Annotated in this window: 112 protein-coding genes and 5 tRNA genes (1 of these 117 running past the window's edge); 48 read left to right on the forward strand and 69 right to left on the reverse strand. The window is 41.1% G+C overall.

Annotated elements, in window-relative coordinates:
* Positions 1–102 precede the first annotated feature (102 nt).
* The 21 genes from O6P32_RS10220 to O6P32_RS10320 form a co-directional block, all read right to left on the reverse strand.
* Entirely contained in the window at positions 103–351 is a 249-nt protein-coding gene (locus O6P32_RS10220) for a hypothetical protein (protein WP_269878376.1), read from the reverse strand.
* A 2-nt stretch (positions 352–353) separates the two neighbouring features.
* Complete coding sequence (locus O6P32_RS10225; RefSeq protein ID WP_269878377.1) at positions 354–650, reverse strand: hypothetical protein; 297 nt, start codon at positions 648–650, stop codon at positions 354–356.
* Positions 651–654: 4 nt separating this feature from the next.
* Complete coding sequence (locus tag O6P32_RS10230) at positions 655–963, reverse strand: hypothetical protein (protein ID WP_269878379.1); 309 nt, start codon at positions 961–963, stop codon at positions 655–657.
* A 73-nt stretch (positions 964–1036) separates the two neighbouring features.
* Positions 1037–1330: a hypothetical protein gene (locus O6P32_RS10235; RefSeq protein ID WP_269878380.1), complete on the reverse strand. Its 294-nt coding sequence runs from the start codon at positions 1328–1330 to the stop codon at positions 1037–1039.
* A gap of 125 nt (positions 1331–1455) precedes the next feature.
* Positions 1456–2745, reverse strand: a complete 1290-nt coding sequence (locus O6P32_RS10240) for a PcfJ domain-containing protein (RefSeq protein ID WP_269878382.1) — start codon at positions 2743–2745, stop codon at positions 1456–1458.
* The gene (locus tag O6P32_RS10245; RefSeq protein ID WP_269878384.1) at positions 2742–3119 is read right to left on the reverse strand and encodes a PcfK-like family protein; all 378 of its coding nucleotides are present in this window, start codon (positions 3117–3119) and stop codon (positions 2742–2744) included. The genes O6P32_RS10240 and O6P32_RS10245 overlap by 4 nt, the downstream gene beginning before the upstream one ends.
* A 25-nt stretch (positions 3120–3144) precedes the next feature.
* On the reverse strand, positions 3145–3624 hold the full coding sequence (locus O6P32_RS10250) for a P-loop NTPase family protein (RefSeq protein WP_269878386.1): 480 nt from the start codon (positions 3622–3624) through the stop codon (positions 3145–3147).
* A gap of 139 nt (positions 3625–3763) precedes the next feature.
* On the reverse strand, positions 3764–4501 hold the full coding sequence (locus O6P32_RS10255; RefSeq protein ID WP_269878387.1) for a hypothetical protein: 738 nt from the start codon (positions 4499–4501) through the stop codon (positions 3764–3766).
* On the reverse strand, positions 4498–4860 hold the full coding sequence (locus O6P32_RS10260) for a VRR-NUC domain-containing protein (RefSeq protein WP_269878389.1): 363 nt from the start codon (positions 4858–4860) through the stop codon (positions 4498–4500). The genes O6P32_RS10255 and O6P32_RS10260 overlap by 4 nt, the downstream gene beginning before the upstream one ends.
* A 6-nt stretch (positions 4861–4866) precedes the next feature.
* A complete protein-coding gene (locus O6P32_RS10265; RefSeq protein WP_269878391.1) occupies positions 4867–5007 on the reverse strand; it encodes a hypothetical protein in 141 nt (46 codons plus the stop codon).
* Positions 5004–6692 (reverse strand): DEAD/DEAH box helicase, encoded by a 1689-nt coding sequence (locus O6P32_RS10270; RefSeq protein ID WP_269878393.1) that lies wholly within the window; start codon positions 6690–6692, stop codon positions 5004–5006. The genes O6P32_RS10265 and O6P32_RS10270 overlap by 4 nt, the downstream gene beginning before the upstream one ends.
* A gap of 4 nt (positions 6693–6696) precedes the next feature.
* Positions 6697–7353, reverse strand: coding sequence for a hypothetical protein (locus tag O6P32_RS10275; RefSeq protein WP_269878395.1), 657 nt, complete (start codon positions 7351–7353; stop codon positions 6697–6699).
* Between the two features lie 3 nt (positions 7354–7356).
* Positions 7357–7782: a hypothetical protein gene (locus O6P32_RS10280; RefSeq protein WP_269878396.1), complete on the reverse strand. Its 426-nt coding sequence runs from the start codon at positions 7780–7782 to the stop codon at positions 7357–7359.
* Positions 7779–8594, reverse strand: a complete 816-nt coding sequence (locus O6P32_RS10285) for an HNH endonuclease (protein WP_269878397.1) — start codon at positions 8592–8594, stop codon at positions 7779–7781. Before O6P32_RS10285 ends, O6P32_RS10280 begins: the two co-directional genes overlap by 4 nt.
* Entirely contained in the window at positions 8581–9516 is a 936-nt protein-coding gene (locus O6P32_RS10290) for an ATP-binding protein (RefSeq protein WP_269878399.1), read from the reverse strand. The genes O6P32_RS10285 and O6P32_RS10290 overlap by 14 nt, the downstream gene beginning before the upstream one ends.
* Positions 9517–9586: 70 nt before the next feature.
* Positions 9587–9907 (reverse strand): hypothetical protein, encoded by a 321-nt coding sequence (locus O6P32_RS10295; RefSeq protein ID WP_269878401.1) that lies wholly within the window; start codon positions 9905–9907, stop codon positions 9587–9589.
* The gene (locus O6P32_RS10300) at positions 9904–10260 is read right to left on the reverse strand and encodes a helix-turn-helix domain-containing protein (RefSeq protein WP_269878403.1); all 357 of its coding nucleotides are present in this window, start codon (positions 10258–10260) and stop codon (positions 9904–9906) included. The genes O6P32_RS10295 and O6P32_RS10300 overlap by 4 nt, the downstream gene beginning before the upstream one ends.
* Positions 10257–10463 carry a hypothetical protein gene (locus O6P32_RS10305; protein WP_269878404.1) on the reverse strand — a complete coding sequence of 69 codons (207 nt, stop codon included), beginning with the start codon at positions 10461–10463 and terminating at the stop codon, positions 10257–10259. The genes O6P32_RS10300 and O6P32_RS10305 overlap by 4 nt, the downstream gene beginning before the upstream one ends.
* Before the next feature lie 22 nt (positions 10464–10485).
* Positions 10486–10554, reverse strand: a tRNA-OTHER gene (locus tag O6P32_RS10310).
* A gap of 56 nt (positions 10555–10610) precedes the next feature.
* The gene (locus tag O6P32_RS10315) at positions 10611–10766 is read right to left on the reverse strand and encodes a hypothetical protein (protein WP_269878405.1); all 156 of its coding nucleotides are present in this window, start codon (positions 10764–10766) and stop codon (positions 10611–10613) included.
* 503 nt (positions 10767–11269) lie between these two features.
* Positions 11270–11554 (reverse strand): hypothetical protein, encoded by a 285-nt coding sequence (locus tag O6P32_RS10320; protein WP_269878406.1) that lies wholly within the window; start codon positions 11552–11554, stop codon positions 11270–11272.
* A 161-nt stretch (positions 11555–11715) separates the two neighbouring features.
* On the opposite strand from O6P32_RS10320, the gene O6P32_RS10325 reads away from it, so the two are divergent.
* The 5 genes from O6P32_RS10325 to O6P32_RS10345 all read left to right on the forward strand — a co-directional run bounded on the left by O6P32_RS10325 (position 11716) and on the right by O6P32_RS10345 (position 15119).
* Positions 11716–12261 (forward strand): hypothetical protein, encoded by a 546-nt coding sequence (locus tag O6P32_RS10325; protein WP_269878408.1) that lies wholly within the window; start codon positions 11716–11718, stop codon positions 12259–12261.
* A gap of 179 nt (positions 12262–12440) precedes the next feature.
* The gene (locus O6P32_RS10330; protein WP_269878409.1) at positions 12441–13184 is read left to right on the forward strand and encodes a S24 family peptidase; all 744 of its coding nucleotides are present in this window, start codon (positions 12441–12443) and stop codon (positions 13182–13184) included.
* On the forward strand, positions 13181–14032 hold the full coding sequence (locus O6P32_RS10335) for an HNH endonuclease (RefSeq protein WP_269878410.1): 852 nt from the start codon (positions 13181–13183) through the stop codon (positions 14030–14032). Before O6P32_RS10330 ends, O6P32_RS10335 begins: the two co-directional genes overlap by 4 nt.
* A gap of 3 nt (positions 14033–14035) precedes the next feature.
* A complete protein-coding gene (locus O6P32_RS10340) occupies positions 14036–14407 on the forward strand; it encodes a hypothetical protein (RefSeq protein ID WP_269878412.1) in 372 nt (123 codons plus the stop codon).
* A gap of 4 nt (positions 14408–14411) precedes the next feature.
* Entirely contained in the window at positions 14412–15119 is a 708-nt protein-coding gene (locus tag O6P32_RS10345) for a hypothetical protein (protein ID WP_269878414.1), read from the forward strand.
* Positions 15120–15371: 252 nt separating this feature from the next.
* Here O6P32_RS10345 and O6P32_RS10350 read toward each other — a convergent pair whose 3' ends face one another.
* The 6 genes from O6P32_RS10350 to O6P32_RS10375 all read right to left on the reverse strand — a co-directional run bounded on the left by O6P32_RS10350 (position 15372) and on the right by O6P32_RS10375 (position 19567).
* Positions 15372–16628, reverse strand: a complete 1257-nt coding sequence (locus O6P32_RS10350) for a tyrosine-type recombinase/integrase (RefSeq protein ID WP_269878415.1) — start codon at positions 16626–16628, stop codon at positions 15372–15374.
* 136 nt (positions 16629–16764) lie between these two features.
* On the reverse strand, positions 16765–17346 hold the full coding sequence (locus O6P32_RS10355) for a Maf-like protein (RefSeq protein ID WP_178266231.1): 582 nt from the start codon (positions 17344–17346) through the stop codon (positions 16765–16767).
* A 14-nt stretch (positions 17347–17360) separates the two neighbouring features.
* Positions 17361–17879 carry a KdsC family phosphatase gene (locus O6P32_RS10360; RefSeq protein ID WP_269878419.1) on the reverse strand — a complete coding sequence of 173 codons (519 nt, stop codon included), beginning with the start codon at positions 17877–17879 and terminating at the stop codon, positions 17361–17363.
* Entirely contained in the window at positions 17876–18664 is a 789-nt protein-coding gene (locus O6P32_RS10365) for a Rossmann-like and DUF2520 domain-containing protein (protein ID WP_178266256.1), read from the reverse strand. Before O6P32_RS10365 ends, O6P32_RS10360 begins: the two co-directional genes overlap by 4 nt.
* A gap of 31 nt (positions 18665–18695) precedes the next feature.
* Positions 18696–19028, reverse strand: coding sequence for a hypothetical protein (locus tag O6P32_RS10370; RefSeq protein WP_178266233.1), 333 nt, complete (start codon positions 19026–19028; stop codon positions 18696–18698).
* Between the two features lie 2 nt (positions 19029–19030).
* A complete protein-coding gene (locus O6P32_RS10375; protein ID WP_178266234.1) occupies positions 19031–19567 on the reverse strand; it encodes a nitroreductase family protein in 537 nt (178 codons plus the stop codon).
* Positions 19568–19646: 79 nt separating this feature from the next.
* Between O6P32_RS10375 and O6P32_RS10380 the strand changes: the two genes are divergently transcribed.
* The 7 genes from O6P32_RS10380 (at position 19647) to O6P32_RS10410 (ending at position 26265) form a co-directional block, all read left to right on the forward strand.
* Positions 19647–20621 (forward strand): GNAT family N-acetyltransferase, encoded by a 975-nt coding sequence (locus tag O6P32_RS10380; protein ID WP_269878420.1) that lies wholly within the window; start codon positions 19647–19649, stop codon positions 20619–20621.
* A 391-nt stretch (positions 20622–21012) separates the two neighbouring features.
* Positions 21013–21417, forward strand: coding sequence for a methylmalonyl-CoA epimerase (mce, locus tag O6P32_RS10385; protein ID WP_178266236.1), 405 nt, complete (start codon positions 21013–21015; stop codon positions 21415–21417).
* A gap of 270 nt (positions 21418–21687) precedes the next feature.
* On the forward strand, positions 21688–23241 hold the full coding sequence (locus O6P32_RS10390; RefSeq protein ID WP_269878422.1) for an acyl-CoA carboxylase subunit beta: 1554 nt from the start codon (positions 21688–21690) through the stop codon (positions 23239–23241).
* A gap of 22 nt (positions 23242–23263) precedes the next feature.
* The gene (locus O6P32_RS10395) at positions 23264–24193 is read left to right on the forward strand and encodes an OadG family transporter subunit (RefSeq protein WP_269878423.1); all 930 of its coding nucleotides are present in this window, start codon (positions 23264–23266) and stop codon (positions 24191–24193) included.
* Between the two features lie 18 nt (positions 24194–24211).
* A complete protein-coding gene (locus O6P32_RS10400; RefSeq protein WP_178266239.1) occupies positions 24212–24640 on the forward strand; it encodes an acetyl-CoA carboxylase biotin carboxyl carrier protein in 429 nt (142 codons plus the stop codon).
* Positions 24641–24642: 2 nt separating this feature from the next.
* Positions 24643–25803, forward strand: coding sequence for a sodium ion-translocating decarboxylase subunit beta (locus O6P32_RS10405; protein WP_178266240.1), 1161 nt, complete (start codon positions 24643–24645; stop codon positions 25801–25803).
* Positions 25804–26007: 204 nt separating this feature from the next.
* The gene (locus O6P32_RS10410) at positions 26008–26265 is read left to right on the forward strand and encodes a cyclomaltodextrinase C-terminal domain-containing protein (RefSeq protein WP_178266241.1); all 258 of its coding nucleotides are present in this window, start codon (positions 26008–26010) and stop codon (positions 26263–26265) included.
* Positions 26266–26319: 54 nt separating this feature from the next.
* Here the strand turns inward: O6P32_RS10410 and O6P32_RS10415 are convergent, their stop codons facing one another.
* The 7 genes from O6P32_RS10415 to O6P32_RS10445 form a co-directional block, all read right to left on the reverse strand.
* Entirely contained in the window at positions 26320–27924 is a 1605-nt protein-coding gene (locus O6P32_RS10415; protein WP_269878426.1) for an MFS transporter, read from the reverse strand.
* Positions 27921–28991, reverse strand: coding sequence for an HlyD family secretion protein (locus O6P32_RS10420; protein WP_269878427.1), 1071 nt, complete (start codon positions 28989–28991; stop codon positions 27921–27923). The genes O6P32_RS10415 and O6P32_RS10420 overlap by 4 nt, the downstream gene beginning before the upstream one ends.
* A gap of 10 nt (positions 28992–29001) precedes the next feature.
* Entirely contained in the window at positions 29002–30321 is a 1320-nt protein-coding gene (locus O6P32_RS10425; RefSeq protein ID WP_269878522.1) for a TolC family protein, read from the reverse strand.
* Positions 30302–30745 (reverse strand): MarR family winged helix-turn-helix transcriptional regulator, encoded by a 444-nt coding sequence (locus tag O6P32_RS10430; RefSeq protein WP_178266244.1) that lies wholly within the window; start codon positions 30743–30745, stop codon positions 30302–30304. The genes O6P32_RS10425 and O6P32_RS10430 overlap by 20 nt, the downstream gene beginning before the upstream one ends.
* A 112-nt stretch (positions 30746–30857) precedes the next feature.
* Positions 30858–31460, reverse strand: coding sequence for an epoxyqueuosine reductase QueH (locus tag O6P32_RS10435; RefSeq protein WP_178266245.1), 603 nt, complete (start codon positions 31458–31460; stop codon positions 30858–30860).
* Positions 31461–31471: 11 nt separating this feature from the next.
* Complete coding sequence (locus O6P32_RS10440; protein WP_178266246.1) at positions 31472–31834, reverse strand: MarR family winged helix-turn-helix transcriptional regulator; 363 nt, start codon at positions 31832–31834, stop codon at positions 31472–31474.
* A gap of 6 nt (positions 31835–31840) precedes the next feature.
* The gene (locus tag O6P32_RS10445; protein ID WP_269878429.1) at positions 31841–34297 is read right to left on the reverse strand and encodes an FAD-dependent oxidoreductase; all 2457 of its coding nucleotides are present in this window, start codon (positions 34295–34297) and stop codon (positions 31841–31843) included.
* 174 nt (positions 34298–34471) lie between these two features.
* On the opposite strand from O6P32_RS10445, the gene O6P32_RS10450 reads away from it, so the two are divergent.
* The gene (locus tag O6P32_RS10450; protein WP_269878431.1) at positions 34472–34636 is read left to right on the forward strand and encodes a hypothetical protein; all 165 of its coding nucleotides are present in this window, start codon (positions 34472–34474) and stop codon (positions 34634–34636) included.
* An 8-nt stretch (positions 34637–34644) separates the two neighbouring features.
* Here the strand turns inward: O6P32_RS10450 and O6P32_RS10455 are convergent, their stop codons facing one another.
* The 6 genes from O6P32_RS10455 to O6P32_RS10480 all read right to left on the reverse strand — a co-directional run bounded on the left by O6P32_RS10455 (position 34645) and on the right by O6P32_RS10480 (position 40700).
* Complete coding sequence (locus O6P32_RS10455) at positions 34645–35148, reverse strand: GNAT family N-acetyltransferase (RefSeq protein WP_178266248.1); 504 nt, start codon at positions 35146–35148, stop codon at positions 34645–34647.
* A gap of 19 nt (positions 35149–35167) precedes the next feature.
* Positions 35168–37912 (reverse strand): methionine synthase, encoded by a 2745-nt coding sequence (metH, locus tag O6P32_RS10460; protein WP_269878433.1) that lies wholly within the window; start codon positions 37910–37912, stop codon positions 35168–35170.
* A 62-nt stretch (positions 37913–37974) separates the two neighbouring features.
* A complete protein-coding gene (gene smpB, locus O6P32_RS10465) occupies positions 37975–38433 on the reverse strand; it encodes an SsrA-binding protein (RefSeq protein WP_178266250.1) in 459 nt (152 codons plus the stop codon).
* Entirely contained in the window at positions 38433–39002 is a 570-nt protein-coding gene (locus tag O6P32_RS10470; RefSeq protein ID WP_269878435.1) for a Yip1 family protein, read from the reverse strand. Before O6P32_RS10470 ends, smpB begins: the two co-directional genes overlap by 1 nt.
* Positions 39003–39299: 297 nt before the next feature.
* Positions 39300–40100, reverse strand: a complete 801-nt coding sequence (locus O6P32_RS10475) for a hypothetical protein (protein ID WP_269878437.1) — start codon at positions 40098–40100, stop codon at positions 39300–39302.
* 87 nt (positions 40101–40187) lie between these two features.
* Positions 40188–40700, reverse strand: coding sequence for a DMP19 family protein (locus O6P32_RS10480; RefSeq protein WP_269878439.1), 513 nt, complete (start codon positions 40698–40700; stop codon positions 40188–40190).
* 285 nt (positions 40701–40985) lie between these two features.
* Here O6P32_RS10480 and O6P32_RS10485 point away from each other — a divergent pair, with 285 nt between their 5' ends.
* The 5 genes from O6P32_RS10485 (at position 40986) to O6P32_RS10505 (ending at position 46599) form a co-directional block, all read left to right on the forward strand.
* Positions 40986–41687 (forward strand): iron-sulfur cluster assembly scaffold protein, encoded by a 702-nt coding sequence (locus O6P32_RS10485; protein WP_154044054.1) that lies wholly within the window; start codon positions 40986–40988, stop codon positions 41685–41687.
* Between the two features lie 19 nt (positions 41688–41706).
* Positions 41707–42717 (forward strand): GGGtGRT protein, encoded by a 1011-nt coding sequence (locus tag O6P32_RS10490; protein WP_269878441.1) that lies wholly within the window; start codon positions 41707–41709, stop codon positions 42715–42717.
* A 367-nt stretch (positions 42718–43084) separates the two neighbouring features.
* The gene (locus O6P32_RS10495; RefSeq protein WP_269878443.1) at positions 43085–43441 is read left to right on the forward strand and encodes a hypothetical protein; all 357 of its coding nucleotides are present in this window, start codon (positions 43085–43087) and stop codon (positions 43439–43441) included.
* Between the two features lie 44 nt (positions 43442–43485).
* Positions 43486–45705, forward strand: a complete 2220-nt coding sequence (locus tag O6P32_RS10500; RefSeq protein ID WP_269878445.1) for a beta-glucosidase — start codon at positions 43486–43488, stop codon at positions 45703–45705.
* Positions 45706–45855: 150 nt separating this feature from the next.
* The gene (locus tag O6P32_RS10505) at positions 45856–46599 is read left to right on the forward strand and encodes an SDR family NAD(P)-dependent oxidoreductase (protein WP_269878446.1); all 744 of its coding nucleotides are present in this window, start codon (positions 45856–45858) and stop codon (positions 46597–46599) included.
* A gap of 185 nt (positions 46600–46784) precedes the next feature.
* Here the strand turns inward: O6P32_RS10505 and O6P32_RS10510 are convergent, their stop codons facing one another.
* Positions 46785–47951 (reverse strand): aspartate aminotransferase family protein, encoded by a 1167-nt coding sequence (locus O6P32_RS10510; RefSeq protein ID WP_178266398.1) that lies wholly within the window; start codon positions 47949–47951, stop codon positions 46785–46787.
* A 75-nt stretch (positions 47952–48026) separates the two neighbouring features.
* The gene (locus tag O6P32_RS10515; protein ID WP_178266399.1) at positions 48027–48542 is read right to left on the reverse strand and encodes a pyridoxamine 5'-phosphate oxidase family protein; all 516 of its coding nucleotides are present in this window, start codon (positions 48540–48542) and stop codon (positions 48027–48029) included.
* A 221-nt stretch (positions 48543–48763) separates the two neighbouring features.
* On the opposite strand from O6P32_RS10515, the gene O6P32_RS10520 reads away from it, so the two are divergent.
* Complete coding sequence (locus O6P32_RS10520; protein ID WP_178266400.1) at positions 48764–49453, forward strand: Crp/Fnr family transcriptional regulator; 690 nt, start codon at positions 48764–48766, stop codon at positions 49451–49453.
* A gap of 72 nt (positions 49454–49525) precedes the next feature.
* Here the strand turns inward: O6P32_RS10520 and O6P32_RS10525 are convergent, their stop codons facing one another.
* Both O6P32_RS10525 and O6P32_RS10530 read right to left on the reverse strand, forming a co-directional pair.
* Positions 49526–51631 (reverse strand): M3 family metallopeptidase, encoded by a 2106-nt coding sequence (locus O6P32_RS10525; protein WP_408636062.1) that lies wholly within the window; start codon positions 51629–51631, stop codon positions 49526–49528.
* A 265-nt stretch (positions 51632–51896) separates the two neighbouring features.
* Entirely contained in the window at positions 51897–52703 is an 807-nt protein-coding gene (locus O6P32_RS10530; protein ID WP_269878448.1) for a M48 family metallopeptidase, read from the reverse strand.
* Between the two features lie 464 nt (positions 52704–53167).
* On the opposite strand from O6P32_RS10530, the gene O6P32_RS10535 reads away from it, so the two are divergent.
* Both O6P32_RS10535 and O6P32_RS10540 read left to right on the forward strand, forming a co-directional pair.
* Positions 53168–55909, forward strand: coding sequence for a sugar-binding domain-containing protein (locus O6P32_RS10535; protein ID WP_269878449.1), 2742 nt, complete (start codon positions 53168–53170; stop codon positions 55907–55909).
* Positions 55910–55917: 8 nt separating this feature from the next.
* Complete coding sequence (locus tag O6P32_RS10540) at positions 55918–56904, forward strand: metallophosphoesterase family protein (protein WP_269878451.1); 987 nt, start codon at positions 55918–55920, stop codon at positions 56902–56904.
* A gap of 655 nt (positions 56905–57559) precedes the next feature.
* On the opposite strand, the gene O6P32_RS10545 is transcribed toward O6P32_RS10540, so the two are convergent.
* Positions 57560–59506 carry a glycoside hydrolase family 97 protein gene (locus O6P32_RS10545; RefSeq protein WP_269878453.1) on the reverse strand — a complete coding sequence of 649 codons (1947 nt, stop codon included), beginning with the start codon at positions 59504–59506 and terminating at the stop codon, positions 57560–57562.
* 214 nt (positions 59507–59720) lie between these two features.
* Positions 59721–60422: a DUF4369 domain-containing protein gene (locus O6P32_RS10550; protein ID WP_178266407.1), complete on the reverse strand. Its 702-nt coding sequence runs from the start codon at positions 60420–60422 to the stop codon at positions 59721–59723.
* Positions 60423–60615: 193 nt separating this feature from the next.
* Here O6P32_RS10550 and O6P32_RS10555 point away from each other — a divergent pair, with 193 nt between their 5' ends.
* Together O6P32_RS10555 and O6P32_RS10560 are read left to right on the forward strand one after the other, a co-directional pair.
* Positions 60616–62781, forward strand: coding sequence for a S46 family peptidase (locus O6P32_RS10555; RefSeq protein WP_269878454.1), 2166 nt, complete (start codon positions 60616–60618; stop codon positions 62779–62781).
* 80 nt (positions 62782–62861) lie between these two features.
* On the forward strand, positions 62862–65027 hold the full coding sequence (locus O6P32_RS10560) for a S46 family peptidase (protein ID WP_178266202.1): 2166 nt from the start codon (positions 62862–62864) through the stop codon (positions 65025–65027).
* Between the two features lie 85 nt (positions 65028–65112).
* On the opposite strand, the gene O6P32_RS10565 is transcribed toward O6P32_RS10560, so the two are convergent.
* Positions 65113–66012, reverse strand: a complete 900-nt coding sequence (locus O6P32_RS10565; protein WP_269878455.1) for a DUF368 domain-containing protein — start codon at positions 66010–66012, stop codon at positions 65113–65115.
* A 275-nt stretch (positions 66013–66287) separates the two neighbouring features.
* Between O6P32_RS10565 and tpx the strand changes: the two genes are divergently transcribed.
* Positions 66288–66791, forward strand: a complete 504-nt coding sequence (gene tpx / locus O6P32_RS10570; protein WP_178266205.1) for a thiol peroxidase — start codon at positions 66288–66290, stop codon at positions 66789–66791.
* Positions 66792–66879: 88 nt separating this feature from the next.
* Here the strand turns inward: tpx and O6P32_RS10575 are convergent, their stop codons facing one another.
* From O6P32_RS10575 to O6P32_RS10585, 3 genes are all read right to left on the reverse strand, one after another.
* A complete protein-coding gene (locus O6P32_RS10575) occupies positions 66880–68343 on the reverse strand; it encodes a sulfatase-like hydrolase/transferase (protein WP_269878457.1) in 1464 nt (487 codons plus the stop codon).
* Between the two features lie 11 nt (positions 68344–68354).
* Complete coding sequence (locus tag O6P32_RS10580; protein WP_269878458.1) at positions 68355–70631, reverse strand: glycoside hydrolase family 20 protein; 2277 nt, start codon at positions 70629–70631, stop codon at positions 68355–68357.
* Between the two features lie 324 nt (positions 70632–70955).
* The gene (locus O6P32_RS10585; RefSeq protein WP_178266203.1) at positions 70956–71558 is read right to left on the reverse strand and encodes a MarC family protein; all 603 of its coding nucleotides are present in this window, start codon (positions 71556–71558) and stop codon (positions 70956–70958) included.
* Between the two features lie 173 nt (positions 71559–71731).
* On the opposite strand from O6P32_RS10585, the gene O6P32_RS10590 reads away from it, so the two are divergent.
* Genes O6P32_RS10590 through O6P32_RS10615 form a run of 6 tightly spaced genes read left to right on the forward strand, consistent with a single transcriptional unit; the run spans position 71732 to position 77611 of the window.
* Positions 71732–72409, forward strand: coding sequence for a Crp/Fnr family transcriptional regulator (locus O6P32_RS10590; RefSeq protein WP_178266199.1), 678 nt, complete (start codon positions 71732–71734; stop codon positions 72407–72409).
* A gap of 6 nt (positions 72410–72415) precedes the next feature.
* On the forward strand, positions 72416–74452 hold the full coding sequence (locus tag O6P32_RS10595) for a M3 family metallopeptidase (RefSeq protein ID WP_269878459.1): 2037 nt from the start codon (positions 72416–72418) through the stop codon (positions 74450–74452).
* Positions 74453–74456: 4 nt separating this feature from the next.
* The gene (locus O6P32_RS10600) at positions 74457–74951 is read left to right on the forward strand and encodes a DUF4847 family protein (RefSeq protein WP_269878461.1); all 495 of its coding nucleotides are present in this window, start codon (positions 74457–74459) and stop codon (positions 74949–74951) included.
* On the forward strand, positions 74938–75378 hold the full coding sequence (locus O6P32_RS10605) for a deoxycytidylate deaminase (protein ID WP_178266196.1): 441 nt from the start codon (positions 74938–74940) through the stop codon (positions 75376–75378). The genes O6P32_RS10600 and O6P32_RS10605 overlap by 14 nt, the downstream gene beginning before the upstream one ends.
* A gap of 9 nt (positions 75379–75387) precedes the next feature.
* Positions 75388–77064 (forward strand): S41 family peptidase, encoded by a 1677-nt coding sequence (locus tag O6P32_RS10610; protein ID WP_269878463.1) that lies wholly within the window; start codon positions 75388–75390, stop codon positions 77062–77064.
* On the forward strand, positions 77045–77611 hold the full coding sequence (locus O6P32_RS10615; protein ID WP_269878464.1) for a 5-formyltetrahydrofolate cyclo-ligase: 567 nt from the start codon (positions 77045–77047) through the stop codon (positions 77609–77611). Before O6P32_RS10610 ends, O6P32_RS10615 begins: the two co-directional genes overlap by 20 nt.
* On the opposite strand, the gene O6P32_RS10620 is transcribed toward O6P32_RS10615, so the two are convergent.
* Positions 77586–77876: a DciA family protein gene (locus tag O6P32_RS10620; RefSeq protein WP_178266207.1), complete on the reverse strand. Its 291-nt coding sequence runs from the start codon at positions 77874–77876 to the stop codon at positions 77586–77588. The genes O6P32_RS10615 and O6P32_RS10620 overlap by 26 nt on opposite strands.
* A complete protein-coding gene (gene recF, locus O6P32_RS10625; protein ID WP_269878465.1) occupies positions 77876–78991 on the reverse strand; it encodes a DNA replication/repair protein RecF in 1116 nt (371 codons plus the stop codon). Before recF ends, O6P32_RS10620 begins: the two co-directional genes overlap by 1 nt.
* A 148-nt stretch (positions 78992–79139) precedes the next feature.
* On the opposite strand from recF, the gene O6P32_RS10630 reads away from it, so the two are divergent.
* The 6 genes from O6P32_RS10630 to O6P32_RS10655 all read left to right on the forward strand — a co-directional run bounded on the left by O6P32_RS10630 (position 79140) and on the right by O6P32_RS10655 (position 80823).
* Positions 79140–79817, forward strand: coding sequence for a tetratricopeptide repeat protein (locus O6P32_RS10630; RefSeq protein ID WP_178266209.1), 678 nt, complete (start codon positions 79140–79142; stop codon positions 79815–79817).
* A gap of 108 nt (positions 79818–79925) precedes the next feature.
* Positions 79926–80420, forward strand: coding sequence for a 6,7-dimethyl-8-ribityllumazine synthase (ribH, locus tag O6P32_RS10635; protein ID WP_269878467.1), 495 nt, complete (start codon positions 79926–79928; stop codon positions 80418–80420).
* 52 nt (positions 80421–80472) lie between these two features.
* Positions 80473–80555 (forward strand) — tRNA-Tyr (locus O6P32_RS10640).
* Positions 80556–80563: 8 nt separating this feature from the next.
* Positions 80564–80636: transfer RNA gene (locus O6P32_RS10645), tRNA-Gly, on the forward strand.
* A 22-nt stretch (positions 80637–80658) separates the two neighbouring features.
* Positions 80659–80741 (forward strand) — tRNA-Tyr (locus O6P32_RS10650).
* Between the two features lie 9 nt (positions 80742–80750).
* Positions 80751–80823 (forward strand) — tRNA-Gly (locus O6P32_RS10655).
* Positions 80824–81115: 292 nt separating this feature from the next.
* On the opposite strand, the gene O6P32_RS10660 is transcribed toward O6P32_RS10655, so the two are convergent.
* Genes O6P32_RS10660 through O6P32_RS10670 form a run of 3 tightly spaced genes read right to left on the reverse strand, consistent with a single transcriptional unit; the run spans position 81116 to position 86548 of the window.
* Positions 81116–82402 (reverse strand): TolC family protein, encoded by a 1287-nt coding sequence (locus tag O6P32_RS10660; RefSeq protein ID WP_269878469.1) that lies wholly within the window; start codon positions 82400–82402, stop codon positions 81116–81118.
* 23 nt (positions 82403–82425) lie between these two features.
* The gene (locus tag O6P32_RS10665) at positions 82426–85521 is read right to left on the reverse strand and encodes an efflux RND transporter permease subunit (RefSeq protein WP_269878471.1); all 3096 of its coding nucleotides are present in this window, start codon (positions 85519–85521) and stop codon (positions 82426–82428) included.
* 1 nt (position 85522) lies between these two features.
* Entirely contained in the window at positions 85523–86548 is a 1026-nt protein-coding gene (locus O6P32_RS10670) for an efflux RND transporter periplasmic adaptor subunit (RefSeq protein WP_269878472.1), read from the reverse strand.
* Between the two features lie 204 nt (positions 86549–86752).
* Between O6P32_RS10670 and O6P32_RS10675 the strand changes: the two genes are divergently transcribed.
* The gene (locus tag O6P32_RS10675; protein WP_178265590.1) at positions 86753–87646 is read left to right on the forward strand and encodes a helix-turn-helix domain-containing protein; all 894 of its coding nucleotides are present in this window, start codon (positions 86753–86755) and stop codon (positions 87644–87646) included.
* Positions 87647–87764: 118 nt separating this feature from the next.
* Here O6P32_RS10675 and nadC read toward each other — a convergent pair whose 3' ends face one another.
* From nadC to O6P32_RS10690, 3 genes are all read right to left on the reverse strand, one after another.
* Positions 87765–88619, reverse strand: coding sequence for a carboxylating nicotinate-nucleotide diphosphorylase (gene nadC / locus O6P32_RS10680; RefSeq protein ID WP_269878473.1), 855 nt, complete (start codon positions 88617–88619; stop codon positions 87765–87767).
* A 159-nt stretch (positions 88620–88778) separates the two neighbouring features.
* On the reverse strand, positions 88779–91733 hold the full coding sequence (locus O6P32_RS10685) for a glycoside hydrolase family 2 protein (protein ID WP_408636064.1): 2955 nt from the start codon (positions 91731–91733) through the stop codon (positions 88779–88781).
* 145 nt (positions 91734–91878) lie between these two features.
* A complete protein-coding gene (locus O6P32_RS10690; RefSeq protein WP_269878474.1) occupies positions 91879–92763 on the reverse strand; it encodes a helix-turn-helix domain-containing protein in 885 nt (294 codons plus the stop codon).
* A gap of 194 nt (positions 92764–92957) precedes the next feature.
* On the opposite strand from O6P32_RS10690, the gene rlmH reads away from it, so the two are divergent.
* The gene (gene rlmH / locus O6P32_RS10695) at positions 92958–93431 is read left to right on the forward strand and encodes a 23S rRNA (pseudouridine(1915)-N(3))-methyltransferase RlmH (RefSeq protein WP_269878475.1); all 474 of its coding nucleotides are present in this window, start codon (positions 92958–92960) and stop codon (positions 93429–93431) included.
* A gap of 4 nt (positions 93432–93435) precedes the next feature.
* Here rlmH and O6P32_RS10700 read toward each other — a convergent pair whose 3' ends face one another.
* From O6P32_RS10700 to O6P32_RS10715, 4 genes are all read right to left on the reverse strand, one after another.
* Positions 93436–94158, reverse strand: a complete 723-nt coding sequence (locus tag O6P32_RS10700) for a DNA alkylation repair protein (RefSeq protein WP_269878477.1) — start codon at positions 94156–94158, stop codon at positions 93436–93438.
* A gap of 94 nt (positions 94159–94252) precedes the next feature.
* Positions 94253–95443 (reverse strand): formate-dependent phosphoribosylglycinamide formyltransferase, encoded by a 1191-nt coding sequence (gene purT / locus O6P32_RS10705; protein WP_269878526.1) that lies wholly within the window; start codon positions 95441–95443, stop codon positions 94253–94255.
* A 60-nt stretch (positions 95444–95503) separates the two neighbouring features.
* Positions 95504–96550 (reverse strand): PspC domain-containing protein, encoded by a 1047-nt coding sequence (locus tag O6P32_RS10710; RefSeq protein ID WP_178265595.1) that lies wholly within the window; start codon positions 96548–96550, stop codon positions 95504–95506.
* Complete coding sequence (locus tag O6P32_RS10715; RefSeq protein WP_178265596.1) at positions 96528–96893, reverse strand: PadR family transcriptional regulator; 366 nt, start codon at positions 96891–96893, stop codon at positions 96528–96530. The genes O6P32_RS10710 and O6P32_RS10715 overlap by 23 nt, the downstream gene beginning before the upstream one ends.
* A 173-nt stretch (positions 96894–97066) precedes the next feature.
* Between O6P32_RS10715 and O6P32_RS10720 the strand changes: the two genes are divergently transcribed.
* A complete protein-coding gene (locus O6P32_RS10720) occupies positions 97067–97567 on the forward strand; it encodes a GNAT family N-acetyltransferase (RefSeq protein ID WP_178265597.1) in 501 nt (166 codons plus the stop codon).
* A gap of 307 nt (positions 97568–97874) precedes the next feature.
* Positions 97875–98240 carry a YbaN family protein gene (locus O6P32_RS10725; protein WP_269878479.1) on the forward strand — a complete coding sequence of 122 codons (366 nt, stop codon included), beginning with the start codon at positions 97875–97877 and terminating at the stop codon, positions 98238–98240.
* A 72-nt stretch (positions 98241–98312) separates the two neighbouring features.
* Here the strand turns inward: O6P32_RS10725 and O6P32_RS10730 are convergent, their stop codons facing one another.
* From O6P32_RS10730 to O6P32_RS10755, 6 genes are all read right to left on the reverse strand, one after another.
* The gene (locus O6P32_RS10730) at positions 98313–99410 is read right to left on the reverse strand and encodes a DUF4932 domain-containing protein (RefSeq protein WP_269878480.1); all 1098 of its coding nucleotides are present in this window, start codon (positions 99408–99410) and stop codon (positions 98313–98315) included.
* On the reverse strand, positions 99407–100444 hold the full coding sequence (locus O6P32_RS10735) for a S41 family peptidase (protein ID WP_269878481.1): 1038 nt from the start codon (positions 100442–100444) through the stop codon (positions 99407–99409). Before O6P32_RS10735 ends, O6P32_RS10730 begins: the two co-directional genes overlap by 4 nt.
* Before the next feature lie 439 nt (positions 100445–100883).
* A complete protein-coding gene (locus O6P32_RS10740; protein WP_269878483.1) occupies positions 100884–102110 on the reverse strand; it encodes a hypothetical protein in 1227 nt (408 codons plus the stop codon).
* Positions 102111–102267: 157 nt separating this feature from the next.
* Positions 102268–103596, reverse strand: a complete 1329-nt coding sequence (locus O6P32_RS10745; RefSeq protein WP_178265602.1) for an alpha-L-fucosidase — start codon at positions 103594–103596, stop codon at positions 102268–102270.
* A 93-nt stretch (positions 103597–103689) separates the two neighbouring features.
* On the reverse strand, positions 103690–104268 hold the full coding sequence (locus O6P32_RS10750; RefSeq protein WP_269878485.1) for a Crp/Fnr family transcriptional regulator: 579 nt from the start codon (positions 104266–104268) through the stop codon (positions 103690–103692).
* A gap of 37 nt (positions 104269–104305) precedes the next feature.
* Positions 104306–105655, reverse strand: coding sequence for an MATE family efflux transporter (locus O6P32_RS10755; RefSeq protein WP_269878528.1), 1350 nt, complete (start codon positions 105653–105655; stop codon positions 104306–104308).
* 143 nt (positions 105656–105798) lie between these two features.
* Here O6P32_RS10755 and O6P32_RS10760 point away from each other — a divergent pair, with 143 nt between their 5' ends.
* The 8 genes from O6P32_RS10760 to O6P32_RS10795 all read left to right on the forward strand — a co-directional run bounded on the left by O6P32_RS10760 (position 105799) and on the right by O6P32_RS10795 (position 115093).
* The gene (locus O6P32_RS10760) at positions 105799–106218 is read left to right on the forward strand and encodes a PaaI family thioesterase (RefSeq protein WP_269878486.1); all 420 of its coding nucleotides are present in this window, start codon (positions 105799–105801) and stop codon (positions 106216–106218) included.
* Positions 106215–107336 (forward strand): isochorismate synthase, encoded by a 1122-nt coding sequence (locus O6P32_RS10765; RefSeq protein WP_269878487.1) that lies wholly within the window; start codon positions 106215–106217, stop codon positions 107334–107336. Before O6P32_RS10760 ends, O6P32_RS10765 begins: the two co-directional genes overlap by 4 nt.
* Positions 107337–107355: 19 nt before the next feature.
* Positions 107356–109026, forward strand: coding sequence for a 2-succinyl-5-enolpyruvyl-6-hydroxy-3-cyclohexene-1-carboxylic-acid synthase (gene menD / locus O6P32_RS10770; RefSeq protein WP_269878488.1), 1671 nt, complete (start codon positions 107356–107358; stop codon positions 109024–109026).
* 13 nt (positions 109027–109039) lie between these two features.
* Positions 109040–109864, forward strand: coding sequence for a 1,4-dihydroxy-2-naphthoyl-CoA synthase (gene menB / locus O6P32_RS10775; protein WP_178265606.1), 825 nt, complete (start codon positions 109040–109042; stop codon positions 109862–109864).
* A gap of 71 nt (positions 109865–109935) precedes the next feature.
* Positions 109936–110991, forward strand: a complete 1056-nt coding sequence (gene menC / locus O6P32_RS10780; protein ID WP_269878489.1) for an o-succinylbenzoate synthase — start codon at positions 109936–109938, stop codon at positions 110989–110991.
* A complete protein-coding gene (locus tag O6P32_RS10785; RefSeq protein WP_408636063.1) occupies positions 110988–112118 on the forward strand; it encodes an AMP-binding protein in 1131 nt (376 codons plus the stop codon). Before menC ends, O6P32_RS10785 begins: the two co-directional genes overlap by 4 nt.
* A 393-nt stretch (positions 112119–112511) precedes the next feature.
* A complete protein-coding gene (locus O6P32_RS10790) occupies positions 112512–114647 on the forward strand; it encodes a cation:proton antiporter domain-containing protein (protein ID WP_269878490.1) in 2136 nt (711 codons plus the stop codon).
* Positions 114644–115093 carry a putative signal transducing protein gene (locus O6P32_RS10795; RefSeq protein WP_178265609.1) on the forward strand — a complete coding sequence of 150 codons (450 nt, stop codon included), beginning with the start codon at positions 114644–114646 and terminating at the stop codon, positions 115091–115093. The genes O6P32_RS10790 and O6P32_RS10795 overlap by 4 nt, the downstream gene beginning before the upstream one ends.
* Before the next feature lie 73 nt (positions 115094–115166).
* Here O6P32_RS10795 and O6P32_RS10800 read toward each other — a convergent pair whose 3' ends face one another.
* Positions 115167–115343, reverse strand: the 3' portion of a protein-coding gene (locus tag O6P32_RS10800; RefSeq protein ID WP_269878492.1) for a GNAT family N-acetyltransferase. 126 nt of this gene lie beyond the right edge of the window; the window shows 177 of its 303 coding nt (coding positions 127–303); its start codon lies off the right edge, out of view; the stop codon is at positions 115167–115169.

A 115343-nucleotide genomic window follows, 5' to 3' on the forward strand; every position in this document is an offset into this window, starting at 1 on the left:
AAATTATCTGACATATTTCAATAAATAATACTTTTGACTCATCAAACAACCGTTGACAAGCCTTATCGCCAACGGCTGTTTGATGGATATGGCTTTCATGTATCAGTCCTCCAACAAATCTAAAATGCGACAAAGTGCCCCTTCAAGAACAGATACCCTGTCCTCCATGTCATTTCTGTAATCTTCATATTCACCATCTTCATACAGCATCTCACACCCTTCATTTTTTGATGTTGAGTATTCCAATCTTTCGTGACACAAATCAGTAATATCTTTCAGGAGCTCATTAACCGGTTTATCGCCTAATGTGGTTTCAACACTTGTTTCAATTTTAACTTTTACCTGGTTCATATTCATTCCTCCGTATTAAGTATTAAGTCTTCGATGTACGCATAGCGTGATATACTATCAATAACCTCATTTGCATCAGGAACAACCAAGTATCCATGTCCTTTTGGGAATTGTTTATATTCAACTAATGCGAATTTCTTTTCAGGCTTTTCGCTTGCATCATGCCATATGCTGCTGATGCGCCATTCTGCACCATCTATGAACCCTTGTTCATAATACGGGGTTAATTCAGGATTAAAAATGCTATTCTCAAAAACACAGTTATCTACTGCTGCTTTTTCAATATCTTCTTTTGTCATAACTTTATTTATTAAAATCCCATTCCCAACTCCAATCTTCATCACATATTCCAATTCCACAATAAGCATTATTGGTATGTTTATCAATCTCTTGATATAAAGAACGAACCAGATCTTTTTCTCTATTATCAAGTTTCTTCATTAACTTATTCATATCTTTCTGAGTAAAAGTATAGTATTCAGAAACAAGAGAGTCAATTTTACCTTTAGCTTCCCTTAATGAATAATAGGTGTACTCAGAATCTTTGTACTTAAATACAAAAGAGCCATCAGAATAAACTACTATTTTAATGTTTTTATACATCCATTCCATAATTATCTCCTTTCCACCTACCCCAGCAGCCACCACATGATTGCCAGGAATAGGTAATATAGTTTTGTTTTACTCATTCAAATTTTAATTCAAGTTGTCCGTTAGGTTCTTTATATCCGGGATTTGCCAGCATGAAGGCATTTCGTAATGCTTCGGATATCCTATCACGCATAGCTCGTGATACATGGTTCTTGTCTGCTTCGTTGTTTATTTGGAGTATCTTTTCAAGACTGCCGTTTATCGGCTTTTCATCGAGGAACAAGGAGTATTCGGTAAAGATCCGGTTCTGTCGCTTACCATCTGCCATCTCTCCATCCGATTGGTATCTTTCAATTACGGTGTTCTGCATCGTAGATAATACTCTCATACCCCTATCACTCCGACAGCCTTGTTTCTCGTTCTCAAATATGATGGATAGAGCACGTTTCTTGCGAACTTTGCCTATCCTAGCCCAACCATAATAGACTTTTAAAGCTTGTCTTTTATCTATAGTCATGATGCTGCCCTCCTTATGACTTCCATATTACGGTTCACCAGACTTATAATTCGGTTGTGGTACTCGCTTGTCTTATTACAAACGGCCCTACTCTGAATGATTTTAAATGTTTTCAAGTTTACTTCTACAGTTTCTAACCTTTCTCCATTCTTCTGAGCTGTCAGAATAAGGCAATCTTTACGCTTGTAATACTCATTCTGATAAACGCAATGATGCATGGCCTTACCTTCCTGATAGAACTGGGTTATACTTTCCAATGGCCGGATAACAATATCATCATCTTCAATCACCAGCCCTAAGAACGGTTGAATCTTGCGGATGAAAGAAAGGATATCTACTTTCATACGCTTCATTCTTGCTATCCGCGCTTTACGATCTGCTTCAGCACGCTCTTTGGCTTCTATCTTTCTCTTCCGTTCCAGAAGCTTATCATGAGCCTTCTTCAAGTTCTTCGGACAAACATAATGAGCATTATGGGTATCGAGATGGAAATAATCAAGCAGACGCAAGTAATCATCATACATTGAGCCATCCTTTACGATATAGCCGTTACGATTGCAGATATTCACTGTCCACGGATGGGACAAGCATCCACGATACATATAGAACTCCAGTAAGCTGTACTGCTTTGTCTTCAGAAGCATTTCTGCATATTTACTTTCCCCAAGCAAAGCGCGTATCAATATGGCTGGAGTAACACCATGAAACGAAGTTCGAAGCCCATTTCTGTGAAGAATAGGAAGAACCTTGACTTTCGGATATACATAACCGTTTATGTCATACGAATGTGGACAGTATATATTCCCGTTCTGCTTGATACTCATGTCTGAAGTATGCATCCAACCTCTACTTCCCATGTTCATAGCTTTGGCTATAACCGTTTCTTTGCAATCAGCCGTTATCCACTGTTGGCATACTTCATCGATGAAATAATGGGTATCACGTTCTTTTCTTGCATACTTGGCTATGAAGAAATGGCGAAGCACTTGAAAGTCTTTTGAGATTGTGGCTATGGTCAGATAGCTCTCAGAATTATCCTTCTTTTTGCGACTTACCTTTACTTCCAATTTTTCACCACAATAAGGACAACGTATGCTTCCGTCTTTCTGACCGGTAGTATCTATCCAGATCTTGCCGCAGTCTCCGCACCACATTTCATCCTTACATCGGTAGGCTACATGAGGGAAACAATGCTTCTTTCCCCATCGTACCTGCGCTTCTGTAATAGCTGGTAGCTTACTGCTCAATTCGGCCACCAGCCTTTCGCGTTTTGTTCTTGGTCTCATGCATCAAAATTGAATAGTGATAACTGGCGTTCATCGAAGAGTTCCTGTTTAGTTTTCTTTTTGGCAGGTTTCTGCTGTATTGACTTTTCTGACGGAGCTGGAGTAGTAACCGGAGTGGCAACTTCTACCTGTTCCTTCACTCCATCAACTTTGATATTATCCTCATCGTAGTAGTGCACGGCCCAACCAAAAACTGTTGCATCATCAATGCCCACTGAATTGGAGCCTTTGGCCATCTTACGGGCTTGCGAGTAAATGTACTTGCAGCATTCCTTGATACTCTTGTTTGCTTTCTTATAGGTTTCGGCAAAGAGAGAATCTTCCTTTGCACGATTATCCAGATATGTCTGGATTGTTGTTTCAAAATTTGACATAATTGAAGCGGTTATTAGGTTAATATTATTTTCTTCTCGTATCACCATCAACATGGATGATATTAAACATCTCCTTGCAGCGGTCGGCTATGTATATGCCATACCGTGCCGGAATGTCATTTAATTCAAGGTTAGTAGTAGCATGAGTGCAGTATTCGTATCGGAACTCATACCGAAGCTGAAGGACAGTCTGAATTACGTTCAAGCCGGTTCCGAAGTGCTTTGCGTCTGAAGGTTCACGTCCAAGTTCGTCAATACATAGCCCTATAGCCCCGTCACGTTGCGTATATCGCATTATTCCGTCTATTCCTTGCTCCGCATAGCGTAGCGAAATTTCAGCGGCAGAAACGAACGCAAAACCTAAATCTTTCCTACTAAATGCAAACGCATATCGGTTTACCAGACTTTCATACTTCTGCAGCCCCTTCATCAACGTAGACTTTCCGGTTCCTATCGGACCACAAAGCAATATGCCTTTGCTTGGATCAAGACTACCATTCATCATTCGGCCGGCTCTCTCCCAAACCCATCGATATAGTGCATCAAGTGTCTTTCTATTTCTGTCATCAACAATAAATTCTGGAGATACACTGCACATACATTCCACGAGTTTGGTTTTCCAATATGCTTCTGCTCGTCTGGCATCACAATTCGATTGCCTTGAGTACTCCTGTCGTTCCGGCATCCGTACTTGACTGATTATCTCCCTTACGGTTTTCAGATTGTTTTCCATCTTGAAGTTGTTTTTCGATTATCCAAAGATTAGCCCTGCTATCCCAGCGCTCAATTTTGGCGCCATTAGTATTTTTCCAGTTTAGGGCATCGAAGTGGTAGAAGAAAATTTCTGCCTGCTGTTCCCAATCCGGTAGCTTACCCTCAAAATAGGCTTTTACCTGCTCCAGTGTCGGAGGTATAAACTCCGGCTTCTGGACTTTTGGCTTTTGGGGCTTTTCTTCCTCGCGCGTAAATAACTCGCCAGAGTTATTATTCTTAGTCTTATTCTTAGTCTTATTATATGGTTGTACTTTAGGTTCAAGTTTAGGGTTAAGTTTAGGTTGTACTTTAGGTTCAAGTTTAGGTGTCAAATCCTGACACCTAAAATCACATACAACTTGATATTTTGTTTTATCCCGTTGCCCGTTTCCACCAGCCTTAAAAACTATCAAACCAGCTTGAACCAATCTGTTTCTTGCGTTCTTCATCGAATTGACCGACACTCCCACGTCAGACGATACCTTTGTATCGCTACGTGTCCAGCTATCCACCCAGCCTAAACGATTCGCTGTTTTCAACAAGTAAAAATAAAGCCTCGTTTCACAGCAGGTAAATTGCCAGTCCTCATCGAGGAACCAAAAGTTATTGATTAGTTCTATATAGGTCATAGTAGGTATTCGTTTACTGCTTTCATAAATTCAGGAAGGGAACGGCAAACCACATACCGATTGCGGTACTTCTCTGCTTCTCTCTGCCATTCTTTCTGTCCATCACTCTGTACGCCTTTCGGCGTCTTCATCTCAATACAGAGGGAAGCGTATCCCTTTTTAGGTACAAGGAGTATCAAATCAGCGACACCCCTTATTACCCCTTCGTACTTCATCCTCGCTCCGGTCTTTGCATCCCTACGTCCACCGTTCGGAACTGCAAAGAGAAGCAAAGCCAACTTCGGGTACTGAAGACGGAACCATACAAGGCAATCATGCTGTATCTGACTCTCTGATAACGGAATAGTCTGTTTTCTCATATATCATTACAGTTTAAGCAACCTTCTTGTAGTTTCTTCATCTATAAAGTTTGTCCATCCATACTCATACAATTTGATAGCAGCTTCTCTGAGAGTAATCTTCCCACCATCAACTTTTTCTTTCAATGATTGCAATATATTTCTCATAATCTTTGGTTAAACAAGTTCATAGCCATATCTACCACACTCTCCTTCACAACATCGTCTGTACCGGTAACACCGTTGGCGATATTCTTCTTGGTCTGAATTACATCGTACATATAGCGGTCAATCGTATCTTTCCCTAAATAGTAATAGCAGTTCACGTTATTCTTCTGCCCGTTTCGATGAGCTCTATCCTCTGCCTGCTCACAATCACTGAATGTCCAGGGGAACTCAATAAATGCTACACGGCTGGAAGCAGTCAATGTCAACCCTGTACCACCTGACTTGTAGTTCAGAATTATCAGCTTGCAATTCGGATCGTTCTGAAAACTGTCGACTGCCCTTTGCTTCTGTATGGCATTATCCTCACCGGTAACTGTTACTGCATTCGGGAACAGTTGCTTCAACTCCATTACAACCTCCTTGAGATAGGCAAAGACAATAAGCTTTTCACCACCATCGATGACATCATGCACAAACTCAGAGAAAACCTTAATCTTACCTCTTGCAGAAATGGATTTCAGTATTCCCATTTTTACCATGACTTCACCTTTAAGAGCCTTCTGAATCTTTTCATCATCAGCATTCTTATAAGTGCGGAGATACTGAATAAGGTCTGCCTCTGCCTTATCATATTCTTTTCGGTTAGTTATGTCTACCTCGATATACTGCCGTGACTTATCCGGAAGCTGTGTAAGAACCTTTGCTTTCTCTCGTCGGAAAAAGCAAGTAGTAGACAACCTCCAGTTTAATTCTTTCACATTGGAGCTTTGCTTCGGACCGGCACAGAACTTCTCAACAAAATTCTTATATCCCCCGAAGTCTTCCAGCCGTCCCATTATCTTCAACTGTTGGATAAGGTCTGTATTGTTGTTCACTACCGGAGTACCTGTAAGCTCAAGCACATATTCCTTCCCTTTACAAATACCTTCAAGGAACTTACTCTGTTGAGTCTTGCTCGACTTACACTTGTGACTTTCATCGATAACTACTGATTTGAAAAGTGAGATACGCGGATCGAAAGTGATAGAACGCAGTGTAAACCTTGCATCTTCCTTCACACCTTGAACAAAGAATTTCTTCAGACTTTCGTAGTTTGTAATGAAGATATCACAACACTTGGTCTCAAAGAAGCGGTGCCAACTTGCTTTGTTCCTGTCATCAAGTATCATTGCCTGCTTTCCTGCAAACTTCTTGAACTCACGCTGCCAGTTTATCTTTAGAGCCGCCGGACAAACAACAAGGCACGGATACGCCTTTGCTATCGTAACCGTGCCTATTGCCTGCAATGTTTTACCCAGTCCCGGCTGGTCCCCGAAGATACACCGCTTATGCTGCAAGGCATAGGCAATGCCTTCTTTCTGGTATTCGTAAGGTTCCAAAAGTAATCCGTGGGGAACGGTCAGCTTCGGAAGGTCTGGAATGGTATAGTCCGTTACTGCCTTAGCGGAAACGGATCGTTGCACACGACTGCATATCCTTGCCGAGACAGCCCACTCTCCCATCTTGTCCACATACCATTTATCTTCAAGTGAAACTCTCCATGCCCGTTCATCAGGCATATAAGCCGCCTTGGGATTCTTTGCAACACTTGGAATACGGTGTACCAATTCTTTCAGTGTTGCATGATATGGAAAAGATATCTTATAGCAATTCGGGGTTTGCGTTACACAAAATGGGTACAACATAATATTATGATGCTAACTGAGTTGTTTTAGAACGATGGGAACGACGTGGCTTAATCTGCTTTCCGTTTACCTCTATTGTAACCTTGGATTCATCCATCACCTTCTGAAAAGCTGCAATGTCCGGATTTGCCGGAACTGTAATATCTGCTTCCGGAATAGCGTCTGCCTGTACTTCTACAGGTGATTGCTCTTCTGCAAACGGAAGCTCCTGCTGCACCACTTTCCATTTCTTATTGAAGATATATTCATTTACTTCGTAACTACATGCTTCGATAGCCTGCTCCAGCTCAAACTGAAACTGATAATCTTCATTCTCGTCAGCAAACTTGGTGAATGGCGCGTTAAGATTAAGTACCTTATTTGATTTCAAGAAACGTTTTCCGGTAAGTGTTACCCCTCTACTGTCACCATCCCCTCCAACAGTATAGCCGGAAACCTCCAGAATACTTTCTATATTGTCCGGCATTTCATCAAGACTTAACTTTCCATCTGCCTCCTTCAGTTCACAAAGAAAAGCCATATGAGGGATAAGTTCCTTAAAGGCATTAATAAGATCGTTTGTTACAAGATTCTTTCCTTCCACAGTAACTGTACCCGTTTCATCACTATAGGTTGCGACAAGTGTGTTATCCTTTGTTACTTTTGCTTTTTTAATTTCCATTTCCTACCTCCTGTATTTATATTCGTTGATAAATTCTTGATAATACCGGTCTTCCGGCAATGGTAATGTTATACCCAATTCTACTGCAGCATCAGCTTTTACCTTGTTCATGAATTCGGTCATTTGCAAGGTGTTTAATTTGGATGTGCTTCCTGCTATAACCGTTTCCCGTCCGTTAATGAAAGCTGTCCTGCGGAGGAAAAGGTTACAGTAATAATCATGTACATCCTGCTTATCTGTTCCTGTCTCCTGTTCGATACACGTAAACCAAAGCCACATCAAAGCGTTTTGGCTTAGCGTCCGTGATTCAGTGTACCGCTCAATGGTAAGTTTGTAACGACCGTTTCGAAGCTGGCTACACATGAAGTCGAAAGGCTTGTCAATCCTCACCACTCCCTTTTCCTTCACAAGGATAGCTGTCTGACTCATTCTCCAAAAATCTTATTATCAGTGATTAATTCCCTATTGGCCTCCAGAAACTCAATAAAATGCTCTACATGGCCTGTAAGCAATTTGACTGTCTGCTCGTGATTGTAAGTATAATATTCCGGATAACGTGTCCCAGAAATAAGCGGAGTACGACTGGTCCCGCCTTTCAAGGCAAAAGCCGTATATTCAAAAGCCTTCACACTTTCCATTTCACCAGAAGCTATCAGGCAGTAGGGATATACATGACGTTGCCATCCGTGTTCATACTTACCGAAGGTATAACTGCTTGTTGTCTTGATATCATATACCACATCACGTTTCAACTCGTCGACAAATCCGTAAAGTTCTACATCACCATACTTGGTTGGCAGGATTGCAGATACATACAATTGGCTTATTGATCCGTCAAAATATTTGGCCTGCTCGATAACCCAATTACGGTCAAAGAGAAAATTCCGCATTGGGGCCAACTCTGTTGCTGGGAATGTCACTTGAACGATATTTGTTTCACGGTCTCCGATTATAGAATACGGAGCACGTTCACTAGATACATGTGGCTCATTATGCACAGCCATATCAATAAGCGCATTAAATGCAGTACCTTTATCAGCGGCTTCACTGGCAAAAGGAACACGGTTAATCGCATCAATCAATGACTGCTTTAGCCCTGCTTCGACCTCTTCCGGACTCTTTTTATATTCACCAGTTTCATTATCAATATTGAAGAAGCTTTCCACTTCTTCGTCAGCCCTTAGATAAGCTTCAAACTTATCTAAGAGTGACGGATACATTCTGTACTTAGGCTGCTGCATATTCCTTCTTGATTTTGTCAAACTTCAATCCCAGTTCCTTGCATCTCTTATTCAAAAGCTGGCCAGCCTGCAACTTGCTGTCGAAGATATGCTGCATATTAGCCAATGATTTTGTTACTTCGTTAGCAGTTTCAGCATCGACAACCGTTTCTATCTGTGCCTTGATAACTTCCATAAGGTCTTCATATTCGGAAGAAAGTTCAGTTTGTTTAGCCTGGTAATTTGAATAAGATTCAATGATTTTACTCATAAAATCATTACTTCCGGTCGGAGTTCCCTGTTCATTGATTATAGTCGGTATCTCCATACGTTCCGGAAGATTGCAAGTGTTCTTCCCATAGAACTTCTCACATGGGTTGAAAGAAATGGTACGCTTCTTTCCGATGGCTTCCATATAACCTACCAAATCCAGCTCCTTAATCAAGTCACCAGCAGAAGAGCCACCGATTTCCGGACGAATCTGCTTTTCATCCCCATTCTTTTCTTCACGTTCGTGGGCAACGAATATCACTGATTTACCCATCAAGGAAACCTGATTAACAAAGTTGATGAACATGTTCTTTCGTACTCCGTAACCTTGCAAAGAAAGAGTTCCATCGGCTTTCTTCATCTTCGGATTGTTCTGCATGATATACTTATCCATAAAGGAAAGCATCTTTCCTGCAGTATCGATGACGATTGTCTGATACCCTGCAATATCCGGGTCATGCATCACTTCATCTACTTCTTCCCATTTGGTTATCTGTACTGTATCAACACGGTGTGCTGCATTTACACGGTGAACACCACCGTCAAAGTCAAGCAAAAGCGGATGCGGTGCACTCAGTGCCAAAGTTGTTTTTCCCATACCAGGCTGTCCATAAATAAGTGCTGACAATGTACTCTTTACTTGCAATTCATTCGGTTTCTTAATAAGTCCCATAATCAAAAAAAATTAAAGTGGTTAATATAAAAAAGCTTCTGAGCAGGCGGCCAGACCTAATCAGAAGCAATCATTCATTATTACTTGTTATCTCATACTTAGCTGCAGGTGTAAGTTCTTTAAAACAATTGCACTTGAATGCAGCTGCCTTCAACTCCACAAGGCTATATCTTACTTGGGAACGTATTTTCCCATCCATATCCTTATAGCGTTTTACCAATCCAGCTTTACACCATTTCGTCACGTTCCCTTTTCCAAATCGGCTGTGAGCTTGGTTTTGGGAAATAAATTCGGGTTCTTTACCAGATTCTATACGCTCTTGCATTCTTCCAATATCAGAGGCATAATCTACAATCCGGTATAACATTTCATCATTAATAGCGACAATCATACTTCCCTCCTTGTTCTTATAACCCTTGTTACTCTTCCAGTTTCTTGTATTCTTCCCCTACGCATATCCATATGGTAGTCCATAGCTGCAACAATTAACAGCATAATCGAAAAGAACAACTCTAAACCATGTTTACGGATTTCCTTCAAATCGAAATTTATTTTCAGCTTTTCGCAGAACATATATAATACCAGTTCTGTATCTTTACTTATCCCCAGTTTCCGATATATGTCGCGCTTCTGTGCCTTAATGGTCCACTCAGACCTCCCAAGCTTATCTGCCACCTCCTTATCTGCAAGCCCCTTGCAATACTGTTCAGCAACCAGATGCTCACGTTCTGATAAAGCATTCATGACACACGCTTCACTTTGAATTCACCTTTCTTCCGATCTATCTCTCCTACCCTTTTCCAATCTGCCCCTTCTACACACATCTCCAACCGTAGTCTGGAAATCGTTGTGTTTACCGACGAAATAGAGGAAATGGGGAATATCACAGTTTCACCGACCTTCATCCCTCGCAAGGCCGATGCCCAGTTTTCTGTTATTTTTACCATATCATTACAATTTTAAGATTTGTGGTACCAGCAGGAATCGAACCTGCATTTCTTCATCTGGAAGTGGCCTTGTCATTAAGCCCACGATACCAAACGTGCCGAACTTCACAGCCCGGCACGCTCATAACCATTTTATCACAATATGACTTATTTATACCTACCTAAAATCTCTTGAATCTGATTGCTTAACTCTTCATCAAACTTAGCTCTACGCTCCAATTCTGCATTACGCTTCTCCAACAAGTCCGAAAACTCACTCATGGTCTTTCTGATGTCTTCTATTATCTCTTTCAACTCGTTCATAGTCCAATCTTTTTGCAGCAATAAAACCTGTAATGATAAATCCGATAAAACCTACCCAATACATTGCAGATAGGTCTTGATTAAAGTGCATTACCAATACAGATAATGCACAGAGAAATAGTAACTTCTTCATAATATTATTGTTTTTACTCGTGCCCCGATAAGCTCTCTCTGCTCTTCCCACCGGAGTTATCAGCTACTGTTCTTCACTGCATGACCGTTCGGGACATGTAACTTAATCTACCGCTGCTGCCTTATGCTCATATCATCGCAATCGGTTGCTTTCACGGCTTGTACTCCGCCTCTGCTATGTGTGTATGTTTCGGTATTACCTCACTACCATACTGCTTACGGCGCCGGCTACTTTAACGTGCCCAGAACACGGCTTCATTTTTGAGGGTTAAGCCTCCCATCCCGAATTAGCCTATCATCGGTTTAGCTGGTTCCCTATCTCCACATCAAAGGGTAGGCTCTTTGGCCGGATAGGGATTGAGTTATCCTGATTAATCTCCACAATACTTCGAACCCAAGTAACCTCTGTTGTTGTCCGGATAAATAGTTGCCTCAGTTACACCAGTCCAATCGTAGGTGACTGCCTTACAAGCTGACTTACATCCGGACAAAGGCTGGCTCTTTGAATCCATGACTTTTTGCATTGAAACTTGAAGCTTGGCAAGTTTCCATGTTGATTTCAGAACTTCACTGAAAGTCTTTCCTTTCTTCTTAGCAACATACTTATATGTTCTCCAAGCATCCTTCATTATCTGTTTCAAATTGAATCGTTTCATGGCATTACCTCTTTTTAGTTATCACTTTCGTTTGGTTCTCTCAGGTTTTTTCGTTTCCTTTGTTTATTGTTTATTGTTTGATGTTGCAAATATACAAACATTGTTTGTTACCACAAATATTAATACAAACTTTGTTTTATATTTAACAAAAGTTATCACTTATGAGCAAGAAAAACATTTGGATTCTATTCGGAACATCTGTTTTACTATCGATAGCATCAATATGTATATCACTTCTCAGGTCTGAACCATTAACATGGGATGGAATGAGTGCACTCGTTGGGATACTATCTCTATTAGTAACCCTATTATTAGGATGGCAGATTTACACCTTTATAGATATTGAGAATAAAATAAAAAGAACTATAAAAGAGGAGTTTGACAAGAAAGCAAAAGATGTATATATAGCCATCATTGGTAATACATTGACATATCAAGTTGAAGATGCAAGGTTTTATATAGAAGAAAGAGAGTGGAACAGGGCATTATCCTTACAAATACATATATTACAAGGATATATTAACCTCAACCAAAAAGAAAAGGTAGAAGAAACTGTTGATTTATTAACAACATTCTTCCACCTCCATATAAAGGATGTATCACCTGAAAACATTAAAAGGACAATAAAAGAATTAAAAAGGGCTATCCCACACAGCGATAAAGCTTATGAATTACTTTTGTTCATTAGCAGCTGCCTCAAGAAGTAACCTTTTAAGTTCTTTCATTCCTTGATTGCACTCTTCCATCTGCTTTTTATGTATTTCCTGGAGGGCTGCACTAAAAGCATCAAAATATGCAGAAACAAGTTTTTCAATGTAATAAGAGAACATAACAATATAGATTTTAAGTTTAATGCAAATATACAAACTTTGTTTGTAATAACAATATGGGAAAATATATTTCAAACTACGATGAGTTACCTATACCAAATAAAAAAATATATGATTTGGTACAAGAACAAACAAATGGTAGCGTTAAAGCCTTTGCAGAAATTATAGGAGTTTCTCAACAAGTGCTTGATCGTATTTTTAAAATTGATTCACGTAATGGGAAATATCCATCCGTTTCTGAAAAAATAAAAGTTGGATTAAAAGAAAAATTTGGGATAGATGAAATTTGGTTATTGACAGATGAAAAAAGCAATACCCCAAAGTCAGAGAACGAAGCATCCCCCATTGACGAACCAATCATACTACGTGTACCACTCGTGAGCCAATACGCACAAGCCGGATACCTCTGCGGATACGCAGATGCAGCATACATGGCAACACTGCCTACCATACCTTATATAGTAGACCACGAAGCTCAAGGGCACTATGTTGCCTTTGAAGTGAAGGGAGACAGCATGAATGACGGAACAGAGGATGCTATCCTGGAAGGCGACCGCCTACTGTGCCGGGAAATAATGCCACACCTATGGGCAGATAGCAGGCTTCACTTCCGCAAATGGGATTTTGTCATAGTACATTCAGAGGGAATTCTGGTCAAACGCATTATAGACCATGATGTGGAAAACCACACCATCACGATACACTCACTGAACTCCATGTACCCAGACAAGATTATCAACCTTGCTGACGTAAAACAGATATTTAATGTCATCGAATTACAAAGACCAAGAAGAAGATGAATTTTTTCAACATTCTCAGTAAAAAGAAAGTTATAAAAGAAGAAGCTGTTACCCCAAAACAATACTACACATTTGAAGAAATTGAAAATATTGCATATAAGGGATTCAAAGATAAATGGGGCGTGATAGGTCTTAAAGACAATCCTAACTTATTTCCTGCAATGTTTGAATGGGTAACAATAAGCGAATATAAGCAGATTCTCAAATTTAAACATTTTAGGACAGACAAGGACAACTATGCTCCATATATCACCTATATAGGGAATAAGCCAGATGTCTTTTTGCATGATGGAAAGACATCCTCCCCCATATACATAAAAACAACGTTTCACGGTTCAGCATCTATCAAATACCCCGTAGAAAAGTGTATAGTCCACATACTTGCACCAATCTATGAGTATATGTACAGAAGTTCCCAAAAACAAGTTGAGGATTTCTCTGATGTTCTAGAAATAAATTATTCACCAGAAGCAATTTCTCAATATGAAAATCAAATGGAACAACAAAGGTTAGAAGCTGAAGCACTCCATGAACGCGAAAAGATAGAAGAAATCAAGGAAAAATTACTAAGAAAAAAGCGCAAACAAGAACTTGAGAAAATAGCGCTACAAGAACTCATGGATGAAGGGGAAATATTCCCAGAAGCAAACAAGCGACCGCCGATACCTAAAGAAGTAGTCGACGCGGTTTGGAATAGAGACGGAGGAAGATGCGTCTATTGCGGTTCCACCGAAAACCTACATTTGGACCACATCATCCCATTCTCCAAAGGTGGTGATACAAGCGTGGAAAACCTACAACTATTATGTCAAAAATGTAATTTACAGAAATCAAATAAAATAGGATAAACTATGAAGAAACTAACATCTATCATTACAGTATTACTTTTTTTATTAGTAACATCATGCTCTGCACCTCAGAACGAGCAGTTGGTAAAAGAATACACAACTACTATCGGCCAAGAACCAAAGGTTTCTAATAATGTGTATGATTGGAAGAACCTATCAGATAAACAAGCCGCACAGTTAGAAATTCAGCTTAAAGAAGCTACAGACAAAATTTTAGGATTTATCCCAACAGAAACACATAAAATGGAAGTAAGCGCAAGCACGGGTGACTTATATTCATCTTATGTCTGGGAAAACGAAAAAGTAAGAGTAAACCTATGGGTTGACTACCAAAAAGGTTCAGAATCGATCCAACTCGTATATCATAAAAAATAATCTTATGAAGTGGCTTAAAAAGATTCAATGGATTTCTTTACCTCTTTCAATTGCAGCCTTTGTTATCAGTTGGCTACGCATCGATGTATATATGACCAATGATACTTTTGTTGGAATTATGGCAGGATTTATGGGAGCATGTGCAACCATCCTTGTAGGTGTGCAAATTTACAATAGCATAGACACACGTAATTCAATTAATAAGCTAAATGAATCTTTCGAAGAAAGAATTAAAAGACTTGCCATGGAATATCATCAACGATTAGAAGATATACAAATTCTAGAAAATGAATTACAAAAAGAAAACTCCGAGTTAAACAAAAGACTTGAACAAGCTAAAGAGGAACGTATTTCAAATGAAAATATGATGCAATCATATATACATAGAGTTAAAGGAATCACGTTAGAGAAATTACAACCATTCACAGCTATAATACTTTTCTACCAAGGTCTAGATTGTTCGCTGAAAAGCAAAGATATAAAAACTATACATCGTGCATTAGAAGACTTAGAAACATGTGTAGAAAGAATAAAAAACAGAGTACATATTGACACAATACACTCCAACGAATTAGATATTATAAGCCCAAGCAACCTTTCCCAATATGATATTTATCCTCTAATAGAAGAAAAATATACAACTCTATATAATGAGATTATTGAAATTAAAACAAAAGCACTGCAAAAGAAGGAAGAACAAAAAAATGAGTAATAATGTTCTAAATTGTATTATATCAAATACAAGCCCAAATCACTGCCAGCTCTCCCCGACCTGCAAAGGCTGGGGATGCCGGTTTCTGACAACTCCCATCGAGGAGATACCAGTAACCGAACGAGACAAAGCAAAGCTATTCTCTAAAGTGTACCGGGAAGCAAAGCGCAAGGGAGTCTTAGAATGTCCACACTATCGATCCATGTTCATTGATGAAGTTCTGGAACAGATAAATATAAATTAAGCCGAAGGTCAATCCTCCGGCTTTTCTTTTGCAAATACAAAATCAATCACTTTTCTGTTTGCCTTATCAATTCGGCTCCAATCCTTTTTTATATAGGTATCAGTAACATCATATCCAGATTTATGATTCAGAGCCATAGCCACATCGTCCATTGAAACGCCACATTCATTCCGAGCTATGGTTGCCCATGTATGCCGAGCCGCATAAAAGGTAAGCCCATCAATCCCAATCTGCTCACCAATCCATTTCAAATTACCATTAACTTTAGTAATAAATTGCTTATCGCTGCTGTACCTGGTAAAGAAATTAAAAACCCTATCACAGAGCATATCTTTATATCTATCAAAATAAGGCTCTGCTTCAGGTTCTATCTTAATAGAGATAAAAGCATTATCTTCACGACGATTTTCTGTTTTACGGCGACAATACTCAATCCGGCCATCACGAATTGTATCAAGATAATACATGTCAACTGTATTCATTCCGCAAAGCAGAAATGATAAAATAAAAACATCACGAGCTATTAAGGTTCCATGCATATTTATCGGAATTTTCAATTCTTTTATAGCTCTAATCTGCTCCGGAGATATTGCCCTTTTTCTTGTTTTTGGAGCTGAAGGCAATTTATATTTAGCGAAAGGATTATTGGATATCCGTATCAATCCCCTATCTTCATCATTATACTCCAGCTTTGCTTTATTAAACAAAGTTTGAATAATTCCAATATACAAACGCACCCCAGCTTGAGATATCTTTCCTGTTCCATTCCTGGATTCCTTATTACGAAGATATGTATCAAAACCAGTCAAGAAACTTGCCGTTATATCCGAAAACAGAATATTGCGACCTGCATATTCTTCAAGCCTTGTCAACATAGCATGGTAAGACTGACTTCTCCTTTTGCCGGCTTCTTCCATATCACGAACATTCCTCTCTGCAAAATCAAAAAAACGAATCCCCCTATCCTTCCCCGTAAGACGTTCATTCATCAACTCCACAAGTCCTTTTGCTGTGTAGCAATCTATCTGATTACCTAATGCCGACAATTCGGAGCGAATCTTTAGAACATCAAGCATCACTTGATCGTACACGGGATTATTCCTTTCCTTTATTTCGAAAGTCTTCTTGTTAATCAGATCAACCGTTATATAATGAGAAGTGGCTAAATAAGCTGTTTTGCGCTCATGAGTAATACGTATCTTTACATTCCACGTATCATCCTCTTTCTTTTGATGTTTAAGTACTACTGCTTTGACCGTTGCCATCGTTGTAAAACATTTATAGGTGATATATCCTGGCCTTGTAAAACTATTGTAAAACAATTATGCAAATATAGAAAAGTTTTTTAGATATTCTAAATTGCTTACAAGCCCAGTTATCACCTATAAAACAGGCAAAAACCTATAACTCTTTCAGTTCCTTATACAAGCGCTGCACCGGAAGCCCCATCACGTTATAGTACGAACCTTTCAGTCCGGTCACACCTACAAAGCCAATCCACTCCTGTACTCCATACGAACCGGCTTTATCCATCGGACGGTATTTCTCTACATAATAACCGATTTCCTCGTCCGACAGCGTATCGAATGTCACTTCCGTTACCGAAGCAAAAGACTTCTGAAAGTCTACAGTCGTCAGACAAACTCCGGTAATTACCTGATGCGTACGCCCCGAAAGCATGCGCAACATACGGCAGGCATCAGCCTCATCTACAGGCTTACCCAGCACCATGCCGTCTACATACACTATCGTATCAGCTGTAATCACCAACTCATCCGGCTGCAGGGAAGCACGATATGCATTCGCTTTTTCCTGGGCAATGTAAACCGGTATTTCCTCTCCATTCAATGACTCCGGATATGTTTCGTCTATACCCGGTACAATCTTCACTTCGTAATCCACTCCCAGGCCAGACAAGAGTTCGCGGCGGCGTGGCGAATTGGAAGCCAATATTATCTTATATTTTTTCAAGTTATCGAGCATAACCAACTCCTTTCTTACCAACCAAAAGCAGCTTCGTGAGACATCCATTTACCTTGAGCACGCAATACCTGTTCTACCACATCACGTCCACAACCATATCCCCCGTTACGATGAGAGATATATGTACAAACCGCCTTTATTTCGGGAGCAGCATCAGCCGGACAGCAAGGCAGTCCTACCAGACCCAAGACTTCATAATCGGGAATATCATCTCCCATATAGAGCACCTCTTCTGCTTTCAGATTGTATTTCGAAAGAAAATCGGCATATTCTCTGGTCTTGACAGCAGCCCCCATATAGATATCCTTGATACCCAATCCTTCGTAGCGCAAACGTACAGCCTCGGTTTTTCCTCCGGTAATAATGGCTACATGCAACCCACATTTCACCGCAAGCTGAAGCGCATATCCATCTTTAATATTGACGGTACGCATAGGTTCTCCATTGGGATGAAGTACGATGGTTTCCGCACTCAGCACACCATCTACATCAAAGACCAATGCCTTTATTTTTGTCAAATCGTAATTTATCATGGTTTCTGATTTTTAGAAATCGTATAATTGTGAATATTCTTACTTATCTGTTCGTACATCGCTGCCAGTTCCGGTTCGGAAGCCAACATCTCCAGATGACGTTCGATGACGTTTACATCATATCGGCAGGCCGGACCTGTCTGTGCTTCTACCGGCGACAAGTGATGTACCTTACGTGCCGTTTCGTCGATAAGCGGAAGCATAGCCTCAAACGGCAAATGCTGTGCAGACAGCAAATGTGCACACACGGCATACATATGATTTGTAAAATTGCAGGCAAATACTGCTGCTATGTGCAGATAACGACGCTGTTCGGACGTAGCTTCGTAGACTTTAGGAGACAATGTACTTGCCAACTCTTTCAGCAAATGCAAGTCGTCTGCCATACAGGCTTCTACAAAAAAAGGAACTTCAGCAAAGTCCACCGGTCGCTGCTTACTGAAAGTCTGCATCGGATAAAGCACTCCGTAGCGTACAGCATGACCTTCCCATACACTTTGAGGCATGCTGCCGGCAGTATGCACAAACAAGGCCTGCGGATTTCTTTTTACCAGTACCGGAATCAAATCTTGCAACACTGCATCTTTTACCGATACGATATACAGTTCTGCTTCTGCCGTTACATCCTCCAGAGAAGTAGTATAAGCACAGTCCAACAGTGTACCCAATGCAGCGGCAGACTGCTCGGTACGACTGTATACCTGACAGACTTCATATCCTTTCTCCTTCAAGACCTTTCCCAGATGTGTAGCTACATTTCCTGCACCAATCAGTGCAATTTTCATCAGTCTATCCTTATTCATCTTTCATTTTATTTCATTTGGACGACAGCCAATAGAGCAATACCCCTATCAACAACAATGTAAGTGGAAGCAAATAGGTTGACACCTGTCCTAATAAAGCAGTCACCAATGCAATATTCTGAATGAGCCAGATACCAGCTAAAATAAGTCCTACCGATTTGTCCGACTTAAACCACAGAAATGTAACAGCTGCATACAGCAACATGGTATCCTTCTGCATTACCCAATCCAGATTATAATCGGAGAAGTCAATCCATTTGTCCAACAGATACAACACTCCCATCAGTACCAGGAAAACTGCCGTAGCCTTATATGTATCCTTTTGCGAAGAAACCTTAACAGCCATGCTTACTGTCCTCCATACTTATTAATATGCACTTTCTCCCATTGCAGATGTTCCTCGTTGAAAGGCTTTCGTTCCATCCCCTTATGCCCGATGGCAATAATAGACAACACCTGAAGCTGCAAAGGAAGCCCCAATATGGCACGCACATACTCATCAGACGGCATTCCGGTAGCCACATAACGTTCGCGTACCTGAATCCAACAACTGCCCAATCCCAAATCTTCTGCCTGCAACTGTATCAGAATAGAAGCTACCGAAGCATCTTCAATCCATACGTCACTGGCCAAAGGATCGGCTGCAACTACAATCGCAAGTGCAGCCTCTTTCAGAAAAGCAGAGCCCGATTCCTTGCAACGAGACAACTTGTCGAGGGTTTCCTTGTCGTCGACAACTATAAACTGCCAACAATTGCTGCGCTTGGAAGAAGGAGCCATCAGAGCGGCTTTCAACAAAGTCACCACTTCTTCCTGAGTCAATTCCTCCTCCGTAAACTTACGCATGCTGCGTCTGTTTTTGAGTAAATCGCTGAAATTCTCCATAAATTAAAAGTTTTAGCCAGACAAATATAAGAGTTAAACTCGGAATGCTCAACAAAAAATTATATATTTGCATAAAACGATGAGTATCCGACTGACTACATATTATAATTCCAAAGATCTTCCCTCCCTGCCCGGTTCGAACGTCTTCCACTCTTCAGAGTTGTTTCAAGTATTGGAACAGACCTCTGGATATCAGCCTATCATGCTGGTAGCTACGGAAAAAGAGAAAGTCATCGGCAAATTATTATGTATCACAAGGCGTAACTTCCGTCTGCTGGGCTTTACGAATAAGACTTATGTTTACGGCACCGGAGAATACTTTACGACACCCGGCAAAGAAGAGGCAATTTTCGGTGAGTTTCTTTCCTATTTTACCCGGCGATTTTCCGATCAGTCCTTTCTTATCGAATTCCGCAATTTGGAGAAGCCTCTTTTCGGATACAAATATTTCCGGCAGAACGGATACTTCCCGATACGATGGTTACGCGTGCGAAATTCCATCCACCATGAAACAATAGACAAATGGATGAGTGCATCTCGCAAGCGCCAGATAAACCACGGCATAAGAAACGGAGCCGTTATAGACATTGCCCACAACGAGCAAGATGTAAAAGCCTTTTTCTCTATGCTGAAAAAATATTATTCTCCCAAGATACACCGTTATCTCCCCGATTACTCGTTCTTTATATCACTCATCCGCCAATCCGGCAACAAAGAGTTAGGAAAAATCTTTTTAGTCAGGTATAAAAACAAAATTATAGGAGGTGCAGTCTGCCTGTTTTCGGGCAATACCGCTTACCTGCTGTTCTCCGGCGGTATGAGAAAGACATACGCCCGATTGTATCCGGGAGTTTTATCCGTATGGAACGCCATGACATACGCAGCCAAACACCAATATACACATTTTGAATTTATTGATGCCGGCCTTCCTTTCCGCAAATACAGTTACCGCGATTTTATCCTACGTTTCGGGGGAAAGCAGCTCAGTAGCCGACGCTGGTTTAAAATCCGCTGGAACTGGCTGAACAAACTGCTTATCAAGATCTACGTATAACCATAACCCCTATTCCACTGTACATATTTTATCTTGCAAATAAAGTATCTTTACATGGTGAGATAAAGCATATAGCCCACGTCGTTGAATATATAACCAACGTCAACGGCTATACATCCAACGACGCCGAATCTGCATCCGACGTCGCCGATTACAAGGAAGGACTTACTTCATAAAAGATAAATCACTGAAAAACAAAATTTTTCCATCATCTACAATAATTATACATCCCGTTCATCTCATTTAATCCTCGCCGTATCACTACAAAATAAAAAACATCACCCATTAAAATAAATCTTGCAAAAGTTTCGTTTTTCAGCACAAAATTACTTTCTTTGTGCAACTGATAAATGAAACTTTAAGCTTAATACCAATAAAAAACAACACGATTATGAAAATTTCTCACATCGAACATTTGGGTATTGCTGTAAAAAGCATCGAAGAAGCCCTTCCTTATTACGAAAACGTACTTGGTTTAAAATGCTATAATATTGAGACTGTAGAAGATCAGAAAGTCAGAACAGCCTTTCTTAAATGTGGCGATACCAAACTGGAGTTGCTTGAACCGACTTGTCCGGAAAGTACAATTGCCAAATTTATAGAAAACAGAGGCATGGGAGTACATCATGTAGCATTTGCTGTAGAAGACGGAGTAGCCAATGCACTGGCAGAAGCAGAAACCCAGGGTATCCGGCTCATCGACAAAGCTCCACGCAAAGGAGCAGAAGGATTGAATATTGCATTCTTACATCCAAAATCTACAATGGGAATCCTGACCGAATTATGTGAAAAATAATTTCAGAAGATGAACTGATTTTTCAGGATTCAGCAACTGCAAAAAGAAATAGAGATGTATCAAAACAAAATGATAATATCGTTTTTGACATTCTGAACGTAGCGAAAATCTCAAATGCAATCATGAGACAGGCTTTGCCGAAATTATCCCTTCGCTATGTTCAGAATGCAATCTTGTGTTAACCTTTTGCTTTCAACTCTTTCCTCTCTTTGCTGCTGCAAGCCTGAAATCTCCATCTTTTATTTATCAATCAATAAATATTCTAATACCATGAGTAACCAACTTGAAAAAGTAAAAGAGCTGATTGAACTACGTGCCCAGGCTCGTTTGGGTGGTGGTGAAAAAGCAATCGAAAAACAGCACGCAAAAGGAAAATATACAGCCCGCGAACGTATCGCCATGCTATTGGATGAGGGCAGTTTCGAAGAAATGGATATGTTTGTCAAACACCGTTGTACAAACTTCGGTATGGACAAGAAACATTATCTGGGCGATGGTGTCGTAACTGGTTATGGTACAATTGAAGGACGTCTGGTATATGTATTTGCACAGGACTTTACCGTATCGGCAGGTTCTTTGTCGGAAACTATGTCTCAGAAAATCTGCAAAGTGATGGATATGGCCATGAAAATGGGTGCTCCTTGTATCGGTATTAACGACTCGGGTGGTGCACGTATTCAGGAAGGTATCAATGCACTAGCAGGATATGCTGAAATTTTCCAGCGTAACATTCTTGCTTCGGGAGTAATTCCTCAGATTTCGGGTATCTTTGGTCCTTGCGCCGGTGGTGCAGTGTATTCTCCGGCATTGACAGACTTTACTTTAATGATGGAAGGTACATCGTATATGTTCCTTACCGGCCCTAAAGTAGTGAAGACCGTAACAGGCGAAGACGTTTCACAGGAAAATCTGGGAGGTGCCAGTGTACATTCTACCCGTTCGGGAGTAACTCACTTTACTGCTGCAACCGAAGAAGAAGGTCTGGCATTAATCCGCAAGTTGCTGAGCTACATTCCTCAGAACAACCTGGAAGAACCTCCTTATGTAGACTGTACAGACCCTATCGACCGTCTGGAGGATTCCTTAAACGAAATTATCCCCGACAGTCCTAACAAGCCATACGATATGTACGAAGTCATCGGAGCTATTGTAGACAACGGTGAATTCCTTGAAATACAACGTGACTTTGCCAAAAATATCATTATCGGTTTCGCACGTTTCAACGGTCAGTCTGTAGGTATCGTGGCAAACCAGCCTAAATTCCTTGCCGGAGTATTAGACTGCAATGCATCTCGTAAGGGTGCACGCTTCGTACGCTTCTGCGACGCATTCAACATTCCTATCGTATCTTTAGTCGATGTTCCAGGATTCCTTCCGGGTACAGGACAAGAATATAACGCAGTCATTCTGCATGGAGCCAAACTGTTGTATGCATACGGCGAAGCTACTGTTCCTAAAGTTACAGTTACTTTACGTAAATCGTACGGAGGTTCACATATCGTAATGAGCTGTAAGCAGTTGAGAGGCGACATGAACTATGCATGGCCTACTGCAGAAATCGCAGTAATGGGTGGTGCCGGAGCCGTAGAAGTATTGTATGCAAAAGAAGCCAAAGAAGCTGCAGATCCTAAAGCATTCATGGCTGAAAAAGAAGCAGAATATACCAAACTGTTTGCCAATCCGTACAATGCTGCCAAGTATGGCTATATCGATGATGTAATAGAGCCACGCAATACACGTTTCCGTATCATTCGTGCATTGCAGCAGTTACAGACCAAGAAATTGAGCAATCCAGCCAAGAAACATGGCAATATTCCATTGTAATAACCTTAAAAAAAGAGTATTTATGAACAAACATAAAGCCGGAATATTCCTATCCTTGCTGCTGTTGGCTGTTTTCAGTTCCTGCACCAAGCAGAAACCGAACAACAAGCTGGTGATTAATGAAGTCTTAGTAGACAATCAAAGTAACTTCCAAGACGATTATGGTATTCACAGCGGATGGATTGAAATATTCAATAAAGCATATAGCACAGCCGATCTGGCAGGATGTCTGCTGAAAGTAAGCAGTCAGCCAGGAGATACCGTTACCTATTTTATTCCTAAAGGTGATGTGTTGACCAGCATCAAACCACGCCAGCATACTTTATTCTGGGCAGACGGGACTCCAAGAAGAGGAACATTCCATACCAATTTTGTATTAGACAAAAACAATGCCAACTGGATTGGTCTTTATGACTCGGGACGTAAACTTCTGGACCAGGTTGTAGTACCTGCCGGCATTCTAAAAGCCAACCAATCGTATGCACGCGTCAGTGATGCAGACAACCAGTGGGAGGTAAAAGACGACAGTGCTGAAAAGTATGTGACTCCAAGTACTAACAACAAGACGATAGAAAGCAATCCTAAAATGGATAAATTCGAACAACACGACCCAGCCGGAATCGGTATGGCTATTTCTGCCATGAGTGTCGTATTCTTAGGATTGATTCTGCTTTATATCTGCTTTAAATTTATCGGTAAGACAGCCATCGTTTTGCGTAAGCGCAATGCAATGAAAGCACATAATATTACAGATAAACAAGAAGCAAAAGAAAAAGGACTGGGAGAAGCACCGGGAGAAATCATCGCTGCTATTTCAATGGCACTTCACGAAGCTCAAGGAGCCGACCATGATGTGGAAGAAACCATCCTTACCATCAGCCGTGTGAAACGAAGCTATTCTCCTTGGAGTTCAAAAATCTATACTTTGCGCGAAACGCCTCATAAAAAATAATCTCTAAAGAATAAAACAATGAAAGAATATAAATATAAAATTAACGGTAATCTCTATAAAGTAACTGTAGGCGATATAGAAGACAACAACGTACGTGTAGAAGTAAACGGTACTTCATACACTGTAGAATTGGAAAAACAGGCTAAACCCAAAATCAAACCTGTAGTACGTACTGAATCTACTACACCGGCAGCACCTCCTACTCCAATCAGCAGACCTGCTGTAAGTGGTGGTAAATCGGGTATTAAATCACCGTTACCAGGTGTTATTCTGGAAATTAAAGTAAAAGAAGGAGATACTGTAAAACGCGGACAAACACTGATGATACTGGAAGCCATGAAAATGGAAAACGATATCAAGTCTGACCGCGACGGTAAAGTGACAGCAATCAATGTCAGCAAAGGAGAATCTATTCTGGAAGGTACGGACCTTATAATCATTGAATAATTATGGGAGAATTTGTTAGTTTTTTACAAAATAACTTGGCAGATTTCTGGACATATACCGGCTTCTACAATGCAACATACCAGCATATTATCATGCTGCTCATCGGTATATTCTTCATTTATCTTGCCGTAGCAAAAGAATTTGAGCCAATGTTGCTCATTCCTATCGGATTTGGTATTCTGATAGGCAATATTCCATTCAATATGGAAGCCGGATTGAAAGTAGGTATTTACGAAGAAGGCTCCGTGCTCAACATTCTCTATCAGGGAGTTACATCCGGATGGTATCCGCCGCTTATCTTCCTGGGAATTGGTGCCATGACCGACTTCTCGGCTTTGATATCAAATCCGAAACTGATGCTAATCGGTGCAGCCGCTCAATTCGGTATATTTGGAGCTTATATGATTGCACTGGCAATCGGATTCGATCCGATGCAAGCTGCCGCTATCGGTATTATCGGTGGAGCAGACGGTCCTACGGCTATCTTCCTCTCCTCCAAACTGGCACCTAACCTCATGGGAGCGATTGCTGTATCAGCCTACTCATACATGGCATTAGTTCCAGTGATACAACCGCCTATCATGCGTTTACTGACCACCAAACATGAACGTCTGATTAAAATGAAAGCTCCTCGTGCTGTATCACATACAGAGAAAGTAATGTTCCCTATCGTAGGTCTGTTGCTGACTTGCTTCCTTGTACCGTCAGGTCTGCCGTTGCTGGGTATGCTTTTCTTCGGTAATCTTTTGAAAGAAAGTGGAGTTACACGCCGTTTGGCAGAAACTGCCCGTGGTCCGCTGATTGACACAATTACCATTTTGTTGGGACTCACAGTAGGTGCTTCTACTCAAGCTTCCGAATTCCTTACCATGGACTCTATCAAAATCTTTGCATTGGGAGCGTTATCATTTGTAATCGCAACTGCATCCGGAGTTTTATTTGTCAAAATATTCAATCTGGTTCTGAAGAAAGAAAATAAAATCAATCCGCTTATCGGAAACGCAGGTGTATCTGCAGTTCCCGACTCAGCCCGCATTTCGCAGGTTGTCGGTTTGGAATACGATCCAAGCAACTACCTCTTGATGCATGCCATGGGTCCTAACGTAGCGGGTGTTATCGGTTCTGCCGTTGCTGCCGGTATTTTACTGGGATTCCTTATCTAAAAGATGTTTATTTATACACTATAAGAAGAGGCTCTTATCAAGGGTCTCTTCTTTTTTTATATCATTTTTAGGCAAAAATCAAAATCTAAACTATTGATTTATGTCATTAAAAACAAAAGAAATCTCATATTTTCCCAATTTTTATTCTTACTTGATAAGACTGCTGTATATCTTTGCACCCGCAAATCAAAACTAAACAAGAAGATGTTAGAAAACAAAACTGTAAAGTACCATATTCCGCAGAACGGAATATACGTGTATGTTCGTACTAATGAAAGCAAAACCGAAATGATTGTTTTAAACAGTACCGACAAAGAACAAGTACTGCCCAACAATCATTACAACATCTTGACAAAAGATCACAAGGAAGGGAAAGATATCTCAAGTGGAAAAAAAGTAGACTTTACCCAAAACTTGATTTTAGCAGCACACCAATCTATGATTATTGAATTTGGAAAATAAAAGTAAAGGTCGGTACATATAGTTTACCGACCTTTACTTTTTTATCACAAAAGTTTATACCATATCATCTCCTGTTTTAGCAAATGTTACACGAATAGTCTTATGGAAAGGTATAAAGCGTGATATCACAGCAATCACCAATGTCACAACAAAAAGCCATCCCAGCATTTCTTTTAAAGCTAACAATAAGCTTTGCTGCTGTAAAGTAGTATAAAGTGTTGAAGTAGCCAGCTGAGTAGCCTCCATATATCCATGCCCCTGAGAAAGATTACTGGTCAATGCCTGAGAAAATTTCATAGAAGAGAGTGGATCCACCTCCGTCATAGTTTCCGACAAAGAAAACATGTATTTCTGCTCCAAATGATAAAGCACATTACTATAAAAAGATGTAGCTGCAATAGGAGTCAAAACAGAGCGGAATATTATCAGAAAAAAAGCATTCGATAATAAGAACTTTGGGTTCAAGTCTTCTACTGCAAACAAAGCAAAAGCTATAATCAGCGTCAACATCCCTACTCCACGTAAGAAGACAGGAAAGTAAAGCATTTCATACGTGCTATCCGGCGAAATTCCAAAATACAAAATTCCAAAAAAAACAGCAAAACATCCCATTCCTCCTGCTATCAGAAAACGGAAGCGCCAACGTTGCCAACGAAACCACCAAAAACAGATAAATGCCCCCAATACATATCCCGGCAACAGAAATATATAAAGAGAATAAGTATGTGTCGTATCTACTTTCAAGATAACGGACAAATAGTTGGTAAGCAGAGTAGTAGACGTACTGAAAAACATGACCAACATCATATAGAAATATCCGATAATTGTTTTAGTATGATAAAGCGGCATCAAACTTACATAAGGTTTTCGGGAATGTCGCTGAATCCAAATGAAAAAAGCGACCAAAACAGGAGCTATTACAATATACCAGCGAATCTTTTCTGAAGCCATCCAGTCCAATACCTTTCCGTAATTAAACACATACATCAACATCAGCAATGCCACAGAAATAAGAAACATTTCCCGTATATGCAGTTCTGATAATGGGATGGATTTTAAAGGACGATTATGACGATAGCAAACGATTACAGTCAGAATAGACAGCAACAATAAAGCCATCATAAAATAATACATATACTTCCAATTGTAACGATAAGCCAGTTCTGCAGTCAGTACCATGGAAAGCTGTCCTCCTCCATACACCAAAGGATAAAAATAAGAATAAAATTCACTTCGAATCTTCTTAGGACTGAAAATCGTCTGTGCATAACGGATAAACCACAGCATCAGAAAGCCTTTCATGAAACCAATCACAAAACTGCACACAATCAATACATCCACATTCTGCGAACGGGCACAAATCCAACTGAGAAAAAATTGGAGAACAAGATTACACAGCAAATGAAACTTTGCAGAAAAACTATCCAATATTTTAGGGACAATAGGATATGCTACAGCCATACCGGCAGAAGCAGCATAATAACCCATTGTTATATCTTCTGTATTTGTACCTAACGTATTCGAAACTTCCAGCATGCTTCCTGTATACGAACCATTCAGCATTGTCACTGGCAAAATCACAATAAACACACTTGCCAATGCAAGCCAGTCAGGTACCCACTTCCTTACCGGAAGTCCCAATTGAGCCATCTTTATCATCGACGTAAAGCTTCTGTTTCTACCATCATACCCGCCCGTAATTTCTGCATATCTTCAAGTTGTACATCTTCCAAATCAATACGCACCGGAATACGCTGCTGCACTTTCACAAAATTACCGGCAGAATTATCAGTAGGAACCAATGAATACTTTGAGCCAGTAGCTTCCGAAATAGCACTGACTCTCCCTTTAAAGACACGTCCAGGCAATGCATCCACTTTAATACGAACTTCCTGTCCGATGTAAATGTTGGAAATTTGTGTTTCCTTATAATTAGCCGTAATCCATTTATCTTCACTCCTAACCAGATAAGAAATTACCTGTCCGGCCTGTACAAGCTGTCCAACATCCAATGTACGTCTTCCCATATAGCCATCATATGGAGCAACCAATACGGTATACGACAAATTCAATTTAGCCAAATCTACATCAGCTTCTTTTCTCAAGATAGCTGCCTGGGCACTGGTTGTTCGCTTGCTGGTTTCCGAATACTGAGACAATGCGGCCTTTTTTTGCCCAATCAATGCATCGTATCGCGCCTGAGCAGCTTCATATGCAGCCTTCACTTGTTCGTATTGCTGCTCTGGCACAGACTCCTCTTTCAGCAGACGTTCAAAGCGATGATAGTCTTGCTCATACTGCCAGAGTTTAGCTTTTGCCTCAGCTATATTTGCCTCTTGCACAGCTACATTTGTCTGCGAGGTCTGAATACCTGAGTGCAGAACTTCCTGTGCTCCCCGGGCATCCAACAAAGCTGCTTCTGCTTCTTTTACCTTAATCTGATACTCCCTGTTATCCAATACCAACAAAGTATCTCCACGATGCACATACTGATGCTCCTTAAACCGCACTTCTTTCACATAACCGGTAGCACGGATATTCAAAGGAACCACATACTGATCTACAAAAGCATCATTGGTCACTTCATAATTAATATACTTCCAAAAATAAGTTGCAGTCCACCATAAACCAGAGACAGCCAAAACAATACATAATATATTCAACAATATATTTTGTAAACGTAGTTTCTTTAATTTCTTATGCTTAACTTGTAACTCTTGTGACATATTCTTCTTTTTATAATCTTCCACAAACCTTCTGAAGCTGATAATAAGTATAAATAACCCGTGTACGGGCATTGGTCAGCTGCAACTCCACATTAAGACGTACCGTATTCGCATCCAACAAATCGGTCAGAATTGCCAACTGATTCATATAACGGTTTTGCATAATACGATAATTCTCTTCTGCCTGACGTACAGAAAGCTGAAGAGCCTCCACCTCCTTCAATGCTTCCTGATGCCGAAGATAAGCTGTACGAATCTCTACACGCAAATGTTGCAATTGAAGTTCCTCCTCATTCTGACGAGCATAAACAGCCAGCCGACTCTCTTTCTTCTTATGATTGTTCTTATAAAGTGAAGACAACGAATACGACAAAGAAAGACCAATGTTCCAGTTATTATTATACAAATCGGCCATTGTACGCGATATAGGTCGTGCCAATGTATTTGATGCATAAAGAGATACTTGAGGAAGCGATGCAGAACGCACTCCTTTCACCTCATTTTTAGCCAACTCAGTCTGTTTCCGAAGCCATTTCAAAGAAGGTTCTTCCCGATATGCTTCTTCCCAATAAGCTTCATAATCCTCCAACAAAACAGGCATCGAAAACAAAGTGGTATCCGGTTTTAACAGATAATCTTCCTTAATACCCAACAAAATAGTAAGCTGTTGTGAAAACAACCTGATATTATTCTCAACTTCAGTCAAAGACAAACGGTCGCGTGTAAGTTGCATTTCGCTACGAAGCACATCATTATTCGTAATCAACCCCTCACGTTTCATCCGACGAATGTCAAACAAACGCAGTTCCGACTCTTCAATCTGGCGCGACAAAATTTCATGCTGTTTATATAAGCTGAAAAGAGACATGTATTTCTCCAATAAATCCAGTTTCAATGCAGCACGATGTGCATCAGTCTGTAAAGATACAGCTTGATGTTCCAGTTGGGCTTTTTTCACCGCATAACGGATTTTTCCACCTTCATACAAGGGCTGAGTGAAATCCACTGCATAATTCTGTGACCAATCCGGTGTATCCGGATAAGTTGCATCAGACAAACCATGTTCAAAGACGACAGGCTGCCCCAATACACCTCCCTTCAGACCGATCTGAATGTCCGGCAATTTCATGGAAGAAGCTGTTTTGATACGTTCTTCTGCCATCTCCAGCTGAATCCGGTCGGCCTTCAACTGAAGATTATGTTCAACTCCCCATTCAAAAAGACGGTCGAGTGTAAGAAATAAAGAATCCGAAGGTAAAGAAGCCTCCACGATAGTAGGAGTACAACATATCGCTGCACACAATACCTTTTTAGCTATTTTCAAGTACATCATATACAGCTTTCAGTTCCGACATCATTGTCCTGATTCCTTCTAATCCTATCGCACGTTCGGCATACACATATACCTGGTCCAATATCGGACGAATCTGTTCACGAAAATTTTCTCCCTCCGGAGTAAGAAAGACCAGTTTATTCCGCCGGTCATTCGGATCTTCCTGACGATATACGTACCCTTTCTTTTCCAGGTTATTCATCAAATTGGTCAGACAGGCCTTATCTTTTGCTGTACGTTCTGCCAATACCTGTTGAGTTATCCCCTGCTCGCGCCATAAACTACTCAATACCTGCAACATCTCAAATGTAATTCCGGCATTGTTTTTCTTTAATGTCCGTTGCATAGAACGACGAAAAGCCATTCGGGTACGAAATACCTGCAACATAAGTTCACGAAATTCGCTTCCTTCTCTATTCATTACTCAATTTTCTCTTAACGGATGCAAAGGTAGTACGAATTTCCTAAATAGTCAAATATTTGACTATTCAATTACAAAAAGACAATATCCCCTCTCATTCACATTCTACAAATTACAAAGAATTTGATTCCGGCGTCTCTGTTTTTCTCATACTAAACTCACAGCCACAATACTGCTGATTGTAAAAGTTATATTCCTTAATGATAGCTATCCTACGCTCGCTCAATCCACCTTTCCTCCAATTCTGATCCCACCAGATAACATCCGGATACGCAGCAACAGCCTCTTGTCCAGCTTCATTAATCTGTTCCAGACTCTTCCAACGCGACGAGGCCAAGGTGGTAGTAATTACAGGAAATCCATTTTCGTGTGCATAACGTGCAGTTTCTTTCAGACGTAGTTTAAAACATTTCAAGCAGCGTCCCCCACGCTCAGGTTCGTTCTCCAATCCTTCCATCGCACAGCGCCATGCCTCATGATTGTAATCAGCATCTACAATATCCAATCCCAATGACTGTGCATAACGCGTACATTCATCTTTACGGATAAGATACTCCTGCAACGGATAAATATTAGGATTGCAATAATAAATGGTAGGGCGTACACCGTGCTGCAACAAACACTCAATAATAGCCGATGAGCAAGGTGCACAACACGTATGCAGCAACACTCGGTCCGCTCCTCCCGGCACTTCCAGTTTAAACTTCTTCTTCATCTTTTTACCCCTCAGGCTTCTTTAAATAAAGGAAGTAATACATCGGGAACTTCCACCCCATGGTCCTTGATACGAGTTAACACATTTTTCGCCTCCTCTGTCAAGGTAAAATACATCTGTCTTTTATCCTGTTCACCCAACACACGAGTCAGAAAACCTTTCTTTTCTGCAGCTCCCAGTACCTTGGAAGCATGCGAAGCAGAAAGTCCGGTACGCTCTATCACTACACCGGCAGATACCCTCTCATTTCCAATACTACACAATACCATAGCCTCATTCAATGAAACACCGTAAGTATCCATCAAACGAGACTCTAAATCAGAGAGAGCCGTAAACAGCTCTCTCATAATACAAATGCATTTTATTTTTTCCATAAAAAATCAAATGAACAAATTTACATTGGCCTGCTCTGCACGCTCCATATAGGTAGCTACTCCACCCAACGTCACATTGTCGAGCAACTCCTCTTTCTTCACTCCCATTACATCCATCGACATCTGGCAAGCAATAAACTCCACTCCATTGTCGATAGCCTGCTGACGAAGCTGTTCCAATGAGTCGATACCTTTTTTACGCATGATATAGCGCATCATACCGGTACCCATGCCTCCCATATTCATTTTAGAGAGTTTCAGCTTTCGGGAATGAGACGGAAGCATCCAACCAAACATACGTCCGAAGATATCTTTCTCCACACGAGGCTTATGTACTTTCTTTATCGCATTCAGTCCCCAGAAGGTAAAGAAAAGAGTCACCTTCTTGCCGGTAGCTGCTGCTCCATTGGCGAGTACAAAAGTAGCCAAAACCTTATCCAAATCATCACTAAAGACAATAAAAGTTTTTCCCATATCTGCCGGCAATAAGGTTTCCTTCGAAGCAGGCAGAGCAGTATGTTTCTCTACCACAACTTTATATGTACCCTTTTCCGAACTTTTAGAAATAAATCGATGTCCCGTTGTACGGCACCATGCTTCTGCATCGCGCGGGAAGGCCATATCTGTAGATGTCACCTCCAGACGTTCTCCCTCGCTCAAGTCTTCCATATTCTTTTTCAGTTTCATGATAGGACCGGGACACTGTATACCACAAGCATCTACCTTTATCACTTTCACCACCTTCTCACCAACCGGTTGAGCCTGTGCAGAAACTGTCTGAGTATGAGTTCCGCTATATGCCGAAGGAGGATTTACCGGTGTCACAGCAGCTTTATAAGTCTTGATACCACCTATCAGATTACGTACATCCTTATATCCGTTGTCTTTCAATATATTCGATGCCAGGTAACCACGCAAGCCTACACCACAGAAAAGATATACTGGCTTATCCTTTGGAAGATCTGCCATACGAGAGCGTAACTCATCGAGCGGTACGTTCACAGCCCCCTTGATTGTTCCCAAAGCAAACTCATCTGCAGTACGCACATCAACCAATGTCACTGCGCTTAAATCAGTCTGCTGCAGTTCACGCCAGTAAAGCGGTGTCATCTTTCCCGACAAAATATTTCCTGCCACATAACCCGATACGGCAACCGGATCTTTGGCTGAGGAGAAAGGAGGTGCATAGGCATGCTCCAAAGACATCAAATCGTATACGGTTCCCTGATGTTTGATAACCAGTGCATACTCGTCTATACGTTTGTCTACCCCATCGTATCCCACAATCTGCGCACCATACAATCTGCCGTCTTGCGGAGAGAAAGTAATCTTAATATCCATCTGCAAAGCTCCCGGATAATACCCTGCATGTGAACCAGAGTGAATTGTAGCCGAAAGATAAGGTATACCAAACTGTTTCAGACGCTTGGCAGGAAGTCCTGTAGAAGCCACAGTCATTTCAAATACTTTTGCTATAGAAGTGCCGATGGAGCCTTCATACTTCACTTTGTTTCCAAACACCATATTGTCTGCCACAATACGAGCCTGACGATTAGCCGGTCCGGCAAGGAAGTTCAGCCAAGGCTTTCCGGTTATAAGATGAGGATATTCGATAGCATCGCCTACTGCATAGATAGACTCATCGGACGTCTGCAAGTACTCGTCTACATAAATACCCTTCATCTCGCCCAACTTCAAACCTGCTTCTGCCGCCAGACGAGTTTCGGCACGCACTCCGATAGAAAGAAGCACCATATCAGCCTCCACCGATACTCCCGACTTAAACTTGACAGATATTCCGGAAGCAGTCTTTTCGAAAGCCTCAACCGCCTGCTCCAAATACAGACGCACTCCCTGTTCCTGCAAATGTTCGTGTACCAGAGAAGCCATCGAATAGTCAATCGGCGCCATTACCTGATTGGCCATCTCTACCACACTTACCTCAGCACCGGCATGATGCAGGTTTTCGGCCATCTCCAATCCGATAAAACCACCTCCTACTATGACAGCCCGTTTTACCGGTCTTTCCTGCATATAGTTTTTAATACGGTCTGTATCGTATACATTTCGCAATGTAAATATGCCCTCACTGTCTATTCCCGGAAGAGGGGGTACTACCGGAGAAGCTCCCGGCGATAACAAGAGTTTATCATAGGTTTCCTGATAAGTAGAACCATCTGCTGCACGTACTGTGACCGACTTCTGTTCAGGGTTGATAGCGATTACTTCCGAACGGGTACGTACATCGATATTAAAACGCTTTCCAAAAGCTTCGGGTGTCTGTACAAACAGACGGTCGCGCTCCTCAATCACTCCTCCTATATAATAAGGCAAACCACAGTTTGCATACGAAATGTAAGCACCTTTTTCGAATACAATAATTTCTGCATTCTCTGTATTTCTGCGAATACGGGCAGCAGCTGTTGCTCCTCCTGCTACTCCACCAATGATAATATATTTCATAACTTTACAATGTAATTATTTTCTAATGGAAACTTTTTACAAAGGAATAATATTATTGCGAGATACAAAAATTTCCATAGGAAAATATTTCCATATTAATAATTATTAACCAAGAACATAAAAAAAGCCCGAAAAAATCGGGCTTATATAAAAGGAGCTTATAAACTCCCTGCTATGTATTTGAGCAAAATAATCTGCTTGCTGAACAGCAGTACAATCGACGATGCCGGATATCCGGCCGACCACGACAACTGCACAACCAACGACGCCGGCTGTACATACGACGTCGCCGAATATAACACTCAACGGGTATTAAAAAGATATAGTTCTTATTACTAATACTTTATCTACTCCGAATATTTCCGGCTCTGATAAGCAATACGCGGTGTACCATTGGCTACATAAATAATGCCACATCGTACAAATCCTTGCTTCTCAAGAATATGCTGCATCACTTTATTGTCTGCATGCGTATCGACACGCAAATTGGCAGAACGGTTCCGACACCAGTCTATGCATTGAGCTGCTACTCCACGATACGACCCATCGGAAGCCAGACGATGAATGACATAATAAGGTTCTTCATCCAGCCAATTTCCATCTTCAATACGCGCATAAGTAGGATCGGGACCCTGTATAAAACAGAAAGTACCCACAATATCACCCGACTCTGTCGTACACACATAGCAATGCGAAGCAGCTATTTCCCCGGCAATCAGTTCCCGCTGCGGATAACCGTTTATCCACTGATGAGCATTTCCGACAGATACCATAAAAGTACGGGCCGCCTCGAATATCTCCATCAGCCTGTCCAAATCGTGTGCTACAGCCAAACGTATCTGCATCGTCATATCCTATCCTCCTCCTGCTTTAATCCCAAAGATTCAGTTTATTTTTCTGTGCTTCCTCCAGTGAAACGGTCTTTACGACTTTCTTTCCACTCTTCTCACACAGTTCACGATACTCGTTTTGCAGTTCTTCCACAAAAGCCGGACATTGTTCCGGACTCAGCAACTTAGCCATTACAGAAGCATTCTGCGATGCATCGCGCATATACACTACCGGCGCATGATAAGCCGGAGCAATCTTCAGTGCGGTATGCAGTTTGGATGTAGTAGCCCCTCCGATAAGCACCGGAATATCCAGTCCGGCACGCTCCATCTCGGACACTACATGCACCATTTCTTCGAGCGACGGCGTAATCAGCCCGCTCAAACCTACAATGTCCACTTTCTCACGAATAGCAGTTTCTACAATCTGTTCAGCCGGTACCATTACTCCAAGATCAATCACTTCATAGCCATTGCATGCCATTATCACTGATACAATATTCTTTCCGATATCATGCACGTCACCCTTTACCGTAGCAACCAGAATTTTTCCTGCACTACGTGCGCCCTCTTGCTTTCCGGCTTCAATATACGGTTGAAGAATAGCCACTGCCTTCTTCATGGTACGGGCAGTCTTCACCACCTGTGGGAGAAACATCTTTCCTGCGCCAAACAAATCACCCACATGATTCATACCCGCCATAAGCGGACCTTCGATAATGCTCACTGCATTAGGATAGCGGCTCAAAGCCTCCTGCAAGTCTTCTTCCAGAAAATCGCCCAGCCCCTTTACCAATGCATATTGCAAGCGCTCCTCTACCGTAGTACCCTCACGCCATTTCAGATGATTGACAGCAGCTGCAGAAGTATCTTTATTTTCTTTTTCCGCCTTCAAACGCTCAGCCGTTTCTATCAAGCGTTCGGCTGCATCGGGACGACGGTTCAACACTACATCTTCTATGCGCTCCAGTACATCGGCTGGAATATCAGTATACAATACCGATGTAGCCGGATTGACAATACCCATATCCATTCCCTCACGGATAGCATGATACAAAAATACCGCATGCATTGCTTCACGGATATAGTTATTTCCACGGAACGAGAACGAAAGGTTACTTACACCTCCGCTAATATGTGCACCGGGTAAATGTTTTCGAATCCATCCGGTAGCCTGAATAAAATCGACGGCATAATTATTATGTTCTTCAATCCCCGTAGCTACAGCCAGCACATTGGGGTCGAAAATAATATCTTGAGGAGCAAAACCGACTTTTTCGGTCAGAATACGATAAGCACGTTCGCACACTTCTATCTTGCGTGCAAAGGTATCCGCCTGTCCTTTTTCATCGAATGCCATTACAATGACTGCTGCTCCGTAACGACGGATTGTACGGGCATGCTCTATAAAGATATCTTCTCCTTCTTTCAGCGAAATGGAGTTGACAATACATTTTCCCTGTACGCATTTCAAACCGGCCAGTACTACTTCCCACTTGGAAGAATCTATCATAAGAGGGACACGGGCTATTTCGGGTTCCGAAGCAATGAGATTCAGGAAGGTAGTCATTTCTTCGGCAGCATCAAGCAGACCGTCGTCCATGTTGATATCAAGAACCAGCGCACCGTCTTCTACCTGCTGACGGGCTATAGAAAGTGCTTCCTCGTATTTTTTCTCGTTGATGAGACGAAGGAACTTACGCGAACCCGCAACATTGCATCGCTCTCCCACATTGACAAAATTAATTTCGGGAGTAACCTCCAGAAGTTCCAGTCCCGACAGCCACAAAGATTCTGGTTTAGGAGCTGGTGTATGAGGCTTGGCATCCTTTATCAAGTCCTGATAACGGGCGATATATTCTTCGGTCGTTCCACAACATCCACCTATGATATTGACCAGCCCCTCATCAATGTATTCCTTCACCTCGGCAGCCATCTCCTCGGGCGACTGGTCGTATTGTCCCAGACTGTTAGGCAATCCGGCGTTAGGATAAGCACTGATATAATAAGGAGCACGCTTGGCCAGCTGTTCTAAGAATGGTTTCAGCTGTCTGGCACCGAACGAGCAGTTTAATCCTACAGAAAACAAATCGGCATGCTGTACCGATGCAAGGAAGGCATCAAGTGTCTGTCCGGATAAAGTACGTCCGGCAATATCCGAAACCGTAACCGACAGCATCAGAGGAAGCTTGCGCCCCATTTTCTGCATAGACAATTCGGCTGCCTGTATAGCCACCTTGGCGTTGAGGGTATCGAATATGGTTTCAATCAGAATAGCATCTACTCCTCCTTCAATCAGAGCCTCCATCTGTTCACAATACGCCTCCAGAAGTTCATCGTAAGTCAGAGCACGGAAAGCCGGATTGTTGACATCGGGACTCATCGAACAGGTTTTATTGGTAGGACCTACCGATCCTGCTACAAAGCGTGGCTTCTCCGGATTCTTTTGGGTGTATTCATCGGCAAGACGTCGTGCCAGACGAGCTGCCTCCAGATTGATTTCCCGGCAATAGTCCTGCATATGATAATCGGCCATTGACACACGGGTTGCATTGAACGTATTGGTTTCTATAATATCGGCTCCCGCTTCGAGATAGCGCCGGTGAATTTCCTCAATGACATCCGGACGAGTCAGGCACAGCAGGTCATTGTTTCCTTTCAACTGTCCTTGTATTTCTCTGAAACGCTCGCCTCTGAAATCACTCTCTGTCAAGTTGTATTGCTGTATCATCGTACCCATTGCTCCGTCGAGCACCAGGATACGCTCTTTTATCTGTTGTCGCATTTCACAAATTCAAAAACTCTCAAAACTATAAAATCAAAAAATCATATATATGGCACAATAAACTATCGTTTGAACATTCTGTCCATCATGCGCTTATCATCTTTTTCTTTCAAAGACTCACGTTTATCGTACTGTTTTTTACCTTTTGCCAAGGCAATTACCAGTTTGGCAAGTCCTTTTTCGTTGATATACAAACGAGTGGGAACAATAGTAAAACCTGTTTCCCGTGTACCACGCTCCAACTTACGCAACTCTTTCTTGGTAAGCAGCAACTTACGATCACGACGAGCTGCATGATTATTGTACGAACCGTAGAAGTACTCGGCCACGTGCATATTCTTCACCCACAATTCACCCTTCGAAAAAAAACAGAATGTATCTACCAGACTGGCTTTTCCCTGACGGATTGATTTTATTTCCGTACCTGTCAGCACAATACCTGCCGTATAGGTATCGATAAATTCATAATCGAACGAAGCACGCTTATTTTTTATATTAATATTACTTGCAGTAGGTTTCATCAGTTCAATATTATAGATAACTTAGTAAATACAAATTCAATAATTGCCGGACAAACCAATACTATCAAGGTCATTACCACCGTATAACCTGTCAGTTTGTCTTCCGCCACTTTCAGCATCTGTCTCGCTCCCTCAAACACGACAACAATGGTATAAATCTGCAAAATCCAATGCAGCAGCATGATAGAGAAAAGCCCACTGACAATATCCAATACAAAAGTCACAACCATAGAATATCCCACAAACTCCAGTATTCTATCGTACGAGTCTGCACAGTCAAACCAACGGCGTCCTATCTTATCTACCAGATAAGCAGCTAAAAAGAAGCCTCCAAACAAAGCTACAGCCAGTGCACAGCACTGTGTCAAGGCAATCTGAAATACATCGGGACTAAACTCTCTCCCGATAAATGCACCTCCGAACTCCGACAAGCCACACAAGCCAATCATCGGATAGACGAAATTAGGCATTACCAATCTCCCCTCTTTCCGTTCGGCTATTTCGTTCCACGCCTTTGCAGGCGATGACAACAACAATATTATACGCTGAAATATTTCTTTATAACTCAATGTAATTCTCCTTTCCTGTTAAATGTATGAAATGCAAAAATACAAAAAAGAAGAAAATATACGAGAGGCTTTATAATGAAACTTTTGAAAAACAGACAGGATTAAAGATTATTTCACTCCTGCGACTACATCCTCCACCACCACAACAAGACAAGCCGGTCACATATCCTTAAACAATAAAAAAATCAGATAAAGAAAGAATTTCTCCTCTCTTTATCTGATTTTCCATACTAAATGTTCTTTTAATATATTATATAGAGAACATGCTCAAATGTATTCTATACAGTTTCAGATATATTATTCAGCCTGTTCCTGAGCTCGCATTTCGCAAACATATGTTTGTTTACTTTTCTTTTTAGAATCCATTGTTGGAACATAAGTAGAAGCAGTTTCGTATTCAACTTCTAATTTTTTCGGATAAGTACCGTTTAAAGTTTCATAAGCTCTGATTGCCGAACGCAAATCAAAATACTCATAACAATATGAATAAGACTTTGTATAATCGGCAAGTGCATCTTCTGTTCCTACATTTAAAATCTGATAACGAAGCTTCAATTTCATCACATCATTTTCAGCCTTTGTTGCTGCATCATAATAAAGAGTGAATTTATGATTCTTCAGTTCAGTATCCAATGTTTCACTTGCAGTTGACTCGTGTACATAAAACAATGGGTTCAAGATTAAGTAGTCGTTATATCCCCAAATCAACAAACTTTGAGTATTGAATCCTGAAAGAGAAACAGTTCCTTCTTCCGGTATTGCCTCACCACTTACTTCACCTTTAGGAAGGTATTTCGGAGTCCCCAATACTGTAATATCTTTTCTATCTCCCTGAGCAGCAAACTGTTCATAATCATAAGAGAAAGAAACCATCGCCAAATCCGATCTATCTCCAGAAACAGTCACAGCAGTTGTAGGTATGTACTCATTGTCAGCTTCATCAACAAAAATTGTCTTGCCTGTCATATAATCAGAACTAACCTTAAAAGGCCATGTCAATGTACCAGTTCCTCCGACACTCGAAGTATCTAAACAAGAAGTAATCCCCAAAGAAGCTGCAAAAGCCGCCATAACAACCACGAATTTCATTTTTTTCATAAACTTTGTCTTTATATTGTTAAATTATATTTTACAAGAGAAATAAAAGAAAAGAAACAATACTGCATCCCCATTCTTATTTTAACATTATTTTTCTATTTCTGCAAATTGTTCAAGATGTTCGTCTACGTACTCAGCAATCGTAGCAGTAACCATTTCTTCCATCTCCATGTAAGCCTCTTCTATGTCGTCGAAAGCCTCATATTGCTCGTACATAGCCATAAATTCCTCGTCTGTACGTTCTTTCTCCAAATCTTCACGATGTGCATCATATATTTTCTTTGCATCATATATCAGTTTAGAAAAGTCTTTAGCTCCAAACAGACGCATTGCTTTGGCAAAAGGATTATCGAAAATATAAGGACCATATCCGTTTTGTATTAATTGAATAAATCCTCCTTCCAGAACTTCTTCACGAAAAAAATGATACCCTAACAAAGAGTGTTGATACCCGTTGAGCAAGGGCATAGTTTCGGCATTAATCACTCCTCCTGTAATTTCCAGATATTTATCGGTAAATACTTTCAAAAATTCATCCATTCCAGCTTCCGCTCCACGCTGTAAAGCCTCGTCTTTTACTCTAATCTTATCATTATTCATAATTACCTGAATATTATTACCTGTATATAGGTATATTACAATGCTTTTTTATATGCACACAAAGATAAGGGTTTCTTCGGAAAGAGAAAAAAACATTTTGTCATTTACACCTTACAAAAGCAGGCACTCAGATAAAATATCCTTAATTTGTAGTAAAAAGTTTGGTTTACACCGTTGCAGAACTAAATAAAACGACTAACTTTGCGTGCAGATTAAGGAATAAAATCTTTAATCTCGTGGTTTACGAAATACTTATTTTTTATTACTAATAAAAACGTAAAGAATATGACTTATTCACACGAAGTTGAACACATGTGTGTTGTAAAAAAAGGACCTAATCATGGTCCGGCTCCAATTCCAGAAGAAGGAAAATGGGTGAAATCAAAAGAAATCAAAGACATTTCAGGTTTGACTCACGGTATCGGTTGGTGTGCTCCTCAGCAGGGTGCTTGTAAACTGACTCTGAACGTAAAAGAAGGTATCATCCAGGAAGCATTGGTAGAAACTATCGGTTGCTCTGGTATGACTCACTCAGCTGCTATGGCATCTGAAATCCTTCCAGGTAAGACAGTTTTGGAAGCATTGAACACTGACTTGGTTTGCGACGCAATCAACACAGCAATGCGTGAACTGTTCTTGCAGATTGTATACGGTCGTACTCAGTCAGCTTTCTCTGAAGGTGGTTTGATGATTGGTGCAGGTCTGGAAGACTTGGGTAAAGGTCTGCGTAGCCAGGTAGGTACATTGTATGGTACTTTGGCTAAAGGTCCTCGTTACCTTGAAATGGCTGAAGGCTATATCAAAACTATCGCTTTGGATGAAAACGATGAAATCTGCGGATACGAATTCGTTCATCTGGGCAAATTCATGGATGAGATCAAAAAGGGCACAGACGCTAACGAAGCTTTGAAGAAAGTAACAGGTACTTACGGACGCTTCACAGCAGAACAAGGTGCAGTTAAACATATTGACCCACGTCACGAATAATATAAGGAGGAAAGAACATATGATTAGAGAAGTAAAATTTGAAAGCCAGGACCGTCGTATCAAACAGATTCTTGCTGCTTTGAACGCTAACGGTATCAAAGACATCGAAGAAGCTAACGCTATCTGCGAACAGTATGGTCTTGATCCTTATAAAACTTGTGAAGAAACTCAGCCTATCTGTTTCGAAAATGCAAAATGGGCATATGTAGTAGGTTGTGCTATCGCTCTTAAGAAAGGTTGCAAAAATGCTGCTGAAGCTGCTGAAGCTATCGGTATCGGTTTGCAGTCATTCTGTATCCCGGGTTCAGTTGCTGACGACCGTAAAGTAGGTATCGGCCACGGTAACTTGGCTGCTATGTTGCTCCGCGAAGAAACTAAATGTTTCGCATTCTTGGCAGGTCACGAATCTTTCGCTGCTGCTGAAGGTGCTATCAAAATCGCTGCAAAAGCAGACAAAGTACGTAAAGAACCTTTGCGTTGTATCTTGAACGGTTTGGGTAAAGACGCTGCTCAGATCATCTCTCGTATCAACGGATTTACTTATGTTCAGACTCAGTTCGACTACTATACTGGCGAATTGAAAGTTGTTCGTGAAATCGCTTACTCAAACGGTCCTCGTGCTAAAGTAAAATGCTACGGAGCTGACGATGTTCGTGAAGGTGTAGCTATTATGTGGAAAGAAGGCGTAGATGTATCAATCACTGGTAACTCTACTAACCCGACTCGTTTCCAGCACCCAGTTGCAGGTACTTACAAGAAAGAACGTGTTCTTGCAGGTAAACCTTACTTCTCAGTAGCATCAGGTGGTGGTACAGGTCGTACACTTCACCCAGATAACATGGCTGCTGGTCCTGCTTCTTACGGTATGACAGATACTATGGGTCGTATGCACTCAGATGCTCAGTTCGCTGGTTCTTCATCAGTTCCTGCTCACGTAGAAATGATGGGATTCCTGGGTATCGGTAACAACCCGATGGTAGGTTGTACAGTAGCTTGTGCAGTTGACGTTGCTACTGCTTTGAATAAGTAATCTATACTTAATCAAGATAATAAATCCCTGTAACTCCATGAGTTATGGGGATTTTTATTTTATATACACCGCATAAATGGAAGAAGATGATTTATCACTTCTCGCCTGCTTTTCTTCTTGCAAATGGTTGTAAATAGATACTGAAATTAAAACAGAATATCACTTGTAGCAGACTTATTTTTCTGAGGTTAAGAAGTGCTGATTATCCTTGAAAATGGGCTGAAAAGAGGATGTTTTGTGTGCAATCTGTGTGCAATTTCATATTTTATCAAAACTGCACACAAAAATCAATTCATCTATCTAATACACAGAAAGATATATCATATTTTAAAGGACTTCCCAATGTCTAATTTTAAATGATTAAACTATGGTAAAAAGTTCATTTACCATTCTCTTTTTTATAAGAGATAGCAGAGCTAGAAAAGACGATACAGCTTCAATAGAGGTAGTACTCGCAGTAAATGGAGAAAAATGTGCTTTTTCTACAGGTAAAAGAGTAAGAGGTTTTATCATCACAGCAGAACTATTACATAATGCTTACTTTGATAAAGTAAAATCACTCAAAGAAATGTTTTTCTTCTCTTCCCCACTGGGTTTTATAATTTTTTCTATAACTTACACACAGTTTATAACAAAGACGATTGGATATCCTTTTGCGACTTGTTTGATTAAAATTTATAAAGTCGAGAATAACCCAATCCACAAACAACCAATCACACCTTAAACAATTTGTAAATACTGTTCTCAATAAAAAATTAAACCATTTCTATGAAAAAGATTTTTATTCTCATCGGGGTGTTTAACACATTGTTCTTGCTAAAAGCACAAAATAAAACGGATATCCCGGTTTATTTGGATGACAAACAACCTTTGGAACTAAGAGTACAAGATGCATTACAACGAATGACACTGGAAGAAAAGACAAGGCTCAGTTATGCCCAAAGTAAATTTAGCTCTCCAGGATGTCCCCGTTTAGGCATTCCAGAACTCTGGATGAGTGACGGTCCTCATGGAGTTCGTGCCGAAATCAATTGGAACGACTGGAACTATGCAGGATGGACCAACGACAGTTGTACAGCATTTCCAGCTCTCACCTGTTTAGCCGCTAGCTGGAACCCCTCATTGGCAGCCCTATATGGAAAAGCGATCGGAGAAGAAGCGCTGTACCGTAAAAAAGATGTATTATTAGGCCCAGGCGTAAATATTTATCGTACTCCACTTAATGGCCGTAACTTCGAATATTTGGGAGAAGATCCGTATTTAGCTTCCGAAATGTGCGTTCCTTATATCCAGGAACTTCAAAAGACTGGCGTAGCAGCTTGCGTAAAACATTATGCAATTAACAATCAGGAAGTCTGGCGTAATCATATTGATGTACAAGTAAGTGACCGGGCAATGTATGAAATTTACTTACCGGCATTTAAGGCAGCAGTAGAGCGCGGTGGTGCATGGAGCATTATGGGAGCTTATAACAAAGTGCGTGGTATGCATGCAGCTCATAATAAACTGTTGAATAACGACATACTGAAAGGAGAATGGAAATTTGACGGATGTGTAATAAGCGACTGGGGAGCGACCCATGACACTTATGAATCTGCGATGTATGGTTTGGATATTGAAATGGGTTCTTATACAAATGGGCTGACTTCTGAATCTGAATTCGGCTATGACGACTATTATTTAGGAAAAAACTACCTGAAAATGGTAAAAGAAGGAAAAATTCCAATGGATGTAGTCAATGATAAGGCAGCCCGCGTCTTACGACTGATTTTCCGTACTGCAATGAACCGTCAGAAACCATTTGGGGCATTAGCGAATGAAGCTCATGAAAAAGTTGCTTATCAGATAGCTACAGAAGGTATTGTATTATTGAAAAACGATGCAACCAAAAAGAATACGGTTTTATTGCCTATTGCATCGGACTCATACAAACGAATATTAGTGGTAGGAGATAATGCAACACGTAACCTGATGCAGGGAGGAGGTTCATCCGAACTAAAACCTAAAAAGAATATCACACCATTAGACGGACTGAAAAAGAAGTTTGGCGACCGGATAATGTATACTCAAGGATATAGTGCAGGTCGTCAGATGTATGGACGTGTAGATGAAATACCTCAGTCTACGATTGATTCTTTAAGAAATGATGCAGTAGAAAAAGCCATGCAAGCAGACTTGGTTATTTTTATTGGCGGTCTGAACAAAAATCTTTATCAAGACTGCGAAGGAACAGATCGTCTTTCTTACGAACTTCCTTACTGTCAGAATGAATTGATTGAAGCACTTGTGAAAGTCAATCCCAATGTAGTTGCAGTTATCATCAGCGGTAATGCCGTAGAGATGCCGTGGGTTAAGAAAGTTCCTTCTATTGTACAATCCTGGTATTTAGGGTCTATAAATGGTGATGCTTTGTCCGATGTACTGGTCGGCAACGTAAATCCCAGCGGAAAATTACCTTTCTCCTACCCTGTGAAACTTGAAGATTGTCCAGCACATTTGTATGGCGAGATGAGCTACCCGGGCGACAGTATCAAGCAAGAGTATAAAGAAGACATTTTAGTGGGATATAGATGGTACGACACCAAGAAAATAAAACCGCTTTTCCCATTTGGATACGGATTAAGCTATACCACATATAAATACAGCAAGCCAGTTTTGTCTGCAAAAAAAATGAATGCAAATGAAACCCTTTCTTTATCAGTTAAAGTAAAAAATACAGGAACATTGGCAGGAAAAGAAACAGTTCAATTATATATCGAGGACGAAAAATGCTATTTACTCCGCCCCAAAAAAGAGTTGAAAGGCTTTAAAAAAGTAGAGCTACAACCGGGAGAAGAAAAAGAAATTGTCTTTACTATTCAACCTCAACATCTACAGTTCTTTGATGACAAGAAACATCAATGGATAGCCGAACCAGGAAAGTTTAAGGCTTATATATCCTCTTCATCTGCAGACATTAGCAATGTAGTGGAATTTGAATATAAATAATCATGGTTATCTGAAAAACAGCCAAGGAAGATAATCAAACATAACACTGCCCAAGGTTTATAGAAAGAAAGTACTCACAAAAATCTCTGGGCAGTATTTTTATACTATAAAATATTTCATACATTTACTCTATAATTTTAAAAGCACAGCATGAATCATAAAAAACACATCGCAATCGTCACAGGCGCAGCTGGCGGGATTGGGAAGGTAATTGCCCAAATGTTTGCAGACAACGGATACGTGGTCGTTGCGGTAGACATAACAGAAACAGAGTTTGGAAATAGCGACATACACTTCCAAAAAGCAGATCTCTGTTCATACGAAGATATCTGCAAGGTATTCGAATACGCGGTACAGCATTTCGGAGGAGTACACGTTTTAGTAAACAACGGTGCCATCAGTCAGTTTTCCAAAAGTATATCCGACATCACCCCGGAAGAATTCCGTAAAGTCATAGATACCAATCTTTACGGAAGTTTTATGTGCTGCAAACAATTTATAGAAGCCAACAAAGGGATGAAATACGGTAGAATCATCAACATAGCCTCTACCCGATGGCACCAGAATGAAGCCAACTGGGAAGCTTATGGAGCCTCCAAAGGTGGATTGGTCTCACTTACAAACACTCTGTGTGTTTCCCTTTCAGACACTCCTATTACTGTAAATGCCATCAGTCCGGGATGGATACAATGCTCCGACTACGAAATGCTCTCCGAAGAAGAACACAAACAGCATCCTTCTGGCAGAGTAGGTGTACCGGAAGACATTGCAAGAATGGTATTGTTTCTTTCTGCACCGGAAAACGACTTTATCAATGGGGCAAATATCGTAATAGACGGAGGAATGACAAAGAAAATGATATATTATACTCCGGAGGATGAATCCAATAAGTAAAATTACACTTCAGTAATTTTAATTTGCTCAAACAAGGGCCAACATTATCAGGCAACCATAGAATTACTAAAACGACGTCGTTGTTTGTACAAACTACAAGGTTGGCTATATAATCACCGACGCCGACAATAAAGCCGATGTCGGTGATTATAAGAAAACATTCGTATCGTACATTTTTCATCAAGTCATCTGTCAGATGCACTTTTGCTTTCTTTATATTCTATCTCATGCAAACAAGCAGCAAAGCTTTCTATAAAATAATCCACATCAGCTTTTGAAACACATAGAGGAGGTAAAATTCTCAATACATTAGTACCTGAGTATCCCGTAAATATATGATAAGTAGAGAGCAGAGAATTACGTACCGAGGATACCGGAACCGAAAATTCAATACCAATCATTAGCCCACGCCCTCTTACTTCCTTTATCAATGGAGATTTCAAGGCACGTAACCTATGGATAAAATCCCCTCCCAGTTTATCGGCATTTTCAATAAGTTTCTCTTTTTTCATCACTTCTATCACAGCCAAAGCTGCAGCACATCCTAAATGATTACCTCCAAAAGTAGTACCCAACATGCCTTTTCTGGGTTTGAAGATTTCACTGATCAATACTCCGGAAAAAGGATATCCATTGGCTATTCCCTTTGCCACAGTAATAATATCCGGTTTTATACCACACCACTGATGTGCAAAAAACTTACCGGTACGACCATATCCCGACTGTATCTCGTCCAATATAAGTACAACTCCGTGCTTTCGAGTCAGGTTACGCAAAGCTACAAGGAAATCATCATCTGGGATTTTTATACCTCCCACACCTGATATACCTTCGATTATTACAGCACAGACATCCCCTTGTTGCAGCAGCCTTTCCACCTCATTTATGTCCATTTCAGAAAAATAGACATTGGCATTAGAATTGATAGGAGCTGTAATCAACGGATTGTCTGTTACTTCTACAGCAGCGGACGTACGCCCATGAAATGAATTTCTGAACGCTATAACCTTTTTCTTTCCTGTATGAAAAGAAGCCAATTTCAAAGCATTCTCATTTGCTTCTGCTCCAGAATTCACAAAAAAAGCACTATAATCAGAATATCCAGATATTTCCCCCAATTCATAAGCCAATGCTTCCTGTAGTTTATTTACAACAGAGTTCGAATAAAACATTAAATTCTGCATCTGTTCCCCCATACACTTCACCAGATAGGGATGTGAATGGCCGATTGATATCACTGCATGACCGCCATAAAAGTCCAGATATGAATTGCCGCTATCATCATATACATAACAGCCTTTTCCTTTAATTATATGAATCGGAAATGTCGAATATACATCAAATAATTTCATAACCTTACGACTTCAAAATATTCAACTTCAACTTACTATCTCATCAAGAAAAGCCTGCTTTTTATCGCAACAGGCTCATTCCATCCTCCCATACTTCATCTCTTCCCCATCCTTATCGTACTGCTTACGCTTCCCTGTAGGAGGGGCCAGTAAAGTAATCCGGACTACAGCAGTACGATGAATACTTCTTTTTACTGCCTCTTCGAAAGCAGCCATATGTTTGGGCAGAAAACGTTGGCTTATCACTCTAAGAGCTCGCACCTTTTCATCTATATCGGTTACCAATTCAGCTCTCCCGAAAGCAATCGCAGAGCGATATTGCAGAGTGAAGGTTCCATCCTTTGGACCAACTGTCGGCTGACATCTTGTGACTGCAGAAAGACAAACATCCGGATTTGCGGCAATTGCATCAAGTTTATCACCCTCCGGAGCGCAATGAAAATACCATACGTCATCATTATCCGAAGCTAAAGACAATGGTACACCATAAGCTGTACCATCTGCCCTTGTAAAACTTACAGTTATATAGGGTGCCTTACGCATAATATCGAGCGCCCAACTACTATCCATTTCTCTACTTACTTTTCTCATTGTTTCATTTTATTTTTAATGTGGAGATACAGAATTAAAAAACAATCATCATATGATAATAGTATTACGACAGACAAATGTACAATCATAATTTCTATCAAAGTGTAAGATATATGACAGTTCCCTCAATTAGCAACAATTTAATACAGTGACTCAAATCTATTTCTTTGAAAATAAAAATATAAAGTGATATTTTTGTAATCAAAATCTATAATGCAAATATGAAAACAATCAGTTTCGACAATCATTATAAAGACAAATTACTATCGATTCCTCTTTTTGCTGATTTACCTGTTTATCTACAAAATGACATCATAAAGAAACTCGATTTCAAGCTTTATGAAATTAATGAGCACACTGTTATTCTGGAACAGGGAGATGTGTGCTGCAATCTGTATATCTTACTGGAAGGTACACTGGAAGTCAACATTGTTGATGCCAATGGAAATGAAATACTTATCGAACACATAGAAGCACCAAGGGCATTTGCCACCCCTCATCTTTTCAAAAAAGACAATCGGTTTCCCGCAACATTCAAAACATTAAAGAAATCTGTTTTATTGACAGCTACGAAAGATTCTACCTTTGGTTTGATAAGTAATTACCCTGATATATTGAAAAATTTTCTTTGCGTATCCGGGAATTGCAACATTTGTACAACCATGAGACTGGATGTTTTATCCAGAAAAACTATCCGCGAAAGAATATTGGTCTATTTGATGAAAAGAGTAGAAAATGGCAGTTCTATAGTAAAACTTACACATACAATTACCCAATTGGCCGAATACATCAATGTCACACGTCCGGCACTATCTACCGAGTTCAATAAAATGGAAAAGGAAGGAATTATCAGAAGGAAAGAGAACAATTACATAGAATTAAATATGAAGGTTATCACCAAGCTTCTCTAACAAAAAATGGCACTATAAAAATTATAGTGCCATTTCTCTGATTATCTGATAAAAATAGAATCTTTTAGCTATTTATTTCAGCAAACCTCTATTCTTAAGCAATGCATTAATCTGCGGTTCGCGACCACGGAAGTTCTTATACATAGTCATTCCGTCGTCAATACCACCCGGAGTCAGAATGTATGTACGGAATTTATCTGCCACCTCTTGATTGAAAATATCACCTGTTTCCTTGAAAGCCTGGAATGCATCGGCATCCAATACTTCAGCCCACATATAGCTATAATATCCGGCAGTATATCCTCCACCCATTGTATGGCTGAAGTTAGTCACACGATAACGCGGATAAATCTGTGACGGAATACCACGTTCTTTCAACTTTTCAGATTCAAACTCCATCACATTCAGATTGGCTGGAACCTCTTTCAATACATGCAAATCCATATCAGTCAGCGAAGCAGCCAGATATTCTACAGTAGCAAAACCCTGACCGTATTTGGCACTTTCTTCAATTTTCTTCACCAGTTCCATCGGAATCACTTCACCGGTCTTATAATGTTTGGCATACACCTTCAATACTTCCGGTTCGAAAGCCCAGTGCTCGTTAATCTGTGAAGGCAATTCCACGAAATCACGTTCTACATTAGCAACTCCTTCATAATGCACATCGCACATGAAACTATGCAGCGCATGTCCGAATTCGTGGAACATAGTAGTCACATTATCAATATTCTGCAAAGCCGGTTTATCCTTGCTGGCTACAGTCATATTGCAGACGTTAACCACTACAGGAGCAACTCTTTCATTTCCATTATAAGTCTGTTCTCTGAAACCGGTACACCAAGCCCCAGCTCTCTTTCCGGCACGGGGATAATAATCGCTATAGAAAAGAGCAAGTACTTTACCATCCTTATCAATTACCTCCCACGACTGAGCAGATTTTTCATACACAGGGAACTGGTCGGTACATTCCTTGAAAGTCAGTCCATACAGCTTATTGGCTACATAGAAAATACCTTTCAGTACATTATTTATTTCCAGATATTCCGATACCTGATCTTCATCGATAGCATACTTCGCCTGTTTTGCTCTATCAAGATAATACATATAGTCCCATCCTTCTGGCTCAAAGCTATATCCATCCTTCTTTATTTCGGCACGAATATCTTCCAGTTCTTCTTTTGCTTTCTCTACAGCAGGCGTCCACACCTGATTTAATAAATTATATACATTCTCAGGAGTCTTTGCCATACGGGTATCAAGAGCCAAAGATGCATAATCCTCGTAGCCCATCAGTTTTGCTTTCTGCAAACGCAAAGTAACCAGTTTTCGTGAAATTTCTTTATTATCGTAAGCATTGTTCTGATTACCTCTATTGTAATATGCCTCGTACACACGACGGCGCAAGTCTCTGTTTTCCGCATACTGAAGAACCGGATTACAGCTCGGACGTTGCATATTAAACATCCATTTACCTTTCTGTCCGTTCTCTTCTGCCATCTTTGCAGCAGCAGCAATATTTGCTTCAGGAAGCCCCTTCAACTCTTCCAATTTGTCCACCACAACAAAGGTATTGTTTGTTTCATGCAGCAAATTCTGCTCAAAAGTAAGTTCAAGCATAGACAATTCAGCGTTCAGCTTACGAAGTTCGGCTTTCTGTTCATCATTCAGTCCGGCACCTCCACGGACAAAACGCTTGTATATATTTTCCAGCAATTTAGTCTGCTCTTTGTCCAATCCATATTTTTTCTGGTTATCATATACCTCTTTTACTTTTGCAAACAAAAGCGGATTCAGATAAATATCATCATAATGTGCAGAGAACAACGGAGACAATTCTTTTTCCAAAGCCCGGGTTTCTTCAGTAGAATTACTGTTTGAGATAGGTCCAAATGTATTTCCAGCCTTAGTCAGAAGTTCCCCACTACGGTCGAGAGCTACGATTGTATTTTCAAAATCGGGCATTGCACGGTTTCGCACAATAGCATTGATTTCCTGTTTTTGTTCTTCCATTCCTTTTAAGAAAGCTTCCCGATAATTATCAATAGATATTTTTTCGAAAGGAGCAATTTCATAAGGAGTTCCATACTTTTCCTGCAAGAAAGGATTCACATTCTGAGCCATACCAGTGCCTCCCATAGCCAATGTAAAAGCTGTAACAAATAAAAATTTCTTCATATTTTATCAATTAAGGTATAATGAAAATCTTATTATCATCAAGCAGAAAACATCTCTCTCTGCTTTTATGATAAAAACTTTAACCGCTCAAAGGTACGAAAAAATATTTATCTTCCGATTTCCATACAGATTAACTTAAAAAAGATACAACATTATCAGTCAGACATTGTAGTCAATCTCTTTTCCTTTTTATACGAAAAAGGTTACATTCCAGCAGCTATATTCACTGAAATGCAACCATATATTTTCTTATAATTAATGCAGCCTATTTACTTCCTACAGGCTTTTTAATACCATCACTCAAAGCACGTTCCTCCATACGGACTATTCTTTTATCCAAATCCGGATGAGTAGAAAACAACTGATTCAAAAAGTTCATATTTGGGGCTCCACTGTCCTCCTGCAATTTCTTCAATTTTTGGAAAGACAAAGCCATAGCCCATGGATTTTTCCCGGCTTTCTTTAAAAACTCATATCCATAATCGTCTGCATCACATTCCTGCTTCTGCGAATAACGTGCATTCACCAATGCTTCCGTCAAAGCCCCAATCTGAGAATCTGTCAGTTCTGCTACTTTACCTCCCTGAGAAGAAATACCATCCTTCAGCGCAGAAGTAAGCAAGGCTGTACGAAACCCTCTCTTCGAATCACGATGTGCCACATGACCTATTTCATGTCCGATTACACCAAGTAATTCTTCATCAGTCATTATGTCCATCAAAGCAGAAAAGACCCGTACGCTACCATCAGCACAAGCAAATGCATTTACATCAGTCACATGATACACCTTAAAATTAAGAGGAATACCATCCGCATCTCCTAATCCACTAGTCAGTTTTTTTAATCGGATGGTATATACATTATTATCCGGACAAACCTGATTCTTCGCATCCATCGAAGCAACATATTCTTTTACATATTCAGCCATCTGCTCATCCGTCAATGTCACAGCCTTTACCAATTTGGCTGCTCCACTCATCATCCGATTAAAATCGAATTGAGCCATTACCGGTACAGACATTACTGTACAAACCAATAAAACAAATACTTTTACAAACACTCTGTCTTTCATAACTATCTATTAAGGGGTTATTTATGCAATTTCTCCGCACCCGACTTTTTCCAGTTCCAGATTCCACCACCAACCGACAGCAATCCGCCCAGTAGAAAGAATCCCCAAAAGCAACCTTCTGATCTCGGGAAACAAATCTCTCTTGCCCGCTCCGGATGATACCATACAATTTCCTATTTCTAACCCAACAAACCTCTTAAGATAAGTAAAAGTCCCGCTATCCATAGGAAAAAATCATCATTGTGCGGTATGCCATATTAATTAAATATCATATTTATACAAATATAAAACTTTTTCTCTATCTGTATTCATTCCTCAACTATAATATTGTACACTATAAATAAATCAACTACTTTTGTATCCGTATTAAAGGAATCGAACTATGAACACGACTGTATTTATATATCTATTACCAATCTGACACAATCCTAAATCAATTTAATTTAATACAAGCCCCAATTACTATGAGATTCTTATTTCTATTTATTTCATTTTTTCTACTTAACTGTACTTGTCTCATTCAAGCTACAGAACGTATTCAATTATCCGGAATCTGGCGTTTCCAGCTCGATCCTATGGGATTTGGAAAAACTCCTGGCTCTGAACTGTATTTAAGCAAACTGACAGAAACCATCGTTCTTCCGGGAAGCACAGATGAAGGCGGAAAAGGTATCCAGAATTTCGTGTCACATGTTGACCGTCTGTCGCGCAAATTTGAATATTGTGGACAAGCATGGTATCAAAGAGAGGTCGTAATACCCGAAAGCTGGAAAGGAAAAGAAATTATCCTCAATCTGGAACGATGTCATTGGGAAACGGCGGTTTATGTAGATGGAAAACCGATAGCAACCAAGGAAAGACTGTCTACTCCTAACCGTTTCAATCTTACGCAGCAGCTTACTCCAGGCATTCATACATTGACCTTATGCGTAGACAACCGTCTGAAATATCCGATGGACCAATGGAATCATGCTACTACAGAATACACCCAAACCAACTGGAACGGTATAGTAGGCGATTTGTCTTTGCAGGCCATGAATCCGAACTATATATCTAATGTAAAGATTTACACTGACATCGAAAATAAAAAAGTCACTGCCCAAATCTGCTTCGCTCCTTCCAAGTCTTCGGTGAAAGGCAATCTTCTCCTTGAAATAAAAGAAAAAGAGGGCAAGACCATAGCAAGCAAGCCTGTCAAGGTAGTGTTGTCCGACTCTGTTTTCCAGATAGAAGAAACATTGGATATTAACCGCCCGATTAAGTTATGGGATGAATTCAATCCCAGCCTTTACACATTGGATATTCAATGGAGCACTCCATATGGAGAAGAAAACAAAAGCGAACAATTTGGTTTCAGAAAAATAGAACAAGGAAAACATCACATCCGCCTGAATAATCACGACATTCATCTGCGTGGTGTACTGGATTGTGCTGTTTTTCCTCTGACCGGCTATCCGGCCACTGATACAGACAGTTGGGAGAAAATCTTCCGTACAATAAAAGAATATGGAATGAACCACGTACGTTTTCATTCCTGGTGTCCACCCCAAGCCGCATTTCATGCAGCAGACCGTCTGGGCCTTTATCTTCAGGTAGAACTTCCGATGTGGATCAAAGATGTAGGAAAATACCCTGCACGACGCCAGTTTTTCGAAGAAGAAATGTATGCAATTCTCAATGAATACGGCAACCACCCTTCTTTCATCCTCATGTGCAACGGTAATGAAAACGAAGGAAACTTCGATGTACTGGAAGATTTAATTATAAAAGGACAGCAATACGACAACCGCCATCTGTACTCTGCATCTACTGCACGTACACACGTCAAAGCGGACCAGTTTTATGTATCTCACCTCACCCACAAAGGATGGATTACTGTATACGAAGGAAAACCTTCTACAGACTGGGACCGCAATGCAGAATCAGACATTGATGTACCGGTTATTGCTCACGAAACCGGACAGCGCTGTATGTATCCCAACTTTGCCGAAATAAGTAAGTATACTGGAGTGTTGGAAGCACGCAATTTTAATATTTACCGCGAACGGCTGGCACGTAACGGCATGCTTCATCAGGCCGATGACTTCTTCCGTGCTACCGGTGCACACACTGTGTTGCAATACAAGGAAGTCAACGAATCATTATTGAGAACATCCCAATCGGGAGGTTTCCAATTACTGGGTTTAAGCGATTTCCCTGGTCAGGGAAGTGCCTTTGTAGGCATTCTCGATGCTTTTTGGGAAGACAAAGGTCTTGTATCACCGGAAAAGTTCCGCGAATCATGCGCTCCTACTGTATTGCTGGCACGCATGCCCAAACGAGTTTACAATGAGAACGAAACTTTTACAGCCAAGTTGGGTATCTATCACTTTGGCAACAAAGATATAAAACGAGGAAAGGTGAATTGGGCACTGACCGACGAAGCAGGAAGAGAACTGAAAAAAGGAAATCTGTCGCATCAGGCTATTCAGAGTTACACCGTTACTGACTCTCTGGCCAAGATAGATATTCCGTTAGAGGATATTAAGAGTGCCGGAAAATACACACTCCATGTTGCATTAGGTGCTTGTCACAATGAGTGGGATATCTGGGTATACCCTTCGAAAACAGAGGCAAACGAAGAAAATCTATTCTTCACCGAATCATGGGAAACTGCCAGAAAAATGCTTTCAGAAGGTAAGCAGGTATTGTTTGTATCACAAAGTGTACAAGGACGTAAAACACAGTTTGCCAGCCACTTCTGGAATCCTATCATGTTCAATTGGGATCCGATGATTGTAGGAACACTGATCGAGCATACTCATCCTTCTTTGTCCGATTTTCCGACTTCATACTACGCAGACTGGCAATGGTGGGATGTTCTGAACTATGGTACAGCAATCGACTTGACAGCCTTGTCGTCGGTTACACCTATCATTCAGTCTATCGACACTTATGAAGAAAACCGGAAACTGGGTATAGCGTTCGAGGTAAAAAGCGGTAAGGGAAAACTGTTTGTACTCTGTGCAGACATCCACAAGGACATAGACAAACGTCCGGCTATGAAACAGCTGATGTATTCTATCAAAAACTATGTGGGCTCAGACAGATTCCAACCTCAAAATGAAGTTCCGACTTATATGCTGGATGCTCTGTTCGATACTCATGTACAAAAGAAAAAAGAGAACAACAGTTCCGATGCCATCAACCAGTTATTAAACAAATAAATACACACATGAATAAGACAATACAAACTACCCTGCAGCTGTTTTTAGGAGCATTAATACTACTGAATATCAGCTCATGCCAAAAGCAGGAAAAGCCAGTCAAGTTTATCATTGCTTCTGATTTTCATGCCCCCAACATTCCCGATGGAAAAGAAAGATTGGCTTCTTTTATCGAAGCGGCTCATAAAGAAAAAGCAGATTTTATCATTGAATTGGGTGATTTTTGCCGTTTGGATAGTGCCAGTCAGGTATACCATGAACTATGGAATAGTTTTCCGAAAGACAAATACCACGTTATAGGGAATCACGACATGGATCAGTATACTCCGGAAGAATATGTAAAAGGGATGAATATGCCCGGACGATATTACTCGTTCGACAAAGGAGACTTTCACTTCATTGTTCTTGATGGAAACAATCTATACGACGGAAAGGATTACCGCCATTATGCAAAAGCCAACTACTATGTGAATCCTGAATATCGGGCTTTCATTGATCCGGAGCAGATGGAGTGGCTGAAAAAAGACCTTGCATCTACCAATAAACGGTGTATACTTTTCAGCCATCAAAGTATTGATACGTTTGTAAAAAACGGAAAAGATGTACGACAGATACTGGAAAACGAAAACGAACGTGCCGGATTCAAAAAGATTGTTCTTGCCTTTAGCGGACATAATCATAGCAATTACAGCAAGGTTATCAACGGCATCACTTATATCCAGATTAACAGTGCCTCTTATGTATGGATAGATCAACCCTCAAAAACAGAGTTACGGTATCCGGAAGAAGTGAACAAACAATATCCGCTTTTGGGTTATTCCATCACTTACGACCGACCTTTATATGCTACTGTTACTCTTACAAACGAGGGAGCTGACATACAAGGAGAAAAAGCTAACTTTCTTCCCCCTACTCCGGAAGAGTTGGGTATGAAAGATTCTATTGGTGCTTTCCCTTTGGTATCTGTCATCGAGGATGCCAAGATTTCTTTTTGATAATTAATAAAACTACTTCTTCTTCAAGAGAAGCAGAAGGTCATCACTTAAAGCCCTGAACTGACATCTTACAAAATGTCAATTCAGGGCTTAAAAAATGAGTGTTTTTCGGACCAAACATCAGGAAGATTACAAATTTGCCCGTTTTTGACCATTTTCCAAATACAATAAGACATCAATTCATTAAAAAATCAAAACATTTTTCTTACTTATAGTCTAATTAACCTATTATCAGATAGAAATACTACATTATAACCAGGCATTTTATCAGAAGAAAAATCAAACAAAAAGAAGTCGGGTTTACAAACCAATATGTAAAAAAGTGTATAAAATTCGTATAAAATAAGCCATCTGTACCTGTATATACATACAATTAATACCATGCACTTATGTGACAAGTAGCGTGAGTGCACGGTATTAATAGCGTTGGCCGATGATACAAGTATCATCAGCCAACATTACAAGTCATATTTTTTGTTTCTAAAAGTTCAAAAAGAATGCTATACAGCATATTTAAAAGAGTAAATACCACTCCTTTTCCAATCATAAACAGACTTTTTATCGCAAATGTGAGTTAGCAGAAAACGCTAAAAACATTCTTTTTGTCAGCATTTATCCATTTCTACTAACTAATCTGTTTTTAATAAGTTCTGTTTTATTCAATAACAGCAGCAAAACCTCCGTTTCTTACCAGACGAAGCGTCAATTCTTCTCCTTTTGTTACATCAGCCGATACACAGCGATAATCCATTGCCTGACGGTCTGCGTTAATACCATCCTCGAAAGCTGTCATCCGGTAAGCCTTGCCAGCATTCAGAAAATCAAGATTTACTTTAAACTCTCTTACTTTCTCGCTGTTATTTGTAATACCTCCGATAAACCACCGATCACCTTTCCGTTTGGCTACCACCACATATTCTCCTACTTTAGCCTCAAGTACACGGGTTTCATCCCACACCACAGGAACCTGAGTGATAAAACGGGTACAATCTGTATTACGTGCATACTGGGTAGGTGAATCAGACAACATCTGCAGTCCACTTTCACACAATACATAAAGAGCCAACTGATAAGCACGGGTACCTATACTTGCCGCATTAGGACGCATCGCTGCATACAGTTCCGGCTGCATACTAATCATTGCTCCCGGAGTATAATCCATCGGACCTACCGCGTTACGCATAAACGGGAGATAAAGTGTGTTATCAGGAACACATCCTTCCATCTGTTCCATACCTCTCACACCTTCATACGACAAAACATTTGGATATCTGTATTCCAGACCTGCCGGCTTGAATGCTCCGTGGAAATCAACCAGCAAATGATGCTTGGCTGCTTCGCGTGCCACCCGTTCATAAAAATTGACCATCCACTGATCGCTCCGGTTCATAAAGTCAATTTTTACACCTTTTACACCCCAGCCGCTGAATGTTTTGAATAAATCGAAGTTATTTTCAGTTGCCAACCAGGTCAACCAAAGAATAATGCCTACATTTTTCTCTTTTCCATAACGAATCAACTCATGAAGATTGACATCCGGATTCGGAGTATACGGATCGAATGTGGTCTTAGCCCATCCCTCATCCATCAGAATGTATGGAATATGATGTTTAGCTGCAAAATCAATATAATACTTATAGGTATCCAGATTGCATCCTGCCACAAAATTCACATCCGGTCCATAGGGCAAAGCTCCACTCCACCATTCCCATGCCACTTGTCCGGGTTGTATCCAACTGGTTTCTTTTATCTCCGAAGATCCGGACAAACGGCAGGTCATTGTATTTTCTACCAGCTGAGCATCCGTCTGGGCAACTACAAAATAACGCCATGGGAAATTCCGGCTTCCTTTAGTGCGCGCAATGTAATCTGCTGTTTTCAAGATAGTCAAATCGCGGTCACCGTTTTCTCCATAAGCAAGCGGCACAGCTGGAAACACTCCATGTATTCCATTGTTATCCGTACCTTTCAGAAACATACAGGGATAATCCGCCAAATCGGCTTCACTGATTAAAATCTTGCAGGATTTACGCGTATCGATGAGGAAAGGCAAGGTAGCCATCCTGGAATCCGAAGTCCATTTTTTACTGGATAAATGTGTATAAGGTTCTTCATATGCCGTTTTAAAACTATCCGGCTGTTGCATGTGAAGAAGGTAATCGTCCGGGAAATTGACTTCAAACTTTTCTCCTACTACATTGACTGAATCTTTTTCTGAAGTAACAAACCGATAAGCAAAGCCATCATTAAAAGCACGGACTATAACGGAGAAATCCTTGAAATTCAGCTCCAATTCATTATAATGGTTTTGTACGACTGCATACTTAAACGGAACCACTGGTTTTATCTCTTCGTCTACAGTTCTCCGTTTCATTTTACGCAAACGGGGATTCTCTCCCAGTACCTTACTTTCCAGCATCAACTGCATTGAATTATCCTTCAACAGCAACTGGTCTTTACTAAATAAGTCATACTTAATTTTATCAGACAAAGTGAAGACAAGTTTAATCTCTTTGTCGGGAGAATACAACTCTAGATTCTTTGACTTTGCAGATAAAGCCGAAAAGAACAAGAGTACACACAGCAAAATTTTGTTTTTCATAATTATAGGATTTTAAACAGTCTACAAAGCTATTTAAAAGAATTGACTTCCCGGCATATTATTTTAATTAAATAACAATGCACATTCTACAAAATCAAGACCGTAATTCCAATGCTAAATAAAAGAAAGCCTAAACAGATATCTAAAACTTTCCGGCACACTCATCCCCAATCATAAATTCCCCATTATATTACAATCAGAAAAAGACAAGCTATTAATATCGTGCAGAACGCATTTTATCCATATTGCTGCGCGCTACAGACAGATATTCTTTAATCAGTTCATTATTCTTAAAAGACTCTGGAGCTTCGTTTACAATTTCCTCCATCACAGGCGTCAGAATAGGATAAGGCAATCCATTGCCAATCATTACAAACACACCGGCACCCAACACATTTTCATAATTTTCCTGAATAAATTCTTTAGCCAACTTATTCATTTCTTCCGACAGTTCGGCGCGGCGTTTTTCTATTTCACTATGAATCAAAGCCGGATCATCTCCATTCATAATCATCTGGCTTTCCATATGCTCTACTTCATAAGCACGATCGTCCAAGGCATTCTTCTGGATAATAAAATCATTGAAACGATTATTCAAGGGAGAACCTTTCACCGTCACTCCGGCATTATCTATCTTGACATTAATATTTCCTTTTTCAATAACCAACGGCATAATACAGTCATCATCCATATACAATGAAGCAAGAACTACCGAATCCACATTCCCCTCCATTTCGAACAGACCGTGTACGACTTCTGCCGAATCAATTTTTACCCATTCCCCATTGGAAGGCACCTTAATATAAAGCATTTTCCCGTCTAACCGAGAAAGAGAAGTATTCCCCTCGATTTTATATTTTTTACTGCAAGAAGCAAAAAATACAGCACAAAACAGAAAAAGATATAGTTTACCCATTAAATCATGCCATTTAAATTTGTACGGCAAAGGTAAAATCTTTCAGTTAGGCTAAAAAATAAATTATTAAAAATTAAACATAAATAGAGGAATATTACCCTTTTAGCATACCTGCATCGAGATAAATACTTTTTTTTACTATCTTTGCGAATTAAGAAAAGAAAATTTTAACCCAAAATTATACACATAACAAATGAAAAAACTTAAAGTATTAGCACTCGCACTTATCTGCGCAGCCTTTTCACCGGCTAAAGCAGACGAGGGGATGTGGCTTCTCCAGCTGATGCAGGAACAAAACCTGGCAGACAGAATGAAGGCACAAGGATTAAAGATGGATGTGGCCAATATTTACAATCCCAGTCAGATTACACTGAAGGATGCTGTTGGTATTTTCGGCAGAGGATGTACCGGAGAAATCATTTCACCCGACGGATTGATTCTGACCAATCATCATTGTGGATACGATGCCATTCAACAACATAGTTCGGTAGAACATGATTACCTGACAGATGGTTTTTGGGCTAAGAACCGTTCTGAAGAACTTCCAACTCCGGGGTTGACTTTCAAATTTGTAGAACGTATTGTTGACATTACTGACAAAGTAAACAATGATATCAAAAAGGGTAAAGTCACAGAAGCCGAATCTTTTGGAAAGAAATACCTTAACGAATTAGCCGCTGACGAACTGAAAAAAAGCGACTTGAAGAAAGCACCGGGTATCTCTACCCTGGCACTTCCTTTCTACGAAGGAAATAAGTTTTATCTGTTCTACATCAAAACTTATAGCGATATACGTATGGTAGCTGCTCCTCCTTCATCTATCGGTAAGTTTGGTGGAGAAACAGACAACTGGATGTGGCCACGCCATACTTGCGACTTCTCCATGTTCCGTGTATATGCAGACAAAAACGGAAATCCGGCTGAATATAGCAAAGACAACGTTCCTTTGAAAGTGAAAAAGCACCTGACTATTTCATTGAAAGGGCTGCAGGAAGGCGATTATGCCATGATTATGGGATTCCCCGGAAGCACCAGCCGCTATCTGACAGAGAGCGAAGTAAAACTTCGTATGGAAAGTACTAACGTACCACGTATCACTGTACGCGAAGCTCGCCAGAATGTATTACGCGCAGAAATGGCTGCCAGCGATAAAGTACGTATCCAGTATGCCAGCAAGTTTGCCGGTTCAAGCAACTATTGGAAGAACTCTATCGGTATGAACAAGGCTATCGTTGAAAATAAAGTTTTGGAAACAAAAGCAGCACAGGAAGCTAAGTTTGCTGAATTTGCCAAGGCTCAGAACAACGAAGAATATGCAAAAGTAGTTGGACAGATTGACGAATATGTAGCTAATATTGCTCCTTTGCGCAAAGAAGCTACTTATTTCTCTGAAACATTCATGAGCGGTATTGAATTTGGAGCAACTTACCGTACCTTCGCTAATCTGAAGACTGCATTGGAGAAAAACAAGAAAAAAGAGATAGAGAAAGCAGTTGCTGCTCTGAAAGAGGAATTCGCAGAAGTACACAATAAAGACTACGATCATGAAGTAGACCGTAAAGTTGCAAAAGTACTGATTCCGCTGTATGCAGAAAAAGTGTCAGCAGAAGCCTTGCCTGCATTCTACGAAACAATCAAGACTCAGTTCAATGGCGACTATAATGCTTATATTGATGCATTGTATAACAACAGTATCTTTGCCAATGAAAAGAATTTGAATGCATTCCTTGAAAATCCTACAGTAGAAGCAATTGATAAAGACCTTGCTGTGGCTTATTCTACAAGTAAGAGCAAGATGTATCAATCACTGATGGACAAGATTTCGGCTGCCAGTGAAAACATCAATCTGTTGCATAAGACTTATGTACGCGGTTTGTGCGAAATGTATGCTCCTACTCCAAAAGCTCCGGATGCAAACTTCACCATCCGTCTGACTTATGGTAATGTAAAATCATACGATCCGAAAGACGGTATCCACTACAAATATTACACTACATTGAAAGGTGTAATGGAAAAAGAAGATCCGAACAATCCGGAATTCGTTGTTCCTGCCAAGTTGAAAGAGTTGTATGCAACCAAGAACTTCGGACGTTATGCATTGCCTAACGGAGAAATGCCTGCTTGTTTCTTGACTACTAACGATATCACAGGCGGTAACTCAGGCTCTCCGGTAATGAATGGTAACGGTGAACTCATCGGATGCGCATTCGACGGAAACTGGGAATCATTGAGTGGCGACATCAACTTCGATAATAACTTGCAGCGTTGTATTGCAGTAGACATCCGTTATGTATTGTTTATTGTAGAAAAGCTGGGAGGTTGCAAGAACCTTATCGATGAAATGACAATTGTAGAATAATATCAATTATATTCAAAAGCGCAAGGTTGCACTACTCTAAAGTACGCATCTTTGCGCTTTTTATTTAATAACAACATTATATGAGAAAGGCACTTATTTTATCATTAATCAGCGCATTCGCAGGATTTCATGCACATGCAGACGAAGGTATGTGGATGCTTACGGACCTGAAACAGCAGAATGCGGCTGTGATGCAGGATTTGGGGTTGGATTTAAGCATTGACCAAGTGTACAGTCCGGATGGTATCAGCCTGAAAGATGCTGTGGTACACTTCGGAGGAGGATGTACCGGAGAAATCATTTCTGCCGAAGGTCTGGTACTGACCAATCATCATTGCGGATATGGATACATCCAGCAGCACAGTTCGGTAGAGCACGATTATCTGACTGACGGTTTTTGGGCAATGACTCGCGAGCAGGAACTTCCTTGCGAAGGACTGACCGTTACCTTCATCGACCGTATCTTGGATGTAACCGAATACGTACAGGATTGCCTGAAGAAAGACAAGGATCCTGAAGGATTGAACTATCTTTCACCCTCTTATCTGGAAACCGTAGCCAAGCGTTTTGCGAAGAAGGAAAAAATCAAAACAGACGATTTTACAGTGTTGGAGCTGAAACCTTTCTACGGAGCAAACAAATATTATCTGTTTGTAAAAACAGTATACAAAGACATCCGTATGGTAGGTGCACCTCCTTCTTCTATCGGAAAGTTTGGAGCTGATACAGACAACTGGATGTGGCCACGTCATTGCGGCGACTTCTCTATCTTCCGTATCTATGCATCAAAAGACGGTAAACCGGCTACTTACAATGCGAAAAACGTACCTTTAAAGGTAAAGAAACACATTGCCATTAATCTGAAAGGGGTGAAAGAAGGTGACTTTACTTTTGTAATGGGATTCCCCGGACGCAACTGGAGATACATGATTAGCGACGAAGTGGAAGAGCGCATGCAGACTACCAACTTTATGCGCGATACCGTACGTGGTGTACGCCTGCGTGCTTTGGGTGAAGAAATGCAGAAAGATGCAAAAACACGTATTCAGTATGCAGCCAAATATGCTTCATCGGCAAACTACTGGAAGAATGCAATCGGTATGAACGAAGGCTTGATTAAGCTGAAAGTGCTCGATAAAAAGAAGGAACAGCAAGAAAAATTATTGGCTTTCGGACGGGAAACAGGAGACAACAGCTACGAACAGGCTTATCAAAGCATCAAAGACATTGTTGCCAAACGACATAACGCCGTATACCATCAACAGGCTATCTATGAAGCTCTGATGCTAGGTACAGAATTCTCAAAGATTCCTGATACGCAAGCATTGCAAGATGCTCTGGAAAAAGGTAATAAGAAAGATATACGTAAAGCTGTGGAAGGGTTGCAGGAAGCTGGAAAGAAATTCTTCAATAAAGATTATAGCGCAGCAGTAGACCGCAAAGTATCCAAGCAACTGATAGCTCTCTACGCTCGTCTGGTTCCGGCAGAACAGCATATCAGCATCTTCCAGACAATCAACAAACAGTTTGGAGGAAATACAGATGCATTTGTAGATGCCTGCTTCGACCAGTCTATTTTCAGAAGTGCAGAAGCATGGGAAAAGTATCTTGCAAACCCAGACATCGAAACTCTGAAAAACGATTTGATGATTCAATATGCCCGTTCGGTATCGGAAGGCTATAAAGCAACTTCTGAAGAAATGAAGGCAGAAACCAACGCTTACAACCGGGCTCATAAAACATGGGTAGCCGGTATGTTGAAATTGAAAAAACACGAAGGAACTCCGGTATATCCTGATGCCAACTCTACGCTACGTCTGACTTATGGTAAAATTGGTTCTTATGAACCAGCTGATGGTAAAGAATACCTTTACTATACTACCTTGAAAGGAGTAATGGAAAAAGAAGATCCGAACAATCCGGAATTCGTAGTACCGGCCAAGCTGAAAGAACTATACGAAAAGAAAGACTTTGGAGAATATGCCATGCCAGATGGAAGAATGCCTATCTGCTTTGCAACCGGTACCGACAACACTGGCGGTAATTCCGGCTCACCGGTATTCAACTCAAAAGGAGAACTTATCGGTACAGGTTTCGACCGCAATTACGAAGGTTTGACAGGAGATATCGCCTACAACCCGCAGTTACAGCGTGCTGCATGTGTAGATATTCGCTACACATTGTTTATCATCGACAAATTTGCAGGAGCCAAACACCTGATTGATGAAATGACAATTATCCGTTAATCGGAGCTAAGAGTCACTATAAAAAAGAATCTGCTTTCGTATACGCCGAAAGCAGATTCTTTTTTTATGAATATTAAAATCCGTCTTATTTAGACACTTTCATTGATAATTTCTCAAGGAAATACACCATAAAGAAACCCACCAACATTAATACAACTGCTTCTACAATATACTGATTAGGAAGTATATTATTTTCAATCATCAAATCATGACCATCTACTACTGTAGTAATTTGTTCTTTCCAAGGCCATACTTTATTGAGTGAACCCAACATAAAACCAGACAATACGGCTAAAGTGATATTACGGACATGTTTCAATGCATACGACAAAACACGTGAGAAAGAGGTAATACCTACCACAGCACCAGCACCAAATACTGCAATAATCACAAGATCCAATGTCTTCACGGCGTCCATTATAAAGAAATATTTACCTAGCAGCACCAAGATAAAGCTTCCCGATATCCCTGGTAAAATCATGGCACAGATAGCAATAGCACCACACAAAAAGATAAACCATAAATACGACGGAGTTTCTGCCGGAGTTGCTACTGTAATATAGAAAGCTACTACTACTCCCACAACAAAACCAAAGATAGTCTTCCAGTTCCATCCTTTAATATCTTTTGCTACAAACCATGTAGAAGCCAGCACCAGACCAAAGAAGAATGACCACACCAAAATAGGATGTTCAACAAGCAGCCAGGTTATAATTTTTGCCAACGAAAAGACGCTGATGCCGATACCCAGCAGTATAGAGAAAAGGAAACTGCCGTTTATCATCTTCCAGAAAGCAGCAAACTTTCCTGTAAAAAACAATTTCAGACTCTTTCCATTGATACTTTTAATCGAATTGATCAATTCATCATAAATACCTACAATAAAGGCAATAGTTCCTCCCGAAACTCCGGGAACTACATCGGCAGCTCCCATCCCCATTCCTTTCAGAACAAGAAATGCATAGTCTTTTAAACCTCGTTCCATTTTTATTTTCTTAACCTATTAATAATCTGTGGCTACAAAGTAAAATAAAAAAATTCGGCCAATAAATATAAAATGAAAAAAAAGCACTTTATCTGACCTTTTTAAATGAACATTTTCGAATTTGCCGTTGTTATCTATACATATTCTAAATAGCAACAAGTATGAAAAAAAGATTTATTACAGGCATAGTTGCCATTTTATGCGCTACATTTTATTTAAAAGCACAACCCAATAACTATAAAGAAACAATATCACAAATAGAAAATAATACCAATATGGAAACAACATTCAAAGGAACTCACGTAAATTTAGCAGGAAAATTTATTGAAGTAGGAGCCACTGCTCCAGATTTCTCATTAGTAAAAGGGGATTTAAGCAGTTTATCATTACACGACGTTAAAGGCAAGAACATAGTACTTAACATATTCCCAAGTATGGATACCGGAGTATGTGCTGCATCTGTACGCAAGTTCAATGAACTGGCTACGCAAATGCCCAATACAGTAGTATTAGCTATTTCGAAAGACCTGCCTTTTGCACAAAGTCGTTTTTGCACGGCTGAAGGCATAGAAAATGTAATTTCACTGTCCGACTTCCGTTATACATCGGACTTTGGCAAAGAATATGGTGTTTTAATGACAGATGGTCCGCTTTGCGGATTATTGGCTCGTGCAGTAGTCATCATCAATCCGGAAGGTAAGGTAATCTACACCGAACTGGTTCCAGAAATCACACAAGAGCCTAATTACGATGCAGCATTAGCCGCAATACAGAAATAATAAAAAACTAAATAAGTTAGGGTGATCAAAATGCTTCCCTAACTTATTTAGTTTATATCCATATCAGTCTGTCGGTACTTCCTTATTGTTATTTATCAAACAAATAAAGAGTCTGACATTCTTCCCATGTCAGCTTATGAGCATCTTTCCACCATAATGGATTATCCAGATTACAGAAATCATGGTTCTCCTGCATTCTCTGATTAAGCAATGCTTTATAAGCCTGAGCTTTTTCTTTTTCCGTCTCTGCCAGATTGACCAATTCTCCCGGATCATTCTTCAAATCAAAAAGTTGCTCTGTAATCTTACCTTCTACATTATAGATAATGTATTTGTAATTCTCCTTAAGAAGCGCACGCTGCTGATTTGAATAAATAAAGAACAGATCCTCTCTATGCTGTGCAGTACTATCATCCAAAACAGGTTTCAAAGAACGCCCTGTCACAGATGAAGGAATTTCTACCCCTACCAGTTCGCATAAAGTAGGATATAAATCATACAAATAACATAAAGCATCTGTTTTTCTTCCTTGCTGTGGCTTACGCGGATCGATAATCAGCATGGGTACTCCTACACTATGATCGTACAGACTCTGTTTACCTATCAACCCGTTCTGCCCCATAGCCAATCCATTGTCCGAAGCAAATACAATAATTGTATTTTCACGGTTTCCACTTTCATCCAAAGCCTCCAGTACCCTGCCAATCTGTACATCCACCTCGCTCACCATGCCGTAATACAAAGCCAACTCGTGTTTCAACTGTTCGGGAGTACGAGGAGCAGGTAACACCATTTCATCACGAATCTGTAATTCCCCATTATCAAACGGATGCTCAGGCAAGAAATTATCCGGAACAGATACGTCACCATCCAAATACTTCTTTCCATAATCAGGCAAAGAGATACGAGGATCGTGCGGAGAAGTAAATGCCACATAAGCCATAAAAGGTTGCTTGTTATCAGAAGTGCTGTTCAGGAAGTCTACTGCAGCATCTGCAAACATTTTGGAAGAAAACTCCTTTCCCACAAACGGCTCTTCATCGAACTTTCCTTCCGGATCATAATGGTGCAAACGAGGCTCACAATGCCCATTCATTTCATAAGGGTGCATTCCACCAAAGAATATATTCTCACCTTCGGAAAACGACCGTCCGAAAGAAGCCTTGTCCGCATGCCATTTTCCCGTAGCAAATGTACGGTATCCATTCTTTTGCAACTGTTCGGGCAAAGTAATCTGATTTTCCGGTATTTTCATACCGTCACTTTGTACCTCGAATACTCCACGCCCCGTCATCAGCATAGCCCGACTAGGCATAGACAATGCTCCACATAAAGCTCCATTCGTATAAGTACGCGTAAAATTTACCCCCTCATGAACCAACTTATCAATATTAGGAGTATACACATCCTTGTTTCCCAATGCAGCAATGGCATCGCTCTGCATATCATCTACCAGAATAAACAAAATATTAGGTTTATCCGATTTCTGTTCCTGGCAGGAAGTTAAGGCTGTCAATGCCAAAGACACAGACAGCAAAGATTTCATTTTCATAAGTATATATATTAATTGATTTCTATTTCGTCTACAAAAAGGAAAGGCGGTTGTCCGGCTCCCGAATGTCCTTCGGGCAAAGCCTCAAAACCACGAGCAACAACTTTGATAAAACGTGCTTGCGTTTCAGAGAAATTCAAAGTCAGATTTTCTATTTTCTTTCCCTGCATCTTAGCCTCCGGAGCTTTATAAGTATTTTCTGTCAGCAAGGTAAAGTCTTCCCCATTATCCGATGCATAAATCTCGACCTTGCTGATACCCATGATATACGACCCCATATCTGTGAGCGAAGATAAAACGACTTGTGTCACATTTTGTTTCTCTTCCATATCGATCACCGCTTCCATCGGTTTGCCCAGATAACCTACCCACATTCCGGTAGTATGAAACGGCTGACTCCGTACTCCATCCACCAATACCTTTCCGTTTTCTCCGGCATAACGTGTTTCAGGAGTTGTCTGCAAAGTAATTTTCTTAAAAGTCGCCTTGTTTACCTTCACCTCTTTCTGAAGCAAATCACTGCACAATCCAGAAGGAGTATAGGCTACAGCCTTCAACGTACAACTTTCTTCTATACCAATAGGCGACTGATACACTTGTGAATTTTTATCGGGCACAGTACCATCGAGCGTATAATAAATAGTACTTCCTTCCACACTGTTCAGCGTGACAAAAAGCTGATTCTTTTCTGCATCGGGAGCATAAGAGGCCTTTATTCCAAAGAAATGAGGAGCATATCCAAATCCCATCTTTTCATAAATCTCAAGCATATGTGGAAGACGATTCAAAAAGTCTGCATATCCTCCCCTTCGACTTCCGGTCCAAGTGACCTCAGAAAAGGCTGCCAAACGCGGCAACATCATATAATCCAGCAGCTGATCATTGTCCACATGCGAAGTCCATAGGCAAGCTTCGGCACCCAAGACCAGCGTATCCCGACCGGCAACACTTTCCGGCAAAACAAGTGGAGCTTCATAAACGGTCTGCATCGGCAATAATCCTCCGGTAGACAGAGGCTCGTTAGCCGCATCTTCCGCCTGGCAATTGTTGAAATAAAAATGACCAGTCGACGAGAATATTACCGGATGACCTTTTTTCAAAGCTTTAAATCCCTGATTTAATCCTCTCCACGACATAATAATAGTAGAAGGATCTATATTGTCCGACAGAACTTCGTCCCAACCTACCATCTGTTTTCCTAAAGTTTTAAGATAAGCAGCCATCTGCACATTAAATTCCCCTTGCAGCAAATCTTCGGCCGATTGTTCTTTGGTCGCTTTTAAATGATATTTTTTTATGGCAGCCTGGCAATCCGGGCATTGTTTCCAGCGGTCTCTAGGAACTTCATCTCCTCCGATATGTATATAGGGAGAAGGAAACAAAGTTGCCACCTCAGCCAGTACATCCTTGGCAAACTGATAAGAAAAATCTTTTCCCATACATAGTACATCCTTGTGCACTCCCCCTTTATCTGTTGTCATTGTATAAGGACCTCCAGTACAACCTAACTGAGGGTATGCAACCAGTGCAGCTGTAGTATGTCCCGGCAAATCGATCTCGGGAACGACTGTAATAAAACGCTGCTTGGCATACGAAATCACATCCTTTATCTCTTCCTGTGTATAGAATTCTTTACTCACTTCTGTCAGCTTGGGATACTTCTTTACTTCCATACGCCATCCCTGATCGTCGGTAAGATGCCAATGGAAATAATTCAAGCGATGAACAGCCAGCAAATCAATGAAACGTTTCACTTGCTCTACGGTAAAGAAATGACGGCTTACATCCAGCATTGCTCCTCTGTACTTCATTTCCGGACCATCCTGTATATCAACCGCAGGCAGTGTAAAAGGTGCTTGCTTTTGCAGTAGCAAAGATTGATTTAACACTTGAAGTGCATAAAAAGCACCTGCAGCATCGGCAGCTTCAATACGCACCTCATCGGCATTTACATGCAACCGGAATCCCTCGGAAGGCAATTCAGGATTATGCTTTAAAAGAACTGCAGAAGCCGATGAAGAACTGCCGACCACAGCCAAAGTATCTCCTGTCAGTTTCCTCAGACTGCTGTTGAATACAGAAATTCCTGCCTGCCAGTCTTTTAGTTCAGACGGTATTACAATTTCAGTTTCTTCGGTCAACACAAACGGATTTCCCCCTTTTACATTCATAGACAAAGCCTTGGGAATTTCTATATAAGATGGTTTTTCCTTTTCGGAAACACAACTTAATGTAAGCAGGCATCCCGCAGCACACAATACCCCTCTAAAGATGTCTCGTTTTTTCATAATATCTATTAAAAATTTCCATTTACATATACCGCCTGTATTGGCAGCACTATCTATTTAACAACTATAACTCCCCTACTACGCATCCGTATACATAAAATAATTCATGACCGACAAATTTCATCCATCAAGAAGCATGGATTATGTCATAAATATCCACAGACAATCAACGCCGTCGGCTTTATAACCGACACCGCTGATTGTGAAGACGACGGTGCCGGCTATAAAGCCGACGGCGTTGAATGAAGGCTATTTCCCGTATCGGAATCATATACAACCATAGCCTATATTTATTCTTTCCGGATCAGACGAAAGACCAATCCTTTATTTTATCATCTGAAACTGTTCTATCAGCGAAGTGGCATTTGCCGTAAACAAGCGGGCTGCAATTGCCAACAGGATGATACCGAAAAACTTACGTACCACATAAATTCCTCCTTTTCCCAGAATACGCTCAATACGGTCTGTCATTTTCAATACTATATATACCCAACCCATATTCAGAAGCAAGGCTAAAATGATATTAATGGATGCATACTCTGCGCGCAACGACAACAAAGTAGTAAACGAACCGGCACCCGCCAGCAACGGGAAGACCAGAGGCACCAATGTGGCTTCCTGGATAGGTCCCGTATTCTTGAAAATCTCAATATCCAGAATCATTTCAAGTGCCATCAGAAACAACACTACAGAACCGGCTATGGCAAACGAAGCAATATCTACCTGAAACAGTTTCAGCATCATATCACCTGCAAAAAAGAATCCAAGCAATAAAGCCAAGGCTATTAATGTAGCCTTCAACGCATTGACCGAACGCCCCTTTTGCTTTAAGTCCAAAATAATAGGAATTGCACCTATAATATCCAGTACGGCAAACAGCACAATAAATGCACTTATCAATTCCTGAAAATCAAATCCAGCCATAATTTTTTATCCTTAAAAATGAATCACACAAAGTTATTCAAAATTTTAATCTTCCAAAACAAAGAAACAATATTATCAGACGGTAAGAAACAATAAAAAAATAAAAAACGTCACCTATAATAAAAAGAATGTCTAATTTTGTGTGTTAAAAGATAACTTAATAAAGTTAACGTTTTATGGAAATAACCATGTATGACAAACTCTTGCAGCTCCCTCTGTTCCAAGGGTTATGTCAAGAAGACTTTACCTCTATATTGGAAAAAGTCAGATTCGAGTTTAACAAATATCCGGCCGGAAGTTGCATAGCTCAACAGGGAAAAGCCTGCAAGCAGCTCATTTTTATACTTCAGGGAACCGTTTATGCAAAGTCCATAGACAACGAACACGGGTATGTTTTATATGAAACCTTCGACAGTCCGCAGGTTATAGAGCCTTATTCCCTGTTCGGTATGTTTCCTCAATATACAGCTTCTTATCATGCCCAGACAGATATCAGTACCGTCTCGTTCAACAAATCGTATGTTTTGTCAGAACTGAACAAATATGAAATCTTCCAGTTGAACTACCTCAATGTAATAAGCAACCGGGCTCAAAACGTATATCGTAAACTGTGGGATACTCACATTGGAAATACGGCTGAAAAAATAACCAACTTCCTGCAATTACGCTGTACCAAGCCTGCAGGAGAAAAGACATTGCAAATCAAAATGGAAGACCTTGCTACGTTGATTGATGACACACGAATCAACGTATCAAAAGTACTGAACAAATTTCAGGAAGAAGGACTTATACAACTGAAACGTAAGGAAATACACATTCCGGCATTGGAAAAATTAATTGAACAATATACTTAATACAATATGCAGAATCCTTTTCTACATCATTATACAACTCCTCATCAAACGATTCCTTTCAATGAAATCAGACTGGAAGACTATGAACCTGCTATCAAACAGGGAATTGAGGAGGAAGACAGACAGATTAAAGAGATTGTTGAGAATCCGGAAAAACCGACATTCGAAAACACGATATTGGCATTGGCCAACAGCGGACAACTGCTCGACCGTGTGACGACCGTATTGTTTAATCGGATGAGTGCGGAAACATGCGACGAACTGGATGCCATCGGCGAAAGAATCATGCCGGAACTGTCGGAGCATAGCAACAATATCAGTCTGAACGAAAATTTATTCTCACGCATCAAACAGGTCTACGAGCAGAAAGATACACTTTCTCTGACTGCAGAAGAAGCCCGTCTGCTGGAGAAAACATACGACGGTTTCATCCGGAACGGCGCCAACCTGAATGATGAAGAAAAGATTAAATACCGTAAAATCAGCACAGAGCTCAGTACACTGACTCTACGGTTCTCACAAAATCATTTAAAAGAGACCAACAACTACGAACTTCATCTGACGACTCAAGAGCAGCTGAAAGGACTGCCAGAGAGTCTGATTGAATCGGCAGCACTTACCGCCCAGGAAAAGGGTAAGGAAGGATGGGTGATTACGCTACAGGCTCCCAGCTATGTGCCGTTTATGAAGTACAGCGAGTGCAGAGATTTGCGTAAAGAGCTGTATATGGCATACAATACGCAGTGTACTCATCACAACGATCAGAACAATCTGGAGATTGTAAAACAATTGGTCAACCTCCGCATGGAACTGGCACAGCTGTTGGGATATACAGATTATGCCGACTATGTATTGCGCAAACGAATGGCACAAGACAGTGAACATGTGTATCGCCTGCTGGACCAATTACTTGAGGCCTATACACCACAGGCGAAGAAAGAAGTAAAAGAAATCGAAGAATTAGCCCGGGATATGGAAGGAAACGATTTCACTCTCATGCCATGGGATTTTTCTTACTATGCCGAAAAGCTGAAAAATAAAAAATACAACTTAGACGAAGAAGAGCTTCGTCCTTACTTCGAACTGAGCCGTGTAAAAGCAGGGGTATTCGGACTGGCTACCCGCCTATATGGTATCTCTTTCAAAGAAAACAAGGATATACCGGTCTATCATCCGGATGTACAGGCATACGAAGTATTCGATAAAGACGGCAGTTTTCTGGCAGTTCTTTATACCGACTTCCACCCGCGTGCAGGCAAACGCTCCGGAGCATGGATGACCAACTATAAAGAGCAGTGGATAGAGGAAGACGGGACCAACAGTCGCCCTCATGTAGCGGTAACCATGAACTTTACCAAACCGACACCCGACAAGCCGGCACTGCTGACATTCTCGGAAGTGAATACTTTCTTGCATGAATTCGGACATGCCCTGCACGGTATGTTTGCCAATACCCGTTTCCAGAGTATGAGTGGAACCAATGTGTATTGGGATTTCGTAGAGTTGCCTTCGCAGATTATGGAGAACTTTGCTATCGAGAAAGATTTCCTGAACACCTTTGCCTGCCATTATCAGACACAGGAGCCTATGCCGGAAGCACTGCTGCAGCGTATCATTGATGCATCCAATTTCAATGTGGCATATGCCTGCCTGCGTCAAGTCAGCTTCGGTCTGCTGGATATGGCCTGGTATACACGCCGCACAGCCTTCGACGGAGATGTAAGGCAGTATGAAAAAGAAGCATGGAAACGTGCTCAGGTATTGCCTCAGTGCGAAGAAACTTGTATGAGTGTACAGTTCGGACACATCATGTCTGGCGGATATTCTGCCGGATATTACAGCTACAAATGGGCAGAAGTATTGGATGCTGATGCTTTTTCGGTATTCAAGGAAAAAGGAATCTTCAATAAAGAAGTAGCACAATCGTTCCGTGACAATATTTTGTCGAAAGGAGGAACAGAACATCCGATGACACTATACAAACGTTTCCGGGGACAAGAACCCACCATACAGGCTTTATTAAAACGAAACGGTATACAATAAATATATGAGAAAGACATTCCTAAAATATAGTATTTATCTTTTGCTGACATTGCCTATCCTGTTAAGCAGTTGCAACAACGAAGACGATGTCAATGAGATTTTTGTCAGCCGGGGAACATGGTATGTAGTAAACTATTATACCGGTGTAAACTGGGACTCTAACAACGACAGAGATGCACGTCCGGTTATAACCAACGTGCAGGAACTTCAAGTTATTCAGCAGTTCAATATCACATTCAAGGACGACGGAACACTGGAAGGGAATATGCAGAACGCAACTTTCACCGGATACTGGCAGGCCAACGGAGAAGACCGTTCTGTTTCCATTACACGTCTTAAAGCTTCTACCAACAAAGTAGAAGGACGAAATAAAGAATTTATAGAAACTTTGGAAAGAGCCCGTTTCTATCAGGGAGACAGCGGAATGCTGAGACTGGCTCCACAAGAACGTACTACTTGCATTCAATTTACACACATTAAGCAAAATGGGAACAACTGAAAACAAACAGGAAATACTTGACAAACGCTACATGCGTATGGCCACCATCTGGTCGGAGAACTCGTATTGTGCCCGCCGGAAAGTCGGAGCATTGATAGTCAAAAACAAGATGATTATCTCTGATGGGTATAACGGTACCCCAGCCGGATTCGAAAACATATGCGAAGACGACAATGGAGTGACAAAGCCTTATGTACTTCACGCAGAAGCCAATGCTATTACCAAAATCGCACGTTCTGGAAACAGCAGTGAGGGAGCTACACTCTATGTAACGGCTTCGCCTTGCATAGAATGCGCCAAACTGATTATACAAGCAGGCATCAAACGAGTAGTATATGCAGAAAAATACCGTCTGGAAGAAGGCTTGGATTTACTCCGACGCGCAAACATAGAGTTGGTTTATCTCAATCTGAATGAAAATGAATAAATTGAAGTTATGACAAACAATAGTAAAAACCGTTTTGTACCCCTGCTATTGGCAGTATGTCTGATTGCCGGTATAGGTATCGGTACCTTTTATGCCGACCATTTTTCCGGTAATAAATTAGGTATCATCAATACTTCGTCTAACAAACTGAATGCATTATTGCGTATCATCGAAGACCAGTATGTAGACACTGTAGACATGGCCAATCTGGTAGAAGAAGCCATGCCACAGATTTTATCTGAACTGGACCCACACTCATCTTATATTCCGGCAAAAGATCTGGAGGCTGTCAATGCCGACTTGAAAGGCCACTTCAGTGGAATTGGAGTGCAGTTTACCATTCAGGACGATACTATTCACATCAACAGTGTGATAAAAGGAGGTCCATCTGAAAAAATAGGACTGATGGCAGGCGACCGTATCGTAGAAATAGATGACTCGGCTTTTGTAGGTAAAATTGTAACCAACAGTGAGTCGATGAGACGCTTGAAAGGTGAAAAAGGCAGTAAAGTAAAACTGGGAATATACCGTCCGGGAGAAAAAGAACTGTTACATTTCACTGTAGTACGCGGAGACATTCCTGTAAAAAGTATCGATGCCGCCTATATGGTAAACGATAAATTCGGTTATGTAAAAGTAAATAAATTCGGAGAAACAACCTATCCGGAATTATTGATTGCACTGGCCAAACTGAATCAGGAAAACTGCAAGGGATTAATTATCGACTTACGCGGAAATACAGGAGGATATATGGCTGCAGCCATACAGATGGTCAACGAATTCCTTCCAAACAACCGACTGATAGTGTATACAGAAGGAAGAAAATCGCCACGTGAAAACTACAGTTCCAACGGAACCGGAAGCAGTCAGGATATGCCGCTTATTGTACTGATGGACGAAGGTTCTGCTTCTGCAAGTGAAATCTTTGCCGGAGCCATTCAGGACAACGACAGAGGAACCATCATCGGCCGCCGTTCGTTTGGAAAGGGACTGGTACAGCAGCCTATTGAGTTCAGCGATAAATCGGCCATCCGCCTGACTATTGCACGCTACTATACTCCTTCGGGACGCTGCATACAGAAACCTTATGAAAAAGGAAAAGAAGCAGAATACGAACTGGATATTCTTACCCGATACGAGCACGGTGAGTTCTTCTCTGCCGACAGCATCAAACAGAATGAAAAGGAAATCTATCATACCAGTCTGGGAAGACCTGTATACGGAGGAGGAGGTATCATGCCGGATATCTTTGTTCCACAAGATACCATTGGTATGAATTCTTACTTCAGAACTGCTGCAACCCGCGGACTTATTATCCGTTACTCATTCGAATATACAGACCAGAACCGCACTAAACTGCAGCAATATACCACAGCCGCAGAGATGGAAAAATTCTTGAAAACTCAAGGACTGTTGGATAAGTTCGCATCTTTTGCAGAAAAGAAAGGATTAAAACGCCGCAATATCCTTCTGTATAAGGCCAAAAATCTTTTTGAGCTGAGTCTTTACGGAAACATCATATACAACATGTTGGGTATAGAAGCCTATACTGAATATATGAACTTAAGTGACAATACAGTGCTTAAAGCAATAGAAGTGCTTGAAAAAGGAGAATCTTTCCCTAAAGCTCCGGAAGAAAATACAGAAAACGTAGCTCAGGAAAAAAATGACAGTAACAAAGCGTGAATGGCGCACACTGATTGCGCAAAAGAAAAAGACATATACTTCTGCACAATTAACCCAATGGTCTTCCAGTTTGCTTTCGAAACTGGAAGACCATCCGGTTTTTTGCCAGGCGAAAATCGTACTCATGTACTATGCTCTTCCCGATGAAGTACAGACCCAGGCATTTGTAGAACGATGGAGTAAATCGAAGAATATTATCCTTCCGGTAGTACAAGGGAATGATCTGGAGTTGCGCTTTTATGAAGGAAAGGACAGTCTGAAAAAGGGGGCTTATGGAATAGAAGAACCCAACGGCAGAAGACTGACCAATTATAATGACATAGAACTGGCAATCATCCCCGGAGTGTCTTTCGACAGGGAAGGAAACCGGCTGGGACGTGGGAAAGGATATTACGACCGGCTTTTACCCCAACTGTCGGCTTACAAAATAGGTATCTGTTTTCAGTTTCAGGTAGCTCCCCTACTTCCTACAGAACCTTTTGACATTTTAATGGATGAAGTGTGGACCGAAAACGGATGTATCAGCAAAACACAATATTCACAATAACCTGGGAACCGACCTTCTCGTTTAAGCTACGTACCAGAAGTTCTCTTCCCATCATCAGTTCCTGGCGAAGCACAGAAGAAGAAAGTTGCACATAAAGCGTCTGATTCTTTATATACAGATTCATGGTGTAGCGAGTAATTGTTTCCCCCACTACATCTTTCCATGCATCGACCAACCGATATTCGTTCAAAGGTGTTTCCAATCCCTGCTGACGCAAGAGCCTCCGTATCACATCACCTATCTGCTCTGTATTATTCCGCTTCATTAGTTTTCTTCTTTGCTACGTTCCACTACCGTTCCGCTTTCTACCTCAAACACGGCATAATCACCGTCTAACTTGTGCAATATTTTATCCAAATGTTCCCTATTCGTATCGGTAATGAAAATCTGACCGAAATTATCTCCTGAAACAAGTTTCACAATCTGCTCTACTCTCAAAGCATCCAGTTTGTCAAATATATCATCCAGCAATACTAAAGGAGTGGTCTGGCTTCCCGTACGCTTCAGGAAATCGAACTGAGCCAGTTTTAACGCAATCAGATATGTTTTGTTCTGACCTTGCGAACCTTCTCTTTTAATCGGGAATTCACCCAATTTCATAATCAGATCATCTTTATGTACCCCCTTTAAAGAATACCCCATGATACGGTCGCGCTGACGGTTCTCCTTCAACAAAGTCAGAAGATCGGCCTGCTCCAAATGCGATTCATAAGAAAGACTGACCTGCTCACGGTCTTGAGAAATATAAGAATAGTACGATTGAAAGACCGGAATAAATTCATCTATGAATTCTTTCCGCTTGCGATACACCACAGCACCTGCAGCAGCCATCATTTCTTCCCAAACCAGCATCAGCTCATCATCCGGCTCCATATCCGCCTTCAGCAGTGTATTCCGCTGCTGCAAAGCCTTGTTGTAACGAATCAGTGCATCCAGATACTCACGGTCGAACTGAGAAATCACCACATCCATAAACCGGCGACGTTCTTCACTTCCTCCACCTATTAATATAGAGTCGGCAGGAGAAACCATTACCAGAGGAATCAAACCGATATGATCGGACAGACGGGAGTATTCTTTCTTATTTCTCTTGAACTGTTTTTTCTGTTTACGCTTCAATCCACAATACACCTCTTCGGGCTCTCCATGATCTGTCTCATAAAAACCCTGTATCACAAAAAACTCATGTCCGTGTTGTATGTTTTGGGAATCGATAGGATTCGTTGCACTCTTACAGAACGACAGATAATATACTGCATCCATCAGGTTTGTCTTTCCCATTCCATTCTTACCAATGATACAGTTCAGTTTACGGGAAAAAGACAGTTCAACTTCTTCTAAATTTTTATAACTTAATATCGAGATGCGTTTCAACCACATAAATTCAATCTATTTCGAAAGACAAAAATACGAATAAAAGGAAGATTGAAAAAAAACATGTCTTCAAATTTCATTTATATATAGAAATAAATTACTTTTGCTGACCAAAATAGGTCTATAACAGAAAAATAATAAAACGAATATAAAAATGACTGAAAAAAAACACACTCAAGATCCTTTGAATGTAGATGAAGCATTGAGCACTTCTGAAGCATTCCTTCTTAAGAACAAAAATCTATTGTTGGGCATCGTTGCAGCAATTGTAGTAGTAGTTGCCGGTGTATTGGGTTACAAACACTTTATTTCCGCACCGAAAGAACTGAAAGCTGCAGAAGCTATTTTCAAGGGTGAACAATATTTTGGAGCTGATAACTATGAAATTGCCTTGAATGGCGACAGCACTGGTTATGCAGGTTTCGTGAAATTGGCAGACGAATTCAGCGGAACTGATGCAGGAAACTTGGCTAATGCATATGCCGGAATCTGCTATGCTCAGTTGGGCAAATACGAAGATGCCATCAAATTCTTGGATAAATTCAGTGCAGACGACTATTTCGTAGCTCCGGCTATCATTGGAACTTTGGGTAACTGCTATGCTCAGGTTGGTCAGTTAGACAAAGCTGCTGCTACTTTATTAAAAGCTGCCGACAAAGCAAACAGCGTATCACTGAGTCCTATATATTTGCTGCAGGCTGGACAGATCCTGGAAAAACAGGGTAAGAACGCAGAAGCAGTAGAAGCTTACAAGCAAATCAAAACTAAATATGCCAACTCTTATCAGGCAATGGATATTGATAAATATATCGAACGAGCTTCTATTAAATAAAATATTATAAACTGAGAATGAGAAATTGAGAATCGGAAAAAGAGAAGGTTTTCCTTCTGCTTTTCCATTCTCAATTTCTCATTTTATTTTTCCAAATATCTTTTATATATGGCAACAGCTTATCACAACCTATCAGATTACGATTTCAACTCTGTGCCTGATGCTTCAAACATGCGTTTTGGCATTGTTGTATCCGAATGGAACAGCAACATCACCGGAGCTTTGCTCAATGGAGCAGTAAACACCTTGAAAAAGCATGGAGCAAAAGAAGAAAATATCCTTGTTCAAACAGTTCCGGGAAGCTTCGAACTGACATATGGTTCGGCACAAATGATAAAAAGCGGAAAAGTGGATGCAGTAATCGCTATCGGCTGCGTAGTTCGCGGAGATACTCCACATTTTGATTATGTATGTGCAGGAACTACCCAAGGCATTGCACATCTGAATGCAACAACCGATGTCCCAGTGATTTACGGACTGATTACAACCAATAATATGGAGCAGGCAGAAGACCGTGCAGGTGGAAAATTAGGCAATAAGGGAGATGAATGTGCAATTACTGCAATAAAAATGATCGATTTTGTTTGCAAATTAAAAAAATAGTTGTACCTTTGCATCGCAATTGAGAGAAACACTAACACTTAAGATTGCGAATGGGCAAATACCAGAGTGGCCAAATGGGGCAGACTGTAAATCTGCTGGCTTACGCCTTCGGTGGTTCGAATCCATCTTTGCCCACTGAGATTGCGGAAGTAGCTCAGTTGATAGAGCATTAGCCTTCCAAGCTGAGGGTCGCGGGTTTGAGCCCCGTCTTCCGCTCTCTTCTTTGAAAAATTGTGTTGGGCAAGTACCAGAGTGGCCAAATGGGGCAGACTGTAAATCTGCTGGCTTACGCCTTCGGTGGTTCGAATCCATCCTTGCCCACTTAAAATTGCGGAAGTAGCTCAGTTGATAGAGCATTAGCCTTCCAAGCTGAGGGTCGCGGGTTTGAGCCCCGTCTTCCGCTCTTCAAAGGATTACAAGTTTCTTGTAATCCTTTTTTTATTCTATATAATAACTTACCATACTACATAGTACAACTACCTCAAGGTCTACAGTTTATCAGAAAACTTGCAAACTACATACATAAAAAGAACTCATCTAAGACCAAAGCTACCCCCCTTTTGAATCATTGTTTCATAAAAAATGCGACTTGTATCGCAAGCGAATGATACAAGTCACATAAGCACACGATACTTGTATCAAAGGCCAATGATACAAGTATCGTAATTCTACTATCTACAGCTACCTCCAATAAACTATCTTCCTGTAGCCTGCAAGTACTCTCTTTTACTTAATTCATAATTTGTATAAGCCTCAACATATTTATCCCGACTCTGTTGATACAATGTTTGTGCATCAAGCAATTCGCTCATTGCAGCAGTTCCTGCCGAATAATAATCCATATTCAATCTTAAATTTTCCGAAGACTGCTCTACTGAAAGAAGCGCAATTTCTGCCTTCCTATAAGAATCATTCAAAGTATTCCATACATTCTGCATTCGGATAACCAACATTTCGCTGTTATCGTTCAACAGGTTTTCTGCGTTTTTTACCTGTAATTTATGTTTTTTGATAGAATGCGTACCACCCCACCATCCTGATATAGGAACAGATACAGTTACAAATCCCATATAGAACGATTGATCCTGTCCCATTACAAAGTTATCATACACCAGTCCGCCACCAATTGCTACCGTTGGAAGATTCTTGCCTACAGCCATTTTATATTGAAGCTTGCTTGCCTGTAAGTTCTGCTTCAAAAGGCCATACTCATTTGTCCTTTCAACAGCATCAGTATGATTACAAAATAAAGTCTGGGGTGATTCTGACAGATGTTCTTCTACCACAAATGCCACATCAATACTATCCGATTTTGCACCAATGTACTGTCCTAAAAGACTTAATGAAACATTCAACGAATTTTCAAGTTGAATTTTACCACTCAATACATCATTCTTTTTTAACTGCACTTGCAATAAGTCATTCCGAGTTACAATTCCAGCATCAACCGACGCCTGTACATCAGTTTCAAGTCTTTCAAGCTGTTTTTCTACTAAAGAGATTGTTTTCAGCTTTTCCTTCAGCATCACTATCTGCCAAAAATATCTTTCTACTTCCAAGCGAACTTCATCATCAGTCTGTTTTTTTTGTAATGCCTTCATGTTCACTCCAAGTTCGGCCAGTTTATTGCCATTCACAATCTGTCCTCCGGTAAACAATGGCATTGTAGCAGAAATACCACCCAGCATTCCATCCTTCAGCATCTCCATCTTAGCCTCGGGAGACATTTGCATCTGCACCAAAGGCTCATTAGCTATAAATCCAGAACCTACAGCAGAAATATTCGGAAAGTACTTTGTAAAAGCCTCTTTCTTATCATGCTTTGCCATCTCCAGATCATTCTCGGCATTTCTTACTTTCACATTATATTTCAAAGCCGAATTGATGCATTCATCAAGCGTATATATATGCTGACCTGAAACAGGCGCCAGGCATGTACACGCAATCAAACTCAATACTATATTTCTTTTATTCACTTTCATTTCGAATTACGTATTTAAAACCGTTACATTTGTTCCATAGCTTCCATTTTGGCACGTTTGGATGTAGAACCTCTGAACATCAGCATATACGATATAGGTAGCACGGTCAGTAAAAACAACATTGTAATAAGTGTACCGTAGCATATTACCGTTCCCATAGGCATCCATAATCCACTCTTTCCTAATATCATGGGAATTACTCCCATAGAAGCAGCCGCAGAGGTAAGGAAAATCGGGCGCATACGTCTTTGTGCAGAATGATAGATTGCATCACGCACACAAAGTTTTTCTGTAGCCCTTAACTCTTCCGCATAGTCTATCATAATGATACCATTTCGCACAATAATACCCATCAGACTAATGATACCAAGTGTACAGGTCATACCAAAATCGACTCCCTGCACCAATACTCCCACGGCAGTACCAAACAGACAAAGCGTCATACTGAGAAATATCAGTAAAGCAATACTGATTTTCTTAAAGTGAGCCAAAAGAATAAAGAATATAATAAAAGCAGCGATAGCCAATGCAGACATGATGGGTGGAAGATTTTCATTATCCTGTTCATCATCACCACCATATGCAAGTGTGACTCCTTCGGGCAACGGAATCGTTGCAAGTTTCTTTTTCAGACTTGCTGTAAAAGCTGTCACATTCACATCCCGACGCACATCAGACATCACTGTAATAGTATAAATACCATTACGTCTTACTATTTGTCCATCTTTCACACTAGGTACGACTTCTGCAACCTGCCTCAAGGGAACATTTCCCAATCCGCCCATCACAGGAATCATTTCATCCGAAAGATCTGAATAGTCAGCCTTATCAGCTTTTTCCGACTTTAGCGTTATAGGAATGTTATAATCACCTTCCCATACATTCGATAAAGGTACCCCATTTCCATATCTCATGGCCAATGTAGTTTCAACCTGCATGTTATTTATACCCAATCTTGAAGCTTCATCTTCCTTTAGAACAACTTTCATCGAAGTCTGTGGTTCACTGAAGTTGGTTTGAGCCAGTTCCACTTCTGGCATATTACGCAGCAGTGCAAGATATTTTCCAGCAACAAACTTCAGACTGTCGAGATTCTGACCACTCAACCGAAGTTCAACCGGATAGACTGCCTGGCTGAAACTAATCTGTTTGAATCTTACTCTTGCTTCAGGAAATGCATTGGTATATTTAGCAGAATACTCATCAAGAAGTTCTACTGTTTCTTCATTTCCCAATGTATTTACAATAAGTTGCGAGTAATTGGTTCCGCCAATCTGCGGAGCATATGCCGTATGAAATCTCGGTGAAGAACATCCTATAAACGATGTGACAGACACCACACGAGCATCCTTTCGAAGCACATTTTCTATACTATCAGCTACCACCGCAGTCCGTTCTACAGCCGTACCAGTAGGAAGATAAATTTCTATTGCAAACTGATTACGGTCTGCCACCGGCATCAGTTTCTGTGGTAACTTACCCATCAACAAAACTCCTACAATAATAGATCCCAAGCCCATACACATTGTTATATATGGATGAGCAAAACATGCATCAAGTATCTTATTATAGAAGCGTTGCAATACATCCATAAACGAAAAACCCTTTTTTACATGGGGAACAGGCTTACGTATAAACCAGAACTGCATAAACGGAACCAGCAACATGGCTACGAGTAATGAAATTCCAAGTATCAACAATATAGACCAAGGGAAACTTAATAAAAAGTCGTGTATCATTCCCGGTATCACAATCAGGAAAGGAAAGAAAGTGATACTGATGGCAAGTGTTGCAGAGAAAATAGATTTAAAAAAGTGTGTTGCACTATAAATTGATGCATGCCAGCGGGACATCCCCTCACCAATTTTCTCCAGATAACTGTCTATAATCACAATGGAATTGTCGACTATCATACCCAATGTCACAATCAGTGCTGCAAGTGTAACGGTATTCAGTTCTATACCAAAAGCATAAAACAATCCCAATGAGATAAAGATTGTAATCGGAATGGTAGATGCAGCAACCAAAGCAACACGCATCGGTAATAAAAGCATCACAACCACCACTACAGCCACAATAGCTATTACAAGTTCATGCAAGAAATTATCCACACTATCGCCTACTACCTGCGCCTGATTGGTGACATGATACATTTCCACTTCAGAAGGTATTTCTTTCTTGAATTCTTCAAGTACCTTATTTACATCTTCACCCATTTTTACAATGTTCTTGCCTTTCTTCATTTCAATACTCAACAAGATACATTTGGTGCCATTGTTTTTTATGTAACTGTCGGCATGAGGATACTCCTTCACTACCCTTGCAATATCTTTAAGGCGAATATTATTACCGTCCAAATCGGAATAAACAATCTGCTGCTGTACATCATAAATCGTATTATAAGATTTGTCTACATGCACTGGAAGAATATAGTCGGGTGTCTGAATACGCCCTCCTGTAGTTACAAATCCTTTGGCAAACAATTGTGATGCAACCATTTGCTCATTCAAGCCATATTGTGTCAACTTAGCAGGATCAAGATAAATAGAAATCTGTTCCTTCCGTTCTCCACTTACAGTAAGACGTCCTACACTATTTACATTTCTCAAACGATCTTTCAGATTATCCATATAGTCCGAAAGCTCCCGATAGGTTTTATCCTTACTTTCCATTGTAAGCAGCATAGCCGATGTATCTCCGAAATCGTCCATCACTTGTACCGCAAGGACATTTTGAGGAAGTTGTGATTTAAATGCTGCTATACCATGTTTGAACTTACTCCAAAATTCATCCTTATTATTCAACTCATCTACAAGTTCTACCTGAATAAACACAAGTCCGTCACGGGTAGTAGAAAATGTTTTTTCTTTTTTTACCTCTTTATAGGTGAATATATAATCTTCCAGCGGCTTTGTGACTTGCTCTACCATTTCGTCCACCGTATTCCCCGGAGCTGCAGCTATTACGATACCCTGGCGAATCGTAAAATCCGGGAATTCATTTTTCTGCATCTGAGGCAGACTATATACCCCAAATGCTACCAGACAGCATGTCACCAGTATAATAATCTGGCGGTAATGCATAGCCCATTCTACTATATTACGCTTCTTATTATCCATATTACAGTTCAAGTTTTGTTCCTTCACATACTTTTTGCTGACCTTCTACTATTATTTCATCACCAGCATTCAAACCTGATACAACCGTGACACCTGTAGGGGTAAAATCACCGCATGTAATTATTCGTTTCGAAGCCTTTCCTTTATCGTTTAGCCAAACAAAATAATTATTATTCTCGTCTATCTGTATCAGATTGGCAGCAATCACAATATGCTGTGTACTAAGTTTCCCAGTCAGATATACTTCTGTAATCATTCCGGGCATCACTTTTCTCGAAAGACTGCTGTTATCAAGTCTTATTTTAACCTCATAAGAACGAGAAACCGGATTGGCCTGAATACCTTTCTCTATAACACTTCCCTCCAGTCTTGAGTCATTCAAAGCAGGAATTATCACCACAGCTTCCTGACCTTTATATACATTGGATATTTCTGTTTCCGGAACCGAAATTCTTACATTCATATCCTTACCGGATACAAGAGTAAAAGCCGATACTGCCGGATTTACATTTTGCCCAACTTCTATCGACTTGGAAGATACAACACCCGAAAATGGTGCATATAGTCTACAATCCGCCAATTGTTTCTTTGCCATTTCTTCCATAGAACAAGCCTGCTGGTATTTACTCTTTACTTCCATCCATTTAATATCAGCCAGACTACCTTTCTGATGCAGCTCTTTCATTCTGGAATAAGCATCTTCCGCCTGATCGCGTGCTGCTTTTGCAGCTTCATAAGCACTTTTCAAAGACGTATCATCTATTGTAGCAAGTAACTGTCCTTTTTGTACAACTGTTCCCAAACCCACATGAATACGGTTTACTGTACCCATCACCGAAAAATTCAATAACGAAGCATTCTCTTCCTTTACAGTACCCGAATAGAAAGAAGTACATCCGCCATTATCAGTTTCCACTTTCTCTATTTTCACCTTTACCGCTACTGGTTCATTTTTCACATGTTCCGATTTTCCGCAACCATACAGAAATACCAGAAACGAAACTAGAATCAAAAATTTCTTATTCATAACTTAATATTATCACTGGTTTTAAATTCGGGCGTAAAAGAATAATATTTCAGACAGACCTGTGGTATAAAAATCACCTTATAACTGTTCCATATTTCCTGCAACCATCCATATAGGAAATTCAGTACATTTAATTAGAAAATAATACTACCGTAGAATTAAGGACAATAATTACATTTGCAGCGTTGCTAAAACTACCAATTTATGAAAATCGACAAATACATAGAAGAAGGTTCAATAGACTATAAAGACGATAGAATCATCATTCTAAAACAAATAAATGATGTAAAAGAAGTTGCTTCCTCCCCCATTAAAGCTGAATGGTTTATAGCAATCCTATGTACCAGTGGAAGAGCAACGATCAACATCAATAATGAACAGCAAACCCTTAATAAGGATAATCTGCTAATATGCCATCCTCAAACAATCATTGAAAGCGGCATGGTCAATCTTGGGTTTAACTGTTGTGGATTTTGTCTATCTCCAGAATATATGAAACAAATGTTGGCTATTACAGCCAGCCACTGGAGCTCAAAAGCTTTCTTGGATGAAAACCCGATTCTATCTTTAAAACCAGACGAATGCGAGCTTTTTCTTCAATATTATAACCTTTTAAAATCAAAACTCATAGCAGAGCCACATCCCAATAAGAAAAAACTCATCGACGCTCTTTTGGTTGCATTCATGTATGAATTTCATGATGCATTAAAAAAACACATCGCAATTTCCCCACCTAAATATAATTCAGCAGAAACGCTCTTCAATTCGTTTATAGATTTATTAAATGATTCATATCCTAAAGAACGGTCGGTAGCTTTTTATGCCAATAAACTATTCGTTACCCCCAAATATCTTTCAGCGATATGCAAAGATATTTGTGGAGAAAATGCTTCTGACATTATAACAAGATATATGAAAATAGACCTTGAAATGCTTCTGAAAAATCCTAATAAAACGATTAAAGAGATATGCAACGAACTGAATTTTGGAAGTCTTTCATTCTTTGGAAAATATGTAAAACGCTTATTCGGGGTATCCCCAAAAGAATATAGAGAAAATCTCAATTTAAAATCTCAACAAGAAGAATTGACCCTATAAAAAGATTCAACTTCAAAAGAAGATTCATTTTTAACCATCACTTCACAGAAAAAGGTTCCGATGATTTCTCCAGATCACCGAAACCTTTTCTTATTTATGGCATTTTAAAAACTTGTTATCAGCAAGCCTTAAAGCTCATATCCAATCCTTTTACAGAGTGAGTCAACGCTCCTACAGAAATAAAGTCAACACCACACTCTGCATAGTCGCGCAAAGTATCGAATGTAATACCACCTGATGATTCCAACTCATAGCGACCACCTACCATTTCTACAGCTTTCTTTGTATCAGCTGGTGTAAAGTTGTCCAGCATAATGCGGTCTACACCACCTAAATCGAGTACTTGCTGCAATTCATCGAAATTACGTACTTCGATTTCAATCTTCAGATTCTTACCTTTTTCCTTGCAATATTCCTTCGCACGAGTAATGGCTTTATCAATACCTCCGGCAAAATCCACATGATTATCTTTCAACAGAATCATATCGAACAGACCGATACGATGGTTTACTCCTCCACCGATTTTCACAGCCATCTTTTCCAGAATACGCATACCCGGAGTTGTCTTTCTGGTATCCAATACACGGGTTTTAGTTCCTTCCAGACGCTCTACATATCTGTGAGTCATAGTAGCAATACCACTCATTCGCTGCATGATGTTCAGCATCAGACGCTCTGTCTGAAGCAAAGACTGAATCTTTCCTTCCACTACCATAGCCACATCACCTGGTTTTACATGAGTACCATCCTGGATAAAGACTTCTACCTTCATGCTTGGGTCGAAACGCGCAAATACTTCCTTGGCTATTTCAATACCAGCCAGAATACCTTCTTCCTTAATCAGAAGTTTCGACTTTCCCATTGCATCGGCAGGGATACACGACAACGTAGTATGGTCACCGTCACCTATATCTTCGGCAAACGATAAATCAATCAAACGATCAATCAGGTCTTTTACAACTTTCTCGTCCATTTTCTATTCTGTTTTAAATGATTATTTATAAAGCAAAGGTACATATTATTTTCTTATCTCTTTCTCCGAATTAAAAATATAAACTATGAAGGCGTACATCTACATAGTAATATATAGATATACGCCTTTATCGAAGAGACTTTTTTTGCTTTCTATCTTTTAATTCAATCGAATATTAATTTCACCATAACATGGCAGGGCTTCTAGTGTTTTACAGAAGTTTCCCCATGCTATTTCAGGATAATCCCAACGATTATTTATATAAAGTTTAAGTGTTCCTTCCTCTGCTTTATCCATTCTGCATGCTACAGATGCATCGGGCGAGATAACAGAAAGTTCATGGTTCAAAGTACAAAGGGTATAATAATAAATATTCTCCTTCATACCTTTTGCTATTTGAGTCAGCGGTGTATTGCAAACAGCACCTTTATCCGACCAATAATAATAATTATGCGTATCCATCACCCAAGGTTGCTCCGGACGCTCACCATACAAAGGCTTATAGACATTATAGAGTGAAACTGTACCCTCATTTCCAGACAATTCACCTTCCGGATAGTAATCCCAATATCCTTTCCGTTTCCAGTCCAATGTCTTTATATCATCGTTTACCCAGAATAAAAGACCTGTTTCACGCAAAAAGCCATTAGGCAATCTGTCTGTCGTATAATTTACAGAAAGTTCTCCAGAAGCTGTCACCTTGATTCTGAAACTTACTTTTATATCTTTATATGTACCTTTTAAAGTTACATACACACAGTTTCCATCTTCATGATATGAGAAAGATGTTTTCTTCCATTCAGTTTCCAATACAGCATAATGATCTGCAATTTTCCGGACCTCTGCTCCAGAAAGATGATTCAAATTGATATATGCATTCAAAAACGGCCCTTTCTGTATCAAGACCTCATCACCCACCTTCGCATTTACAATGAGTCCGGTTTCTTTATCAAAAGGTATTTCAAAATTATTGCCTTTCACAAGAACCTTTTCTGCATCTTCACTTATAGACAATGCTCCTGAAATCTGTGCAGCAGGCAACTGAACATCCTCACTGCCCAATACCAACTGATATTTATCTATCAAGAAATTATCTTTTGAATAAAATTCTATCTGTACTAGTTCTCCTTCTTCCCATGCTTTTTCCGGAATAGTCAGTGTTCCTTTCTGATGAGGATCTACTGCCGACAATATAGCTTCCCCCTGTTGCCCTTTATACGTATAAATGGCCTTTATCTCATTCAGATTGGTATGGTCAAAACGGTTATATACAGTCAATACAACAGGTTGTCCTGCAGTATATGCTACCTCTCTTTCTGTCATTAAACGCACCGGAGAATATGCTTTTTTAGTCGACCAAAATTCCGGTTTCTTTCTTCTCCAGACATCCACAATTCCCCATTCTCCATACCCGACACAATTTCCACGGAAACCTTCCGGCTTGGCGGTATGTGCAAACTCTTTCCAGTATGCTTCTCCCACTTTAGGTTCCGGCAAAGCAAAAGTTTCATCAATATACCCCCAAATGGCTCCTCCCAAGCCACCACGAGCATCAAATAATCCGCTCCACATCATGTCAAGAGATTTTCCCCAAAATTCACGTATATTAGGATCTGTCCGTAAAGTAGCATACGTATAACATGCCGGATGTGCCCATTCATCGAAAACAACCGGAATACCTTCGCCCTGGAATCCACGAGTCACCTTACCCCATTGTTCCAAATTGCCATATACATCTTGGTAATGCATACTCAAGATATCAAAAATCTTCTTGTCTGCCGGAACTGTACCCGGATAACTAAATATAACCGGACGTGTACGATCTGTCTTCTTTACCCAATCATAGCAAAGTTGGAAATTAGTACCATACATACTTTCATTGCCAATACTCCAAAACAAGATAGACGGATGTGAACGAAAAGCTTTTACCATTTCCTGACATTGTCCCAAATAACGATGAGTATAAGCCGTATCATTTTGAGTACGTCCCGGAGCATAATTTTTCTGACGATGTGTATCCACAAAACAAACAGCCGACTCGCTTTCCACATAAATACCATAACGATCACAATACTGAAGGAAGCGTTCAGTTGGAGGATAATGTGAAGTTCTTACAAAATTCATATTTGCTTCTTTAAAGAGTACCACATCCAAACTGTCCAACTCGGCAGAAGTGGTACGCCCCAGTTTTGGATGGATATCGTGCCTGCAAGCTCCACGCAATTTTACCTGTCTACCATTAACCAGCATCCTGTCGCCCGATACTTCTACCTCACGGAATCCTACCGAACGGGAAAAAACAGTTTGTACTTTTCCATCTTTTTGAAGTGAAACTTTCAATGTATATAAATGAGGGTGTTCGGCATCCCATTTCAGGGGATCAGATATATTAAATGAATACTCATTTTCCCCAACTTTCAGCGAGCGTTTATTTTCAGGAAGTCGGACCTCTTTTCCATCGGGAGTAATCAGACTAAAAACAACATCAGCACCCAAAGAGCCTTCATACACACATCTTACCCGCAACTCTGCATCTTTATATAAAGAATCCAAGTCTGTTTCTACATAAATATCATGCAAATGGTTTTCCGGCATCGCAAATAACATTACGTCCCGAAGAATTCCCCCTATCGGATGATGTGCATATCCGGAAGCATACGATATTTCATCCAGTCTGTCGGTTACCTCCAAAACGATTTCATTCTTCCCTCCTATTTTTAAGAATGAAGTCACATCTGTTTCCCATCGGGTAAATCCACCCCAATGTTCTCTTACAAACTTCCCGTTTATCTTAAGACGCGCATAACTATATACCCCATCAAAACGTAATATCACCCGCTTTCCCGCATACTCTTTGGGAACCACTATTCTTTTTCTGTACAAAAAAGGCTTATCATGTTCAATAGCATAGCCCTGCATAGCGACTTCTCCGGGAACTTCAACTTTCGTCCATTTACTTTTTGCCGAATACTTCAATTCCCATTCCCCATTCAGAGACTGTATTGGACTCTCTACTGTTATCACTTTATCAGGTAACCAATATATATGATGTTCGGCAGAACTGTTTGCACCACTTATTATATTCGGGCCTATACACATACAGGCAATGACCATCCCCCATTTCAAGTTGTTTTTCATTGTATACTATCCGTTTTTTATTTGTTTTATAAGAGCAAAATTATAGTATTTTCTCTGCCCAAATATATTCAAAAAAAATTCTATTTTATACAAAACGGAAGAGTATGAATATAAAGATATACTATACGGAAGTATGTTCGTATTCTATCTTACGAGGAGAAAAACCCATAAACTGTTTAAAGATTCTGGAAAAATATTGAGGAGAGCGAAACCCACACTGAAAACTGACCTCTTTCACCGAAAGATTGGAAGTTTTTAATAAAGAAAATGCTTTATTCACCCGAATCTGATTCAGATAATCTACAGGTGTAATATTAAGATTCTGCGAAAAAAGATAACGTAAATATCGCCCACTTACTCCGGCATATAAGGCAACTTCATCCATTGTCACATTCAGAGGGTAATGCTGATACATATAATCAATCGCTTTTTTCAATACTGCATTTCCACAACCCGAAAAAAGTTGTTCTTTTACATAACGGTAAATTAGAATCTGTAGCTCAATGTAAAGCAATATCACCTGATAGTCATAATAAAAAGGTTTGGTTTGCAGTTCATTAATAATTTCCTGAATAACCCTTACCATACGCATATCATTCACAATCTTCATCACTTTATGCTTTCCTGAAAATAAAAAAGAAGTAAAAGACATACTATTATGATCTTCCGTTTCCATATCCAATACAAAACGTGAAAACAACTCTGGAAGAAACTCCAATTGCATCAATTGTGTTCCTTTATGCCCAGCTTCGAACTTATGTTTTACATTAGGAGTAATAAACATCAGCTCTCCTTCACGAAAAGTAATACTTTCCTGTTCCAAATGCAGAATACAACTCCCTTTTTTTACATAGTTAATCTCAATACGCAAATGGCTGTGTGGCCCATAGGTCTCTCCTGGTATAAAGGAAATCAAGCGAAATACATCCGCCAATCGTTTTCCTTTAAGTTCCTGAATATCATTCTCCAGCAAAGCTGAAATCGAAAAAGCACTTGTATTGTCCATTAGTCTTCTAATAAATCTTCATAGTAAAAATACAGATAATATCAGTCTCCACAAACTGTAAGGGAGTTTTATTCACTTACAGATAAAACAAAAGATACCCCGGCATTACCTTCACTCAAAAGCAAGCTTTTGGCTTGGCACTACTCTCACCTTTCACTATCTTTGCATAAAATATTGTAATTAATACTCACTATATGAAATTTACATTGCTCGTCGTAGGAAAGACTGTAGAAAAACATTATATCGCTGCCATCAACGACTACACCGAACGTACCAAACATTATACCTCGTTCGATATTGAAGTGATTCCGGAACTGAAGAATACCAAAAGCCTCAGCATGGAGCAACAGAAAGAGAAAGAAGGAGAGCTTATTCTGAAAGCTTTGCAGCCGGGAGATGTGGTAGTACTGCTGGACGAGCATGGCAAGGAATTCCGCTCTATTGAGTTTGCCAACTGGATAGAACGGAAAATGCATACCGTAAACAAGCGGCTGGTATTCATCATCGGCGGACCTTATGGCTTTTCCCAAGCCGTTTATGGGGCTGCACAGGAAAAGATTTCCCTGTCGAAGATGACATTCTCCCATCAGATGATCCGACTGATTTTTGTGGAACAGCTTTATCGGGCTATGACAATTCTGAACAACGGCCCGTATCATCACGAATAAAACCTCACCGGGTGCTTCTGCGCATCTGCCGGAGCACCTGCTTCTGTGTATCTGTAATACGGTAAGATTCTATCATTTTCTGAATAGACTTATTATAGGTAAAGTCATCCAGATGGCTGTATTGCAGATAATGCAGCGTTTTTTCGGGAAACTTAACCATGCAAACCGAAAGTGCCCAGGCTACTGCCATCTTTACATAATATCCTTCGTGACTGATACGGTCGTACTCCAGTAACAATTCATCAATATATTCCGGTTCTATAAAATAAGTCATCGACATCACTACACCGAAACGGATTTCATACTCCTCTTTGGCATGTATCCAGCCTAGCAGATACTCCCATAGTGATTGGCGATGTTTTTCTACAAACCTCTTTCCACCTGCAAACTTAAATGTATCACACACCGACCAGCTGTTAATGAGACGGACAAAACGGGACACACGGTCCAGATAACATTCCAGTTTCTCATCAGGGTGAATATACCCCAATACCATTCCCTGCAACATACGTTCTTCCATGTAGAAAGTATCGGCAGTCTCAAGATAATCTCTCCAATCTTCCCTTTTTGCGATGCGAGCAGCCAGTTTGCGCAAATCGGGAATCCGGATGCCCAATATATGCTCTACTCCCGGATGCAACCCTTTTGTAAAAGGCTTATTACCATATTCCGAGAGGTGCAGCAAATGTTCCTTTACGGTCTTCCCGTCCAAACGATACTCTTCCATAACGGTTTATTTTTCATAAATAAAAAAACAGCCAAGGTCTGCCGTTATTACCTACGACTACCACCTCGGCTGTTTTCCTTATATTATCTATATTTTAATACACTTCTACTTTGTTGGCCAGTGCTTTACACTTATCGCGCAATGCATCAAGGTCTCCATCGTTTTTATCGTAGCATACCACTACTCCCATACGGCGGTTCAACTTAGTATAAGGTTTTCCGAAGATACGAAGATACGTATTAGGCTGCGAACAAACCAACTCTTCTCCACGATAGCGCGGTTTTTCCTGGCTGGCAATAGGCGACAAGATGACTGCACTTGCTCCAATGTGTTCCTGAGTAATACCCGGAATAGGTAATCCCAGCACCGCATACAGATGAAGTTCAAATTCATTCAAGTTCTGAGTATTAGCCAATGTAACCATACCGGTATCGTGCGGACGAGGAGAAAGTTCGGAGAAATAAACTCCATTTTCATGACTCAAGAAAAACTCTACTCCCCAAAGACCAGCTCCGGTCAAAGCTTCTGTTACCTTGGCAGCCATTCGCTGTGCTTCTGCCAAATGTTCCGGAGCGATGTGTGCCGGCTGGAAACTTTCACGATAATCTCCACCTTTCTGCACATGACCAATTGGCGGGCAGAACAAGGTCGGACCATTCTTCTGGGTAACAGTCAGCAGAGTAATTTCGCTGTCGAACTTGACAAACTCTTCTACAATCAGTTCCTTGATATCACCACGGCTTCCGCTACAGCCATATGCCCAAGAGTATTCCAGATCTTCCGGACCCTTGGCTACCGACTGTCCTTTTCCCGATGATGACATCAGCGGTTTGATGACACACGGATAACCGATTTTTTCTGCAGCCTCTTTCAGTTCTTCAAAAGAAGTCGCATAAAAATACTTTGCAGTCTTCAAGCCCAGTTCCTTAGCTGCCAGATCACGAATCGCCTTACGGTTCATGGTATAATTTACGGCACGTGCACTTGGAACCACCTGAATACCTTCTTTTTCCAAATGATACAATCGTTCCGTACGGATTGCTTCAATTTCGGGAACAATAATATCCGGATGATATTTTTCTACCACTTTATCAAGTGCATCTCCATCCAGCATACTGAAGACTTCGCAAGCATCTGCAACCTGCATAGCCGGTGCACCTGCATACGAATCACACGCTATTACGTACTGTCCCAAACGTTGAGCTGCTATTACAAACTCTTTTCCCAATTCTCCGGAACCCAGCAAAAGTATTTTCTTAGTCATATTCGTTTCAAGTTTTTTGATCCTTCTTTGCACAAAGGTAAGAAAATATTTCCTTATTAAAGACAATACATCTTACGATTATTACAGTTCCATCATCGGAATATAAGGCAGATTAAGGAAAAATACACCTCCCAACAGTACAGCAAGAATCCATAACACGATAAGTACAACCTTGGTCACTGTCGACATAGGGCGCCATACATGGAAACTCTGCATAATAACCTGAAGCAAACCTACCATCGGAATACCTACTGCAAAAAGCCCGCACAAGGCAAAACCAACAGAGGCAGCAGGTACACTGTTTATCAGTTCCCAGTTAATCTCCGGACTTATATAATAAAAGGCTGCCGGAATACTGGCTATCAACCCGGTAGCGACCATCAGCATGGCAAACAACACCACAAATCCGGCCAGCAACACAGGGGCACAACAAATGGCTAGGACCACGAGCAGGAACTTGATGACAAATCCAGCTATCTGCACAATGGCATTACCCAGCTGCGCCAATACAGAACGAGGCTTTTCCGACTGTACATAATGGTTCACCTTTTCAAATCCATCGGTCACCGTTTTCCCTATATTCTCCACATTGATAGGCTGTCCCTTCATCTGCAGTTTCTCTGTAGCCGTATGAGCTGCCGGAATCACAATCCATGCTATCAGATAGGCCACGATAAGGAAATTAAAAAAGAATCCAAGGAACAAAACTCCCAGACGTACCCAGGTTACATCCATCCCGAAATAATCGGACAATCCGGAAAGCACACCACCCAGAATACGGTCGTCCGGATTACGGAACAATTTGCGTTTGATTTCTTCCTTCGGTGTATGAGGAGCAGAAGCAGTTGAAGAAGTTTCACTTTCGCCGGTTTCCCAATCTTCCGGTTTACCCATACGGGCTATTACTTCTTCTACGTTCTCCAATGTAATTACCTGTTGTCCGGAGCGGATATATTCATTAAAAATTTCTGCAATACGTATCTCTATATCGCGTACCATTTCTTCCGCCCCCTCTTCCTTACGGAAATGATAACGGAGGTTGTTCAGGTAGTTATCCAACAGTTTATAGGCATCTTCATCAATATGATATACCGTGCCACCCAAATTAACAGTCAGTGTTTTTTTCATTGTATTTTACAGTTAAAAGTTTTGTTCTTAAATGATTTACAGTATCCGAAAGTTCATCCCATGCAGTCTGTAGCCCTGCCAGAAACTCCTCCCCTTTGGGAGTCAGCTTGTAATACTTGCGGGGAGGTCCCTGAGTCGATTCCACCCACTCGTACGACAACAGTTCGTCATTCTTCAGTCGGGTAAGCAACGGGTAAAGTGTTCCTTCCACCACAATAAGCCGGGCTTCTTTCAGATTCTGTATGATATCCGAAGCATACGACGGCTCCCGATGAAGCAGCAAGAGGATACAATATTCCAGCATCCCTTTGCGCATTTGCGATTTTACATTATCTACATTCATAGTTTCTGAGTTTGCTTATTTGTATGGCACAAATATATGTATTATATCAATACCTTGTATTGCAAGGTACTTTTATTTTATATAAATTAACATGTTAAACAAGTCGCAAACCAAAGAAGCAATACAGATAAACCGTACATTTGCAGCCAACAGAAACCTTTAAAACAAAAACTATGTACAGTATACGTCAAGCTACTTATGCCGATATACCTCTGATACACGAGATGGCTGCAAATGTATTTCCGGAAACCTACAAAAACATCCTTACTCCGGAACAAATCGAGTATATGATGGAATGGATGTACTCCCTTGAAAACCTCCGAAAGCAGATGGAAGAAGAAGGACACATCTATTATCTTGCTTTCAAAGACGGCGAAGCGGCCGGATATGTTTCCATCCAGCAGGAAGGAGAATCCCTTTTCCATCTTCAGAAAATCTATGTCCTCCCCCGCTTCCAGAAAGACCGGATAGGGAAAAAGCTGTTCGAACAGGCCATTGCCGGCATCAAAGCGCTACACCCTGCCCCTTGCCGCATGGAACTGAATGTAAACCGGCACAATCCGGCTCTTGGATTTTATGAGCACATGGGGATGAAAAAAGTCAGCGAAGGAGACTTCCCGATAGGAAACGGATACTACATGAACGATTATATCATGGGATTGGACTTGCAATAAAGTATATTCTTTACCCATATAGTCGGAAAGTCCGAAAAAATTTGAACTGAACTGCAATCGGCGACGTCGGCTACACAACCGGCACCGCCGTTTTTACAATCAACGACGTCGATTATAGAAACGACGTCGTCGGATAAAGCTATTCACCTGTATAGTTCAGCCCTTCTATATACAGCAGGTTCTTACTTTTATTTATATCGGGATTCTGATTTAACCCGCAACTGCATCTATTATCCCGAATAAATCTCTATTTTTGCACTTCTACAATTATTCAGAACAAAACAGGAAAGAAGCAACACAGGAAATCATGATTAAAAGATACCTCTGCATTACATCAGGCATCGTTTTTCTGACTTTAGGGATTATCGGAATATTTATCCCTCTGCTGCCTACTACCCCTTTCCTGCTTCTTTCAGCCGCCTTATTTTTCCAAGGTTCTCCACGTTTGTACCGATGGCTGCTCAACCATAAACAATTGGGACCCTATATCCGCAATTTCAGAGAAGAGCGTTCCATTCCTTTGCGAGCTAAAATCCTGTCTATTTCATTATTGTGGATTACTTGTCTGCATTGCATCTTCTTCCTGCTTCCCGCATGCTGGATGAAACTCCTGTTGGGGCTCATCGCCATCGGTGTCACCTGCTATCTGCTCTCGTTCAAGACAAAAAGATAAATGCAACTTTCCGATGCGTCTTATCTTTTATATTTCTCTGATAAGAACTCATTTTATAGAGGACTCATTCTTTCATCCAATCACATCACATCTTTCATTTTCCTTCTTAGCATATACTTTGAAGAAGTCTATCACATTCGGATAGAAATTTTCAAAGTTACCATATTTTGATTGCTCCTTTTCGTATTTTCTTAGCAGGCTGACCAATTCCGGCATCCATCTGAAATTTCGTTGCACTTGTTCTAGCAATTCGTTTTTTATTTCTTCCGGTTTGTATTTCTTATCCAACATATAACAGATAACTGCAGCACGGACAAGTGATTCATTTACCATTGTTTTCCAGTTATTGTAAGCCTGTCTTGACATACTCCATTGTGACGACCTAAACAAATCTGTTGCTGCAACTTCCATTTGCCTTACATATTCTGGATATTTGTTTTCATCCAAATAATGATTGATAAAAGAATGGTTAAATTCATGAATTAGTGTAGGCAGATATTCCTTGCTATACATTGGCATATCTTTTTTATCTACATAATAACCAACAATGGCAAAAACTTCCTTCATTTTGCCTGTCAGTTGTCTATTTACACCATAGTTTCCGCCACCATTACAGAATCCGATTATCACAGAAAAACTTTCTTGAGGTTCATTGCCATAAAAATCGGCATACCAGTTTATATCAAAATGATTAATAACATTATCCTGATAAGACTCAATACCTTTTGTATAAAAGTCTTTATGGGCATTGAAAAACTCATTGAATTTAGAGTCTTTATAAAAATTATTGAGATAAGACAGAAATTCACTCTTATCCACATCTTTCCATCTTTTCTCTAATGTAGGGATATCTTCCTCTATTAATGAAAGTATGCCATTACGGTTATCTAAATGTATAGCCATCGACATGACTGCATCAAAAGAAATTCTATACTTATTCCGAAGCTCTTGCATATACTGTACAGCTGGATGTTCTGTATTATCCTTAAAATAACAATCTATGTCTTTTATATATTGACCTGCCATATCCATCTTATATTCAGGAAATCCGGCTATACGGGACAAGATACTCATCAGTTCCACATTTTCATTTACCTGCGGAATTACAGACTGTGCCTTTACACAAAAACATGCAATAAACAAGGCAAAAATTAAAAGACTTTTTTTCATTTTGTCAACTGTGTTGATTCGTAAAATTTAGAAAGACTAATATAATAATCTATCTTGGAATTTGGCAATGTAAAATGTAGAGAGTTACCGAAATATACATCAGGGCATCCTGTTTCTCCTTCCACACTTGCAATGCCTAACTTCTTCATCGTATGAGCCAAAGTAGAAGCCCCGGAATAAGTTTTGTTATTTACCAGAATAGTTGTTTTACCATGATACAGATTAACTTCTTTCAAATTACTCTTGACGGGAATATCTTTTATCACAAAAAGTTCTCTGTCCGGCAAATTGCAGATTTGACTGTAAATCTCCGGATGTCTGCCTCTATTATAGATTTTAGAATATGAACTAACCTTTAACTGGCTTTCCGAATATAACGAATAGTCTGGATGTGGGAAATAGGAAATAAGCCTTTCCACACACTTACTTGAACCGCCTGTATTATTTCGTAAATCAATGGTTATATCCTTTATTTTTCTACGATGTATTTCCTTAAAAACTGAATCACAAAATGCCTTTAATTCAGCATCTTGAAATACATTGCGAATAGTGAGAGTTGCCTTTGTAAAATCGGAGGAGAAACTGCAACTGAAACTTTCAAGTTTTTTCTTAGATTGTCTTTCCTTAATGACCTTTAAGGCCACACTTTGCGGAACTCCTTCCATACGTATCTCTTCCATTTTATCTCCACGTTTTACCGTAAAATCATACGACTCGCCCCATCTGTACATGTACCATAACAATGGAGACCAATAGGCGTTTACACTGCCTTCTTTTATGCCATTACCTTTCTCCGAGCCCCAAAGGCTATACATCCGTTCAAGTATATCTTTTGAACGGATACCGTTTATACCGAGAATCGTATCACCTTCACAAACTCCGGAATTATCAATCACTGGATATTCTACAATAAAGAAATCTCCAGATGCTTTTATTCTCAATGGCATGGTATTACCATCTTTCTTTGCGTAAGCAATAAGGGTCTTGGTAATAGGTGGCAGCATCATGCTATGTCCATCCTTTATCTTTGCCATAAAAGGAGCTATTTTCAGATAAAAGTCGGATATGCTGATAGAATCAGTCAGTGAAGCCTTAATCTGTGCTTTATTGTTTTCATATTCTTTTCTTGACTGATAGAAATAAAGATCCGGGTGTACACATTCCAGGTTTGTACATAAAGTATCAAAATCAGATATTTGCTGGGCAGAACTTAATTTTTGCCCAAAAGAGGCATTACATAAAAGCAAAAAAAGTAAGCAATATATTATATATCTTCTATTCATTCTGTCATTCATCAGGTTAATACTATTTCTTAACTTGCTGAATATAGCTATAAATAGAAGTAAAATAAAACTTTTCATATTAATGTCTCCTATATAGTGAATAATTTCAGTAATTCGTAACAATGACAATCAATAAACTAATCATTCTTAAAGCAGTTTTTTTCAAAGTACTATATTCATTTGAACATTTCTAGTGTGAGATAATAGTATTCCTATCATAACTTCCAACAAAATCCAACCTTCCATCTTTTAGTTTATAAAACCTGATGATATAATCCTTTAAAGGAACAAGTATAGTGTTATCACTATTTCCATATTTAAAAGAATATGGAATTGGAGATTTGACATGCACAAGTTCTTCTTTTATATATACTTTTGCAACATCATAATCAGAGAATTTCAATGAGTCAAATTTATTCTCTCTTTGATTTATCATCCATTGTGGATAGCCGTGGACATACTCAGTATGCGGAAAAAACACATAAAGGTCTCTTCCGGATGAATTTTTCATGTTCAATGGCTTGTTGTTTGTATCTGTCAGTACAGTAGGAACTTTGATGTGATAATAATCTATAAGTTCATTATAATAGTTACTTGATTCAGGTTCTGAATAAACGGTCAGATCAATGGTAAAAGGATTTATCTGAGCTATTTTGTCGAGATAAGAAGCAAGTGATTGAGAGCGGTTTTCATTATTGTGATCAAATCCGCATATGATCAAGAATTTATCCTGAGGATTATCTTGGACAACTTTGTATATATTTTCTGCCGATACAGAATCTCTGTTTTTATATGCATAACCGTCATAAGCATGTAATTTGAAACCTGTCTGAACAGCATTTCTTACAAGGTTTGCCATACATGGTTCATTGGTATAGATACCCATTTCTCTTTCCGGATAAGTAATATCTGTATATTCAGGAGATAAAGCTTCCATAAAAAGATGTCTGTAACCATTGTCATATAAATCCTTCAACAAAGAGTTGATAAAAGTGCGATGTTGCGGATATAGATGCGCTTCATTGAACATGATTATCTTCTCGTCCAAAACATTCTTCAAAATAAATTCGTTAGCATTTTCCGGATGAATTGTATCACTCAACATTTCACTTTGCCTGAGTTTTTGTATAGGACTACGAAAAAGAAAATTTGTTCTGTCTTTTTCTAATATTCTGCCATTGAAAGTTTGAACCGTCATTAATGCCTGTCCGTAATAGTCACGAAACTCTGTTTTTACATGAGTACTATCAAATTGTATTTTATGCTCCGTTTCCCAAAAATCCATATTGTTTTTCCATGCTTCGCGCATATAATCAAACGCCCATAATGGGTTATTATAATCAATGCTTATTGATTGTGCAGCAATTGTACCGCAATAAAATAATACGATTGACCAAAGCGGAAAAAATTTATTCATAGTTGTATTTTTTATGGCATTAAAACAATAGGCGGCTTATATTCTTCAGTTTTATCTCATAATTTCAGAAAAAGCCATCTCCAAAAGAAGACTTCCTCTGGAAATGGCTTTCAAGCATTTTTACTTCATCTTATTACAAGGAAGCAGCGCCCCCGTTTTACTTCAATTTCAGCACCACGATACGGTCTGTATCCGGAGTAAGCGAAGCTGTATGCAGTACGATACCTCCCTTGACGGTTTCACGGCTTACTTTTTCACCGGAATCGAACAGATAGGCATCGGTTACCTTGTCATTTAAGGGGAGCGTAATCAACTTGGGCATCTTGTCAGAAAGAATATGTACATATAGAGTATTTCCCTTTCGGGTAGTCGTACCCCAATCGGCAGTCATCACATCACCTGCTTCTGTTCCATACACAGTCTCTCCATATTTCTTCATCCATTCTCCCATTCCTTTCAGACGCTCTACAGCTACTGCCGGTAATTCCCCGTTCGGCTGCGGGCCGATATTCATCAAAAGGTTAGCTCCCTTACCAGCCGCACGTACCAGCAAACGAATCAACGTAGGAACAGACTTATAATTCTGGTCTTTTACACGGTATCCCCACATACCATTCATGGTTTCGCATGTTTCCAATGGTAAAGAGCCAATTGCCTGACCGGAAAGCCCCGCCTTGTTTTCACCTGGCAAATCGCGCTCGAACATCTGAAAATCCTCACCTTCAAACGGAGTCTGATGATGATTGTTACCTATCAGACAAGCCGGCTGCAGACGGTGAATCAGTGCATACTGCTCATCCAGTCCCCAATCAAAATCCGGGTGTATATCGTGATCCCACCAACCATCGAACCAGATAGCTCCAATTTCACCGTAATTTGTCAGCAATTCGGTGAGCTGATTATTCATGAACTGATAATATGTTTTCCACTCTCCATGTCCGGTACGTCCAGTACCATGTCCGGTTCTTCCCAGCGGATAATAATCTTCTCTGGTCCAGTCCAGATGCGAATAATACAAATGCAGTTTGATACCCTGCTTGTGGCACTCGTCTGCCAACTCTTTCAGAATATCACGTTTGAAAGGAGTAGCATCTACAATATCATAATCAGAATAACGGGTATCGAACATCGAAAATCCATCATGATGACGGGTAGTAATACAGATATATTTCGCACCGGCATCCTTGATTGCAGCTACCCAGTCGTGTGCATTAAATTTTGCAGGATAAAATCCGGAAGCAGCTTTGGCATATTCATGGCAGTCGATGTTTTCGTTCTGCATATACCATTCGCCCTGACCGAACATACTGTAGATACCCCAATGCAGGAAAATACCGAACTTATTGTCCTTAAAGACTTCGCGCGCCTGCAGATTCTCCGGTGCAGGCTGATATACAGCGCTTTCGTTTTGTGCAAACAGGGAAGAAACGCCCAAGAAAGTACCAAGACACATTCCCCACAAACAACGAGATGTACGTGTTTTCATAGTTTCCATAGAATAAAAAATTGTATATTTTAGAATATCGGACACAAATGTAAAGATTCATACAAAATCTTCCAACAATCAAAGCCACAAGTTTTACTTTTTGTTTTTCACCAACTCCGACCGGATGCGGCTTAACGACTGAGGTGTGACATACAGATAGGAAGCAATGTGCTTCAACGGTACATGCTGAAGAAGCTGGGGATTTCTCTCCAGCAGAGCCAGATAGCGTTCCTTGGCCTGTGTAGCACCACCATTTATCAATTCCTCCTCAAAAGTCATAAAATCGTGTTCAAAGAGTCGTCTGCCCAAATTGGCACACTCTACAGACGAAGAGAAGAAAGCTTCCAACTTTGCCTTTGGAATCCGGTAAATGGTACTTGTGCTCATGGCTTCAATCGTCACTCTGGCAGGACGTCCTGCTACGTATCCCCATGTAGAAAACAACGCTTCCCCCCGAGAAGCAAACCATACGGAAAGGTCGACTCCATCGCGCAGATAATGCCCTCTCCAGATACCTTCGGCTATCAAATGGAAATCGGTATTCAACTCCCCTTCTCTTACCAGGCACTCACCACGGGTGTATACCACTCTTTCCATTTTTTCCATCAGCATCATTACCATCTGTACAGGCCACTGATATTTGCGACAAAACAGTGCTACGAAATCTTCCATTGCTTTCCTACTTTATTCGGAACAAAAATAGCCTTATTCAGTGAGTTTTCTGTATACCCCGGCAATAAATTGTCAGGACAAACAGAAAAGTCAGCAACTCCGATACCGGAACAGCCAGCCAGATACCGGGTACTCCCCAACACAGAGGAAGAACTGCAAAGCAAATCAGCACCAGCACAAACCCTCTCAGCAAGGTAATAGCCATTGCCGGACGGTCGCGCTCCACACTCTGAAAATAACCGATGGACACAATGTTGATTCCAAAGAATACAAAACCGGAAGCAAACAGAGGGAGACCTTCGGCTGCTATATGATGAGCGGGATATTCGGAGGAAATAAACATTTCCGTAATAGGGTGTGCGAACAAAAGAGTCAGTATAAAGACCAGCAGTCCGCAGGAGACGACTGTAATCAGTGCCAGACGGAAAGCAGCCCGTACTCTGTCACGATGGCCTACTCCGTAATTATAACTGAGAATGGGCTGTGCCGATTGTGCGACAGCATTGTATACCATAAATACGATAGGGAAAAAGTAACATGCTATGCTGTATGCAGCAACTCCATCTTCGCCCAAATAACGGATGAATACATAGTTTCCGGCAAACATCATCGTAGCAATGGCTGCTTCGCATAAAAAACTAGAAGCGCCCAGACGACACATATACCCTACGTTTCGAATGGTGAGTCTGAGGCTTTTCATACTCCATTTTATCTTGCAGAAATGAAGTTCATGACGAGGCTGAAACAGATAAACCAGAATCATCAACGCACCAACAATGTATCCCAAGCTGGTTGCCAGAGCTGCTCCAAACATCCCCCATCCCAATTCAAAGATAAAATAATAGTCCAGCCCGATATTAATCAGCGCAGGAATCACATTACACACCATGGCATAGTTGGGTGAACCGTCCAGACGCAGGAAGAACATTCCGGAACTCAGCAAGGTACTGAATGCCAGAAAGGGTACAAACCAATGCATATATTCTATGGCCAGAGGGAGAAGACGCGGCGAACTTCCTAGCCAGAGAGCCACTTTCTCTGCATTCAGCAATATAAATAATATATAAGCAATCACCAATAAAGAGGATACAACTACAGCCTGTGTCACATTGATGCGCGCAACCTTTACCTTACCGTGCGACAAATGAATGGAGGCCACTACCGATGCACCGATACCAAACATCAGACCAATACCGGTATTGACAAGAAACAAAGGAGCCGTTATGTTGACTGCTGCCAGTGCATCACTGCCGATTCCTTTTCCTACAAAAATTCCATCTGTGATGATGAAGATAGCCGAAAATATCATCCCCAGTACAGTAGGTATCAGCAACTTCCGGAAAAGTGTCGATACTTCCATTGTTCCAAAATCAATTTCATCTTTCATTTTCATAGCTCTTTATTTTCTGTTTTGCGGCTGCGAAGATACGGCAAAGGGAAGACTTAAAGATTAACATTTGGTAATTTATATATTTTCTTTCTTCCACGAATTGTGTACCTTTGCATAAATAAACTAAAGAATAGACAACTATGCCAACAGACTTAGAAACCACTTACAAACTTCCTGATCTGTCGGACTCAATGGGTGCTCATCTGGGAATTAAATTCCAGACTGTACAAGAAGGATATGTAAAAGCAACCATGCCGGTTGATGCACGTACCTGCCAACCCTTCGGTATTCTGAACGGTGGAGCTTCACTGGCACTTGCCGAGATTGTAGCCGGACACGGCTCGGTACCCCTCTGCAGTCCCGACCAAATGCCATGCGGTATACAAGTCAGTGCCAATCATGTAAGAATGGTCCGTATAGGCAGTTATGTAGAGGCCACAGGACGCCTGATTCACCGGGGACGTACCTCTCATATCTGGAATGTGGATATAACCGACCCTGAAGGAAGATTGGTATCCACTGCCCGTATTGTCAATCAAATTGTAAAGAAGCGATTATGATTTTACCCGAATCTCATATTCAGAAACTGTTCGACCGGCTTGCACAAAGTGCGACAAGTTTTGCACTGTACCGCCTTCCCTGGACAGATGAACCGATTCTTGTACTCCAGAAAGAGGGAGAAGCAGAAGCGTTTGATGACTTAAGTGAACTTAACGGGAAGAAAGGGTTTGTGCTGGCTCCTTTTCATCGGACAGAGAGCCATCCGATTGTCCTGATCCGACCGGATATCGTGGCACACGAATGGGAACAGATTATCCAGGAGCTGTGCCATATATTTCCACAAGCTTCTGATGTAGCGATACAAAACGGAACGGATTCCGCAATTTGCATGGATACACCGGAAGAAAACAAACAGCATTACGAAGAAGCCTTTGCACGGTTCATTGCTCCGTTGCAGCAAAAGACTTTCAAAAAACTGGTGCTGTCACGCCATTGTACACAGCCTGTTCCCGAAGGATTCTCTCCTCTTGCTGCTTTTGTACGTGCCTGCAACAGTTATCCGCGTATGATGATTTCACTCTGCCATACCCCACAGACAGGTACATGGATTGGAAGTACTCCCGAAATCATTCTTAGCGGACAAGAGAAACTGTGGCATACGGTATCATTAGCCGGTACTATGCCTATGCAGGGAGAAAGTATTCCTACTGAATGGAGTACGAAAAATCAGGAAGAACAGGCTTTTGTAAGTGAATATATCCGGAAGTGCGTCAAGCAGTTCGGCTCTCAGGTTACCGAAAAAGGGCCTTATACAGCACGTGCAGGACATGTGGTACACCTGAAGACCGATTTCCATTTCAGTCTGAAAGAAACCGGTCATCTGGGTGATTTGCTTAAGACCTTACATCCCACTCCGGCTGTATGCGGACTTCCCAAACAACCCGCCTACGATTTTATTTTGGAAAACGAACATTACGACCGCAGCTATTATTCCGGCATCATCGGATGGCTCGAGCCTGAAGGCCATACAACCCTGTATGTCAATCTGCGTTGTATGAAAATAGAAGACAAACAGATTACATTCTATGCCGGAGGAGGTATCCTCCCCTCATCTGTTGCCGACTCCGAATGGGAGGAAACACAACAGAAGATGAATACCATGCGTCATATTTTATAACCCTGAAATTACTGTACTTATGTATACAGACAAGAAAAGTATCCTTCAACTGGTTGCCTTGCTGAAAGCACACGGTATTCGCAAAGTTGTGCTTTGCCCGGGTAGCCGAAATATTCCTATCGTACAGACACTAGCCAATATACCGGACTTTACCTGCTATCCGATGACCGACGAGCGAAGTGCCGGATTCTTTGCACTGGGACTGGCTTTGCACGGGGGAACTCCGGCTGCCGTATGCTGTACTTCGGGAACTGCATTGCTCAATCTTCACCCTGCAGTAGCAGAAGCGTTTTATCAACAGGTACCTTTGGTCGTTATCTCAGCCGACCGTCCTGCGGCATGGATCGGACAAATGGACGGACAGACCTTACCTCAACCCGGGGTATTCGGTTCGTTGGTCAAAAAGTCGGTCGACCTGCCCGAAGTGGATAGCGAAGAGAGCGAATGGTACTGCAACCGTCTGATTAATGAAGCACTGCTGGAACTGAATCATCACGGAAAAGGACCAGTGCATATCAATGTGCCCATCAGCGAACCGTTCTTCAAGCTTCCGGTTACGGAACTGCCGGAGGTAAGAGTCATTACCCGCTATCAGGGACTGAGTGTATACGATAAAGACTATCAGCCACTGATAGACCGTCTGAACCGCTATCAGCGACGCATGGCAGTAGTAGGACAAATGAATCTGATTTATCTGTTCGACAAACGATATACCAAGATGTTGTACAAGCATTTTGCCTGGTTTACGGAAAACATCAGCAACCAGACTGTGCCGGGAGTACCTATCCGCAACATCGAACCGCTGCTTTGCTCCATGAACTTTGAGACACAGCAGAAAATGCGTCCGGAATTGCTTATCACCTACGGAGGACACATCATCTCCAAACGGTTGAAGAAGTTCCTGCGCCGTCATCCGCCGGTAGAACATTGGCACATTGCTCCCGACGGCGAAGTGGTCGACCTCTATGGTTCACTGACCACCGTCATCGAAATGGATCCGTTCGAGTTCCTCGAAAAGATTGCTCCCATGATGGAAAACCGCACACCGGAATATCCGCGCCAATGGGAAGCACTTTCAAAGGCCATTCCACAGGCACAGTTCGACTATTCGGAAATGAGCACCATCGGTGCAGTCATCAAAAACCTGCCGGCTCCCTGTAGCCTGCATCTTGCCAACAGTTCTGTAGTGCGCTATGCACAACTGTTCGATATTCCGGCCAACGTGGAAATTCTGTCCAACCGGGGTACCAACGGTATAGAAGGTTCACTTTCTACTGCATTGGGATATGCCACGGCTTCCGACAAACTGAACTATCTGTTCATCGGCGACCTGAGTTTCTTCTACGACATGAATGCGCTGTGGAATTCCAACTACGGAGCCAACATACGCATCCTCTTGCTCAACAACGAGGGAGGGGAAATCTTCCATGCGCTTCCGGGACTGGAACTGCATGAGAATGCCCGCCGCTTCGTAACAGCCACTCACTGTACCACAGCAAAAGCCTGGGCAGAAGACCGGGGATTCGAATACCTTTCCGCTCGCAACAGCGAAGAACTGAATGCAGCTGTAACCGTCTTTACCCAAGCCTCTGTCACCAACCGTCCGATGCTTCTGGAAGTATTTACAGACAAGAATCTGGACATTGAGATGCTGAAGGAATATTATCATAATCTGAAAAAAGAATCATAAAAACCCGATACATATGTCACAACAAAGAGAATGGAAAACCATCAAAGAATACCAGGATATTCTTTTCGAGTTTTATAATGGCATAGCCAAGATTACCATCAATCGTCCCCGCTACCGCAACGCATTCACTCCAACTACTACGACTGAAATCAGCGATGCGCTGTACTACTGCCGCGAGTGTCAGGACATCAATGTAGTGGTACTGACCGGAGCCGGCGACAAAGCCTTCTGTTCCGGTGGCGACATGCACGTAAAAGGACACGGAGGTTATGTAGGAACCGACGGTGTACCTCGCCTGAATGTGCTGGATGTACAGAAACAAATCCGCTCTATCCCGAAGCCGGTTATTGCCATGGTAAACGGATACGCCATTGGTGGCGGACACGTATTGCATGTAGTGTGCGACCTGACTATTGCTTCCGAAAATGCCATCTTCGGTCAGACCGGACCGCGTGTAGGTAGTTTCGATGCAGGTTTCGGTTCTTCTTATCTGGCTCGTATCGTAGGACAGAAAAAGGCACGCGAAATCTGGTTCCTCTGCCGTCAGTATTCTGCACAGGAAGCACTCGACATGGGACTAGTAAACAAGGTAGTTCCTTTCGACCAGCTGGAAGACGAAGTGGTAGAATGGGCAGAAACCATGATGCAGCACAGTCCGCTCGCACTGCGTATGATTAAAGCCGGTCTGAATGCCGAACTGGACGGACAGGCCGGAATACAGGAACTGGCCGGTGATGCCACCATGCTGTATTACATGACAGAAGAAGCTCAGGAAGGTGGAAAAGCGTTCCTCGAAAAACGCAAGCCCGACTGGAGCAAATATCCTAAATTCCCCTAATTTACTGATCCGGCACTTGAGCAGACCGATTTTTATCAGTCCGTTCAAGTGCCGAAAATATAATTACGCCCATGTATCAATTGCAAATCATTCCGCGCACCCTGCATTTCAAACAGCCGGCAGGCACTTCGCGCGGTATTTATACAACCCGCCGTGTATGGTATCTATTGCTGACAGACACCGTCAGCGGACGATATGGAGTAGGCGAATGTGCTCCTCTCCCGGCTCTCAGTTGCGATGACCTTCCGGAATACGAAGAAATCCTGCAGGCCCACTGCCGTGAGGTAGAGCGTAACGGATGCATCGACTACGAAGCGCTGCGCCCTTATCCCTCCATGCTTTTTGGTCTGGAAACAGCCATACAGCATCTTCATGCAGGAAGTCTGCAGTTATGGGCCACTCCTTTCTCCGAAGGCCGGCAGGGAATCCCCATCAACGGACTGATCTGGATGGGCAACTTCGACGAGATGTACCAGCGGATTGAAGAAAAGATGAAAGCCGGATTCCGATGCATCAAACTGAAAATCGGAGCCATCGACTTTGAACGGGAACTGGAACTTCTTTCACACATCCGCAAGCATTTTTCTCCCGAACAGATTGAGCTGCGTGTAGATGCCAACGGAGCTTTTTCTCCGGAAGATGCCCCCCGCAAGCTGGAGCAGCTGAATGAATTCCAGTTGCATTCTATCGAACAGCCTATCCGTGCCGGACAATGGCAAGCCATGAAACAGCTTTGTGCCACCACTCCATTCCCCATTGCGCTCGACGAGGAACTGATTGGTATAAACGAAAGAGAACGCAAGATAGAATTGCTGGATACCATCCGCCCGCAATACATCATTCTGAAACCCTCGCTTCACGGAGGTATTCAAGGTTCTCAGGAATGGATTACACTGGCTGCCAAACGCGGCATCGGTTCGTGGGTGACTTCGGCACTGGAGTCGAACATCGGACTCAATGCCATTGCCCAATGGTGTGCTACCTTACAGCCCTCACTGCCGCAAGGATTGGGCACCGGACTTCTTTTTACCGATAATGTAGACTATCCGCTGCACATCCAGGGAGACTGCCTGTGGTATCATCCGGAAGAAGCAGAACCCGACTTAAAACAATGGTTACAACAATGAATTTCCACACAGATATTTCCCGGCAAAGCATAACCATCGACGGAGTGCGATACACTTGTACCGATGCCACTCCGTCCGACGGGATGCCAAGCCGCTTACAAAACCATTTTCGCCAAGAATACGGAGCAGACAGCTTTCATGTCCAGATAGCCGACTTCCTTGCCGAATGGTTCGACGGCTCCGACACCCTTCGGGTACATACTTCCGGCTCTACCGGAACTCCCAAACAACTCCGGGTAGAAAAGCAGCGCATGATGAACAGTGCCATGCTTACGCTTTCGTTTCTTCACCTCCGGGAAGAAGATACTGCCATGCTCTGCATGCCTTTGCAGTACATTGCAGGAAAGATGGTTGTTGTCCGTGCCCTGGTAGGAGGACTGAATCTTATCCCCGTTGCTCCCTGCGGCCATCCTATGCAGCCGCTCTCGCAGGCTCCGGTCTTCTCGGCCATGATTCCCATGCAGGTATTCAACTCGCTGCAAGTGCCCGAAGAAGCAGAAAAACTGTCTCGTATCCGCCACCTTATCATCGGTGGCGGAGCTGTCGACGAGGAACTGGGAAAACAACTGCACTCCTTTCCGCACGCAGTATGGAGCACATACGGCATGACCGAAACCTTGTCGCACATAGCCTTGCGCCGTCTCAATGGTCCGGAAGCATCCGAATGGTACACTCCCTTTTCGAATGTATCTCTCACACTGTCTGCAGACCAGACACTGATTATCGATGCTCCTCTGGTCAGTCCCATCCGGCTCGTGACCAACGACATTGTGGAGTTCAACCCGCAGGGACAGTTCCGTATTTTAGGCCGAAAAGACAATACCATCAATACAGGTGGAGTAAAAGTCCAGATTGAGCAGGTAGAAGCCCGGCTGAAGCCTCTGCTGCCTTTCGCATTTCAAATCACGGCTGCCCCCGACAGTAAGTTTGGCGAGCGCATCGTTCTTCTGGTACAATCGGAAAATCCGGTGACAGAAGAAAACCTGCACGAAGCCTTCCGGCAATTACCTCCCTACTGGAGACCCAAGCAGATTATCTGCCTGCCCCAACTTCCCTTGACGGGAAGCGGAAAACCCGACCGTGCTACAGCCCGCAAAATAGCCTCATTAACCCAGATTCCGGGTTAGCTACAACCTGCTCCTCTACCAGTCCTTTCTGATAAGGAGTACAGTTTTTCCCCGAAAAAAGTAGAGTACTTTCAAGGAGAAACTGTAATCCTTACTTAAAAGGACTGGCAATGATTCGTATAGACCAAGACTCTTCCATTAATTTTAGGCACAAATTCAAACATAATTCAATCTTTTTTGTTAATTTTAAATCATTGAAGTTTTCACAAACCCATTGCCCTGCTTGACAAGGTTTCGGCCGACAAGTTCACAAGGCTCACACATGATGTATGATGCTACGAGTCTACTTGACCGATTACTCAAACCCCTGTCAACCCGTTTACATACCACCTGTAAGTGGTGCTTGCGAAACTGAAATTAAATTAGTTAGTATAAATTCCAAACAGAACAACTATGGAAGACGTTTCTTTCCTTATTCCACTCCTGCTCACCATTGGCGGGTTAGTAATCGGAGCCTTACTCAAGTCTCTGCTTAAACATAGTCGTATCCCTTATACAGTAGGCCTGTTTGCCATTGGTCTGGCTTTAGGTCTTCTCAACCGTACAGGTGTGTTCGATTTCTGGCCCAATCTGACAGAAGCCGTCGATTCTGTAGCCAATATCCATCCGGACCTTATTTTATACTTGTTTCTACCCATCCTGATTTTCGATGCAGCCTACGAGCTCAATCTGCATATCTTCAAAAAGACGCTGGCCAACGCCACCTTACTGGCCGTACCCGGACTCATCATCTGTATGCTGCTCACCGGAGCACTGCTGGTAACAGTCGGTCATGTTGTTCCCGGATTCGGTTCCTGGACCTGGCCCTTTGCCCTGATGTTCGGTGCCCTGATCAGTGCCACCGACCCTGTAGCCGTAGTTGCCCTGCTGCATGAACTGAAAACCAGCAAGCGTTTCTCTACCCTGGTCGATGCAGAATCCCTTCTCAACGACGGTACCGGTATCGTATGTTTCATGCTGTTCTTTGGTGCATACGCCGGAACAGGTAACAGCGCTTCCGCTTCTCCCGTCCTCGAATTTATCCAAGTAGTCAGCATCAGTACCGTGTTAGGCTTCCTCTTGGCACGCATTGTACTCTGGTTCATTACCCGTATCAATTCCGAAGAGATGATACAAAACAGTGTCATCATCCTTTCGGCCTACCTCACCTTTATACTTTCCCAGTATTATTTAGGTGTGTCGGGAGTCATTGCCCTGCTGGTATTCGGCCTTACCATTACCTATGTAGGAAAACCGCGACTCAAACCACAGGTCAACACATTCATGGAAAGCTTCTGGGAACTGCTTACCTACATTGCCAATACACTGATATTTATCCTTGTAGGTATTGTCATCGCAGAAAAAGTAGACTTCTCCTGGAGCTCGTTTGCCATCCTGCTGCTTATCTATGTCTGCCTCAACCTCTTCCGGTTCGCTATGATTATGCTGCTCTATCCGCTCATGAAACGGATGGGTTACGGACTCAGCAAGCGTGAATCAGTCATTCTTACCTGGGGCGGACTACGCGGTGCATTGGGTATGACACTGGCGCTGATGGTATCGTATACACCGGCTATTCCCGAAGACATACGCAGCCAGATTTTGTTCTTTACTGCCGGAATTGTGACCCTGACCCTCTGCGTCAACGCTACCACTACCCGCTGGCTGCTCAACAAGCTGGGCCTCATCCAAGTACCTTCGGCAAGACTGATGATGGATTACGGAATAAAAAGCTCCATCCGTGAAAACTCAGAAAAATATCTGGAACGACTGGAAAAACGGGAAGCATTAGCCGGTTCCAACTGGAAGAAAGTCAGCAAATACCTGACTGAAGTGCCCCAAGAACCTCCACACACTCCCGGGACTCATGCCGTACTGACCGAAATACGTCTGCGCGTACTCGACAGAGAGAAAGCAACCTGCCGTACCATCTACGACGAAGGCATCATCAAGCCCATGAGCTTCCGCCGTCTGATGAACTCATTGGACGAATTGTACGACCACGACGGAACCTATCCGCTCAACTACCGGAACTCTATCTTCAGATACTGTCATCGCACAGCTATCTTGAACAAGTTGCGCAAGCGTTCGTTCCTGCAAGACACCATGAGTTTCTATTTCCGCGAACGGATTGCTTCCATCTACGACCTAGGCCGAGGATTTATCATCATACAAAAAGAAGATTTAAAACTGCTCGAAGAACTGCAGACCTCCGATCTCTTGTCCAAAGAGCAGAAACACGTACTGGATACATTGCGACAGGAAGTCAGCCACAACATACAAGAGATGGAAAGCCTGATCAATGAACTGGCAGAAAGTTTCCCGAGAGCCTACCGACACGCCCTCACCCAGAAATCCATCCGTATGCTCCTGAGCAACGAACGCCGCCAAATACGCCAACTGATATCCAACGGTATTTTGTCTGAAAAAGATGCAGAACCTCTGTTCGAAAGTGTCGATGAACGTGCTGACAAGCTGAACCGATTCCAGAATACCACGATAGGTACAGTCTTACGGCATTTATTAAAAACATCAAAGCAGAAGCAATGAAAACAGTCCGGCTAATCACCTGCAACGATTCTTTTCAGGCCCATCTTATACAAGGTGCCTTGAAAAACGAAGGAATTGACAGCATCCTGCAAAACGACAATACCTCCGGAGTATTGAGAGGATACATCAGTCCCATATCCGGAGTAGACATTTTTGTAGCCGAAGAGCAGTATGAAGAAGCCTTTGCCCTTCTCGAGAGAAACCAGATGATAGGAGAGCAATTAAAGTACTGTCCATACTGTCATTCCGACCAAATCAAGTTTGTACTGAATCAGGCCCACCGCACCCGTGCCATCTTTGCAGTTATTTTAGGACTGCTCTCCGGAGCACCTCCCGGAACCGAACATTGGGAATATATCTGCAAAAAGTGCGGAAAGCATTTCGACCGGCCTGTATCCAGGAAAAGCAATAATGACAACCGGGAATCTTCTTCCGAATCCTTATAATAATAAAAGCGTTTTAGTCCACTTCTGTAAGGCTAAAACGCTTTTTCTATTCTATACAAAAATCACAAATCAACTACAGCGCGCACGAACCTCCTTCGCAATAGTCCTTTCCTATCTCCCCATTATACTCAGGATGTCTTTGCAGCCATGCTACGGCATACGCACAAGTAGCAACCGGTTTCAATCCATGCTCTTTCGCATAATCGTAAGCAGCTTTCACGAGTGCAGAAGCAATCCCTCTTCCTTCCAG

The sequence above is a fragment of the Phocaeicola acetigenes genome (assembly GCF_027529745.1).
Lineage (GTDB): Bacteria > Bacteroidota > Bacteroidia > Bacteroidales > Bacteroidaceae > Phocaeicola > Phocaeicola acetigenes.

Excerpts from the sequence above, each read along its gene's own strand:
- O6P32_RS10220 (WP_269878376.1), bottom strand. The coding sequence starts at position 351 with ATGAACCAGGTAAAAGTTAAAATTGAAACAAGTGTTGAAACCACATTA.
- O6P32_RS10225 (WP_269878377.1), bottom strand. The coding sequence starts at position 650 with ATGACAAAAGAAGATATTGAAAAAGCAGCAGTAGATAACTGTGTTTTT.
- O6P32_RS10230 (WP_269878379.1), bottom strand. The coding sequence starts at position 963 with ATGGAATGGATGTATAAAAACATTAAAATAGTAGTTTATTCTGATGGC.
- O6P32_RS10235 (WP_269878380.1), bottom strand. The coding sequence starts at position 1,330 with ATGAGAGTATTATCTACGATGCAGAACACCGTAATTGAAAGATACCAA.
- O6P32_RS10240 (WP_269878382.1), bottom strand. The coding sequence starts at position 2,745 with ATGAGACCAAGAACAAAACGCGAAAGGCTGGTGGCCGAATTGAGCAGT.
- O6P32_RS10245 (WP_269878384.1), bottom strand. The coding sequence starts at position 3,119 with ATGTCAAATTTTGAAACAACAATCCAGACATATCTGGATAATCGTGCA.
- O6P32_RS10250 (WP_269878386.1), bottom strand. The coding sequence starts at position 3,624 with ATGATGAATGGTAGTCTTGATCCAAGCAAAGGCATATTGCTTTGTGGT.
- O6P32_RS10255 (WP_269878387.1), bottom strand. The coding sequence starts at position 4,501 with ATGACCTATATAGAACTAATCAATAACTTTTGGTTCCTCGATGAGGAC.
- O6P32_RS10260 (WP_269878389.1), bottom strand. The coding sequence starts at position 4,860 with ATGAGAAAACAGACTATTCCGTTATCAGAGAGTCAGATACAGCATGAT.
- O6P32_RS10265 (WP_269878391.1), bottom strand. The coding sequence starts at position 5,007 with ATGAGAAATATATTGCAATCATTGAAAGAAAAAGTTGATGGTGGGAAG.
- O6P32_RS10270 (WP_269878393.1), bottom strand. The coding sequence starts at position 6,692 with ATGTTGTACCCATTTTGTGTAACGCAAACCCCGAATTGCTATAAGATA.
- O6P32_RS10275 (WP_269878395.1), bottom strand. The coding sequence starts at position 7,353 with ATGGAAATTAAAAAAGCAAAAGTAACAAAGGATAACACACTTGTCGCA.
- O6P32_RS10280 (WP_269878396.1), bottom strand. The coding sequence starts at position 7,782 with ATGAGTCAGACAGCTATCCTTGTGAAGGAAAAGGGAGTGGTGAGGATT.
- O6P32_RS10285 (WP_269878397.1), bottom strand. The coding sequence starts at position 8,594 with ATGCAGCAGCCTAAGTACAGAATGTATCCGTCACTCTTAGATAAGTTT.
- O6P32_RS10290 (WP_269878399.1), bottom strand. The coding sequence starts at position 9,516 with ATGGGACTTATTAAGAAACCGAATGAATTGCAAGTAAAGAGTACATTG.
- O6P32_RS10295 (WP_269878401.1), bottom strand. The coding sequence starts at position 9,907 with ATGATTGTCGCTATTAATGATGAAATGTTATACCGGATTGTAGATTAT.
- O6P32_RS10300 (WP_269878403.1), bottom strand. The coding sequence starts at position 10,260 with ATGAATGCTTTATCAGAACGTGAGCATCTGGTTGCTGAACAGTATTGC.
- O6P32_RS10305 (WP_269878404.1), bottom strand. The coding sequence starts at position 10,463 with ATGGTAAAAATAACAGAAAACTGGGCATCGGCCTTGCGAGGGATGAAG.
- O6P32_RS10315 (WP_269878405.1), bottom strand. The coding sequence starts at position 10,766 with ATGAACGAGTTGAAAGAGATAATAGAAGACATCAGAAAGACCATGAGT.
- O6P32_RS10320 (WP_269878406.1), bottom strand. The coding sequence starts at position 11,554 with ATGAAACGATTCAATTTGAAACAGATAATGAAGGATGCTTGGAGAACA.
- O6P32_RS10325 (WP_269878408.1), top strand. The coding sequence starts at position 11,716 with ATGAGCAAGAAAAACATTTGGATTCTATTCGGAACATCTGTTTTACTA.
- O6P32_RS10330 (WP_269878409.1), top strand. The coding sequence starts at position 12,441 with ATGGGAAAATATATTTCAAACTACGATGAGTTACCTATACCAAATAAA.
- O6P32_RS10335 (WP_269878410.1), top strand. The coding sequence starts at position 13,181 with ATGAATTTTTTCAACATTCTCAGTAAAAAGAAAGTTATAAAAGAAGAA.
- O6P32_RS10340 (WP_269878412.1), top strand. The coding sequence starts at position 14,036 with ATGAAGAAACTAACATCTATCATTACAGTATTACTTTTTTTATTAGTA.
- O6P32_RS10345 (WP_269878414.1), top strand. The coding sequence starts at position 14,412 with ATGAAGTGGCTTAAAAAGATTCAATGGATTTCTTTACCTCTTTCAATT.
- O6P32_RS10350 (WP_269878415.1), bottom strand. The coding sequence starts at position 16,628 with ATGGCAACGGTCAAAGCAGTAGTACTTAAACATCAAAAGAAAGAGGAT.
- O6P32_RS10355 (WP_178266231.1), bottom strand. The coding sequence starts at position 17,346 with ATGCTCGATAACTTGAAAAAATATAAGATAATATTGGCTTCCAATTCG.
- O6P32_RS10360 (WP_269878419.1), bottom strand. The coding sequence starts at position 17,879 with ATGATAAATTACGATTTGACAAAAATAAAGGCATTGGTCTTTGATGTA.
- O6P32_RS10365 (WP_178266256.1), bottom strand. The coding sequence starts at position 18,664 with ATGAAAATTGCACTGATTGGTGCAGGAAATGTAGCTACACATCTGGGA.
- O6P32_RS10370 (WP_178266233.1), bottom strand. The coding sequence starts at position 19,028 with ATGGCTGTTAAGGTTTCTTCGCAAAAGGATACATATAAGGCTACGGCA.
- O6P32_RS10375 (WP_178266234.1), bottom strand. The coding sequence starts at position 19,567 with ATGGAGAATTTCAGCGATTTACTCAAAAACAGACGCAGCATGCGTAAG.
- O6P32_RS10380 (WP_269878420.1), top strand. The coding sequence starts at position 19,647 with ATGAGTATCCGACTGACTACATATTATAATTCCAAAGATCTTCCCTCC.
- mce (WP_178266236.1), top strand. The coding sequence starts at position 21,013 with ATGAAAATTTCTCACATCGAACATTTGGGTATTGCTGTAAAAAGCATC.
- O6P32_RS10390 (WP_269878422.1), top strand. The coding sequence starts at position 21,688 with ATGAGTAACCAACTTGAAAAAGTAAAAGAGCTGATTGAACTACGTGCC.
- O6P32_RS10395 (WP_269878423.1), top strand. The coding sequence starts at position 23,264 with ATGAACAAACATAAAGCCGGAATATTCCTATCCTTGCTGCTGTTGGCT.
- O6P32_RS10400 (WP_178266239.1), top strand. The coding sequence starts at position 24,212 with ATGAAAGAATATAAATATAAAATTAACGGTAATCTCTATAAAGTAACT.
- O6P32_RS10405 (WP_178266240.1), top strand. The coding sequence starts at position 24,643 with ATGGGAGAATTTGTTAGTTTTTTACAAAATAACTTGGCAGATTTCTGG.
- O6P32_RS10410 (WP_178266241.1), top strand. The coding sequence starts at position 26,008 with ATGTTAGAAAACAAAACTGTAAAGTACCATATTCCGCAGAACGGAATA.
- O6P32_RS10415 (WP_269878426.1), bottom strand. The coding sequence starts at position 27,924 with ATGATAAAGATGGCTCAATTGGGACTTCCGGTAAGGAAGTGGGTACCT.
- O6P32_RS10420 (WP_269878427.1), bottom strand. The coding sequence starts at position 28,991 with ATGTCACAAGAGTTACAAGTTAAGCATAAGAAATTAAAGAAACTACGT.
- O6P32_RS10425 (WP_269878522.1), bottom strand. The coding sequence starts at position 30,321 with ATGTACTTGAAAATAGCTAAAAAGGTATTGTGTGCAGCGATATGTTGT.
- O6P32_RS10430 (WP_178266244.1), bottom strand. The coding sequence starts at position 30,745 with ATGAATAGAGAAGGAAGCGAATTTCGTGAACTTATGTTGCAGGTATTT.
- O6P32_RS10435 (WP_178266245.1), bottom strand. The coding sequence starts at position 31,460 with ATGAAGAAGAAGTTTAAACTGGAAGTGCCGGGAGGAGCGGACCGAGTG.
- O6P32_RS10440 (WP_178266246.1), bottom strand. The coding sequence starts at position 31,834 with ATGGAAAAAATAAAATGCATTTGTATTATGAGAGAGCTGTTTACGGCT.
- O6P32_RS10445 (WP_269878429.1), bottom strand. The coding sequence starts at position 34,297 with ATGAAATATATTATCATTGGTGGAGTAGCAGGAGGAGCAACAGCTGCT.
- O6P32_RS10450 (WP_269878431.1), top strand. The coding sequence starts at position 34,472 with ATGTATTTGAGCAAAATAATCTGCTTGCTGAACAGCAGTACAATCGAC.
- O6P32_RS10455 (WP_178266248.1), bottom strand. The coding sequence starts at position 35,148 with ATGACGATGCAGATACGTTTGGCTGTAGCACACGATTTGGACAGGCTG.
- metH (WP_269878433.1), bottom strand. The coding sequence starts at position 37,912 with ATGCGACAACAGATAAAAGAGCGTATCCTGGTGCTCGACGGAGCAATG.
- smpB (WP_178266250.1), bottom strand. The coding sequence starts at position 38,433 with ATGAAACCTACTGCAAGTAATATTAATATAAAAAATAAGCGTGCTTCG.
- O6P32_RS10475 (WP_269878437.1), bottom strand. The coding sequence starts at position 40,100 with ATGAAAAAAATGAAATTCGTGGTTGTTATGGCGGCTTTTGCAGCTTCT.
- O6P32_RS10480 (WP_269878439.1), bottom strand. The coding sequence starts at position 40,700 with ATGAATAATGATAAGATTAGAGTAAAAGACGAGGCTTTACAGCGTGGA.
- O6P32_RS10485 (WP_154044054.1), top strand. The coding sequence starts at position 40,986 with ATGACTTATTCACACGAAGTTGAACACATGTGTGTTGTAAAAAAAGGA.
- O6P32_RS10490 (WP_269878441.1), top strand. The coding sequence starts at position 41,707 with ATGATTAGAGAAGTAAAATTTGAAAGCCAGGACCGTCGTATCAAACAG.
- O6P32_RS10495 (WP_269878443.1), top strand. The coding sequence starts at position 43,085 with ATGGTAAAAAGTTCATTTACCATTCTCTTTTTTATAAGAGATAGCAGA.
- O6P32_RS10500 (WP_269878445.1), top strand. The coding sequence starts at position 43,486 with ATGAAAAAGATTTTTATTCTCATCGGGGTGTTTAACACATTGTTCTTG.
- O6P32_RS10505 (WP_269878446.1), top strand. The coding sequence starts at position 45,856 with ATGAATCATAAAAAACACATCGCAATCGTCACAGGCGCAGCTGGCGGG.
- O6P32_RS10510 (WP_178266398.1), bottom strand. The coding sequence starts at position 47,951 with ATGAAATTATTTGATGTATATTCGACATTTCCGATTCATATAATTAAA.
- O6P32_RS10515 (WP_178266399.1), bottom strand. The coding sequence starts at position 48,542 with ATGAGAAAAGTAAGTAGAGAAATGGATAGTAGTTGGGCGCTCGATATT.
- O6P32_RS10520 (WP_178266400.1), top strand. The coding sequence starts at position 48,764 with ATGAAAACAATCAGTTTCGACAATCATTATAAAGACAAATTACTATCG.
- O6P32_RS10525 (WP_408636062.1), bottom strand. The coding sequence starts at position 51,631 with ATGAAGAAATTTTTATTTGTTACAGCTTTTACATTGGCTATGGGAGGC.
- O6P32_RS10530 (WP_269878448.1), bottom strand. The coding sequence starts at position 52,703 with ATGAAAGACAGAGTGTTTGTAAAAGTATTTGTTTTATTGGTTTGTACA.
- O6P32_RS10535 (WP_269878449.1), top strand. The coding sequence starts at position 53,168 with ATGAGATTCTTATTTCTATTTATTTCATTTTTTCTACTTAACTGTACT.
- O6P32_RS10540 (WP_269878451.1), top strand. The coding sequence starts at position 55,918 with ATGAATAAGACAATACAAACTACCCTGCAGCTGTTTTTAGGAGCATTA.
- O6P32_RS10545 (WP_269878453.1), bottom strand. The coding sequence starts at position 59,506 with ATGAAAAACAAAATTTTGCTGTGTGTACTCTTGTTCTTTTCGGCTTTA.
- O6P32_RS10550 (WP_178266407.1), bottom strand. The coding sequence starts at position 60,422 with ATGGGTAAACTATATCTTTTTCTGTTTTGTGCTGTATTTTTTGCTTCT.
- O6P32_RS10555 (WP_269878454.1), top strand. The coding sequence starts at position 60,616 with ATGAAAAAACTTAAAGTATTAGCACTCGCACTTATCTGCGCAGCCTTT.
- O6P32_RS10560 (WP_178266202.1), top strand. The coding sequence starts at position 62,862 with ATGAGAAAGGCACTTATTTTATCATTAATCAGCGCATTCGCAGGATTT.
- O6P32_RS10565 (WP_269878455.1), bottom strand. The coding sequence starts at position 66,012 with ATGGAACGAGGTTTAAAAGACTATGCATTTCTTGTTCTGAAAGGAATG.
- tpx (WP_178266205.1), top strand. The coding sequence starts at position 66,288 with ATGGAAACAACATTCAAAGGAACTCACGTAAATTTAGCAGGAAAATTT.
- O6P32_RS10575 (WP_269878457.1), bottom strand. The coding sequence starts at position 68,343 with ATGAAAATGAAATCTTTGCTGTCTGTGTCTTTGGCATTGACAGCCTTA.
- O6P32_RS10580 (WP_269878458.1), bottom strand. The coding sequence starts at position 70,631 with ATGAAAAAACGAGACATCTTTAGAGGGGTATTGTGTGCTGCGGGATGC.
- O6P32_RS10590 (WP_178266199.1), top strand. The coding sequence starts at position 71,732 with ATGGAAATAACCATGTATGACAAACTCTTGCAGCTCCCTCTGTTCCAA.
- O6P32_RS10595 (WP_269878459.1), top strand. The coding sequence starts at position 72,416 with ATGCAGAATCCTTTTCTACATCATTATACAACTCCTCATCAAACGATT.
- O6P32_RS10600 (WP_269878461.1), top strand. The coding sequence starts at position 74,457 with ATGAGAAAGACATTCCTAAAATATAGTATTTATCTTTTGCTGACATTG.
- O6P32_RS10605 (WP_178266196.1), top strand. The coding sequence starts at position 74,938 with ATGGGAACAACTGAAAACAAACAGGAAATACTTGACAAACGCTACATG.
- O6P32_RS10610 (WP_269878463.1), top strand. The coding sequence starts at position 75,388 with ATGACAAACAATAGTAAAAACCGTTTTGTACCCCTGCTATTGGCAGTA.
- O6P32_RS10615 (WP_269878464.1), top strand. The coding sequence starts at position 77,045 with ATGACAGTAACAAAGCGTGAATGGCGCACACTGATTGCGCAAAAGAAA.
- O6P32_RS10620 (WP_178266207.1), bottom strand. The coding sequence starts at position 77,876 with ATGAAGCGGAATAATACAGAGCAGATAGGTGATGTGATACGGAGGCTC.
- recF (WP_269878465.1), bottom strand. The coding sequence starts at position 78,991 with ATGTGGTTGAAACGCATCTCGATATTAAGTTATAAAAATTTAGAAGAA.
- O6P32_RS10630 (WP_178266209.1), top strand. The coding sequence starts at position 79,140 with ATGACTGAAAAAAAACACACTCAAGATCCTTTGAATGTAGATGAAGCA.
- ribH (WP_269878467.1), top strand. The coding sequence starts at position 79,926 with ATGGCAACAGCTTATCACAACCTATCAGATTACGATTTCAACTCTGTG.
- O6P32_RS10660 (WP_269878469.1), bottom strand. The coding sequence starts at position 82,402 with ATGAAAGTGAATAAAAGAAATATAGTATTGAGTTTGATTGCGTGTACA.
- O6P32_RS10665 (WP_269878471.1), bottom strand. The coding sequence starts at position 85,521 with ATGGATAATAAGAAGCGTAATATAGTAGAATGGGCTATGCATTACCGC.
- O6P32_RS10670 (WP_269878472.1), bottom strand. The coding sequence starts at position 86,548 with ATGAATAAGAAATTTTTGATTCTAGTTTCGTTTCTGGTATTTCTGTAT.
- O6P32_RS10675 (WP_178265590.1), top strand. The coding sequence starts at position 86,753 with ATGAAAATCGACAAATACATAGAAGAAGGTTCAATAGACTATAAAGAC.
- nadC (WP_269878473.1), bottom strand. The coding sequence starts at position 88,619 with ATGGACGAGAAAGTTGTAAAAGACCTGATTGATCGTTTGATTGATTTA.
- O6P32_RS10685 (WP_408636064.1), bottom strand. The coding sequence starts at position 91,733 with ATGGTCATTGCCTGTATGTGTATAGGCCCGAATATAATAAGTGGTGCA.
- O6P32_RS10690 (WP_269878474.1), bottom strand. The coding sequence starts at position 92,763 with ATGGACAATACAAGTGCTTTTTCGATTTCAGCTTTGCTGGAGAATGAT.
- rlmH (WP_269878475.1), top strand. The coding sequence starts at position 92,958 with ATGAAATTTACATTGCTCGTCGTAGGAAAGACTGTAGAAAAACATTAT.
- O6P32_RS10700 (WP_269878477.1), bottom strand. The coding sequence starts at position 94,158 with ATGGAAGAGTATCGTTTGGACGGGAAGACCGTAAAGGAACATTTGCTG.
- O6P32_RS10710 (WP_178265595.1), bottom strand. The coding sequence starts at position 96,550 with ATGAAAAAAACACTGACTGTTAATTTGGGTGGCACGGTATATCATATT.
- O6P32_RS10715 (WP_178265596.1), bottom strand. The coding sequence starts at position 96,893 with ATGAATGTAGATAATGTAAAATCGCAAATGCGCAAAGGGATGCTGGAA.
- O6P32_RS10720 (WP_178265597.1), top strand. The coding sequence starts at position 97,067 with ATGTACAGTATACGTCAAGCTACTTATGCCGATATACCTCTGATACAC.
- O6P32_RS10725 (WP_269878479.1), top strand. The coding sequence starts at position 97,875 with ATGATTAAAAGATACCTCTGCATTACATCAGGCATCGTTTTTCTGACT.
- O6P32_RS10730 (WP_269878480.1), bottom strand. The coding sequence starts at position 99,410 with ATGAAAAAAAGTCTTTTAATTTTTGCCTTGTTTATTGCATGTTTTTGT.
- O6P32_RS10735 (WP_269878481.1), bottom strand. The coding sequence starts at position 100,444 with ATGGCAAAGATAAAGGATGGACATAGCATGATGCTGCCACCTATTACC.
- O6P32_RS10740 (WP_269878483.1), bottom strand. The coding sequence starts at position 102,110 with ATGAATAAATTTTTTCCGCTTTGGTCAATCGTATTATTTTATTGCGGT.
- O6P32_RS10745 (WP_178265602.1), bottom strand. The coding sequence starts at position 103,596 with ATGAAAACACGTACATCTCGTTGTTTGTGGGGAATGTGTCTTGGTACT.
- O6P32_RS10750 (WP_269878485.1), bottom strand. The coding sequence starts at position 104,268 with ATGGAAGATTTCGTAGCACTGTTTTGTCGCAAATATCAGTGGCCTGTA.
- O6P32_RS10755 (WP_269878528.1), bottom strand. The coding sequence starts at position 105,655 with ATGAAAGATGAAATTGATTTTGGAACAATGGAAGTATCGACACTTTTC.
- O6P32_RS10760 (WP_269878486.1), top strand. The coding sequence starts at position 105,799 with ATGCCAACAGACTTAGAAACCACTTACAAACTTCCTGATCTGTCGGAC.
- O6P32_RS10765 (WP_269878487.1), top strand. The coding sequence starts at position 106,215 with ATGATTTTACCCGAATCTCATATTCAGAAACTGTTCGACCGGCTTGCA.
- menD (WP_269878488.1), top strand. The coding sequence starts at position 107,356 with ATGTATACAGACAAGAAAAGTATCCTTCAACTGGTTGCCTTGCTGAAA.
- menB (WP_178265606.1), top strand. The coding sequence starts at position 109,040 with ATGTCACAACAAAGAGAATGGAAAACCATCAAAGAATACCAGGATATT.
- menC (WP_269878489.1), top strand. The coding sequence starts at position 109,936 with ATGTATCAATTGCAAATCATTCCGCGCACCCTGCATTTCAAACAGCCG.
- O6P32_RS10785 (WP_408636063.1), top strand. The coding sequence starts at position 110,988 with ATGAATTTCCACACAGATATTTCCCGGCAAAGCATAACCATCGACGGA.
- O6P32_RS10790 (WP_269878490.1), top strand. The coding sequence starts at position 112,512 with ATGGAAGACGTTTCTTTCCTTATTCCACTCCTGCTCACCATTGGCGGG.
- O6P32_RS10795 (WP_178265609.1), top strand. The coding sequence starts at position 114,644 with ATGAAAACAGTCCGGCTAATCACCTGCAACGATTCTTTTCAGGCCCAT.